This is a genomic window from Clostridium sp. OS1-26 (assembly GCF_030915445.1).
Classification (GTDB): Bacteria; Bacillota; Clostridia; order Clostridiales; family Clostridiaceae; genus Clostridium_AM.
In genome coordinates, this window is the sequence record NZ_CP133264.1 from 633690 (window position 1) to 749032 (window position 115343).

Sequence of the window (115343 nt, forward strand, 5' to 3'; positions counted from 1 at the left end):
GCACCTTTAGAATAAGCTCTTACAAGTCCACCTTTTCCTAATAAAATTCCACCAAAATATCTTGTTACTACTACAACTACATCTGTTATTTCATTTTTCTTTATAACTTCAAGTACTGGAACTCCACCAGTTCCCTGTGGCTCTCCATCATCACTGTATCTCTGTATGCCCATATTCTGTCCTATAACATAAGCATATACATTATGTCTTGCTTCCTTTTGTTCATTCTTGATTTTATTTATAAATTCCTTAGCCTCATCTTCACTATAAACTCTTTTAACATGACCTATAAATATAGATTTCTTCTCTTCAAATTGTGAGCTCACTTCATCTTTTATAGTAAAATAACCCATACAAATCCCACCCTTCTAAACATTCTAGCATATTTTAAGTACTCATTTCTCTAACATATTCTTCCGATATTCTTTTTATATAATCCTTTTCTGAATTTATACAAAGTTCCTTGATTTTTTCAAGTGCCTTTTCGCTTTTTATTTTTCTCAGAGATTTTATGGAGTACATCACTACTTGAGGATTACTATCTTCAAGTGCCCTAATAAGCAGTGTCTCCATGTTTTTATCACCAATTTTCCCCGCAGCAGAAACTGCCATACGCCGTACATTAACATGCTTATGTACGGATGCCTTCATAAGTATATCTAAAACATCTTTATCTCCAATTTCTCCAGCTATCCATATGGCATTTTCTTTATCTTTAGTTTTCATATGTACATAATTATCTCTTATAAATTGAAGCATTCTAACTTTATTATTTTCATCTAAACATTTCAACGCCTCTATCTTATCTTGTTTTCCAGAGTTAGATATAGTTTGAAAAAGAGCATCAATACTACCGCTCTTTGCTAGAATTCCATACTTTATTTTACCATCCAGTATATGCTTTTGAATAGTTTCCTTATTTAAATTTCTTATCTTACATAAGCTTTCTACAGACTTTCCTTCTAAAAATAAAAAGTAGGTTATATCTTCTTCTGTATAGTTAATAATGTCATTCCAATTAACATGAACCATTCCTTTTCCTGACAGAACCGTCACCCCCTTCACGCCTCTATTAAATTATTAATTATTTTTATGCCCTTTTCAATATTACTTTCATTTGTTTGAGAAAAACCTAATCTAAAGTATCGCTCTCCATCCGAAGGGTTTTTATAAAAAAGTGTTCCGGGAGTTAATAAAACATTTTTATCTTTAGCACTTCTGAAAAGTTCAATAGAGTTAATATTTATATTATCCTTTATTTTTATATAAAAATGAAGCCCCCCACCTGGGCTTATAAAATCTATTTTGTCTCCTAAGTAATTCTTTAGACATTTTTCCATAAATAAATATCTATCCTTATACAGAAACTTTAGTCCACTTATATAATCCTTCCAAAAACCTTTGTTTATATACAAATCTAAAGCTCTTTGCATTAAACTAGATGTTGATATATCTGTATTTATTTTTGAATTTTGTATACCTTCTTTAAATTTTACTGGTGGTATTAAATATCCTATTCTTATACCTGGTAAAAATATTTTTGAAAAGCTTTTTATATATATTACTCTATCGTTTTGATCTAAACTTTTAAAACTCTTATAGATCATGTTTTCGTCATAAATTAATTCTGATAAATAATCATCTTCTATAATATAAAAATCATATATTTGTGCTAGTTTTAAAATCTGTATTTTCTTTTCAATGCTATAGCTCATAGCTGTAGGATTTTGAAAATAACTCATAGTATAAAAGCATTTAACGTTATTTTTCTTTAATATCTTTTCAAACTTTACAATATCAACTCCATCCACTTCCATGGGCACTTCAAAAATATCCGCTCTTCTCCATTTAAAAACGGATAGTGCTCCACTATAGGTTGGCTTTTCTATTATAATACTGTCATTTGTATTTATTAATGCTTTAGATATTATATCTATTCCTTGTTGTGCACCAGACACTATCAATATATCGTTACTATTTACCTTATCATTCCAAAAAACATGACTTATGCTTTTTCTTAGCCCCTCATATCCTAACGCTTCTTGATATATAAGGGCATCTGCGCCATCTCTATCTAATACCTCGTTTAACACATCTTTGAATAAAGCTACCGGAAAAAAGCTACTTGAAGGACTTTCTCCTGTAAAATCTACATACTGTTGCAGTGATCCTCCAGATACCTTTTTTAGAATCTCCGAGTACTCTCTTCTAAAATTTTTACTTATATCTTTTCTCTTAGCATAAGTTCCACTTCCCATTTTCTGAACTGCATAACCCTCATTTTCTAGTTTTTTGTATGCATTGACTACAGTTATATTGTTTACACCTAGTAATTCAGAAAGTCCTCTTATAGATGGTAATTTTTCTCCATCTTCTATTTTATTACTATCTATAAGCTTTTTTATATGCTTTTCAATCGTAATATACTTAGGCGTTTCTCCTCTACCTAGTTCAATAAAATACTTTTTCATAACATCCTACTCCATATTTTAACCTAATATTAAAAATTAAACGAACTTAAATTTATGCACCTAAAATTTAAGTTCGTTTAATTTATACTAATTTATATTTAAGACACCATTGTGAATAATCTGTAATTAAAATAACGTCGATTTTATAGAGTTTGTTAAAATAAAATATCGATATAATCAAATTATTATAGCTTTTCTATCATATTTTTAGTTTTATTTTAACAAACGCTATATACAACATTACTTTAAAAATCTCTTTTAAATAAAATACACATTTTCCTTAAATAAAACTTTGCCGTCCTCTGTTTTGTAATCTCTAGTTTCCCTTTTAAGTAAACTCTTTTCCCAAAGTTTACTTAGTATTTCTTCCATATTTATATCATAGCTACAAAATAATTTATCATTTTTAATGTCTTCCGCACTTAAGAAACTATCTTTTTCTCTCATATAGTCAATTAAAATATTTGTTAGATTTCTCATAGATGTATCTATATTTTTTTGCAAATAATCCAATGTTTTATTTATAGCCTCTTCTGTCTCTATTGTATTAAAAAATAGTTCATCTACACACTTTCTAAAATTGTCATTTAGATTCATAGCCATAGTCATAGCATCTTTACTTATCATATACCCTGAAGAGTTAACATACAATCTTGCAAATTCTTCTGAACATTTTACTGCTGCAGTGTATGCTGTATAAATTCCATTATTATATAGGTACTTTTTGCATACTCCCATATGTTTTAGTAAATTACCTAAATACACCATATTCCATCTTTCTCTATCTAAATCAGGATAATATCTTCCATTGTCATATCTAGAGGTTATTTCCATATCTTTAGAGAATACAAGTCTTGACGAAGCAAAGATTCTATGTATAAATCCGCCTCTTAAATCTTCCTCATGAAGCTGCAAAAACTTATTTTTACTCATTAATTTAATATGAACAGGTACACCTTTTTCTTCAGTGTAAATATTTTCTATATCTGGATTTTTTTTATTGAGTATAACAAAAAGGTCTATATCTGACTCATCCCATAAGTCTCCCGTAACCATACTACCAAAAACCATTACTGCTAGAACAGATTGATTGCTCTTTAATCTTTCAACAATACTATTGAATGCCTTTTGATACTGCAAGATTGTTCTTTCCATTTCTTAAATGTCCCCCTTTTTAAATTAATACGAATTAAATGAACATTGAATTTTTTTTTATTATATAATATATTTTAGTGTAATTACAATAGCAAAATTGCACAAATGAATAATTTCTTTCAGCAACTCACATAATTACTTTTAATATTTTAATCTTTTTTTTATCATCACACTTTTCACATCTAAACAAGTGAATACAGTAGCCGTCAGCATCATGTATTGGGTGCTGAGGTCCGTATGGATCGGAGTAATCCTGTACTCTTCCCATATCTAACATAACTCCACCACATATGTCGCAGTTTAAATTTATTTCTTTCATTTTATTACACAAAGGACATACATTTTCCAAATTACTCACTTCTCCTTAATATAGATTTAAACAAATCCATTTCATTAATTATATTTTCCCTAATTATTTTAAATTAATTTCAATTATTCTATAAAAATTTAATCAAAATAAACTTTATGTTAAATTTTTTATTGTGAAGAATAAAATAATAATAAAAAGAAAGGCGTAATGCAAAGCTGCACCTCGCCACTTATGTATATTTTTTAGAAAATAAAAGTTTTCAGTTGAATATTGCTATATTATGAAAATTTAAAAATATTATCACATTAGTAACTCGTTGATTTATTCAATGTCTACGCTCCCTGGTCAAGTCTGCCCGTTAAATGCCATTTAGGTATTTAACCTCTGCCTGAATCTAGGAATCCTGTTTATGAGCTTTGTAAATTAACAATATACTCCTTACTTTTATTATAAACCTCATCATCTACAAAAGCTAAAATATAAGTACCTTCATCCTTATATTCTTCACTTTCAATCTTTGCATTTCTATGGAGAAAAGCCACAAGGGACTGTTCATTATAAGGTATAATATATTCTGCTTTCTTTAGCTTATATGGAAGCAACTTGCAAATCTCAGATAACAATAAATCCAAATTTATTTCTTCTCTCGCAGATATCTTTATAGTTTGGATATTTTTATATTTTTCTTCAATATTGCTTATGCTTTCCTCTGTAGCTTTATCAATTTTGTTTAGAACTAGCATAATTGGCTTATCTTTTACACCTAACTGGTTTAGAACGTCATTAACTGCATCTATCTGCTCTTCTACAATTTCAGACGAAACATCTACTACATGTAAAAGTAAATCAGAATAAGTTACTTCTTCTAACGTTGATTTAAAAGCCTCAACTAGATCGTGAGGAAGTTTCCTTATAAATCCTACTGTATCAGTTAATGTAGATATTCTTCCATCCGGCAGCTCAATGGCTCTTGTAGTTACATCAAGGGTTGCAAAAAGCATATCTGCTTCAAATACTTTTTCCTTTTGTACTGCTTCCTTTGGCATAGCTAACTCACATAATTTATTTCTTAGAGTTGACTTACCTGCATTAGTATATCCAACTAATGAAATTTTAGGCAAATCATTTCTTTTTTCTCTTTGAGTTTCTCTAACCTGCTTTATTTTTTTTAGCTCTCTTACTAGATCATATATTTTTTCTCTTATATGTCTTTTATCTACTTCTAGTTTCTTTTCACCAGGACCTCTAGTTCCTATACCAGCCCCTGTTCTTGAAAGTACAGTTCCAAGCCCTGATAATCTTGGAAGCCTATATTTTAACTGTGCAAGCTCAACCTGTATTTTTGCTTCTTTGCTTCTTGCTCTTCGGGCAAATATTTCAAGTATCAGTGTAGTTCTATCGATAACCTTTGCACCTAAGTTTTCTTCAAGATTTCTTACTTGCGAAGCTGACAGTTCATCATCAAAAATAACTACGTTAGCTCCATATGTCTGCCGTAAAAGATCTATTTCTTCAACCTTTCCTCTTCCTACATAAAAAGTAGAATCTATAGTTGACCTTTTTTGAATTACTTTGTGAACCACATTTACATTACATGCTTTGGCTAACTCAGCAAGCTCATCTATACTTTCTTCACTTTCTACTCCAACCAAAATGGCTCTTTCACTGTCATCATCAATAATCTCTTTATTTTCCATAAAACCTTCAATATAATTTATTTCATCTAATAGGTTAATGTTTAAAACTTGCTGCATACTCAAAGGTTCAGTCATTTCTCCAATAAGTGAATCGTTTTCTACAGCACAAAATCCTAACGTTATATCAGTATAACCATTATCATCCACTCCAATAGCCGTCATACAGTCTAATCTAAGCTTTATTAGTGCAGATATATCTACAGCTGAAAGTCTTGAGTTACCATTAGGATGTGTATGTATTATTCTTATACCTGACAGCTTCTTTTCCTTTACATCTATTTCCGGCATTTCTACAGTAGTGCTATCTCCAATAGCAATACTAACTATGCTTCCTTTCCTATTAATTGCTACACTAACTTCTCTGTTTAAATATCGAGTAACATCGCATAGCAACTCTATTAGCTCTTCATTACATACACTATTCTTAGGAATCTTTATATCATATGCTCTTTCTAATCTTTCTAATATTGAGTTTCTTATTCCTTCAATATTTCCGTATATCATAGCATCATCTCCACTCTTATATTATTCCAGTAACCTTATAAATCAATACATAAAATATTATATTTTTCCAATAACCAAGTTTACTTGACAACTTTCATATAATTTTATACTATAAAATCAATATTGTAAATATGCATGGGTTGGAGGATCATAATGGAAGATAAAGCAAGAAACATATTAATGACTCAAGAACAAATTGCTAAAAGAATACGTGAATTAGGTGAAGAAATCAGCAAAGAATATTCTGGTAAAAACCTATATGTATTATCACTTTTAAGAGGAAGTTTTATATTTGCAGCGGATTTAGTTAGGGAAATAAGTGTTCCTGTTAAAATAGGATTTATGACAACTTCTAGTTACGGCCATTCCGAGGAATCCTCTGGATGTGTAAAGGTTGTAAATGATATACCAGATGATATAAACGGATATGATGTCCTTATAGTTGACGATATTGTAGATACTGGAATAACAATGGATTTTGTAATAGGCCATGTAAAAGCATTAGGTGCTTCTAGTGTTAAGTGCTGCGTGCTATTAGATAAGCCTGAAAGAAGAAAAATAGATATAAAGCCAGACTTCTGCTGTTTCCAAATTCCAGACCTATTTGTAGTAGGATATGGATTAAACTATGGAGATTATTATAGAAACATACCATATGTATTTAACTGGGAAGAAAAGTAAAGTTTAAATAATAAAACTGCTGTGTATAAGAGTCACAGCAGTTTTATATTTTTTGTGGCTCCAAAGCCACATCAGAAGCTATTTTATTCACATCCTTTAGATTTGCTCTTTATATATTTATAAATGAAACTCCTTCTCTTTTCGTCGGATGAGTACTTGCTGTGTAAGTGACCATCTGAAAATCACAGATTTTAGATGCCTGCTATGTGTAATATTTATTCTTTATTTGATAAAATTACCATACTGTATTTCATAATTACTTTCATTTATGTTATAATAGTTAAAAATTATTAAATAGCCGTAAGAAAATGAGGAGGACAATTATGGGTAAAAAGCATAAAAAAACCCCCTATACTGCTCTACGAATTACCCTTATTACTATATTTAGCTTATTTGTAGTATCAGTAATAGTTTCAACAGGAGTAGTCTTCGCTATGATTAAAAATGCTCCTGCATTAGATGTAAATCAACTTCTAACTCTAAATGAGCCATCCGTTTTGTATAATGGCAAAGATGAATTTATGGATGTTGTAGTTACTAATGAACAAAGAACTGTTATACCATTCAAAGATATGCCTCAAGACCTAAAGAATGCTTTTGTAAGCATTGAGGATGAGAGATTCTATAAACATCAAGGTGTTGATCTTAGAAGAATAACAGGAGCGATATATATAAATGTAAAAAATAAGCTTAGAGGCCAATCCTCTTTACAGGGTGCATCTACTATAACCCAACAACTTCTCAAAAATACTCTTTTGTCTTCTGAAGTGTCCCTTAGGAGAAAAATCCAAGAAATATATCTTGCTCTTAAGCTAGAAAATTATCTAACTAAGGATCAAATCTTAGAAGCCTATATGAATACTATTTTTTTAGGGGGAAAAGCTTGGGGTGTTGAAGCTGCATCTGATCAGTATTTTAGTAAACCAGCAAAAGATTTGAATTTAATTCAATGTGCTTTTATTGCAGGAATAACACAAAGCCCATCTGTATATTATCCCTTTTCATCTGCGGCTAAAAAGGATCCTTCTTTGTATTTAAATAGAACCCAAACAGTTTTGATGAAAATGTATGAAAATGGATATATCACACAGCAACAATATAACAGCGCTGTAAATGACCTGACAAACAAAAAATTAACTTTTCAACCTCCTTCATCATCTAAAAGCAGACTTAATTATGAATGGTTTTCACTGCCTGCTATAGACCAGATAAAAAAAGATTTAAAATCACAATATCGCTATAGTGATACGGAAATTCAGCACCTCCTAATGTATGGAGGTCTTAAAATATATACTACTATGGATAAAGATATTCAGGACAATACTAAGAAAATTTTAGACGATGATAATACCTTTGGAATTACTTCTAGAAAAGATAAAAACGGTATAATACAGCCTCAAGCATCAGCAGTGATAATGGATTATCACAATGGGGAAGTAAAAGCAATTATTGGAGGTAGAGGTGCTCAACCACCAATGTCCTTTAATAGAGCTGCCTCAGATAAATATTTAGTTGCTCCTGGCTCAAGTATAAAGCCTTTAACAGTATATGGTGCAGCTATAGACTCAAAGCAAGCTTCTGCTGCTACTTCAATAGAAGATTCTCCATTTCCAGATAATATCGCTAAATTGTATGGACAAAGTGGCAATAGCTATCCAAGAAATGATAATGGCGAATATGGTCAATATGGTGAAACCATAACTCTAAGGACTGCTATAACGCACTCGGTAAATACAATAGCTGCAAAACTCGAACATGAAATCGGATTAAAGACTGGAGCAGAGTATGCAGAAAAATTTGGGTTAACCTTAGACCCTAATGATAAAGTAAGTGTAGCCTCTCTTTCACTAGGAGAGCTTACTCACGGAACAAATACTTTAACAATGGCAGCAGCTTACGGAGTTTTTGGTAATAATGGTTTATATTCACATCCTAAGCTCTACCGTAAAGTTGTTGATAGAACTGGAAAAATTATATTAGAAAATAAATCTGAAGCTAAAAAGATTCTTTCACCAGAAAGCGCTTATATAATGTTTGATCTCTTAAAAGGTCCTGTCAGCTCAGGTGGTACAGGACCAAATGCGAATTTCGGTTCTATGCCTGTTAGAGGGAAAACAGGTACTTCTGGCGATAAAAAAAATCTATGGTTTTGCGGACTTACACCTTATTATTCTGCTGCTGTATGGATAGGAAATGATGATAGAAGTCCAATAGGTGGAAATGAAAAATATAATTATGAGTGGAGTTTAACAAGTAATGCTGCCGCTGGAGTATGGTCAGCTATAATGCAATCTGCCCACGGAGATCTTCCTCCAAAGGATATCGAGATGCCCTCTGATATAGTAAGTGCTGCAATATGTAGTAAATCTGGAAAAATAGCTACTTCCCTTTGCTATGGAGATCCAAATGGTAGTACTGTATATACTGAATTATTTATAAGTGGTACCGAGCCAAAAGATTATTGCAATCTTTCTCACACGCCAGCTAAAAGTAATTCTATTATTGACAAGATTTTAAAACCATTTAAAGACAAAACTGATATCAATACAAACAAAGAGACGAAAACGAATAATAAAAATACTGACAATAAGAATACTAATACAAATAACACTAATGTTAATAACGCTAATGTTCCTCCTGTGGAAAAATCCGTAGAAAATGATAAATCACAGGATACTACTAATTCAAAGAATACTACGGACTCTAATAAAGAGTAAAATCTAACTATAGATATATATCACAGTATTCACCAGTTAATGTTTGATATCTTTTATAAAAATAAAAGGCGTAGATCAATTGTTTTTGATCTACGCCCTTTATATATATTCTATCCACTTAATCTCTCTCTCATAGTCTTTAAAACCTTTTTTTCAATCCTTGAAACTTGAACTTGGCTTATACCTAACATTTTAGCAACCTGAACTTGAGTTTTATCCTTAAAATATCTAAGCATAATAATTTGTCGTGATTTTGTATCTAAACTTTTCAACGCTTCTTTTAAAGCTATTCTATCTACCATTTCGTTGTCTTCTTCAGGATTTTCACTTAGTTTATCAATAAGAAGAACAGGTGATCCATCATCTTGATGTATAGTATCATATAAGTATTGAAGACTATTTGCAGACTCTACTGCAAATATAATATCCTCCACGTTTACACCAGAATACTTAGATAATTCTTCTACAGTAGGGTCCCTATTAAGTTCCTTAGTCAAGGCTTCTTTATCATAATGTAGCTTTTTGGCAGTATTTTTCACACTTCTACTTACCTTTATCATACCATCATCTCTAATAAACCTTTTAATTTCACCAAGTATCATAGGTACTGCGTAAGTAGAGAACTTAACATTATAACTTTCATCAAAGTTATTTACAGCCTTAACTAATCCCATACAACCTATTTGAAATATATCTTCATATTCATACCCTCTATTTAAAAACCTTTTACTTATAGTGGAAACTAACGGTAAGTTAACCTCTATTAGCTTATTTAAAGCGTTTTTATTGCCCTCTTTAGCTAGTCTAATCAGTTGAATATTATTATCATAGTCATAGCTTACATTTTTCATCGCTTCTTCATTCATATTGTTCACCTAACTCAAAGACTTAAAAATCTTTTTCATTGTCAATCTTGTCCCTTTATTCTTCTCAGATTCTACTTTTAGACTATCCATAAAGGTTTCCATAACCGTAAATCCCATTCCTGACCTCTCTAGTTCTGGTCGAGAGGTATATAAAGGTTGCATAGCAAGTTCAACATTTTCTATTCCCATTCCTGTATCCTCTATTACTATGGTAAGCTCATTATCTTTTATATATGCTTCAATTTTTACTATACCGTCTTTACTTTCATAACCATGAATAATAGAGTTTGTTACTGCTTCCGATACTGCTGTTTTTATATCTGTTAGCTCTTCTATAGTAGGGTCAAGTTGTGAAGCAAAGGATGCTACAGCTACTCTAGCAAAGCTTTCATTTTGTGATTTGCTTAAAAACTCTATTTTCATCATGTTTTCGTACATTTTTAATCCCCCCCGTTAAATACTCTTAACTGCTTCTTCAATGCTGTCATATAACTTAATTATTTTGAACATTCCTGATAACTCAAAAACTCTCTTTACAGAGTCACCAACCCTAACTATACAAATGTCACCTTTTTTCATACTAAGCTTTTTGTATCTACCAATTACTACACCTATACCAGAGCTGTCCATAAAACTAACTCCAGAGAAGTCCATAATTAATTTTGTAATATTATTCCTATCTAGTCTATCATCAATTTTATTTCTTACTTCTTCAGCACTATGATGATCTAATTCACCAGCCATGGAAACTATAAGTTTATCATTTTTGTTTTCAAATTCTAAATACATATTCCTCTCCGCTCTACTAAAACTACTTTTTTCATATATCTGTCACCTGTAGTTTTAGCGTTAAGACCTTTGTCTTAACTTTAATTTCATATATCACAATCTATGACTTGATTATGATATAACTGTAATTGTATTGCAAAATATTAATTACAGTATATGCAGAAGTACTCTGCATAGTCCGAGCCAGACCTTCATTTCCCCCCTTCTTTCTATCTTTATGTAATAATAATTAAAAATTGTACATATAATAGAGTACTTTAATTATATTCTACATATGTAATATTTTTCCTGCATTTTTACATAAGTGTTTCTATAATTTATTATTGACATATTATTTATTTTTTATACACATAGAGCATTTTTTAACATCAAAATAAAATAAATTCTGCTAAATTAATTAATTGTCTTTTAATTAAATCATTGCTATAATATTATTTGTTTAATTATATAATCTACAATCATACAAAGTTACATAAATTTTGTAGATTTTTTTATTTTAAAGAATAATTTAAATTACTAAGGAGGTTAGTACTATGGATATGTGGTTAAAAGAAGGTCAAATAGAGGATGCTGCTATGACCTACAAAATAAAAGAAACACTTGTTACAAAGAAAACTGAATATCAAGATTTGGCTATAGTTGATACATATGCTTTAGGCAGAATGCTGGTTCTTGATGGTATAGTACAAACTACGATAAAAGATGAATATGTTTATCATGAAATGATAAGCCATATTCCACTATTTACTCATCCAAATCCTAAAAAGGTTCTTGTAGTTGGTGGTGGAGATGGAGGCGCTATTAGAGAAGTGCTTAAACATCCATCAGTGGATAAAGCAGTATTATGCGAGATAGATAAAAATGTTGTTGATGAATGTAAGAGATTTCTTCCGGAAATAAGCTGTGCATTAGAGGACCCGAGATGTGAAGTGTTTATTGGTGATGGTATAAAATACGTTCATGAGCATAAGAATGAGTTCGATGTTGTAATTGTAGACTCAACTGATCCATTTGGCGCTGCTGAAGGATTATTTGGTGGAAGTTTTTATAAAGAAATATTTGAATGCTTAACTGAAGATGGAATATTTATAGCACAAACTGAAACTCCATTCTATCTTCCAGATGTAGTAAAACGAGTTTATGAAGATGCTAAAGCAGTCTTCCCAATTACAAAGCTATTCATGGCAGGTATTCCAACTTATCCGAGTGGATTTTGGAGTTTCACTGTAGGTTCAAAGAAATATGACCCAGAAACTATTGACCTATCAAATACCATAGATATAGAAACTAAATATTATACTAAAAAGCTTCATAATGCATGCTTTGTTCTTCCTAAGTTTGTCGAAGATCTAACAAAATAAAATATGTGACACATTTTTATAGAGAAACTAACTAGAAAGTTAGCTTATACCGGCGTATAAGCTAACTTTCAGTCTAGTGCCCTATACAGGTGTTATGTCGCAAAATTTTTATATTATAATTCAATCTTATCCGTTATTATTTACAATCTCAATCTCTTCTTCAGTTAAATCAAAAAATTGTATAGTGAATTTTCATCTTTAAACTTCTCAAAATCTTCTATTAGTGGAATATACAATTTGTTAAGATTATTAGGATAGTATTCAAACAGATCCTCTCCTAACTTCTTTGCAAAGGTTTTAAAATAAAATTCGTACAATTTACTATTTAGTATGTATAGAAGATATTCATATGAAATAATAGAACTATTCTTTAGAGTTAAGCAATAAACATCTGCACTAAAATAACTACCTTTGTCTAATGCAAATCTGTTGCTACTTGATTTATAAGGAAAAACAATTTTTTCTTTTTCGAATATATCCTGCGTCCTTCCCCATTGAAGATGATACCATATCCTTAATCCTTTTTTACATTCTCTTCTATTTATAAGCTTCTCTTTGTAGTTTTTAATGTAACTTATAGCATTAGGATACTGCTGTTCTTCTTTAATTAAATTTGAATATACAATATACTTATCGTCTCTAAGGATGTTATTTTTCTGTATAAAACTGCTTTTTATCCAGGGTTTTATAATATCTACTTCTATATTCTCATTTCTTATAATGTCGTGGTTTACAACAAAAGCTCTATCACATCCAGTTATTATTCCTTGATGAAAATTGCACAAATTCCCGAGTAAGTCAAAACCTTTTCTCTCTATTTTTTCTACTATATTTTTCTCAATTTTATCTACTAATCTCCAACTCTTACTATCTAAGTAATCTCTGTCTACAAAAATCTTTTATGACAATTATCTTTTTTAAAAAAAACTGATTCATAAAAATCATCTTTAAACTTATTTTTAAGCTTTATAGGTCTTATAACTTCTATTTTGCTATTTTTTAATACATCATTATGTATAAAAATAATTGCTGGGTCTATTCCAGCTTTTTTAAAAGGTCTTATTCCATAAAAGTCAACTATTTTATAAATAGATGTTTTATTTATAAGTAGATTTCGTAGTTCTTCTCCGCTTGGAGATTCTAAGAAGTATCTAGATGTAATAAAAGATAATTTCCCATTCCTTTGAAGTTTCTCTAATGCGCTTTGAAAAAAGCAGTAGGATATATCTCCTTTATCTTTATATATTCCTTTATATTTTACTTTAAGAAGCTTAGAATATTCTCTATCTATAGCCTTATGCCCTATATAAGGAGGATTTCCAATAAATATATCAAACTTTTTATCGATTGAATCTATCAAGAAATCCTTAACTATGAAGTTTTTTTCATACACATTATAAGCTATATTAAATAAATCTATAATTAAAATCTTTATTGCATCCTCATCTATATCAAATCCGTGCAAATTGTTACATATGATGTGCTTATCAATATTCGTAACTGTTAAATTCATATTGTGCAGCTTATTTATTAACTCTAAATTTCTTATGTAAATCTTTTTTAGGTGATTAAAACAAGGAATTATTATATTTCCGCATCCACAAGCAGGGTCAACAATTTTTAAATACGGATTATTAACTATTTCTTCATCACTTATTACATTTTCTAAAATAAATGTTGAAATCTCTTCTGGAGTATAGATTATCCCTTTTTCTTTATCCCCTTCTCTTAATCTACAATATTCTTGAGAAAAACTTTGTTTTTCATCAATTTTTAACATTTTTTTACAGTTATATATAGCCGTTTTCTTGTGTCTAATATCTAATGGTTGTAAAATTACATCATAAAGTTCATTGATCTTATCAAAAAATCTATTGCACATTTTTTATCTCTCCACTATACATTAAGTATAAACTACAAAATTAAGCACATGATAAAGTATATCATATAATTGGCAGGTGATAACATATATGAATAAAAAAATACTTAGTCTATCTATTGTATGTGCGCTTTCTCTTTGTTCTTGTAGTAGCAAAAATTCTATTTCTAAGGATAAGGCTCCAAATAGCACTATTTCAACTTCCGTTAGAGAAAACAATAATGAGGAAGATGGCATTGTGGAAGATAAAGATATTGAGTCTAGTAATACACAAAATAATTCACTTAATAAAAATACTGAACCTACAAAAGAAGAACAAAAAAATGCTGATAATAACTCCACTTTAAAAAACCTTGATATTTCTAAGCTTAATAAAGCAGAAAAAAATTGGTTCTTTCAACCTAAAAAAAATAATGAACCTTCAGGAGAACCTCAAGATATACTCAATCTTATAAACAAATATTCAGCTTACTATCTAGGGGATACCTCAAAAAAGTCTTATTTTTAACCTTTGATGAAGGTTATGAAAATGGCTATACGCCTAAAATCCTGGATGTCCTTAAACAAAATAATGTAAAAGCTGCTTTCTTTGTTACAACACCATATATAAAGAGTAATAGAGAATTAATAAAAAGAATGGCTGATGAAGGTCATTTGGTTTGTAACCATTCTACATCTCATCCTTCAATGGCCGCTGTAGCCGCAAAGGATTCAGCTAAATTTGAAAAAGAATTTTACGTTACTGAAAAAGCTTACGAAGAAGTTACAGGAAAAAAGATGCCTAAGTTCTTTAGACCTCCTATGGGAAAATATAGTGAACTTTCTCTCTATTATACTCAAAAGTTAGGTTATAAAACTATATTTTGGAGTTCAGCATATCATGATTGGGATGTAAATGATCAACCGTCTCTACAAAACGCTAAAAAAATTGTAATGGAAAGAACACATAATGGTGGAATTGTATTACTACATGCTGTTTCAAAAACTAATACTGAAATATTAGATTCTGTAATTAAAGAATGGAAAAATAATGGATATCAACTAGAAAGTTTAGATAAGCTACCATAGTGTGGGTAATTATGCTATAATAATATATCAACAGTGTATAAAGTAAGTACATTTTACGTTTGGAGAGATATTATGAGAATTACCCAAGAAGTAGACTATGCTTTAAGAGTTATACTCTACCTATGCAAACTAGGCTATGGAGAAAAGATAGAAGCAAAAGTTATCTCGGAACAAGAGGGTATACCTTTAAGATTCCTTCTAAAACTTTTAAGAAAGCTGGCTCATTCTGGTATTATTAAATCTTATAGAGGAGTTAACGGTGGTTATGCTCTAAATGCACTGCCACAAGATATAAGCTTAAAGGATGTTATCGAGGTAATAGATGGTCCTATATATATGAATAGATGTCTTTGTGATCCTAGTTATTGTAATTTAAATCGTGCAAATAAATGCGACGTGCATAACGCCTTAGCTAAAGTTCAAAAAAACTTAGTTAATGACTTGAGAAATATAAATTTTAAAGATATTCTCGACGGAAAAGTATAATATCTATTTGCATAATCTTAATAAAAATAGTTTATATATAGGAGTTCTTATAAAGTGAAACTTGAATCAGATGGGGTTTTAACCCCATCTGATTCTTAGCTGAACGAATCCAGGGTCGTAGCGCCACTTATCCCCAACTTCGAGAAGTTGGGATGTTAGTGGCGCTAGACATCGGATAAATGTCGAAAAAAGATAGCTGCGGAAACTTGAATTTGCCGCAGCTTTTTTATTTATTCCGCTAATTCTTTAATAGCATTAGCATAAATCTTTGTCATTTTTACTAAAGCTTCTATTTCTATGTACTCGTTAGATTGATGACATAAATCTGGCTCACCAGGGAACACAGGTCCAAATGCTACAGTATTAGGCATTTCTTTTGCATAAGTTCCTCCTCCTATAGCAAGTAGTTCTGCTGCTTCGCCAGTTTGTTCATGATAAACTTTTGCTAGAGTTTTGATTAGTTTATGATCCTTTGGAAAGTATAATGGTGGTTGATGATCCATTCCTTCCACCTTAAATCCAATATCCTCTATTTTCTTCTCTAAAGGATTCATCATTTGTTCAAGGCTACAAGTTACAGGATACCTTAAATTCATGTCTACTGACATAATATTCTCATTCATATCGATAGTCCCAACATTGAAAGTTAATTCTCCTGACACATCATCATGTAGATATACTCCAAAACTCTTTCCATTAGTTTCTAGTGCTATATTCTCTGCAAGAAATTTTATTACTTCTCCAACTTCCCCTCTACATATATCTATACTATTTAAACACATCAAAGCCTGCATTATAGCATTTTTCCCAAGTTCAGGAGTACTGCCATGAGCTGAAAAACCTTTGGATTTTAGTATTAATAAATTTCCCTTTATCTCTGTACTTAATTCCATATTGTTAGCCTTCGCATAGTAAGCTACTTTTTCTATAATTAATTCGGGATCTTCTGCTTTTATGCCAGCCTCACAATAATCTGGAACCATATTAGCTCTATTTCCACCTTTTATATAAGCTATAGAGCAATTTTCTGACAAATTAATTTTTTTTACTAAATTAAATACTGTTAAACCTTTTTCTCCGAATATAATTGGAAAAAATCCATCAGGAGTAAAACCTAAAGTAGGCGCTTCTTCAGTTTTTAAATAATATTCTACTTCTTCAGACCCGCTTTCTTCATTTGTGCCAAGTAATATTCTTATTCTCTTATTAGGTTTAACTCCAATTTCTTTTAGTGCATATAATCCATATATACAAGCCATTATAGGTCCCTTATCGTCTATTGCTCCTCTTCCAAAAATCTTATCATCATGTATTTCTGCTCTATAGGGGTCAAAATCCCATCCATCTCCTTCAGGAACTACATCCAGGTGTCCTAAAACACCTACCATTTCTTCTCCTTCTCCATATTCTAAATACCCCATATATCCATCGACATTTTTAGTTTTAAATCCTAGTTTTTCTCCTAGGTTTAACGTATACATAAGGGCATTATTTATTTCTTCTCCAAATGGCATTCTTGGTCTCGCTTCACTTTGTACACTTCTAATTCTTATTAGTTCTTGAGTCTTCTCTATTAATTCCCCTTTTAAAATGTCAATTTTTTGATTTAAGTTCATTATAATTCCCTCCAACGCACTTTTACTCAGTCATTTTAGTTGTATCTAATTACTTTGAATAAGAATTTAGGAATAGATGTCAATCTTTTTATTCTCCACGGTTCCTTTGATACTCTATAAAGCCACTCTAACCCAGAGTTTATCATCCATTTTGGGGCTCTATTAATCTTACCTGAAAAAACATCAAAGCTCCCACCGACACCCATAAATATTTTGCATGTCAACTTATCCATATTATTTATAATAAAGTTATCCTGTCTTGGAGAACCCATAGCTACAAATAATGCATAAGGCTTCTTTTGCTGTATATCTTTTATGATTTCTTCACAGTTATTTAAATCGAAGTATCCATTATGGCTTCCAACTATGTTTAAATTCTTATATTTATTTTTTAGGTTACCTATACACCCTTGCAGTATATCATCTTTTGCACCTAAAAGGTACACACCTTTGTTTTCTTTTTCGCACTTTTTTATTATTTCTTCCATTACTTCTATACCTGCTATTTTTTCTTTCACAGGTTTTCCTATAATTTTTGATGCTACTACAGTTCCAATACCATCTGGAATTATCACAGATCTATCTCCTGTAAAATTTAAAAATAAGGAAGGATTATTAAGTCCATTATATAGAACTTCCGGGTTTCCAGATATTATATTAACTTTTTCAAACTTTTCAACATAATTCATAAGCTCTTGTTTTGTACCACTAAAAATATTATATTTTAATATTCTTATAAACATAAATTCCTCCAATTTTAAATTTCTTATGCTAAAAGCAAGGTTGCATTATATTAGCTTTTTATGTTAAAAAATTAAGTAGGTTATTACCTACTTAATTTAGAAAATATTATTAAAATGCACCTTCTTTTTTAGCTACTGAAAATACGGTTCTAAATAAGATTTTTATATCAAACCATACCGAAAATTCTTTTATGTATGTTAAATCAAAATAAATAGTTTTTCCTAGTTCTATTTCTCCTCTTCCACTTACCTGTGCCAAGCCTGTTATTCCTGGTAACACTAAAAGTCTCTGTTTATATGCCTCAGGATAAAACTTAACCACATCTGCAATTTCAGGTCTCGGTCCCACTAAACTCATGTTTCCAATAAAAACATTAAATAGTTGAGGAATTTCATCTAAGCTTGTTTTTCTCAAGAAATCTCCTGACTTTGTAATTCTATTGTCATTTTTACTTTGGAATACAAAATTTTCTAAATTACTAGGGTCTATATCTAACTCTCTTTTTTTATCTGCATTTACAACCATAGTTCTAAACTTATATATAGTAAAATTTTCTCCGTTTAATCCTACTCTGGTTTGCTTAAAAATAGCTGGCCCCTTTGAGTCCATTTTAATCCATATGGAAAGTATTATAAATAAAGGAGATAGTATAATTATACCTATAGCTGACAATACTAGGTCCATTATTCTTTTTATAATGAATTGTGCCTTCTTATCTTTAATATGCTTTTGCAAATCTATTTTTATATTTTCAGCCTGCATGAACATCCTCCTATAAATTTATATAAATATATCTACAAATATACAATATACCAAATATAAAGTAAGTTTACAAGGTCTTTATACGAATTACAGATAACATTTATGTAAATTTTATAAGAATCTTTTAGCCTCATTTAAAAATATGGACCCAATAAGAGTTACAATAAATGCTTTAACTTCAAATGCCGCACTCCCCACCGATAAGGACAATCCTGTATAATATCTCATAAAATAATATAATACTAATGCATGAGATAAATATATAGCATAGGAATTTTTTGAAATATAATTTACTATCTTCATAAAAATATTTTCTTTCCATTCTACACTAAATATAAAGAGTATAAGAAGTACGGAATATAACAACACAGCAGGTCTCATAAATGTAGCTGCGTACTCAAGATCTTTTCCAATTTTAATGCTAGATGCAGCATCATATAACATTATACATATTGATACTAAAAATGAGATCAATATTAAAACTTTATATTTTTTAGCTAACATTAAAAACTTTTCTAGGTTTTTTCCTATAAAAGCGCCAAATGAAAAATAAAAAATCCAATCTAATAAGTTTTTTTTATCAAAAAACCACTTAAGTTCATCTGATAGTATATAGTAACGTGTAAATATAATTATTCCAAATGTAATGAGGAAACTTATTAAAAGCCCTCTCTTTGTTCCTATAAACCTATATATAAAAGGATACACAAGATAAAACTGAATTATTAAAGGAATATAGTAAAAGTGATAAAATACTTTTCCATAAATCAGGCTGTTTACAACATTGCTAATTTCAATATTGCTATTTGTAAAGTATATATATATCATACACCATAAAATATAACTAGGGATGATTTTATTAAATCTACGTGCAAGAAACTTAAAATATCCCTGTTCTTTTTTATAGCTTAAAGTAAGTCCTATGCCTGAAATTAATATAAAGGCAGGCACAGAAAATCTCGCAATTTGATTAATTACCATAGATGCATTATATGTACGAGAGCTAATATTATTTCCAGTCATTACAATTGCAGAAACATGTATTAAAACTACTGCAATAATAGCAAATGCTCTTATAACATCCATTTGTAAGACACGTTTATTATTAATTTTTCACCCTCCTCTCTACCTTATGAAAAGAATCAGGAAATTTATAATTACTGAACCTATCTAGCTAAATTGTTTTGTGTCTGTTCGCTTACAGAAGCTGTACCCCCAAATATGATTTGATCAGAATACTTACCTAAATCTATAAACTTCTTTTGCTGATTGTTATTATCACTAATAAGTATCAACGGTGCATTCAACTTTGCAGCTAATACACTTCCAGATAATGCATCTGGGAAATCTACGCCTGAAGCAAAAGTAGCTATTTTATTATTTAGCTCAAAACTCTTAGCAATATTTATAGATGTGCTATATCTATCTTCTCCCCATATTCTGATAATATCTTTATCAGAAATTCCAGATATATTTTTTACACTTTCTTTTACCCCGTCAGATATTACACTAGTTCCTCCAATTATATAAATTTTCGATGGTCTTATCTTCTTAATAGTTTCTTCTGATTCAGCTGGTAAAGCATCAGTGTCTGACAAAACTATAGGATACCCTTTCGCTGCTGCTACTGCTGATATACTAAGTCCATCAGCAAAAAAGTTACCTGATGCAATAACTACAGGTGTTCCAGAATTTGCATTAATTTCATCATTTATAGCTTTTATACTTCCATACTTTTCTCCATCCTGAAGAATCTTTATATTGCTATATCCAAGACTTTTCAGGCTTATAATTATGCTTTCATTTATATTACCTTCATTACCCAATATGTATATTTTTCCACTCTTATTCAAATGATTCTGTACATATTGTAGTGTACTTGAATTCTCAGAATCACTTATTCCTGATAACAGTATTGGAGCATTTATTTTTTTAGCCAACACACTGCCACTTAGAGCATTAGTAAAATTATATCCTGAAGTAATTATTATGTTATCCACCATTGAACTGTTAAATTCCTCTGCAATTCTTTTTGCTGTCTCAAATCTATCCGCCCCACTTAATCTCCTAGTTGTATATTGCATTGCCTCCAATGGTTGCCAATCTTTAATGCTCTGTTGAACTTCATCTGGTTCATTTAAGTACTTTCCTGAATGCTCTTGTGAATAAAGCTTCCACTCATTATAATTTAAAATTTGATCGTATCTATTTACTACATATCCATTATTCTTATAATAAGTATTAAAATCAAAAGAATTATCCACAGAAGTTTCATCTGTTAACTGAACATTATAGTTACTATATCCTGTTAAAAACAAGTTATTTTTAAACCAGTTGTTGGTTGATTTCTCTAGCATGTACACATCACACCAATTGTTTCCATAAAATATATTGTTATTAATAGTGTTGTTAATTGCATTTGATCCAATGGCTATTCCATAAGCATGATTATTATATAATCTATTATTTATTATCATACAATTACTTCCACCATTCGGGCTTCCATAGAGCTGAATTGCTGCCCCAGCAGTATCGTGAATATCGTTTTTTTCAAAAGTCCAGTTATATGCTCCATAACCTATATAGATTCCATGGTCTTTAGGTCTATCTACTTTTAAACCTATGTTATATATCTTGCAATTTTTAACTGAACAAAAACTTGAACTCTCTCCATCTATACCTGAAGTTCCATAAGGTCTATAGACAGGATAATCTAAATCCCAAATTACTAAATCAGACATTTCTATATGACTACTTCTATTTGTTATATAAACACCTGCACCAGTATACTGTGTCATCTTTATACCTTGTATTTTCCAATAAGAGCTGTTGTTTAAGGTTATAGCATCTGGTGCCGTTTTTCCCCCCAGTTAACTTTATAATCACCAGTCATTGTAACTTCTTCATTTTTATAGTTTTTTATAGTAAACCAGGCATCTGAAGAACCCTTTTTATTGTAAACATCTGTCGTTTCATGATAGATTCCTCCTCTTATTTCGAGAGTATCTCCTGGTTTTAGCTCATCCAATGCTTTTTGAATTGTTTTATAGGGTTTTTCAAAACTACCATCATAGCTGTCATTCCCTTGTGGAGAAACATAGTAAGTCTTTCCAGCACTAGCATATACTTTTTCATATCTATTTTCCATAAAAAATTGAAAACTTAAGATAATAAAAAAGGTCAACAAAAATATTTTATAGTTAACCATATTTTTAACTTTTATCTTTTTCATAGTATAACTCCCCCTCACCTAATATATTATAACTAATTATAAATAAAAATATAAATTTAGGACAAAAGATTTCTAAGCTTCAGGTGTCATGGTACCTGAAGCTTACTAAATCATATATAACTTAACTACTATATTTTTCATGTCCAAGCAATCAAGGCTTATTATACCATAAAATAGACATAGTTTTCACCATCTCCCTTTATTGTTCTTAGAAAGTTAACCATAATTTAATAATTTAAATTACAAGTGGCAGCCTAAAGATATTTCTCATCTTTAAGCTGCCACCTGTAAAATAGTTATTTTTTAACCGTTTTTCTTTTTTTTAAACCATCTATTATTTGATTATATTCTTCTACCTTAAATAGATATACAGATAAAAAGTATACAAACATTCCTATTACAAAGGAAACTATTAAGGATATCAAACTCCCTTTCATTTCTGATCCAAATTTGTACATACTAGCCTTATTAATAATAAATATGATTCCTCCCATAATAGCCGAGGAAGCTGATATTTTCAAAAAACTATTTGTTAATTTTCTTAGCTCTATACCTTCCAATTTTTTATTTAAATTCCACGCCATCAATATAGTCGTAATAATAGCTGATATTGTTGTAGCTAGAGTAAGTCCTGATACTTTCATATACTTAATAATAAATACATTTATGACTATATTCATAACTATACCTATAAAGCTATTTATCATAGGCGTTTTCGTATCCTTTATTGAATAAAATGCTTTGTTTAAAATGTCTCTAATACCATAAGCAATCATAGCAGGAGAGTAAAATAGTAGTGCACTTGCAGTTAATTTTGCAGCCTCAGCATTAAAGGCACCTCTTTTAAAAATTACTGTAATAAGTGGCTCTCTTAGCACAGCTATAGCTATTGCTGCCGGAACCATTATAAGCATTATAGTATTTATAGCTCTTCCTAAAGCTCTCTTGTATTCATCTTTATTCTCTTTAGTAGCTAACTCCGATAAGGTTGGGTATACGATCATAGCTATTCCTATAGCAAATACTTCATAAGCCAACGTATTTATCTTATTAGCATAATCTAAGACGGTAACTGCTCCAAAGAATATATTAGTTGCAAAAGATCTATTTACAAAAACATTTAATTGTACTACTGAAGTGCTTATAATAATAGGCAACATTAATTTAAACATATTATGTATTTCTTTATCTTTAAAATCTACAATTCCTTCGTATCTATATCCTAACTTTATGTACTTAGGAATATTTATAACAAACTGCATAAAAAATCCTATTACTGTAGCTACTGCAAAACCCTTTATTCCATACTTGCTTGTTAAAAATAATAAATACACTATATAAACTATGTTTGAAATAGCCGCCATAGCTGCTGGCTCATAAAATTCTTTATGTGCCTGAAGCACTCCTGTAATAACACTTTGAAGACTTATGAATATAAGCGATATAATCATTATTCTAGTTATTTCCACGGAAATTGAAAGTATCTTTGGGTCATTCCAAAAACCATGTCCAAAAACATATATTATGTATTTAGCAAATATAATTAAAATTACGGATAACAGTATTGTAAATATAGATGACACATTAACCACATTATTTACAAACTTATCTCTAATTTTTTTAGTACTTTTTTGTAAATGTTCTGTATGAAGTGGTATAAAGGTTGTTGTCAATCCGTAACTTATAGTAGTAAGTAAATATACCATCCCTAATGCAAAATTATATATGTCTGTAATATAGGTTGCTCCAAATTTAGCTGCGATGAGTGCATCTCTTACTAGTGCTAATACTTTTCCAAGTATTATAAATACCATTACTATAACTGAACTTTTTATTAGCTTTTTTTCTGACATTATCTTCACTCCACTTATTTTAATGAATCTCCTTCTCCTTTCAGTCGAATGAGTAAGCGATTCACACAAAATTAAAGATTTTGGTTCTCTGCTTATCTGAAAGCATTTTTATATAAGCATTATAATATTCACTGCAAAAGCTATCCATAGAATACTTTTTTGTACAAGTTCATATAAATTCTGTCCCATAGTGCTTAATTCTTCTCTTCTATTATAAGCTTCTCTCATTTTTACATATATATCTTCAATAGAGTTAGGGTCTATAAGGAACCCTCTTTCTTCACTAATAGTTTCTTCTATATCTCCTACTCTTGAACATATTGAAGCTTTTTCTACTACTGCACTCTCTAATATTACTAATGGCGGAGAACCACCTTCACTAAAGGATGTCAGAATACTGATATCTGATGCATTTATAAAGTTCACTACGTTTTCCTTAAAGCCTGTGAAAATTATATACTCTTCTAGTCCTAGCACTCTAACCCTTTCCTTTAATTTTTCTTCTAATTCACCATTGCCTACTAAAATAAGTTTTATGTCTTTCTTTTCTTTTTTTAATTTATCAAAGGCTTCTATAAGACTTAGATGATTTTTAATAGGATGCATTCTTGCTACGTTCACATATACAAAATCCGTATTATCTATATTATATTTTTCTCTTACTTTATTTTTACTTTCAGTGAGCTCTATACCTTCATAATCTATTCCATTGTTAACTAAAAACTTTTCACTTTTAAACTTATCATTCTCTAATAATTTCTTTATATATTTAGATACACATATGTGATATCTAAAACTCCTAATTCCCTTTATACTTAGAGGTGTAAAAAACATATACTTAAATTTATTATTTAAAAAATCCTTCTTATAATCACTGTGTATAGTTGCCGCAGAAGGTATATCTAATTTATCTCTTAAAAAATAGTGTAAAAAGAAAGCTTTAGCTCCATGAAAATTTATTATATCTATATTATTTTTTTTTATATAATTCAAAACTTCTCCATTATAAAAGGACTTGTTTTGAAATTGTACTACATCTATACCCTTTTCTTTCGCTTTATCATAAAGAGGGCCTTTTCCTACTGTCCCTATTACACAATTAAACTTATCTTTTGAATAATAAGCTAAATTTAAAACGTGATTTCCACCACCACCATTATCATTCCCAGATATAATTTGAAGAACTTTAATTTTACACACCTCCACATAACTTCTAATATAGGGTTCCAAATTGGAACCCTATATGGTGTTAACTGTATTTTCCTATTTTCTTTTTTTCCATCATAATACTCTCTCCTATTGCTAATAGAAGCCAGAAGAAAGTTGTGGTTTTAGGTACAAAGAATAGATTGTCTGATAAGTTCATAAATAAAAATGCTACCACTGAAGCCAAGAAACCTGTATAAAAATATTTATAGAGCCTATCTTCTGCAAACATAATTATATTTCTGATTTTTGCTAAAGAAGATATCAAAATTCCTATAAAAAATATACTTCCCACTATTCCAAGTTCACTTTGAATCTTTAAATATGAATTGTGGCAAGGAAATCTTTTATATTCATAATAAGCATAAAGCTCAGGATACTTTGCTACATAGCTATCATATAAGCTTACAAAATTTCCATTACCTACTCCTAGTAAAGGATGCTCTTTTATCATATACCAAGCGGTTTTCCAAAGCTTTAATCGCGTAAAGTTCTCAGAGCTACTTCCTATTTCCTTAAGCCTTCCCCCAATTTGAGGAACTAAAAATACTAAGGCAGCTACACCACCAATAGGTAGTAAAAGCCTCCAGCTATATACTATTGCGAGAACTACTAAACCAATTACTAGTCCTGCCATAGCATTTCGTGAGTATGAAAAAATTATATTTATCAATAAAGAAAATGATAATATACCAAAAAATATTTTCTTTTTAATACTTTTTTCATATAACATAATCATTATTACTGGAAAAATAGCTAATATTAAAAAAGCGCCAAAATTATTTGAGTTGTCCAATGAAACTGTCACTCTAGGCCTTCCTAAAAAACCAGCTGTTTCATTAAAGCCTTTTGCTAATTCAAATCCAGTAAAATACTGATATATTCCAAACAAACTCATTATAGTAACACAAACTATATAGCTATTAATAAAACCTTTTATATACTTGCTTTTATTAAACTCATATTTTATTATGAAAAATAATAATACATACGTTGCAAATCTAAAGGTTTCTGACACCGCTAAACCCTTCTCTGTTGAATAGGTCACAGATAGACTCATTATTATCAACAATCCTGCCATAAACAAATTAAGGTAATCAGTAAAAAAGTTTTTTACACCTATAATAAAATTTGTTCTCTTTTCTTTAATAAAAAGTATTTGTAAAAAATAAATTAAAAAGATTGAAAATAATATTATATCGCTCCTATGTGTATGTACTTTATCAGTAATTATCAGTGGATTAGCTATAATATATAAGCATATCATTAAATATAATATGTAATTGGCTATCTGCAATTTCTCCCACCTACTTTACAATATATTAATAATGAAACTCCTTCTCCTATCGTCGAATGAGTACTCGCTGAGTAAGCGATTCACTTCAAATCATAGATTTGAGTTCTCTGCTTAAGCGATCATCTCAAAATCAACACTCTGTGTAAGTGACTATCACCAAATCAAAGATTTGGAATATCTACTTAAGATTTTGGATACCTGCTTATGAAACTCCTTCTCCTTAACACTATCTTGACATTTTAGTGTTCTTTTCTATAGCCTTATTAGATTTTAATAAATAGAAGCTAACCAGTCCCTCCATAAATCCAATACCATAACTTAAGTGCAATATTGGAAATATTAAAGGTATATATTTTAATAATTTATGGTTCCCTTTAGCAACCTTAATAGAAGCTACTATATCACAAACTAAATATAAACCTAACTCTAAAAACCATAAATAAAGTATAGGCTTAAAAAATAAACCTACTGCTGCTCCTAAAACGTTAGTTGTTACAAATATCATAGGAATTAAGTGCCTTAAAGATGCTGGTTTCCCGTGTTTTTGCATTACCCTAACCTTCCAGAAACCATATTGGTAATACTGTTTCCACAATTTTTTAAGTGATGACCTACTATAATAAGATGATCTTACTTTGGGAGTTAGTAATACTTTGTATCCGTTTTTAACAACTCTATAATTAAGTTCATCGTCCTGATTTCTTACTAATTCTTCATCAAAATATCCTATTTCCTCTAAAACTTCTTTCCTATAAGCACCGAATGCCACAGTATCTACATATGTTTCTTCCTGCGCATATCTAAAAAGAGCATTTCCAACTCCAAAGGGTGAGCTCATAGCATAAGCTATAGCAGTTCCCTTGTCATCTTCACTTATTGTCTCTATTGGTCCACCGGCACAACCTACTTCTTTATTTCTTAATGCCTCAACATTGTATTTTATAAAATCCTTATCTGCATAGGAATGAGCGCCAAATATTATAACAATATCAGCTTTACTTTTTCTAATTCCTTCATTCATACCTTTAGGTGCAGATAGACCCGGATTATCAACAATCTTTATATTGCTGTATTTTTTTTCATATTCTCTAACTATATCTCTAGTATTATCCGTAGACATTCCATCACAAACAAAAACTTCAAAGCATTCTTTAGGATACGTTTGGTTTATAAAAGTATCTATACATTTTCCTATATACTTCTCTTCGTTTCTACAGGGGATAATTATTGAAACAGTTTCCACTATATTCACCTACCTAAATCATAAAAATGAAAAACTATTTGCTTTTCTTAATAAATTTTCTGAGCACTAATTCTTTTATGCTTTTTAATTCATCTATACCTATTATTATTGACACTATTACAAATACTAATATTCCTGCTAGTGAAGAAATCGCAATCTTGACTAACACCAATATCATAGAATTGTAACTTAGCGAAAGAACGTTATTTAAAGCTCTTATAGTTATTACCATAGGTATGGATGCAACTATTGTCTTTACTGCTGTAGTAATAACATGTTTTCCGTTTATACTTCCAATCTTCTTCCTTAAAGTATAAATTAAAAGTCCACAAGCTACATACATAGATGTAGCATTAGCTAAAGCTAATCCTCTAAGCCCCATAACCTTTTTAAAAATAAAAATCAGCACTATATTAACCACCATTGCTATAGCACTATTAATCATAGGTGTCTTAGTATCTTTTAAAGTATAATAAGCCTTGCACACAAAATCTCTCATGCCAAAAGCTAAAAGCCCTATAGAATAAAAGGTTAGAAGTAAAGCTGTTTGTATTGTAGCCTCTTCTTTAAAAGCACCTCTTTGAAATAGAATATAAACTATAGGTCTACTTTGCGCCATAACGATAAAAGACATAGGAAGTATCATTAAAATTAACATTCCCATGGACTCACTTAATGTCTTTTTCATTTCTCCTATTTCGTTTCTAGCAGTTTGTTTTGCCATCTTTGGATAAATAATAGTGGATAAGGTTACTACAAAAATATCTACGAAAAGAGCAAATACTCTATAGGCATAGTTTAAGTATGTAACACTTCCCTCTCCAAAATGTGTCGCTTGGGCCCTTTCAATAAAGGTGTTAATCTGTTGAACTCCAGTTCCCAGTATTACAGGTACAAGCATTATACACATTCTTATTATCATAGGATCTTTAAAATTTACTTTAAAGCTATATTTAAACCCAACTTTTTTCATAGCAAAAACTTGAGGAATTATCTGAGCAAAAGTTGCAATGAAGGTTACTATTGTTAAACCCACTATGCCATGCTTACTTCCGAATAATATTAAATACCCTATAATAATCACATTTAGAGGCAGCGCTACTAAAGATGGAATAGTAAAATTTCCTTCCGATTGTAGTACCGCATTAAATATATATATTACAGCATTAAAAATTAAAGTTGGAATTAATATATTAGTAAGCCTCTGAGTAAACTCTAATTTTGCTCCAGTAAATCCTGGATTGAGCAATCCAACTATAGGCTTGCTAAAGAATATACATATTATTGATATCACAACAGTAATAATTATAAATACATTTAAAACATTACATATAAAATCTATTGCTTCTTTTTTTCCTTCTTTTAATTTTTCATTATAAAGAGGAATTAATGTAGTAGTTATTGCTGCTCCTATCATTATAAATAATACCATAGGAACATTAGATGCCTGAAAAAAGGCATCCAAATCACCTGTATTATATTTAGCAGCAGTTATACTGTCTCTCAAAAGCCCTAGAAATTTACTTATGAAAGTGCAGATTACAATTAATCCTGCTGTAGTCGCTAACTTACCTTTATTACTCATATATCATCTTACCCTTTGTTCTGTTTATTTGTATAAATGAAATACTTAATCCAAATAATAAATAGTTAGGTAAAAAATATGTAACTGAACTTGGTGAAAAACTTCCTATAGTGAACCCCACTAAAGATGTAAGCAGAGAATAGGCAATAAACTTATTAATACCATCTCCTCTTAAACCAATTATCAACAAATTGTATAGTAGGTATAAATAAAATACACCATATACTATTATAAACAATCCAAAGTCTCCTAATAGTTCAGTTGCAAGTCCATGAGGACTATATATTCCATGAGTATTGTTCATATCCATTAGATGTTGAATAGTATTACCGGCTCCAAATCCAAGTGCTCTTTTTTCTTTTATAACACCTTCAACAACATCATATATTATTGTTGCTCTTACATTTTCAGAACCTTCTTCACCTATATCTTCTTTGCTGATTTTAGCCATTTCTCCAATCTTAGCCATTTTTTCTATCATCTTTTGTTCATATTCAGCTCCATGCTTAACCATCATATAACTATATTTATATATGCCTGTAAATGCCACAGCTACAATTAGAGGGTATATTAAAGCTTTAAGCTTTCCTTCTTTAAGAATAATTAAAGTATAAACTATCATTATTAAACATACAGCTAAAATATTAGATCTCGAATTTGTAAGCACTAGAGCTGTAAATGTAAGCAGTGTAGCTATTCCATAAAACAATTTGCTTGCTGCAGTTCTAGCGTAATAGAATAAGTACATTAGGAAAGGAATTCCCATACCTAAAAATGTAGCATAGTTATTTGCATTGAAAAAGAATACAACTGGTCTGCTTCTTAAAACTATAATCTCTTTTAGTGTAAGCTTATTCATAATACTATCAAAATAATGCTTTACAGGTAATAGAGTTCCTGTTACAGCCTCTGTCATACCTATCACAACTGTAAGTAAAAATACAAATCCAACAACTTTCAAAGAATTATAAAATCTCTCCTTTGAAGTATTAAACATGATAACAATAAAAACAAACGAAAACATCATTGCATATATTACTATATACTTCATGTTAAAGCTCTTATTTTTTGACCAAATAAAACTTAAACATATGTATGCAAACCAAAGTATGTAAAAATATACAGCCTTTTTATTTATTTTTCTTAGTTCATGTTTATTCATAAATACATTAAAAAGTGAAACTATGCCACATAAAACCAGCATTATATGAAAATAATATAACTTTTCATGCCTTGGAAAATACGATGCATATTCAAAAATACTTGAAATTAAAAGTGTATAGTATACATTCTCGTATAAGCTATCTGATTTTGTAATGCTGCAAGCTGCAGCAATACTTAGTAAGAAAAGGCCATTTATTATAAAGTTCTTATTAATTATTGAAGAAACTAAAAGAAAAATAAAAGCCACAAATACATAAATAGTGCTTTTCTTGCTTAGTCCATACATCCATTGGTCCTCCTATTTGAAATAATTTTTTCATATAAATCATTCATTGTTCCTGCATTTTCAATCCAATTATATTTTTCTTCTGCTATACTTCTAGCATTAATAGAAAACTTTTTAGTTTTCTCTTCATCTTCAACTATTATCTGCAATTTTTCTTTAATTAAATCACTGTTTTTAGGATCAACGGTATATCCATTATAGTCGTCTATAACTATTTCTTTTAATCCTCCAACATTGGTAGATACCACTGGCCTTCCACAAGCACAAGCTTCAACTGCAGCTACTCCAAAGCTTTCACTTAAAGAAGGAAGACAAACAATATCCATCATATTAATGTAATCAGGAACCTTATTGTTGTCTATATTACCTGTAAAGATAACTTTAGATTTTATTTTTAGATCATCACAAAGTTTTTCAAGATTTTCTCTTTCCGGTCCATCTCCAACTATCATCAATCTTACATCTTTTTTAGTTTCTTTTATTAGGTCACTAAAGGCTTTTACCAAATATTCTATTCCATATATTTTTCGTAAATTTTTAATTACTCCGATAGTAATATATTCATTATTTAGAACAGGAGTTTTAATATTAAACCTTTCAATATCCACACCAAAAGGAGTGATAGTTATATCATCTTTATCATAATATTTTTTTGTTTCACAAGCCATGTCCACACTTGTAGAGCAAACTGCATCTGCACCTTTTAAAATAAAACTTAAAAGTTTAGCACTTAAGTTATTTGATTTTGGAAATTGGTAAACGTCACTTCCCCATACAGAGATTATAAAAGGATGATATTTACTTATCCTTCCATATAATCCATAGCTAGTAGCATAATGGCTGTGTAATATATCAGGCTTTATTTCAGTTATTAACTTTTTTATATATCTCACTATAAAAAAATAGGATAATTTGCTCTTAAATGGTGGTTTTACAACAATTAATTTAACATTATCCTTATAGCTATAGCTAGTGCCTCTCATAGATATTAGGTATATTTCGTTATTTAAATTTGAGAAATAATCTACCCATTTCCTTGTATGAATACTATCGGCATCTGCTAAAAAACATATTTTAGCCATCAAGTTACAACTCCTTAAAATATTTGACAGTTGGTAACTGGCCGATTTTATAACGTCAATTACCCACTGTCAACTTAATAATATACTAAACCAAATTATAGAAAACAAACTAAATAATTATTGATTTTTTAATAACTGGTCTTCTGGAACTCTTCTAAGTTCTTTTGCAGGGCTTCCAGCGACTATAGTTTCTTTCTCAACATCTTTTGTTACTACACTTCCTGCAGCCACAAAACCATCTTCATTTATTACTTTTCCTGGTAAAATAGTTGCTTGAGCTCCTATTCTTCCACCTTTTTTAACTGTAACACCCTTAAAGTGTTTATATCTTTCTTTTGATCGTGCAGCAAAATTATCATTAGATGTTACAACTCCTGGTGCAATAAACACGTTATCTTCAACTTCTGAGTAAGCAGTTAAATATACATTAGTTTCTAATTTGCAATTTGCTCCTACCTTACAGAAGTTTTCTACAGCTACTCCTCTTCCTATAATAGTTTTGCTTCCTACAGTTACGTTTTCTCTTATAGTAGCAAGATCAGCAACTAGAGTTCTTTCTCCGATTTCACATCCGCAATAAATTATTACCCCCGCTCCGATTAAACATCCTTCAGATATTATTGCTGGCGGTAACTCTTTTTCATCTTTAAAAATACTATTTACAGATCTCATTGGTTGTTTTCCAACAACTGTATTATCATCAATTCTAACATTACTGCTTATTTTCGTTCCTTTATGTATAACAACATTATGTCCTATTATACAGTTATCTCCTATAACTACTTCATCTTCTATAACCACAAATCTTCCTAAGCTTACATTATTACCTATGGTAGCTCTTTCAGATACATAATTACTCATCATCAATTCTCCATTCGTACTTTTATTAATTAAAATTGGAGTTATTTTACTAGTGAATTTTCTTTACTCCAACCATATCCATAGTTGAGAAGTTTTCCATAGGAAATTTTACAGGCATTCCTGTAAGCCTTGACTTATATGCTGCAAGAATTATTGACATGCCTTTTTTGCCTTCTTCTCCATTTATAAGTGGTTCTCTATCATAGTTTACAGCATCTATCATATCCTTGAATAAAGGAGTGTGTCCAAATCCATAAACTGTATCCGGATCTCCTTCCTGTGCTCTTAATATCTCATGTTCATCGTCCTTATTATCTGCAAATCTCCATGATTCCATCTTATTAACTGCAAGTCCTCCAATGCATACGGTTCCAGTTTCACCAAATATGCTTAGAGTTTCTTCTAAATTCTTTGGATATACACAAGCACTTCCCTCTACTATCCCTATAGATCCATTTTTGAATCTTATAACTATAGCTCCAAAATCTTCTGCTTCTATATCTCTTAAGAATGTATCACATTGAGCGTAAACTGTATCTATTTCTCCGCCCATCATCCATTGTAATAAATCTATATTATGTATACATTGATTCATTAACGTACCGCCATCAAGTTCCCATGTTCCTCTCCATGGTGCTTGCTCATAGTAACCCATATTTCTATTCCAAAGTATTCTTGCAGTACCATTGATTAGTCTACCGAATCTATTTCCTTCAATAGCTTCTCTTAATTGTTGAATTGGTTTATTAAATCTATTTTGGTGGCTTACACATAATTTTACGTTGTTATCTTTTGCACATTTTATCATTTTATCCGCATCTTCTATTGATAAGGCCATAGGTTTTTCAACCACAATATGTTTCTTTTTATTCATGCAGTATATAGCTATTTCTGGGTGATATCCACTTTCAGTCGCTATAGCCACTACGTCTATTTCTTCTTTTTCAAGCATTTCCTTATAATCTGTATAGACATTTACTTCTGCAATTTGTCCTAATTTAGTAATATACTCTTCTTTTTTCTCTTCTGCTTTTTCTTTAACTGTATCACAAGTAGATACTAATACTGCCTCTTCCTTGTTATCAATTAATGCTTCTACATGCTTGTATGAAATTCTTCCACATCCTACGATAGCAAATCTTAATTTTTTCATAATAAAGCACCCCTTAATTTCATTTAATAAGATAAGCCCAATGGGCTTATCTTATTTATAGCTTATGAATCTTTTCTCTGTTATTTTCAACATTCTTTGTAGCATTTCTTGTGTCGTATACTATCTTAGCCCTTGATACAATCTCTTCATATTCATAGCAGCTGTGATCTGTAGTTATTATAACTATATCTGAATCATCAATTACTTCTTTCCAGTCTACAGTATAATACTTTCTGCCATTGTGTTTGAATTCTGGTATATATGGGTCATCTATTAATAACTCAGCACCATTCTTCTCTAAATGTTCCATTACCTTCAAAGTAGGTGATTCTCTTGGATCATCGATGTCCCTCTTATACGCAACTCCTAGAAGAAGTACTTTTGCTCCATTCATTGCTTTTTTATCTCCATTTAAAAGCTTCATAGCAGTATCTACTACAAACTCTGGCATAAAGTCATTAATTTCTCCTGAAGTTTCTATAAGTTTTGTATGATAATCATATTCCCTTGCTTTCCACGCTAAATAGAATGGATCTAGTGGTATACAATGTCCACCAAGTCCTGGTCCTGGATAGAATGCCATAAATCCGTATGGCTTAGTTTTTGCAGCGTCTATAACTTCCCAAACATCTATACCCATTCTTTTACATAGTATAGCCATTTCATTTGCTAAACCTATATTTATATTTCTAAAAGTATTTTCAAGTATCTTTTCCATTTCAGCTACTGCTGGTGATGATACTCTAAATATCTCTCCTTCAAGAACATTTTCATATAAAGTAGCAGCAACCTCAGTACATTCTGGAGTGCAGCCACCAACTACTTTAGGAGTATTTTTAGTTTTAAACTCTTTATTACCTGGATCAACTCTCTCTGGTGAAAATGCTAAGAAAAAGTCTTTTCCACACTTTAAACCACTTTCTTCAAGAATTGGCTTTAAAACTTCTTCTGTTGTTCCTGGATAAGTTGTACTTTCAAGTACTATAAGCATTCCTCTTTTTAAATATTTTGCTACGCTTTTAGTTGAATTTACAACATATGAAATATCTGGTTGCTTATATTTATCAAGTGGAGTAGGTACACATATACATACTGTGTCTACATCTTTTACGAAACTGAAATCAGTTGTTGCTCTTAATTTGCCTACTTTAACTAACTCTTGCAAATCTTCATTTACTACGTCTCCTATATAATTAAGACCTTCGTTTACCATTTGCACCTTTTGCTCTTGTACGTCAAATCCTATAACTTCATATCCTGCTTTAGCTTTTTCAACAGCAAGTGGAAGTCCTACATAACCTAGTCCAACTACACCAAGTTTGGCTGTTTTGTTTTCTAATTTTAATATTAATTCATCTTTTAACTGTGACATTTTTTTCCCTCCTGTATTTCCTATTAAGATCTTTTTCTTATATATGTTGGGACCTTTTTTTCTACAAGTTCAAATATCTCTTCTTTGCTCATTTTAGCAACATTTCTAAACTCTTCTATAGATTTCTCAACAAAATTTATATCTATTTCATTAGGTTTTTCAACAAAGATTTTGTTATGTTCTGTAGACGTTAATGCTATTTCATCCATAAGAAGCTCTTCATACAGTTTTTCTCCTGGCCTAAGCCCTGTGTATTCTATTTTTATATCTACATCTGGCTTATATCCTGAAAGAGTTATTAGGTCTCTAGCCAAATCTACTATCTTAACTGGTTCACCCATGTCGAGTACAAATATTTCTCCTCCATCGGCTATAGCTCCTGCTTGAATAACTAACTGTGCTGCTTCAGGTATAGTCATAAAAAATCTGTTTATCTCTGGATGAGTTACAGTAACTGGTCCACCATGTGCTATTTGCTTTTTAAACAATGGAATAACAGAACCATTACTACCTAAAACATTTCCAAATCTAACTGCTACATATTCTGTACTGCTTATCTTATCAAAAGCCTGAACCATAATTTCACAGAATCTCTTTGTCGCTCCCATTATATTCGTAGGATTAACAGCTTTGTCCGTGCTTATTTGCACAAATTTCTTAACTTTAAAATCATGACTGCATTTTAAAACATTATAGGTACCAATTACATTATTCTTTATAGCTTCTGCTGGATTTGCCTCCATTAAAGGCACATGTTTGTGTGCTGCTGCATGAAATACCACATCTGGTCTATATCTCTCAAATATATCTCTCAAACGCTTTTCATCTCTTATAGATGCAATAATAACTTCTTTGTCAATATCTGGATGGTTATGGTTTAATTCCATCTGCACATCATATACATTATTTTCATAAATATCTAATATCAATAATTTCTTTGGATTAAACCTAGCTATTTGTCTACACAATTCTGAACCTATAGATCCTCCTCCACCTGTTACAAGAATTGTCTTATCCTTTATATATTTGTTTATATTTTCACTATTGAGTTTAACTTCTTCTCTTCCAAGTAAATCTTCTATGTTGACGTCTCTCAATTTAGTTATATTTACTTTTCCATCAATTATTTCATATAGTCCAGGTATAGTTTTTAATTTACAATCGGTATTTTTGCATATGTTGACAATATCTCTTTTAGTTTGTAAATCTGCTGATGGGATAGCTAGTATTATCTCTTCTACATTCTTTTTATTACAAATATCAATTATTCTATTCCTTCCACCTAGAACTTTTATTCCATTTATCAACCTTCCTCTTTTTGAAGGATCATCATCAATAAGGCCTACTATATCATAATTTAACTCCTGATGTCTTTTTATCTCCTTTATATATAAGGCAGATGCATCTCCAGCTCCAATTATAAGAAGCTTTGTTTTCTGTTTTTTTAAAGTTATATTATCCTTATTATCTTCTATAAGTCTATATGTGAATCTTGTTCCTCCTAAAGCTACTACAGACAATATCCAAAAAATAATATGCACTGGAAAAGGAAATCTATAGTACTGATTTTCTAAGAATCTATAATTCACAAGATAGCTGTATAATATAAAAGCTACATTAGCCAATGACACCGAATATACAATGGAAATTAACTCCTCAATAGATGCATATTTCCACATGCTTTTATAAAGATTAAAAAATTTGTTGCATAGTAATGTCATAACTACTACTGGTACAATAGATAATTTTAAAAATATCCAATATTCCTGTGGTACCTTAAAATCAAATCTCAATAATAAAGCAAAATATAAGGATGCTATAAGAAAAACTATATCATAACCTATAAGGGTTTTATCTTTCTGCATGTTAACACTTCCTCAACTATTATTGTATAATTTCAGACAAAAACTCTCTTTATCTATTTTACCTCATAGAAAAAATTATTCAATATATTTTTATCAATAAAAAGCACACATATTGTATATATTATGTTAATACCTTAATAATGGGTGTGCTAGTTTCTCTCTTAATTACCATCATTAAGCTAAGTTTTTAGAAATATTCCCAAATAAAAAGAGTTGTGAAACACAACTCTTTTTATTTTAAACTTCTTTATTAGACGCAACCTCATCACATACTTCTTTAAATAGTTCTTGCTCTTCTAAGGATAAAAGATATTTCATAAATGGCTTCTTTAATTCCTCTCTTTTTAAAGCATACTCAACTGTTGCCTGAAGAAAACCTAATTTATCACCAACATCATATCTTCTTCCTCTAAAATTATATGCATACATCGCTTCACTTGTTATTAATGTTCTAAGTGCATCAGTAAGTTGAATCTCTCCACCTTTTCCAGGAATAGTGTTTTCTAATATATCAAATATAGTTGGCGTTATTATATATCTCCCAAGTATCGCAATGTTAGATGGTGCCTCTTTTACTTTAGGCTTCTCAACTAAATCTTTCACCTTGTATACCCTATCTTCTATATACATTCCTTTAACTATACCATATTTATATACTTCTTCCTCTGGAACTTCTTGCACTCCTATAATTGAGGTTTTATACTCGTTATAACAATCTATAAGCTGCTTTAGACATGGAATTTCACTATCAACAACATCATCGCCAAGCATAACTGCAAAGGGCTCATTTCCAACAAAAGTCTTTGCACAATTTATTGCGTGTCCTAATCCTTTAGGCTCTTTTTGTCTTATGTAATAAATATCAGCCATATTAGATATATCTTTAACTAAATTTAGTAGCTCATCTTTTCCGTGAGCCTCCAATTCATTTTCAAGCTCAACAGATTTATCAAAATGATCTTCTATAGCTCTTTTGTTCCTTCCAGTTATTATTAATATCTGCTCTATTCCTGATGCTACCGCTTCTTCAATAATATATTGAATTGTAGGTTTATCAACTATAGGAAGCATTTCCTTAGGTTGAGCTTTAGTAGCTGGTAAGAACCTTGTACCTAAACCTGCTGCTGGTATTATTGCCTTTTTAACTTTCATCTTAGCATTCCCCTTTACTATCGAAATCAAATTAAACTTGCAGGATTCCTAATCCCAAGTAACGTGTTCCTATATAGTTATAATCCCTAAACAAATAAATTTTCGCAATTTGAATCATGATATATTAATCCCTTTGAGAATTATTTATTATTTCTTCTAGTTCAACAACTAGTTCATCTTTAGGGTCTAATTTTTTAGCAATATCTAAATGAAGTTTAGCATTTTTAATATCACCAGCATTTAAATAGCACATTATAATATTTGTACATATTTCTACAGACTTTGTTACTTCAAAAGCCTTTCTGAAATATGCTATAGCGGTTTCGTAATCACCTAATGATGCATGATTTATTCCTAACTCATTTACTACTTCTATTATATTACTGTCAATACTCATAGCATCATTCAAGTAGTATATTGCCTTTTCATAGTTTTCCAAAATCCTATATGCTATTGCTATATAATAATGCAAAGTAGCATTATCTCCAAATTCTTCAATCAGTGGAATCAAAAATTTTAAAGCTTCCTTTGGCGCATCATACACCATCTCTTTGCCTTTTTCAAAATCTATTATAGATTTTAATTCCTGTTTAAATTCTGTAATCTCTAAAGTTTCTTTACCACCTCTAGAGATATAATTATTAATACAGAAAAGAGCTTTAGCATAATCTCCCTCTTCTCTTCTGATTAAAGCCTCATAAAAATAAGGAAGCGCATAATTTTCCTTATTCTTTGCCTTTTCTATAACTTCTAATTCTTCGCTCTTATACATTTTATCAGAGTTTCTAAGGTTATCTACAATTGTAATTAGCTTATCATAAATCTCTATTGTATCCTCAAGTCTTAATAACCCCTTCAGCAAAATATACGCTTCTTCATAGCATTCATTTTTTACACATTGAGCTATTTTACTTTTTATAAAATTATTACTATCCTTGATATTACATATTAGCTTTTCATAATACCCGTTAAATTGGAAATTTTCATCTGCACCTAATACATAAGTCATCCCCTCAACAAAGAAGCTCACAGGGATTTGTTCTAAATTAGTTTCAGCTTTAACTTTATCCGCTATATTAGAAGCTTTAACTGGGAAATATATATCTTCGTTAGTTTCTACGTTAAATAGCTTTTTAATATTCTCTTTTTTTATTTCTAAAAACAACATTTTACTAAGTTTGCTTGCGAAATATGCTTTTGCGTCCATAAACTCTAACACCTACTTTATACATTAATTATTTTCATGTTTATTATTGCCATAAACTTTATTTAAAACCAATATGCTAGCAATTGCAAGACTTATCTATAATTTCGCAAACCATTTTCTCAAATTCTTTCATCTTTTCTTCTGAATCATGTAAACTAGCTCCTGTTACAGATAAGTAAATTTTCATCTTCGGCTCTGTACCTGAAGGCCTTACAACAAACCATGAGCCATCTTCTAATATAAACTTAAGCACATTTGATTTTGGTAAATCTATTCTATTTTCTTTTATATTCATTAAATCCTTTTCTACACTTAACTTATAATCCATTTTCCTTGCTATTCTATTATTTCCAAGACTAGAACTCATAGAATGCCTTAAATACTGAAGAGACTTTTCTATTTTTTCCTGGCCTTCTTTTCCCTTTAACTCAATTGAGATTAATTTTTCTTTATAAAAACCATACTTTTCATAAAGATTTATAAGAGCCTCATATAAGTTCATACCTTTGCTCTTATAGTAAAGAGTCATCTCACATATAAGTGCCGCAGTAATAACTGCATCTTTATCTCTTACAAAATCTCCTGCAAGATATCCATAACTTTCTTCAAATCCGAAAATATACTTTTTATCTTGCTTCTCTTCAAACTCTTTAATTTTTTCTCCTATATACTTAAATCCAGTTAGCACGTCAATAAGCTCCACACCATATTCTTTAGCTATATCTGCTGCCATTTCTGTAGTAACAATGGTTTTTATTACTATGCCATTCTCTGGAAGCTTATTCATTTCTTTTAACGAAGACAGTATGTAGTGAGTTAAAAGGGCTCCCATTTGATTTCCCTGAAAGTACTTGGTATTTTTCACTATTATCTTTAACAATAACTCCGATTCTATCGCAGTCTGGGTCAGTTCCAAATATTATATCTGGCTGAATTTCCTTAGCCATGTCTAAGGCTATATTGAAAACCTTTGGTTCTTCGGGATTTGGATATGCGGCTGTAGGAAAGTTTCCATCTGGTTGCTCCTGTTCTTTTACTATAAAAACATTCTTGTATCCAAGCTCCTTTAGTACCCTTCTTACAGGTATATTTCCAGCCCCATGAATAGGAGTATATATTATTTTTAACTCTTCTGAATGCTTTTTTACAAATTCTTTTCTTATAGTTAAGTCTTTTACTCTTTCTATATAACTTTTATCAATTTCTTCACCTATTATATTTAATAACCCTTTTTCTTTCGCCTCGCTGTAATCCATAGCTTTAATTACTGAGAAATCATCAATACCTTGTATAAATGAAAGAATCTCTTTTGCAGATTTATCAGTAACCTGTCCACCGTCTTCACCATATACCTTATAGCCGTTATATTGCTTTGGATTGTGAGAAGCAGTTATTACAATGCCTGCTTTACTTTTTAAGTGTCTTACTGTATATGAAAGCATAGGAGTTGGTCTCAGTGATTCAAACAAATATACCCTTATTCCATTTGCGCAAAGATTTGCTGCTGCAGCCTCTGCGAACTCTTTAGACATAATTCTAGAATCATAGGCTATGCTTACAGATATATCCTTCTCATATTTATTTAGTAAGTATTCCGCTAAACCTTGGGTGGCCTTTCCAACTGTATATATGTTCATTCTATTACTTCCCATACCTATAATTCCTCTTAAGCCACCTGTACCAAACTCTAAATCTTTATAAAATCTATCTTCTATTTCTGTTTCATCATTTAACTTTTTTAATTCTTCCTTTAAAACTTCATCTATAAACTCTGAATTTAGCCATAGCTCATATTTGTCTTTATATAACATTTTTTACCTCCTATGTTATGTAAGTATTTGACATTTATTATTATACTATAAAACCACCATAAAAACACTATTAATAATATAATTATTAATATATTTTTAATTAATTTAAACAAAAAACAGGTATACAATATTGAAATTGTTACCTGTTTTTTGATATTAATCCTCTGGCAAAATGTCAGATGGTTTTTTATTTAAAGTTATAGATGCTATTATACTATTAGCATCTTCTACAAAAGCTATATCCTCTGATAATTCTAAATTCATAATTCTGTATACATCTCCAATTTCTAATTTAGATAAGTCTACATTTACGCATCTAGGAATTTTTTCTGACTTACACTCAACTTTAACATTACTTTTTTCCTTTTGTACTGCTGCACCTTTTTTCATTATTAAATCTTCACCTGAAAATACTATTGGTATTTCGGTCTGTATAGTTGCATTTTTAGATAATTCTTCAAGATCAATATGCACTATTTTATGGTGTACTGGATCTCTTTGTACTTCCTTAACCAATGTTCTATGTAACTTACCTTCAAACTCCACATTTAGTACAGCGTGTTCACCATTTTTAGCAACTTCTTTATTTAATTCTAACTCACCAATCTCAAACATCATGTTATTTATGTTTCTTCCATATAATATTCCTGGTATTACTCCAGTTCTTCTTACCTTTTTAGCTTCATGCGAAGTACTTTTTTGTCTTTTATGTAACTTCAAATTCTCCATAATAAAAATCCTCTCTCAAAATAATAAATTTCATACTAATCATTATTTACAAACTTTGCTTATATTATTCATTATTTCTATTAACAAAAATATTATTTTATAAAATTTACTCATATTGTTGCATTTACAATATATTTAACATATAATTATATTGGCTTAAATGAAAATGTAGGCTAGCCCTTGAAACATCTGAGTTCAAAGGGCATATTTTTATGAAAGAAGGTGCTTTATCAAGGTGTATAAGTTAGATCAAAATGAAACTCCTTTATTCGATGCATTAATGGAGTATGTAGATAGAGAAACCATCCCTTTCCACGTTCCTGGTCATAAGAAGGGAGTTGGTATGGATGAAGAATTTAAAAATTTTATTGGGGAAAACCCCTTCAAAATTGATGTTACAGTATTTAAGCTAGTTGACAGTCTTCATCATCCTACGGGTCCAATAAAGAAAGCTCAACAATTAGCTGCTGATGCATATGGTTCTGATGCTGCATTTTTTTCAATACACGGTACATCTGGAGCAATACAGGCTATGATTATGTCTGTAGTTTCTGCTGGAGATAAAATAATAATTCCAAGAAATGTTCATAAATCTATTACTGCTGGAATTATATTAAGTGGTGCTATCCCAATATATATGCAACCCGCATTAGATAAGAATGTTGGTATAGCTCATGGGGTAACCCCTGAAACCGTTGAAAAAACTTTAAAAGAAAATCCAGATGCAAAAGCGATATTAATTATAAATCCAACTTATTATGGAGTAGCAACAGACATAAAAAAAATAGCTGATATAGTTCACAGCTATGATATTCCTCTAATTGTTGATGAGGCCCATGGACCACACCTTGGTTTTAATGATAAATTGCCAATGTCAGCAATGCAAGCTGGAGCTGATATTTGTTCCCAAAGCACTCATAAAATAATCGGTGCCTTAACTCAATGTTCATTATTGCAGGTTCGTTCTGAACGCATAGATATAAATAGAGTTCAGCAAGTTTTATCTTTGCTGCAAACAACATCTCCTTCATATATATTAATGGCTTCTTTAGATTGTGCAAGAAGACAAATTGCTCTACATGGCGAAGATCTTCTTAATTCCACTATTGAGCTATGCAATTATGCTAGAGAGCAAATAAACAATATACCTGGTTTTTACTGCTTCGGTAAAGAAATTCTAGGTAATGAAGGAGTGTTTGCCCTCGATCCTACAAAAATAACAATAACTTGTAGAGATCTAGGAATAACAGGTTATGACTTAGATATGATATTATCAAATAAATATCATATACAACTTGAGCTTTCTGACCTATATAATGTATTGGCTGTAGGTTCCTTTGGTGATACTAAAAGCAGCATAGATACTTTATTAAAAGCTCTAAGAGAAATAAGCGATGAGTATTATGGAAAAGGAAATAAAAAATCAGATTTCATTGATATTCCTTCAATACCAACGCAAGTAAAAATACCAAGAGAAGCATTTAACAGTGTAAAAACTCCTGTTTTACTAAAGGATAGTATTGGTATGGTAAGTGGAGAGTTTCTAATGGCTTATCCTCCTGGAATACCTATACTTTGTCCTGGAGAAGAAATTACTCAGGAAATAGTTGATTATGTTCAAACACTTAAAGAAACAGGGTTATATGTTCAAGGAACAGAAGATCCTGAAGTGGAATATATTAAAATTGTTAAGTAATTAAGAACTAAAGATGAGAATACGCTCATTTAGAAATGGGGAAGAATTTGTTTTCATACAAATTCTTCCCCATTTTTTTATCTGGTAGCTATCACCACGATATAACAGATTCTGAAGTTAAGAACTCTGTTTATACCTGCATTCCTTTTTGTAGAGCTTTCTTATTCAACTCCAATGCTTTTGGTGGAACTGTTGTTTCTAGAACACCATTCCAATCTATGTCTTCTAAATTGAGCGCTTTAATCAGTGCTCCAAGTAAAACTACATTTTGTGCTTTTATATTTCCAAGTTCCTCAGCTATTTTAGTTGCATTAACTACTATTGTGTTTTTAACTGTTTGTCTTAGTTTTTCATTAACATTTTCAGGGTACTCTTCCTGTCCTATTAAAACAGGTACTGGATGTATTTCATAATCATTTACTACTAAATATCCATCTTTCTTTAAATGGGAAATCCATCTTGCAGCCTCACTTTTTTCGAATGATACTATAACATCAGCATCTCCTTTTTCTATAAGTGGAGAATATACCTTTTTCCCAAATCTAACCTGAGTACTAACACTGCCTCCTCTTTGGGCCATTCCGTGAACCTCTGACATCTTTACATCATACCCACTTTTTAACAAACCTTCAGTCAAAACCTTTGAAGCAAGTATAGTTCCTTGTCCTCCTACGCCTACGAATAATATGCTTTTAACATCACACATATTTACTCACCAACCTTTTCTATGGCATCGAATTTACATACTTGTTTACATAATTCACAGCCGTTACACATATTTTTATTAATACTTACAACATTATTTTTAAATTCAAGTGCTGGACACCCTGTTTTTAAACAAGCCTTACACTTCTTGCAGTTTTCAGTTTGTATATTGCAGTGCATGTTAGCTCTTCTCTTTATTACGTCCTTCTTTAAAGCACAAGGCTGTTTTGTTATTATTACAAATGGTTCAGTGCTATCGTGTGCAGCTTTTACCGCTTCTTCTGTAGCTTTCAAATTATAAGGGTCTACAACTCTTAGATTTTCTTCCTTAATTCCAAGTGAAAGCACTACCTTTTCAATATCAACAATTGGAGCTGCCTTACCTTGAAGGGTTTTACCAGTACCTGGATTTTCTTGATGTCCAGTCATTGCTGTAATACTATTATCTAATATACAAGTAACAATAGGTGTACTGTTATATATAGAATTAATAAGTCCTGTAATTCCTGAATGGAAGAAAGTTGAGTCTCCTATAAAGGCAAAAACCTTATTATTTCTTCCTGCTATTTGATTTGCTTTTTCTAAACCAATACCAGATGAAACAGATGCACCCATACATACGCAAATATCTGTAACATTAAGCGGTGCAACTAACCCTAATGTATAACATCCTATATCTCCTGATGCTATAACATCTTTGTATTTAGATACAGCATAAAATATTCCTCTATGTGGACATCCAGGGCATAATACTGGCGGTCTTGATGGTGCTTGAATATCAGTTTTATAGCTTTCTACCTTGCTTTCTCCAAGCATAGCTTTTCTTATGATATCTGAGCTTAATTCTCCACAAATAGGAATAATTTCTTTTCCAGTACACTGTATTCCCATAACCTTAATTGCATTTTCAATATATGGTTCATTTTCTTCTACTACATATAGCTTGTCAACTTTTGAAGCAAATTCTTTGATTAGTTTATCTGGCAATGGATAACTCATACCTATTTTTAATATAGAAGCCTTATCACCAAGCACCTCTTTTACATATTGGTATGAAATTCCACTAGTAACAACTCCTATTTTAGAATCTGCCATCTCTATTTTATTTAGGCCACAGCTATTTGAGTACTCCTGTAGTTTTTTAAGTCTTTCTTCAACTTCATAATGTTTTTTTCTAGAATGTGCTGGTATCATAACATACTTTTGAATATTTTTTTCGTAAGGTTTTACTCCTACTTCTTCTCTTTCTCCAAGTTCTACTACACTTTTAGAGTGAGATACCCTTGTTGTAGTTCTAAAAAGAACTACAGTATCAAATTGTTCACTTATTTTAAAAGCTTCCTTCATAAAATCTTTGCATTCCTGTGAATCAGATGGTTCAACCATAGCAATTTTTGCATGTGGTGCAAAAAGTCTATTATCCTGTTCATTCTGAGATGAATGCATACCTGGATCATCTGCACTAACTACAACAAATCCTCCGTTAACTCCCTCATATGCGATAGTGAAAAGTGGGTCTGCAGCTACATTTAGCCCAACATGCTTCATTGTAGTCATACTTCTTGCTCCACCTATAGCTGCACCAGCTGCAACTTCTAAGCCAACCTTCTCATTTGGAGCCCATTCAGCATATATTCCATCATAGGTAGAAAGATTTTCTAATATTTCTGTACTTGGTGTTCCTGGATAAGCTGAAGCAACAGTACATCCAGCTTCATAAGCACCTCTTGCTATAGCTTCGTTACCTGTCATAATTACTTTCATAATTTATAATACCCCCATCCTATCTAATTATAAAATTTTATAAGCTTAATTATAGGGAAATTAACTAGAAAGTTAACTTATACAGAGGGATATGTTTCCAAAGCTGAAGTAGATTTAAAAACTTTGTGCCAGTCTTAGTGAAGGGTTTTAAGAGAACCTTAGAACTTTAGAGTTGTTTGAGCATAGCGAGTTCTCGAAAGTTCTTAGGTTGTCTTGAAACACAAGCTTTAGACTGGCTAAAAGTTTTTAACGTGCTAAAGCTTGGAAACATATCCCGGCGTATAAGTTAACTTTCGGCCTAGAAACCCTATAAACGATTTCAAGTATATTATGAAATTACTGATCCAAGTGCTATTGAATAAAGTTTAGATTCAGCGCTATCGGCTCTCGATACTAGAACTACAGGACACTTAGCTCCCATAATAACTCCTGCACTTTGAGCATTAGCAAAGTATGTCATTGATTTTCCAAGAAAATTACCTGATTCTATATTTGGAACTAAAAGTATATCTGCATCCCCTGCCACATCACTAACAATTCCTTTATGTTCAGCTGCTATCTTAGATATAGCATTGTCTAAGCCTAAAGGACCATCAATTATACATCCCTTGATCTGCCCTCTCTTATTCATTTGGCTAAGTACAGATGCATCTAAAGTTGCTTGCATTCCAGGGTTTACTACTTCAACTGCACAAATTGGTGCTATTTTAGGCATGTCTAATTCTAATTTATGTGCTACCCTAACAGCATTATTTATGATTCCTATTTTATCTTCTAAAGTAGGATATGGAACCATGCCTCCATCAGTTAAAAATATAAGTTTATGATATGTAGGAACTTCGTAAACCATAACATGTGAAAGTAATCCCTTTCCTCTTAACCCTGCTTCTTTATTTAAGACAGCTCTTAATAGATCTGCAGTACCAAGTAATCCTTTCATGATGTAGTGTGCTTGTCCATTAGATACAAATTCAACAGCCTTTGCTGCTGCTTTTAATATGTTTTTTTCATCTACTATTTTTATATTATCTAAGGATAATCCATTTTCTTCAGCTATGCTTTTTATTTTATCTTCATCACCAACTAAAATTGCATCTACGATTCCAAGCTTAACAGCCTCAGTTACTGCACTTAAAACCTCTTTATCATGTGCTGCCGCCACTGATAAAGTCTTTTTTTCTTTTGATTTGGCTAAACTTAAAATTTCATCTAACTTTTTTACCATGATTATTTCCTCCTTATTATATTAATAAGTATCGTAAGTCAAATATTTATAATAACTAATTTTCTAAATATTTGCACTTAATAATAATTATAGCATCAGATTATGGCATTTACAATGCACAGTTATACTGCTAATGAATTTAAAGCTTTATAAAATAAGATAAGTGATAAATTCAAAAGGAATTTATCACTCATTAGATATTCTTTACTATTTAGTATATAATTCTATCAGTAACATCTTTTACTGTTTTACAACCTGTTAATACCATAGCTGATTTTAATTCGCTTTTTAAAGTATCTACATAAAGCTTAACGCCTTCTCGTTGTGCACCAAAAGAAGCCGTTACAAAAGGCCTTCCAATAAGTACAGCATCAGCTCCTAATGCTATCATTTTAAGAACGTCTACACCATTTCTTACTCCACCATCTGCAAGTATTGTAACCTTACCTTTAACAGCCTGTGCTATTTCAGGAAGTACATCTGCAACTCCAGGAGTTTGGTCTAATACTCTTCCCCCATGGTTAGAAACTACTATTGCATCAACACCAGCCTTAACAGCAAGTTCCGCTTCATCTGCTGTCATTACTCCTTTTAATATAAATGGTAATTTTGTACTATTTACAATTTCTTTAATATCTTCTACAGTTTTAGGACCAACTGGTTTCCCATGAAGCGCTAAAGTTATAAGACCTGCAGCGTCTATATCCATTCCAACAGCAAAAGCTCCTGCTTCCTCAGCAAGCTTAATTTTCTTTATTACATTACTATTTTCCCAAGGCTTTATTATGGCAATTCCTTCTCCATTAAATTTCTTCAATTGTTCTAAATTTGTTATTAAGAATGAGTCTACAGCAGTATCTCCTACCATAGGATAAACACCTGAGTCCAAGCATCCACCTATCACCCATGAAATATATTCTTCTTCTGTAAACTTGCCGCCCATATTTAATGTAGTACCAGATACAGGGGCAGCAAATACTGGAACATCCATCTTCTTTCCAAACAGTTCAATTGAAGTATCAGGGTCTTTAGCATCATGTATTACTCTCATATTTAATTTGTATGAATCTAAAGCTTCTACGTTAGCTAAGAATGCATCGCCAGTTCCTTTTCCACCCATCCCTGGTACTTCTCCAGCACAGGCTTTACCATTGCACACTGGGCAAACTCTGCAGCTTCCATTTAGATTTTCACGAGCGCTTTTTAATAATTCTTTGTAGTTCATTAATATCTCCCCCTTCTTTTGACCTACCTAAACATCCTTTGGGGTTAAATGCCCAAATAGCATTTAACGGTTACCCTGCCTTAGATCGAAGACAATACCTCATCTGATGTATATTCTATTTAATGAAACTCCTCTTCGCAAACTCTAAGAAGCAAGCGATTTATACAAAATCATCACTCTGTGTAAGCGATCATCTCAAAATCAACACTCTGTGTAAGTGACTATCACCAAATCAAAGATTTGGGATATCTACTTAAGATTTTGGATGTCTGCTTAAGATTTTGATTCTCTGCTTATGTAAAAATTACTGATAGGCCATCGTTCCTTTAAAGTATTAAATTATTTAGGTTCACAATTTAATTATAGTTTATTAGTTTTAAATCTCAACTATTATTTTGAGAATTAAAGAATCTTTAATTTATTATTTATTTTCTATACCTATATTATCAATGTCATCTTCTTCAGTATAAACCTTAATTCCATTTCTTTTTAAAAGTTCAGCAGTGACCCCATTCCCATCAATCTTACTTCCTGTAAATGTTCCATCATAAATTTTACCAAATCCACAGGAAGGACTTCTAGCCTTTAGTATGGCTACCTTTGCATCACATTCTTTTGCTATTTTAAGAGTTTCATATGCTCCTCTTATAAATTCTTCTGTAGCATCATCACCTTCTGGTCCTAAAATTCTAGCCTTTCCATCTAATATATCGGCACCTGTTCCTTTAAATATCTCGTGTGCAGCTCTAGGTGTACTTTGCCCTCCTAGTTGTTCTGGGCAAACTGGTATAGCTTTACCCTCTCTCAAAAGCTTTAGCACTCTTTCATCCAGGTTATTTCCACCATTATACTTAGTATTAATTCCACATAAACAAGCACTTACTATAATCATTAAATCACCCCTAATTATATAAACTAAGTTCTAGAGCTAACCACCTTGAAAGTTAACTTATACAGAGGGATATGTTTCCAAAGCTGAGTGTGCATTTAAAAACTTTGTGTCAGTCTTAGCGAAGGGTTTTAAGACAATCTTAGAACTTAGATACTGTTTGAGCAGAGCGAGTTTATCTAAGTTCTTAGGTCGTCTAAAACACAAGCTTTAGACTGACTAAAAGTTTTTACCGTACCAAAGCTTGGAAACATAGACCGTCGTATAAGTTAACTTTCGGTACTACATCTTTTATTTTAACTCTACTACTGTAACTCCAGTTCCACCTTCTCCATACTCTCCTAATCTATAATTTTTCACATGAGTATGTCTTTTAAGCATGTCATTTATTGCATTTCTAAGAACTCCTGTGCCTTTACCATGAATAATGGTTACTTCCTTTAATCCAGCCATATAAGCATCATCTAAATATTTATCCACAGTATACGATGCCGCTATTGAATCCATTCCTCTTAAATCTACAGATGAAGAAACAGATCTTAAATTTAGTTTTGCTTCCCTTTTCATCATTTTCTTTTCTTCTTTTGATTGACCTTTAGAAGCTCTTAAATCTTTAAGCTTAACATTTATTTTCATAATGCCAGCTTGAACCTGTACCTCTCCCTTGTTGTCAGGCTTTGACAATACAATAACTTTTTGATTTAAAGAAGGTAAGAAAACCTCTTGGCCTTCCTTTACAACTTTTAACTCTTCGCCATCTTCCTTATTAACATAATTTGCTTTACTCTCAGCATCTTCAAGCTTTTCTTTGAGTTTTCTTCTCTCCACTTCTAACTTTTGTCTTACATCAGAGGCATATCCCATCTTCTCAAGCTCTCTCATTTCTTTAAGAATTTGATCCGCCTCTTCTTTAGCTTCTTTAATAATTTTCTTTGCTTCCCTTTGAGCCTCAATTAAAGCTTTTTCTCTTGTATTTTGCAGGCTATACATTTTTTCTTCATACTTATCTTTTATTTTTGCTGCCTCAAATTTTAATATTTCTGTCTCTCTTGCATGATTTTCAGCCTTTATACTTTTTTCTTGAAGATTCTGTATTAAATCTTCAAATTTGAGAGCTTCACTGGCAATACTTTCTTTTGCATCTCCTATTATAAATTCAGGAAGACCTAACCTCTTTGATATTTCAAAGGCATTTGATTTTCCTGGTACTCCAATTAGAAGCCTGTATGTAGGTCTTAAAGTTTCTACATCAAATTCTACTGAAGCATTTTCAACTTTTTCTGTTTTTAAAGCATAAGCTTTAAGCTCACTATAGTGAGTTGTAGCTACTATTCTACAACTTCTTTTTTTCAAATGTTCCAATATAGATACTGCTAGTGCAGCTCCTTCAGTTGGATCAGTTCCTGCACCAAGCTCATCAAATAATATTAATGATTTTTCATCAGCATTTTTTATAATATTTACTATATTAGTCATGTGAGATGAGAAAGTAGATAAGCTTTGTTCAATGCTTTGCTCATCTCCTATATCTGCAAACACTTCTTTAAAAAAGCTTACAGTAGAGTTCTCTCTCGCAGGTATCATAAGACCACTTAAAGCCATAATCTGCAATAATCCTATAGTTTTCAATGTAACAGTTTTACCTCCGGTATTAGGACCTGTTATAACTAACGAAGTGAACTCTCTTCCTAGATGCATGCTCATTGGCACTGCTATTTTTCTATCAATTAACGGGTGTTTTGCCTCTATAATATCAACCACGCCTTCATCATTTACTATAGGAGCTGTACAATTTGATTCACTAGCAAATTTGGCTTTTGCGAATATAAAATCTAACTCCCATACAATGCTGGCATTGTTCTTAACTACTGTTATATTGTCATAAACTTTTCCTGAAAGTTCAGCTAAAATTCTATCTATTTCAGCCTTCTCCTTAAGCATAAGTTCTTTAATTTCATTATTTAGATTAACTAAACTCATAGGCTCAATGTACAAGGTAGCTCCGCTAGAGCTTTGATCATGAACAAGTCCTGGTACTGAACCTTTATGTTCAGCTCTAACAGGAAGAACATATCTGTCTCCCCTCATAGTATATAAGTTATCTTGAAGGTATGCTGAATAGCTTCTTATAAGAGAGTTAACCTTCTCCCTTACTGATGCATTTTTATCCTTTAACGACCTTCTTATGTTATAAAGTGTTGAACTTGCTCTATCAGAAATTTCCTCCTCACTTTCTATAGCTATAAATATCTGCTCTTCAATATTTTTTAAAGGAACAATACCCTCGCATATATCTTCTATCACTCTAAAGGATTCCTCTTCTTCTTTATGGGATATATAATCTTTGAATTTTCTTGCAGCTCTGAGTACTGCTGCTATCTTTAAAAGCTGGCCCGGCATAAGGGTAGAACCTTTTTCAGCCATACTTATTCCACTTCTAATATCATAAACTCCCTCAAAAGGAGGCGCTCCCTTAGTAACTAACAATTTGAACGCTTCTTTTGTTTCTTCTAAATGTTCCCTCACCTCATAAATGTTATCATAAGGTTTTAGGTTATCTATTAAATCTTTCCCTGCACTAGTAACGTTGTACTTCTTTAATTGCTCTTTTATTTTGTCAAATTCTAAAATTTTTAAAGCTCTATCATTCATTATATTAACCACCTTTTCATCTAAGGCACTATATAGATTATTCTACTCCCCTTTTATAATGCCCTCTTGTAAACTTGCTTAAATCATCTTTCCAGCATTCTTCTTTAACGGACTCTAAAATTCTTTTAGCTTCATCATAGCTTTCATCTATTAAATCAACTCTATAAGATCTTATGCCCATTGTTCTCAATTCTCTAATATTAGATATTAAATTAGTAGGAACATTATTATAAATATAGCTTCTGCAGAATCTATCATTTTTTAGAACAAATTCCTCTCCTTTTCTATCTTTTAAAACAAATTGTCCTTTTTCACAAGCTCTGCTGCAGTCTTTACATGCACTTTTACCACCAAATACACTTCCAATAGGACAGTATTCACTTACCATAAGCTCAACTTTTCCATAAACTAATATCTGTGTCGGAGATTTATCTTTCTTAACTATATCTGACAACTCTTTTCTATTTAATTCAACACTTAAACAGTTTCCGCATAGAAATTTGTTATAGAAGTCTAATGCATAGCTATTAAATATATTTAATTTATAATCTCCTAGTATTTTTGTATTTTTACTAAACTTATGTATTATTCCCATATTAGCAGTTATTAATCCTTCTATATCTGTAAGCCTTGATTCTATAGAATCACAAATATAGTTAAACTCCGATTTTATTATATTGGGAATCTTAAAAAATACTTTTTTACCTTTCAGTTTATCCAAGCAGTTAAAGCCTAAATTAGAAAATGGATTTATAGCCGCATATTGAAAATCTGATTTAAGAAATGCTCTAACATGTTCTTCATTATTCAAGAATATTATAGTATTAGGAATTTCTGAATAATTTGTTTTAGCATTATTAATTGCTAAATTATTATTTTCACTATTATTCTCTCTTTCTAGTTTGTTTTTATCTTTTTCTAGTTTTACTAATTTATCTTTGTTGTCAGAAGTCAATATGTGCTCTTCTATCTTAGTTAGCAGTTCTCTTCTTATTTCATTTATGGAGGATACAGGTAAAAATCCTTCTTCAAAACCTACAAAGTCTATTTCTGTAAATTTAAATGGAATATCTCCAGTTTTACTTAGACTTTCAATAATTCTTTCTCTATCCAGTGGCCTCTTTATAGCTTTTTGAACAATCTCACCTTTTACTTCAAAAGTATTATCTTTATATGATGTAGATAACTCTATTGGCTCTCCAACTTTAAATTTTACCTTAAGTTCTAAGTCCATTTTTCTTTCAAATGCATTTTTATAAAAAGTCTCTAGTTCTTTTAAAAGCCTTGAATCAGAGGTTTTAAATAAAACATCTCCATTTTTATATTCCTGAGGAAGTAACTTTATCTTATCTCCTTTAAATGCTTCATCAACTTCTTTTCCATTTTTTAATATCTTTGAAATAATAAAGCCATTTTCACCACTTCTTATTCCATCTTTTAAGGATACATTCTCTTTTAATACTAGTGTTAAATCCTTTTGAACTTTTCCAAGCTCAACCCCTGTATTCTTTGGGAATGAATAAGCCATCATATCTTTGCCAGTATTACCAAATAGGTATGCTCTAGAGAATCCTTCTCTATTAAATAGCTGCATAAGCTTTTTCTTTTCATGTTCTAAGTCAAAGCCTTTGCTATAATCCAAATTCTCACCTGGTGAACTTTTATAGTATTCATCGATTGCTTTTCTATACGCTTGAACAACGCCTGCTACGTACTCTGGCCTTTTCATCCTTCCTTCTATTTTCAGTGAAGCTGTACCGCTTTCAATTATTTCTTTTACATTTTCTACAGTACATATATCCTTTGGGCTTAATATGTACCCTTTTTTCTCTGACTTATTTTTTTTATCAATAATTGTATATGGAAGTCTGCAGGGCTGTGCGCATCTTCCTCTATTGCCACTTCTGCCACCAATCATACTACTCATTAAACATTGTCCTGAATAACAAACACAAAGTGCCCCATGAACAAATATTTCTGTTTCCACACCCAAATCCTTAGATATATATCTTATTTCGTCTATTGAAAGTTCTCTAGAAAGAACTACTCTTTTAAATCCAAGATTTGTTAAAAGTAAAGCTCCTTCAGCATTATGAATTGTCATCTGAGTAGAAGCATGTAATTCAAATTCTGGTAAATGCTTTCTAACTAAACTTGCAAATCCCATATCTTGTATTATAAGCGCATCTACACCTATTTTGTATAATAACTTTGCATACTCCAATGCTTCATTTATTTCATTTTCTTTCAAAATAGTATTTATAGTTATATATACTTTTACATTATATAAGTGACAGTATTGAACTGCTTTAATCATGTTTTCATCATCAAAGTTCGATGCATAGGCTCTAGCAGAAAACTTATTTCCACCTAGATATACTGCATCTGCTCCTGCCTGTACCGCTGCATATAGGCTCTCAATGCTGCCTGCAGGCGCTAGTAGTTCTATTCTTCTCATGTTCATCTCTCCTAAAATATTCTAAAGTTCATTATACAATAGATTAAGCATATTTAAAATGTCATATTCACTATTATTTATCTCCCTCTAATATATTTTTAATAACAAGGATTAATCATGTATTATATAATAGCATAATAAAAGCAGTTATTATATTTGTAGAAACAACCCATTTATAATAACTACTTCTATAGAATCAGAATTCTATATCGCTCATCCAATCTTGATTATCTAAATACCATTCTATAGTTTTCTTTATTCCCACCTCAAAGTTAGTTTCTGGACACCACCCTAGTTCATTTTTTATTTTAGTTGGATCTATTCCATATCTTTTATCATGTCCTTTTCTATCTTCTACATATCTAATTAAATCCTCTGTTATCTTATTATCTACATTTTCATGCAAATATTTTATAACTATCTTAACTATTTCAATATTAGTTTTTTCATTATGTCCACCTACATTATAAATCTCTCCTACTTTTCCTTTATTTATAACCCTATCTATTGCCTTACAATGGTCTTCCACATATAGCCAATCTCTTATATTTAATCCATCTCCATACACAGGTATACATTTATAGTTTAAACAATTATTTATTAACAATGGTACTAGCTTTTCAGGAAATTGATATGGTCCGTAATTATTTGAACACCTTGTTATATTTATTGGCATTCTATAGGTATCATAATAAGCTTTAACGATTAAATCAGCACTAGCCTTACTTGCAGAATATGGGCTATGAGGATCTAATGGTGTTGTTTCAATAAAGTAATCATTTTCTCCAAGTGAACCATATACCTCATCTGTTGATATTTGAATATACTTTTTTCCTTTTTTAAAGCCTGTTTTTGTTTCCCATAATTTTTTGGCCGTGCTTAATAATGTAACTGTTCCAAATACATTAGTCTTTACAAATATTTCTGGTTCTCTTATACTTCTATCCACATGGGATTCTGCTGCAAAGTTTACGATGTGATCTATATCATAGTTCTTAAATAATTCTTCTACTAATTCTTTATCGCATATGTCCCCTTTAACAAATACATAGTTAGGTTTATTTTCTACCTCTTTAAGGTTTTCTAAATTTCCTGCATAAGTGACTTTATCTAAGTTTATAATTCTTATGCTGGAATATTTGTTTAACATATATATAACAAAGTTAGATCCAATAAATCCAGCTCCACCTGTAATTAAATAAGTTTTCATACTCTCCTCCAAATTTTAATATTAAAATTACTATACTTTCTTTAATAAAAAATGCTCTATTTTCCTAAAAATTAAGAAACTAAAGCACCTTCTATTACTCTTCTATATCATATAGTTTTTCATATTTTACTAATACTTTTTTGATACATAATCCTCATAATACCTACTTTACATTACTTATCCAACATAATTCTCTAAAATTTTATTAATTTTATTAACATCCTTCGTAATTAATCTTAATCCCTTATTATGAATTCGATGATAAAATTTATCAGTTGTATTATTAGGCGTATTAGTTGAATGAACATGATAAACAAAATTTCTCTTATCTATAATCTCATGAGGTAACTGTATAGCACCTGGATGTCCACCAGGCAGCGTGTATCTTAAACCATTAATATATTCTTTTGATTTATATATAAGTGTATAAAATGGTGGGCTTTTAGAAAAATAATCTGCTAATCGTTTTCCCACTGAGTCGTATAAATAACCTTTTTGATTAATAATTGCCTTTGTCTCTGACTTGGGTTCGAAGTCAGCTAATTGTTGCACATAGGATATATGATACATATCATCACAATCTATCCTTACTAAATACACATATTCAAAGTCTTTTATTTCTTCCTTCAATTTAACACTATACAAATTACTACTTACAAACTTAACATTTTCGGGTAATTTTTTATATCTACTAATTGAGTTCTGTACAAGATCTTCAGTTGTCTTATTATAAAGAAGATAAGACGTGAAATCTTGATTAGTTTGTGCTTTAAAACTATGCAAAGTATAATTCATAAAGATATCCATTCTAGTATCAATCCATTTTTTAGTAAGTGCTATCTTACTTTTTGAAGGAACGTTATTGAAACGGCTAACTATAATAATTTTCTTTTGTTTCATTTACCACTCATCCCCTTTTAAATTTATTTAAACCTAATTCTATTTAACCCTTTTTCTCTTTACAATATCTTATAATCTCTACTTAAAATATAACTTAAATCCATATCTCTAGATAATTCATTTGCATAAGCTAATGATTGAAAAGTCCCTGCATCTATCCACCAGCTTTGGAGAATATCATAAGTTAATGTGTTGTCTTTTATATATGAATTATTAACATCCGTAATTTCAAGTTCTCCTCTACTAGATGGTTTTAGGTTTTTAATAATATTAAAAACTCTACAGTCATACATATATATTCCTGTAACGCAATAATTGCTTTTTGGAACCTTAGGTTTTTCGTCTATATTAATAATTTTATCTCCTCGAAGTTCTGCTATTCCATATCTTTCTGGGTCTTTAACTGGTTTTATTAATACTTTAGCTCCTTTGTCTTGTTTTTCAAAATTAGATACATACTCTCTTATATTATCTGCAAATATATTGTCTCCTAAGATTACGACACATTTGTCATTATCAACAAAATCCTCACATAAACCTAATGCATGAGCAATTCCACCAGGTTGATCCTGAATTCTATAGGTAAAATTTACGCCATATTCGTAGCCACTACCAAAGCTGTTGGCAATAACCCCCATGTGCTCTTTACCTAAAATAATCATAATATCATTTATTCCTGCTTGTTTCATTTTAGCTATTGAATGGTCTATCATTTGGGTATTTCCCAACGGGAAGTAAATGTTTGCTTATTACTTGAGTCAAAGGAAATAATCTTGAACCGGTTCCCCCAGCTAATATAATTCCTTTCACTATTATTCAACTCCTATTAATGTCATAACTGAAAGTTTTTTAAACTCTTCAATTAACACTAAATTATTCTTTATATTTCTAATGCTCATATATACTATGTCTTGCTAGTATTTGTTGATACCTATAAGTTTACACTTTTGATAAATAAATATATTACTATAATACTAATATGATTCTTTATTCAACCAGGTTCAATCTACAAAACTATAGTGTTAATAAAATAAGAGTAAAGCCGCATCCAATCATTACCTAGCAACTTTACCCTTAGATAAATGCAAGAATATAGTATTTATCCTCTCCAATCAATGAGACATTCTACATTGCTTACATCAAAACATGGGATATTTAGTTTTTCTCTAACCAGTTTTCTCTCAGCAAAGGAATTATCAATAAATATACTTTTTTTATCGATATCCATATGCTTATATTTAAAATCACTTGGATCTACTTCAATAATTTTATCAAATAGCTTATCTGATATCTTTAAGTTCTTAAGCGTTTCCTCAATACTATTTTCATGCTTAGTTATTAATATTATCTCTTTATTATTATTTAAACACTGGTATAAGAACATAAACATATACTGATTATAATACTTTTTATCAAAAACAAGCGTATCATCAAAATCAATATATACTCTTTCATATTCAATATCTAATTTATATCTATTTATTAGTATTCTATCTACCTCTATATCATAACTATTAGGCAAAATATCTATATCTTCCTCACTAAAATCTAATGTAGATAACAATGGAAAATTAACATCTAAATTTCTACTTAAGCAAGAGGTACCAGCAAGTCTTGTAGATATCTCTAATAATTTATATTTTTGATTTTTATCTTTTTTTAGTTGAAAAAACCAATATCCTCTAAAACTTAATTCTTTATTTATTATATCAGCTATTTTATAAACTTCATTTTCAACACTTATTTTTTTAGAATTTACACTCATTCCTGCTAAAATTCTCTCTCTAGTTCTTGCACATATAAACCGTAAATCTGACTTTCTATCTGTAAAACAATCTACCGAAATTTCTTCTCCTGGCAAGTATTCACATATTAGTAGTTTAGGATTTTTATTAATGTAAAATTCTAATTCTTTTCTATTACTAGCTAAAAAGGTTCCTTTCCCGCCTTGTCCATCATCAGGTTTTAGAAAAACAGGAAAATTGTTAACTTCATCAGTACTGTTGTAAACTGATGGAATGAAATCATATTTTTTAAATTTATTATAAATTAGAGATTTATAACGGCAAGCTTTAGTTGTTTCTAAATTTGAACATACTATCTTTGGCAAAATATTTTTTTCATTTTTCATTAAATACATTGCTACTGTATCATGAGTTGGAATAACGAAATCAATATTATATTTTTTAATTACTTTATTAAACTCATCAATGAAGTTTTCTTCAGCTATATTGGGTAACCCTCCTATATAGTTCTTATATATATATCTTCCATGATCTTCGACACTTGAGGCACCAAATAACTCAATTCTCAAACAACTTCTAAGTGCAAAATTTATATCAACTGCCATAACTGACCCACAAGGGAAAACTAAAACTCTTTTTTTCAAAGTATCCACCCACTCATCATATCAACTGATATTCATCTAATAACCTTTTTGTTTCTTCTTTAGAATTAAACATCAGTACATCGATTATTGATAAACTTTGTATAAAATTATTGTTAAATTGTTTATATTTTATATCCTTCATCTTTATAAAATTAAGTTTAATATTATTTTTTTCAAAGTTATCTTTTGAATACAACTGTATTCCACCAATAGGATTAATATACCAAGAAGATTTCAAACATTTATTTATTCCAATTACTCTTTCTTCTCCTTTTAAACTATTATTTTTGCATAACTTAGAAGACATACTAATATCGGATTCAATTCCTATATAGTTGCAAATCTCTATAATACTCATCGTGTTAAACTCAGAAACATTTTTTATATTTTGCTTTAATATATTTATTATAAGTTTATAAATATCATGAAAGTTTGGTGATTTTTTATAGGCAATTTCTATATTCCTTAACAATTTATTTGACTCTTGCTCAAAATTGCTAGCATAATATCTTTCATTAATATTTTTGTAATAATGCTCCTTCTTTACACTAAATGTAAAATTAAATTTAGTGTTATTAATTAAAATGCTATTTCTATTTATCCAACCACCTTTAATATATTGAACATCATCATGGATAACAAATTTGTCCACAGCATTTATAAGTTGAAAATATCCTAAATACGGAAATAAATACGGTTGCATTATACCAACTTTCATTATATAACCTCTTTTAGTATTCTTATTATATTATCTAATTCCTTTTCACCTAAAGTATCATATATAGGTAAACATAATATTCTGCTGGAAATACTACTAGACACTGGAACTACAAATTTTTTGCTAATATACGGCAATGTGTTCAATGATGGGTAAAAATATCTTCTTGGATTAATTTGATTTTGATTTAAATTTTCTTTTGCTCTTAAAAGAGTTTCTTCTGAATCAAAAACGACTGGAAAATATGCATAATTCGGTGTACTATGAATGTTTTGTTTTTGTAACTGTAATTCTTTAGGTAAATTATTAGCATAATAATCATATACTCTTTTTCTTCCATCTAAAATATCTTGCATATTATCTAACACACATAACCCCATAGCTGCTTGAAACTCATTCATTTTAGAATTTGTTCCTAAGATTTCTACTCGTTCTCCGTCTCTTATTCCGAAGCTAACCATTACCTTGACTTTTTCATATAATTCGTCATTATTTACAACAATAGCTCCTCCTTCAATAGTATGAAAGAGTTTTGTGCTATGAAAACTTATAGTAGATATATCTCCATAACTTAGAATGCTTTTTCCTTTATAGTTTACTCCAAAAGCATGCGCTGCATCATAAATAACTTTTAGCTTATGCTGCTTAGCAATATTCTCAATTTTATCAATCTCACATGCATTTCCAAATACATGTACTGGGACTATAGCACAAGTTTCATCTTCAATTAAACAACTAATTTTAGAATAATCCATATTAAATGTTTCTCTATCAATATCTACATACTTTGGTCTTAAGCCTTCCCATACAAGACTACTTGATGTAGCTGCAAAACTAAATGGAGTTGTTAATACTTCTCCTTTCAATTCTAATGCTTTATATGCAATCTGAAGTGCTAAAGTTCCATTTGAAACTAAGACTAGATTTTTTACGCCTAGATATTCTTCAAGTCTCCTTTGTAATTCTTGAACAAACTGTCCATTATTAGTTAACCATCCTGATTCAAATATTTTATCAATATATTTTTTATATTTATTTATATCTGGCAAATGAGATTTTGTAACATTAATCATTTTATCAACCAGCCTTCTGTCCTATTATTAAATATTATAAACATGTTAATGACAATTTTTTACACAGAATCTCTTTAAACAGTTAAACTATGCTAAATATTGTTTTTTATATAAAATATTTTCCTATGTTAATCTATTCAGAAATATATTATTTTGTGAAACGAAACTAATTTTTAAATTAAAATAAAAGATAACAAAAGCTATTATTAATACTGTGCTTTTGCTATCTTTCATTCCTTTTATTTTATAATTTGATTATAACTATTGTATAATTCTTTTATACACCTTTCCCAATTAAAGTTATCTAGAGTATATTTTTTCAATATTTCAGTTTTAGGTTTCTTAATGCTCCTTACAATTGCTTCGGTAATGCTCTCTTGATTATAAGGATTACAATATTCAGCCATGTTTTTAAAATATTCCTTTGAACTACCTTCACTGGTAGATACTATATTACATCCAGCAGCTGCTGCTTCTAACGAAGAGAGTCCAGGTGTTTCGACAAAACTAGGTAATACATGTATTTTACAAAATCTATACGCATTGTATATATTGTAACTATCCATAAATCCTAAATATTTAACATTACTATAATTTATACATTTATTAAAATATTCCTTGTCGTTAACATTGCCAATAAGAACTAACTGTAATCCTAAATCATTACATACTTTTGCAAGTATAAGCTGATTTTTTCTATGACAAATTCTGCCTACACACAATACGTAATTATTTAATTCAAACCTCTCCTTAAAATTATAGAGAGGAACATCTTCACTTTCTACTTCAACACCATTATAGATAACATTATATGATATCCAATCACCAAACTCTTTTTTTATAGTATCGCCTTCCATTTTACTATTAGGATATATCATCTTGCATCCTTTTAGTATTTCTAACCTATAAGCTTTGCATTTATCCCAAAGTTTTATATTCTCTAAATCATTAACATAATTATAATATTTTTTTAAATCCCAATATACAGAAGATAGCACTATTGTTTTCTTATATGTCTTTGCTCTCTTATAGTAGCTATAAGTTTCACCTATTCTTGTTAGGTTAAATAGATGTACTATATTATATTTAGAGTAATTTACTATTGAACCATCATTTATATCTACCTCTACGCCCATTTTTCTCAAATATTGTGCTGTTTTTAATACTTGCATTGAATCTCCAGCAAAGTTTCTACAATAATCGCTCCTTATACATAATAATACCTTCATAGCAATCCTCCTAAATAAGTTGCTAATTTGTAAATGTTCTTAAAATATTACTATGCAGCTATTTATCTAATTATCACGCTTTACTGCTAGTAATTTATTTATAATAATTTAAGCATCTAAAGTTTAATTATTTTGTGTACGATTTTACAACAAAAACATATATTGTAGTATGTCAAGTTAAAATAATTGACAGAAAACAGTATAAAAAAATAAAGGGGTGTAAAAACCATGCCATTTGTACAAGTTATTCCTAGTGATGATGCGTATATATCTCAATTTTACTCCAATACTAACTTTGGCAGTTCACAAAGTTTATTTACAGGAAAATACCTTCAAGCTAGTGATTCATATAGAAGCTTGTTAAAGTTTAATTTAACTAACGTTATTCCTCCAGATAACATTATACTAAGTGCTACGTTAAATTTATTTGTTTATAGAAAAGATAAAACTGATGCTGAACTATCACCGCAAACTGTTAACGTATTTACAAACACAAGTAATTTCTCTCAAAACACAGTTACTTGGAACAATGCACCTGCATTGAGTTCAACCCCATATTCTATAAATGTAACTGACGTAGATGTTAACAATTTTATTAGTATCAATATAACTAACCTAGTGGTTAATTGGTTCTATAATTTATTACCAAATAACGGTATAACTCTAGTTGGAATAGAGAATGTTATCGATTCTATAATAGGTTATAGATCTACTGAATGGTCTACAATGGGACAAAGACCTTTCTTAAATATAGAATATGATATATCAGGCCCAATTGGACCAACTGGTCCTACTGGCCCTCAAGGACCGACAGGTCCAACAGGTGCTACTGGTCCTACTGGAGCCACTGGTGCTACTGGTCCTACTGGAGCCACTGGTGCTGCAGGCGCTACAGGTCCTACTGGAGCTGCAGGTACAACAGGTGCTACTGGTCCTACTGGAGCCACCGGGGCTGCTGGTGCTACCGGCGCTACAGGTGCTGCTGGCGCTACTGGAGCCACTGGGGCTGCAGGCGCTACAGGCGCTGCTGGAGCCACTGGGGCTGCAGGCGCTACTGGTGCTACTGGGGCTGCAGGTGCAACAGGCGCTACTGGTGCTACTGGGGCTACTGGGGCTGCAGGTGCAACAGGCGCTACTGGTGCCGCTGGGGCTGACGGTGCAACAGGCGCTACTGGTGCAACAGGCGCTACTGGTGCAACAGGCGCTACTGGTGCCACTGGGGCCGCAGGCGCTACAGGCGCTACTGGTGCTACCGGCGCTACTGGTGCCACTGGGGCCGCAGGCGCTACTGGTGCTACCGGCGCTACTGGTGCCACTGGGGCCGCAGGCGCTACAGGCGCTACTGGTGCTACCGGTGCCACTGGGGCTGGGCTAGCTGCATCTGGTTATATCTATGAACTTGCAACAATTGCTGATGCTACAGTTGTAGGTGGAGCAGATGTTCCATTCTCTAATAATGGTCCACTAAGTAATATAACTCACACTGCTGGAACTACTACTATCACTGTAAGCAATTCAGGCGTATATCAAATTAACTATGGAATTAATATTACAGCGGGTGTAGGATCCCAGTTGGCAATCGCTGTAAATGGTGCCGTAAATGCATCTACTCCTGTTGCTGCTCTTGTTTCTGTTGGCGAAATATCAGGTAGTGCAATACTAACCCTTGCTGCCGGCGATGTAATTACTTTACGAAACAACTCAGCTACACCTCTTACTATGACATTAGCTCCTGCAGTTGGTGCGCAGTTAACTCTTATGAAATTAAATTAGTCTATATTGGGAAGCCTTATGCATTAGTGCATAAGGCTTCCTCTTTTAAATTTTAAAGACTTTACCAAGTTATAAACATTTGACCCATGTGTAACATAATATAAACTATAAAGTATTTATTTAGATATGTTATTTAATTTAGATAATTAACATAATTAAGGAGGAGATGAGCTCTTGGAAAATCTTATAACTGTAAGCTTATGTATGATAGTAAAAAATGAAGAAGACACTATAGCTAGATGCCTAGACTCAGTAAAAGACCTAGTGGATGAAATCATAATAGTTGATACAGGATCTACAGATAAAACTAAAACTATAGTAAGTAAATACACTACTAAAATTTATGATTTCCAATGGATAGATGATTTTGCCGCAGCCCGTAATTTTGCTTGCAGCAAAGCTTCTATGGATTATATTTTTATACTAGATGCTGACGATTTTTTATCTGAAGAAGACAGAGATAAATTTAAAGAACTAAGAAATTTAATAGATCTATCTATAGATGCTATGACTATGAACTGTATCCTTGCTAAAGACTGCGATGGTAATATTACTTATAGTGTACGATCAATTAGACTTCTAAAACGTATAAACAATTTCCAATGGATAGGTGCTGTCCATGAATATCCTCAAATACAGGGTAAAATTATAGACAGTGATGTTTCTATAATCCATAGCAAAATACATCACTCTCCTGATAGAAATCTTTTAATATATGAAAATCGCTTAAAAAAAGGCGAAACATTTTCTCCTAGAGATTTATATTATTACGCCAATGAATTGTTTGATCATAGAATATTTGAAAAAGCTGTTGAATATTATAAAAAATTTTTAGACATAGAAAATACTTGGGTAGAAGATAGAATAGGTGCCTGCGGTAAACTAGCGGATTGCTATTATAATTTAGGTGATATCGAGCAAATGGATAAATATATATATAAATCTTTTGATTTTGATCTTCCAAGAGCTGAATTCTGCTGTCGTTTAGGTTATAAATATCTATCTAAAAATATGTTTAATCAAGCAGTATTTTGGTATAAACTAGCTACCCAGTTAGAAAAGCCTAATACCTGGGGTTTGATAAATAATGATTGTTGGACATGGTTACCTCATTTACAACTGTGCCTTTGCTATGATAGACTAGGAAACCATAGATTAGCATATGAGCATAATGAACTTGCTAGAACCTTTAAGCCTAATGATGAAAGAATATTATATAATAAGAAATACTTTGAAAGTCTAGGATTTAAATAATAATCTTCTATAGATAAACTAACTAGAAAGCTTTATATGTTTTATGTACGATTTTATAATAAAAACATATATTGTATCATGGAATACTAAGGTAATTGACAGAAAAGATGAGCACGAAAGAAAGAATATGAAAAAGTAAAGGAGAGTAAGAATCATGTCATTTGTACAAGTTATTCCTAGTGATGATGCGTATATATCTCAATTTTACTCTAATACCAACTTTGGCAGTTCACAAAGTTTATTTACAGGAAAATACCTTCAAGCTAGTGATTCATATAGAAGCTTGTTAAAGTTTAATTTAGCTAACATTATTCCTCTAGGTAACATTATACTAAGTGCCACGTTAAATTTATTTGTTTATAGAAAAGATAAAACAGATGCTGAACTATCACCGCAAACTGTTAACGTATTTACAAATACAAGTAATTTCTCTCAAAACACAGTTACTTGGAACAATGCACCTGCATTGAGTCCAACCCTATATTCTATAAATGTAACTAACATGGATGTTAACAATTTTATTAGTATCGATATAACTAATCTAGTGGTTAATTGGTTCTATAATTTATCACCAAATAACGGTATAACTCTAGTCGGAATAGAGAATACTCTTGATTCTATCATAGGTTATAGATCTACTGAATGGACTACAGTGGGACAAAGGCCTTTCTTAAATATAGAATATGATATATCAGGCCCAATTGGGCCAACAGGCCCTACTGGCCCTCAGGGACCGACAGGTGCTACCGGTGTTACTGGTCCTACTGGTGCCACTGGAGCTACAGGTTCAACAGGTGCTACTGGTCCTGCTGGTGCAACTGGAGCTACAGGTTCAACAGGTGCTACTGGTCCTACTGGGGCTGCAGGAGCAACAGGTGCTGCTGGGGCTGACGGTGCTACAGGCGCTACCGGTCCTGCTGGTGCCACTGGGGCTGCTGGCTCAACAGGTGCTACCGGTCCTACTGGTGCAACTGGGGCTGCTGGCTCAACAGGTGCTACCGGTCCTACTGGTGCAACTGGGGCTGCTGGCTCAACAGGTGCTACCGGTCCTACTGGTGCAACTGGGGCTGATGGCTCAACAGGTGCTACAGGCGCTACCGGTCCTGCTGGTGCAACTGGGGCTGATGGCTCAACAGGTGCTACAGGCGCTACCGGTCCTGCTGGTGCAACTGGGGCTGCTGGCTCAACAGGTGCTACCGGTCCTACTGGTGCAACTGGGGCTGCTGGCTCAACAGGTGCTACCGGTCCTACTGGTGCAACTGGGGCTGCTGGCTCAACAGGTGCTACCGGTCCTACTGGTGCAACTGGGGCTGCTGGCACAACAGGCGCTACCGGTCCTGCGAATGGTTTAATATCTGGGTTATCAGCTATAAATACTGGGGCAACTACTATAAACGCAGGGACTCCTGTTTCATTTGGTAATCCAGTATCGAGTTTTGGATCTACAATTTCGCAAATAAACCCCTACACATTCCAGATAAATGGTCCTGGCAGCTTTAGCGTAACTTTCCTCCTATATTCTAATAATGTATCTGCTCTTGCTGGAGCTGAGATACAAGTTGATGGAATTTCAACAGGCGGAACATTTATCTTAGTAAATTCAGGAACACCTATAGTTGGCCAAGGATTATTTACTGCCACTTCCGGCAATCACGATATACAAATAGTTGTTACTGGAAATAATCTATCCTTGTCATCCGGAGATAATGCAAGTATAATCATTGAACAAGTTCATTAAAATAATTTTATTAAGGCTCAGCACTTTGCTGAGCCCTCTACAGTTATGAAGAGTTCAATATAAAGGACTATGCATTATATAATACATAGCCCTTTAAACGATATCGCTAATACTATTTAATTCCTTAAGCTCTAAACGTACATATTAAATTCTATTATAATATATTTAACCCTATTCTATATGAAATTCATTATATAAAATTTCCTTAATCATCTTTACTCTCGAATCCCAGCTATTTTCATGAGCTGTTATAATTCTTTTATTTATCAGTCCATTGCTTCTTTCGTTAACGGCTTTATCAATATCTCTCTTAAATTCTTCAGCATTATTTGCAATATAACATATATCTGAAAATTTATATATTTCTTTCATGCCAGTAGTTATTACAGGTTTCCCTAAGGAAAAATATTCATAAAGTTTTACAGGGTTGCAACTATTAGTCATATCGTTAACTTTAAAAGGTATGATGCAACAATTAAAGTTATTTATATAATAAGGAAGTTCACTATAGTTTTTCATTCCTAAATAATATATATTACTTCTAATTAACCTTGGCCTAAATCTATTATAGAAAGGACCAACAAAAACAAAATTATATCTTAAATTTTTTGTTATAAAATTTATAAGGTTCCAATCCATCCAAGTGGCTACAGCACCAACATAACCCACAACAGGTCTAAAGGTAGGCAGATCTTTTGGACTTTCAATCTTATTTAAAGAAAAATTATCTAAATCAACAGCATTGTTCAGTAGGTAAACTCTAGGATGAAGCATTTTAAATTTTTCGTAAAGTCTATCCGCAGTCGTAAGAACTATATGAGCTCTTTCAAGCATTTTATCAATATAAGGCTCCCATCCTATAAATTCTTCTGAAGCATCATCTACGACATCGTATATTATATAATCATGAGGAATTTTATCTACATTAAGCACTTGTTCCGGTGAACTACACCATAAAATTACACTTCCCTCAGTTTTTATATCTGAGGTATTATAATCTTTTCCTATTGTGCTAAGATTGGGTTCTCTTTGTACTATTCCTTTCGGAGACTTATTATCAAAATAATAAACTTTATATCCACTTCGTGCAAGCTTGGTCATAATTTGTTGTGGTCTTTGAACCATCCACTCAAAAGGAACACTAGGCATTTGAATAAACGTTATCATCTCTCCATATTCCTTTCCTTTTTAATTCATTAATAAAAAATTTTACTTTATCCTTATAAACTATGATTAAAACTTATTTATATAATCTCAATATCTATCTCCAAATATTTCTAATCTTTAATTCATGTATAAAATTATCAACTTTTTTCTCGTAATTGTGCTTTAAATAACATTCCTTCTGCCCTTCCAAAGCTATTCTTTCCCTTCCATCCTTATTATTTAAATAGCGATCTACCATTCTTAAAGTAGCGTAAGAGCTTTCACTCCAGGTTAAATGCTTTTCATTTGAAAAATACCTTTGAATTGCTGGAGTATGTTGTGTCAAATAAAATCCTCCACATCCCATTATTTCAAAAGTTCTCATACTCATCATAGTATTAGAATTAGCAACTGAATGCATTCCAAGAGCAATTTTAGCCGTAGCATAAGCGTCTGGAAGTTCTTTATACTGACAATATCCTCCATAGTATTTTTTATCTAAGACAAAATTTTGAGAAGTGTCAAACCACCACTCATTGCCATATACCTTTAAATCATACCCTCTTTTTATTAGAGGCTTTAATATAATATCTACTCCTTTTTTTCTTGAAAAATGTTGATTATAATTATTTCCTATGAAGATTATGTCATGATCAAATTTAGAATTAAAATTTCCTTTATAGTGAAAATCTTTATTACATCCAAACATCATAAATACTGCATTTATTCCATATTTTTTGTATTTAGGAATGCATTCAGCCGCTGTAGTCATACACATTGAAGACATCATTGCATGTTTTAATGAAATATGTGTGAAATAAACTGGATCCTCAATAGCCCAATATATATAAGGGATAGAATAATTTTTTATAATGTTAAACATTGAACTTAAGTTATACATAACGCACATACCAGCATTTAGTATTGCATTAGGCTTAAATTGTTCTATTTCCTCTTGAAGTGCATATAAGTTTCCCTTGTGTATTTCAGAACATATTGATGCATATTTAACTTCAATTCCTTTTTTTATCATAGCAGCTGCAAAGCCATATTTAAAAATGGGTGCATCCTCTAAAAGAAGAATTCTCATAGTAACCCTCCATTTCACCCATTGATTGAACAATGTTTATTACAGTTATAAAACTCTATTATTCTATATATATTATATGTTCAACAAAAAAAATGGTGATTAGGGTTCTAAATGTTCGGATTTGATATTGGTGTCTTAATTTTAATATAGATAAAAGCTCATTTTAATAAAATTGAATTACTTAAATTGTATTAATAAAATTTTATTAAATTTCATATATATTAATACAGCTTAAATTATACATAGTTATTTTTAGTAATTATAAAGGAAAGGTTGATTTATGATTTATAAAGATTTGCCTTATATTATAAATAGCTCGCAAAATATTGTTTATAAATTTTGGTTAGATTCTTTTAATAATTTAAATGTAGAAAATTACGATGAATCTAATATTAATAATAGTAATAGGTTCATCTATAAGCACTCAATATTGGATTATTCTGTAGATATAGATGATATGGATAGAATTCATATCATCTATACAAATAAAGATGGTGTCTTAAAATACTCAACTTTAGATTTTCCAAATGTTGAAAAAACCATAAGTAGTGTACCTTCTAAGGATTATAAAATTAATTACCTTACCATAAAAATTATCTCTTCCAATATTCACGTTTTTTACATGGTACAGAGCAAATATGTTATCGATAAATGGAGTATAAATCATAGCTTCTTATATAATAATATGTGGAATTCTAAGAAACTAGATGAAATATATCTTATAAAAAAATCAATACCTTATAGTATTGATTTTTATAAGAATAATATTTATGTTTTTTATTCAACAAACTCACAAGATAAATATTGCATACAAAAGTTTAATATGAAATTTAACATGTGGTCAACTATTGATACAGATATCCTCCTTACAAATTGTCAAAATGCAGAACTATTTATAAATAACTTAGGTATAGGTGCTATATGTTACAATTCATATATTTCCAGAAATACTAATACATTATTAAAGTTTAAAGATTTTAATGTAAATAGTTCTACTTGGTCTGATGGATTGCCAGTTAGAACTAATACCTATGATCCTTTATTGCCATCTGTATTATGTAGAAATGATGCAATATTTTTATTTTGGCGAGATAACGATACATTGTTATTGAAAAAGTCTCTTTACGAAACTACTAGCTTAGATGAAAAAAAATTAATATTATATAAGGATATAATATCTAGTTGTCAATATATATCTAACAAAAATCTACAATATACTGCTAAAAGTAATTTCCTATTCTTTGTGAATACAACTCCTCCTTATACTATTTTAGAGCATAATATTGTAAAGGAATTCCTAAAAATTGATTTTAAAAAGATTGAGCAAAAATTTAATCCTCTTAATGGACCACTAAAAGAAACCTTAAAAATAATTACTCAAAATAGTAATTTGAACAATAAATCCATAGACAATAATGCGCAAAGTTCTGATATAGAAAATATAAATATTGCAGATTTAGAATCTAATTATACTAACTTTATAGGCTCTCATAGCTTAGGATTTAACGATTTTAAAGATAAGATTAGCAAAAAAACTACTGGCATTGATGAAATAGAAAAATTAAAAAATGATCTTTATCTAAAAGAAAATGTAGTTGAAGAACTTAAAAATAGTCTTATATTAAAAGATAGTGAAATAAAACAATTTGAAGATAATTTAAGCTTAAAAAATAGCGAATTAGAACAGCTCAAGAATAACCTTAATACAAATAACAATGAATTAGTACAACTCAAAGGTAGTCTTAATATAAAAGATAGTGAGCTAGAGCAGCTTAAGAATATCCTTAATTTAAAGAACAATGAAATTGAACAATTTAAAAATAATCTTGCCCAAAAAGAGTCTGAGCTTGAGGAGTTAAACGATTCATATGCTTCACTGAAAGACTTAGCAAGTGAAAATGAGCTATTAATACAAAATCTTAATATTAAAATAGAAAAACTTGAGCTTGAACTGCAAAACAAGGATAAAGATACAGATGGCTTAGAAACACCAAAAAAGAAAAGTTTTATGGATTTATTTAAAACTTAAAGGACCAATTACTGGTCCTTTAAATTACTTTTATATAGGTGTATCTAGGTCCATTTTTAGCTATTTTATATATACCTTTTACTCTCATAGCCCCAGCCTTAATCTCTGTTTTTATCGCTTGCATATCCTTTTCCATAAATTTTATAGACTGAGTACATCCTGCCGAAAGAGTGCATGGAGTGGATACAAGTTCAACTTTATATCCCTTTCTTAAAAGCTTATTAAATAAAAATACAGCTTGGTTATGTGAAGCAAAAACTAATAAATATTGAGATTGTTCATTATACACATTTACCAACTCCCAATTACAGTTCTTTTCTCAACCAATATATATTTTGTAATATATCGAGGTTAATATTATCCCTTAATAGTATTATATTGTCTGGAGATATAAATGTGACTAGCTCCTTTATGTTATGTTCTGATAAAAATTTAAAAGTTAACTTATATACTTGTTTAATATAATTTTTATCATCAATTTTCCCATTATACATATATATATTTACAAAAGCTTTTTCATCTTTACTAATTACATTTATAAAAAACTTATCTTTTTCTAGACTACCTTCATAAATATCATTTTTACTTTCAAATCGTGCTGGTATTACTTTACCTATACCTGTATAATCCATCTCAATATGTTTAACTCTTCTGATATCCCCGATAACAGATAGGTTGCTACAATTCTTTATATTTAATTTTATTTTGGAATTTTTCCATATGCACATATATCCCATATCCTTAATTTCTTCCAAAACTCTATCTTCATTCTCGTTATCATATTTAAAACTTATAATTCTATCAAAATATTGTATATTTCTATTTTTTAGTTTTTGTACTATAAGCTTTTCAAAATTTTTATAATACTTATTATCTTCACTATTCCTAAATCCCATAAAATGCAAAAATCCATATTTCCCAAAGTCCAACTCATTCTCATAGCTTATAAAAGCATACGCTACAACTTTATCTGAATCATACAATTCAATTAGTTCAGTTTTATCCTTTAACATTATAAGCTTATATTGGCTCATATTATACTTATCTTCCATAATTCTTTTTTTCTCTTCTATGCTGCTATAACTTTTTATTGTTATCTTATGAGACGTTGTTTTATTAGGATTTTTATTTATTAAATCATATATTTTTGATAAAGTATATAGAAATTCCTCATTCTGAATAAGCTTAAGTAACTCTTCATCTTTTTTATATTTATCATAAAAGTCTATTGCTCTTATTTTTAATTCTTCCTCAGTTATAGCATTTTTCAACTCTTCCATTAATTTCCCCTCCAAATAATAACAATTTAGAGCAGACAAGTGCCTGCTCTTTTTAACCCTTATATTTATTTAGCTATTTAAACAGTTTATATCCTCATATTGGTATGGAAAGAAATCTTCTGGGAATGGAGTCAGAGTAAAATCTATAAATCTTTCACATACATCATCTCCTGGTGGTTCTATCCATTCTTCACATTCTGGAGGTGCTGGACAATATCCAAATGCTGGTATTAAAAGTTGAACTTCTCCTACTACTTTGTATACTATAAATACTCCTACTGCAAAATTCAATACTCCATTTATAAAACTAGGATTATTTAAAATCTCTGATCTGGTTTCTACTACGATATCAAAACTAAACTCATCTCTAGCTTCTGGAATAAATAATATTACATCCTTATCAATATCTGGTAGGAATCCAGTAATTTCTCCTGTAACTCCTGCTGCGTTTCTATATTCTATAGTATAAGGAACTCTTAAAACAAATTGTACTCTTGAGAAATTCGGTCTTTCAGGTATTGGCACTCTAACTTCTGTTCCTGGTACTATAAAACCATTACCAAATGATATTTTTTCTATTACAAATGGTCCACCCGTAGCAGGAAAACTATCTACAGTAACATTAGGGAAGCAAACCCTTTGTTGACAATGTGCAAAGACCTTATTAGTTATAATACATACAGATTCAGAAATATCATCTAACTGATAGCTGTCAGTTAAATCAATAGGATCTCCTGGAGAAATTAGAGAGCCTTCATAAGCTCCTACAACATATATAGGACCGCTTATAAATCCACCAATGCTTCCTATTAAGACATTTGTTAAAGGATCTATCATATTTAGACTTAAATTCGCAAAGTTTGTTACATATAATCTTGTTTTATCAGGTGATAATGTTATTTGTTGAGGGCTTCCCCCTAATACTATAGGAGCCAGCAGTGTGTTGGTTATTATGTTTACTGGTATTACACTTCCTGCTGTATTTGCAACATACAATATATTGCCAAATATTGTTAATCCATATGGTACAACTCCTACTCCTAATGGTATGGTAGCTAAAACTGAATAATCAATGAGATTTACTACAGTTATGCTTGCGCTTCCCGAGTTTGATATATATGCCTTAGTTCCATCTTCGCTTAGCAATATAAAATTTGGAGCTAATCCAGTTGGTATTCTGAATATCTCAGTTAGGGTTACTGTGCTAATTACTTTTACAGAATTGTCTCCTGTATCTACAACAAACAATAAATTATAGCTCTTATTTAATTTTATATACTGTGCATTAGTGAATCCATTGATAGTTCCTATTAATGATCCACTTAACAAGTCATTTACTGTAACTGTTGTTCCATTAGCTACATATAATTTCGCATCCTCGGCATATACATCTAAAAATCCATTGTTAGCGATATTATAGGTCTTTACTGTACCATTAATGCATATAGCAGATATTGTATCTGAACCTGCATTCGCTACATACACACGATCATCGCTTCCAAGAACAACTTCTGTAGCTCCCAATCCTGTGTTAATTGTTTTAGTTATTGCATTAGTAAAGCCATCTACTATAGAGACATCGCTACCAGTAGATACGAAATATCTAATTCTTCTTGTTAAATCAGATACTGGCATTAAGTCATTCCTCCTTTAAATTATTTTAATTACATTTTTCCTACTACATTAATTTTTTAGGTGGATAAGGCAAGAAAAGCATAGCTTTCTAATAACAATATATGAATTTAATTAAGTTGTGTTACTGATTTTAATATAAAAATAATTTATTTTTTTAGAAAAGATTTTATTAACTATGATTAAGTAAGTTTCATATTTATATATACTTCAGAATAATATTTACTAATACGAGCATAATGACTAATTCAGAAATTAATGTGTTTTGAATTGATTTAATAATTATCTCTTTTTACCAAAGTGGGGTGTAAAATGTGATTTATAATAATAGATACTGTTTTGTAGTAAGAAACTCTAAAAGCATATTCTATAGATTTACATTAAACAATAACAAAAACTTATTCTTACAATCTTATAACTATAAAGGGATTACATCTTCATCTATATTTAAAGAAAAAATTATTGATTTCTCCGTTAGTATTGATTCATTAGACAAGCTTCATGTTCTTTATACTTCTGTTAACGGAAACATAAAATATACCATATATCCATCAAACTTTCAAAAAGATGTTACTATTTTTAATGCCAAAGATAGAGGATTTCATGTTTTATTTCTTACATTAAAAATAATTAAATTTAAACCCCATATTTTTTACATACTGGAAAATAAATCTCATCCTTCTCATCATAGTATCTATCATGGTTTTTGGAATAACAATAATTTTCATAACACAAAAATTGACGATATTGTATTTTCAAAATATATGTATCCATACACAGTGGATATATTCAATAATAATATTTATTTATTTTATACAAGAAGCTATGATAATAGTTTTACAATTAAATTATTTGATGTAGATCTGCAAACTTGGTCAAACTACGAGGACAAGATTTTCGTACCATCTGCTAATAACACTAATTTTCTTATTAATGACAAGAATATAGCACTACTTTGTTACAACAATTCTTTCAATAAAAATATTCAGACCTTTGTCAAATATAAAGAATTAGGATCCCCTGACTCTAATTGGTCAAAACCTATTATGATCTCAGATGGAACTACAAATTCAACACATGCTAATATAATAAATAAGGAGGGAGCTACCTATATTATCTGGGAAGAAAATGGACAGATAGTATATAGAAAGTCTTTTTACGGAAAAAATGATTGGGGAAATAAAAACTCTCTAATATATAAGAAAGAAAACTTTTTTACAGGTGTTTACTTAAGTAATCATAAAGCTGATGGTGACTATAAAGGTATCTTTACTACTTTTGCTACCGGTGCTTTTCCTTATCCTATAATAAACCTTGAAAATAAATCTTTAACTGAATTTTATATAGATAAAGATTCTTCAACTACTAACTTATTTGTACCCATAAATAAGTCAGCGTCAAACCATAACAAAAAAGAAAAGATATATATCGAAGAATTGCAATCTATCATAGATGATAAAGATAAAAAAATCATAGAGCTATCACAACATAATTTAATTTTAAAAGATGAACTTGATCAAAAAAGTAAACAATTAGAAATTCTTAATCAAAAACTTAAAAAAAGTTGGTTTTTGAAATTTTTCAAATTTAACTTATAAGCCCGGAGTAAATACCGGGCTTTATTAGCTTATATTGCTTTTAAATATGAATATAACTTTTAATACCATTTCTTATGAATATCTTATAGATATCTTTAAACATTATTTTACTTTTTGGGCTTCTTCTATAACCTTCTTTGCATCTTTTGTTTTAAAGACTATTGATTGACTACATCCTTTAGAAAGTCTGCATGGCGTTGAAACTAACTCAACATCACAATCTCTTTTTAGCAGTTCATTATACAATAACATTGCTTGGTTATAGGATTTAAAGATTAAAAGATATTTGCTTTCATTATCCTCCATTATATCAACTCCTAAATTTACGCTGCCATTAGTTTAAAAAGTATACTCTAGTTTTACAGGGTAATATTTTAATACATATTATGCAAATAAATTATATAAGTTCACATACTTTAAATTTATGTTCTCTAACAATTAAATTTTTACAGACTCATATTTTATTTAATAGTTTTCTTCTTTATATAACGCTCACTATTATAATAAAAAAACATTTTAAACAGTAACACTTTATACTCTATTACATAAAATGATATTGTAGATAGTATTATTCATTATTTTATAAAGGAGAGATAATAAGTGAAAGAAATTCAAGAAATAATAACCAATATGGAAAACATATCCAAAGAACAAGTGGCTACTGATTTAAGTAAAGAAGAAAAAGAAGAATTAATAAATTTGATTAATGTAAGTAATTTTACTCCTTTACAGAATGATAGCAGTGTTCCTTTTTGTACTCCTACGCCTACACCTACACCTATACCAACTTGTTCTCCTGACAATGCTTGTACTCCTCAACCATTTTGTTGTGCAGTTGCTTTCTCAAATGATCTAAATGTTGACCCTAATGAAATACATGCTGCTGTTGTTCCAAAGAACGTATCTATTGAATCTGATGGCCAATGTACTACAAGAATTGGCAACTGTACAATAACACTAATTAAAGGAACAATAAATGGATGCGCAGAAGTATTTGTAAGTTTAGGCGTTAAAGATAGGTGTGGAAATTGCAGCTTTGTATGTTGCACAGATTTCATATGTTTATTTCAACAAGATATTATTTGTTGTGTTCTACCTACTGATCCAAATAAAATTAAATTTATAGTTAACGATTTAATGGCAACGAGGATCGCTACTGCATGTGATGAAAGCCAACAAGTATGGCAAATTTCCGGAACTATTACATTTACATGTGATGAGTGCATGTAATCACCATAAAGTATGCTGAGTAGGGGAATAAGGTCTTTATTCCTCTACTCATAAAACTGTATACAAGATTTTTCTAAGTATAGTTTTCTAAATTTATCTCTCTTCTTTCTATATTTTAATATAATTTTTATCTTTTATTTGTACATATCTATCATATTTAAATATAAATAAAGAAGAGTCTCTTCCCTGTATGTAGTTGTGCTAACTACATAGTTATCGGTACTATCAACTCTTCCAACTTCATCTCTATGACCTAATGGTTTTCTTAACGCTAAATTAAAATGGAATGTTAAACTTTTCAAAGAAAAATTCATCATTATAAAGACGTTCTTTAAAATATTTCTTTCTTTGCTTGAAAATCAGATCTATATTAGACTTTATATCTGCTGCTGCTTTAGAAAAAAAATAATCATTTTTTGCAATATTAATAGCCTTAATAAGGCTTTCTTTTTCAAAATGAGAATAAGCAAGACATAACATGTTGTAAGTTACATTAGAAGTCGTTACTTGATACGGATGTTTTTGCCTAAAAAGATGATTTACTTTTACTTCCGGATTGATTACAGCTCTATAGCCATAAAGCCAAGCTTTAAGACAGAGTTCCTCGTCTTCTTTACCCCAAATTTGAAAAAAGTGGTCAAAACCATTTATTTTTTCAAATGTCTCCTTAGTTATACCAAATGCGCAGCCACATGCAATAGGAATTTCAACTATATTCTTAGGATTATTTGTTAACCATTTAATTTTAAGTTGACTATCCCATGTTTGACCGTAACCTGCTGCTAAGCTATTTGACATGTCTACAATACAGGGTGCTACCAATTGAGCATCAGCATTTTTTAATGTATTTACCAGGTCATCTAACCATCCATCCGGCACTTTTACATGGGCATCACAAAAAAATAAGTACTTTCCTTTAGCAACCTTTGCACCAGCATTTCTTGCTTCAGCAGCTCCTAAATTATTCGCTTTAATTAAAATAATATCTTTATATATATCTTTATTTAAATTCGATTCCAAAAACTCTGTGCTCAAATCTGTAGATGTATCGTCTACTACTATAATTTCAAAGCTAAGAACGTTTTTAGATTTCATTATAGAATCCACTGTTGATTTCAAATTTTCTACTTCATTTTTGCAAGGAATAATAACAGAAACCTCTATTGAATCTTCTGTTTTAAATTTAGCTTTTATTTCACTTTCTAAAGATTTATTTTCTTTTACTTCATTCGTGTTAATTTCTATATTTAAATTAGATAATGAATTGTTATTGTTTAACAATTTACTCAAAATACACTCTCCTTTTCATATTTTTTATTTTAGCTACACTAATTCAGTATATGAGCGATTTATAAAATTGTTAACTTTATTTTTTATCACAGTAATTATATAAATGAATATATTGTACTATGATATTAAAATATTCTATAGGAGCTTTAATTTTTATGGGAGGTAAAGTATGCTAGAACAAATAGCAAGGGAAAAAGCTTTACTTAAACAAATTAGGGAAAAATGTAGTAAAACTTCTCAACCTGAAGTCTCTATTATAGTCCCTACCAGTAAGGCAAAATACATCGATAATATATTTACTAATTATACAAGATTTAATTATCCATATAGAGAATTGATAATTATTTTAAATAACAACAAGTTAAATATGAAAGATTATAAGATAAAAGCTGAAGGTTTAAAAGGTGTGCGAATATTTCAATTAGATGAACGCTGTACTCTAGGTGAATGTTTAAACTTTGGTATTAAACAATCAAAATACAATTATATTTCCAAAATGGATGATGATGATTATTATGGAGAAAACTATTTAACAGATCTTATGAATGTATTTAAATATACAGACGCCCAAGTTACAGGTAAAACCACTCGTTTTATATATTTTGAAGATAATAATACCTTAGGTATTTTTTCACCAAATTACGAGAATAGATATGTGCCTAGCAATATAGCAGGAGGTACTTTAACATTTAAAAAAGAAATATTTGAAAAAGTTAAATTTAGAAGTGTAAATATTTCAGAAGATAGCTACTTTTTAATTGCTTGTAATAACGCTGGGATAAAAATATTTTCTGCTGATAAATATAATTATGTTTATATGAGACATAAAAATTTATATGAACACACCTGGAAAGCAAGATCAGAAAAATTTATGAAATATAGTATAAAATTTTTAGTTACAACAAACTTTACTCCTTTTGTAACAATATAAAAGTAAAAGCGATATCTAAAATAATGCTTCTTAAAATATAAATAAAACCTATAATCTTTATTACATTATAGGTTTTATTTTTTAAAAATGAATATTAAACTTTCTAAAGAAAAAATCATCATTATACATACGTTCTTTGAAATATTTCTCTCTTTGTTTAAGAATTAAGTCTGAACTACTTCTTATATCTGCCGCTGCAGTAGAAAAAAAATAATCATTTTTTACAATTTGAATAACCTTAATAAGACGTTCTTTTTCAAAGTGAGAGTAAGCAAGGCATAATGTATTAAAAGTAACATTGGCTGTAGTTACTTGATATGGATGTTTTTTTCTAAAAAGATGTCGTATTTTTATATCTGGATTAACTACGACTCTATAGCCATAGAGCCAGACTTTAAGGCATATTTCAAAGTCTTCATTACCGTAAATCTGATAAAAATGATCAAAACCATTTATTTTTTCGAATACTTCCTTTGCTATACCAAAAGCACAACCACATGCCAAAGGGATTTCAGTTATAGTATTAGGCTTATTTATTAACCATTTAGCTCTAAGTTGATCATCCCATGTCATACCATAGCCTGCTGCTAAACCATTTGACATATCTACAATACAAGGTGCTACCAAGTGAGCACCAGTATTTTCTAATGTATTTACTAGACCATCTAACCATCCATTTGATACTTTTATATGTGCATCACAAAAAAATAAATATTTTCCTTTGGCAACTTTTGCACCAGCATTTTTTGCTCCTGCGCAGCCTACATTATTTGTTGTCACCAAAATAATATCTTTATAGATGTCTTTATTTAAATCAGCCTTTAAAAATTCCGTGCTTAAATCTATAGAAGCATCATCTACTACTATGATTTCAAAGCTAAGAGAATTTTTAGAGTTTATTATAGAATCCACTGTTGATTTCAAATTATTTACTTCATTTTTACATGGAATAATAATCGAAACATCTATCAAAATACATTCTCCTCTTCATATTTTTTATTTAAACCTACACTAATCCAGTATATGAACAATTTATAAAATTGATAACTTTATTTTATATCATAGAAATTAAAAAAGACGCAATTCCGCGTCTCTCATAAATATTAAAATTGTCATTGTTGAAATTTTAATAAAAATGCTTTTTGGAACAGATTTTTAGCTAAAATTTCATTTTGTACAGACATAGATGAAAATGTTCTTATATTTGGAATGCCAAACTCTACAACCTTAAGCCCTTTTTCTGTTTTCATAATATCTATAGCGGCAAATCTTAGGTCAAATAATTTACCTACTTGCTGAGCTATTATATTCAATTGTTTTATTTTTTTAGAATTAGTTTCTACTAGTGCTTTTGCTCCTAAGGATAAGTTATGCTTACCTGTATTAGGATTCTTGTATTTCTTTACTATAAGTTCAGATACACCATTTAAATAATATACTCTGTACTCAAATGGAGCTTCATAATAGGGTGAAATTAATGGTTGGATTCCTTGTCCGCATATAGACGCTATCGCATAAATAATATCTTCTTTGCTCTCAACAAAAAATGTGTTAGTTCCGCAGGTACCCCTTTCTCCCCTTATTACAAATTTACATTTGTTGTTCTTAAGGTATTGTGCGGCAGTAATTAAAGCATCGTTTTTATTTTTCGGTAAAGGTGTTACTTCTATATGTGGAATACCAAGTTTGTTCATTATTATACATGACTTTAATTTTGAACCATTCAATTTAAAGCTTGTATTGTTAAGGCTCATATCAATTAAAGATACAACTTTAGTTTTTGATTTGTATGTGGCTAAATAATGATCATCATAAGGTATTTTTTCTAAAACTACACCTATTTCTTTTAACCACTTTTGTACTAATTTTTCTACTAATTTTTTTGATTGCTCGTTCATATCGGTTTTCTCCTTTTAATTCAAACAAATATACTCTGTTCTCTATAATTATAAATAGATTCTCTTCCCATTGAAATATAGTCAAAAGGGTTATCTAACATCTCCTTAAGGGTATATATATTTCTTCCATCAAATATAGCTTTATTTTTTAAATTAAGGTTTATAATATTAAAATCTGCTTCTTTGAACTCCTTCCACTCATTTAATATCAGCAACCCATCTGCATCTTTTAATATAGAATATTTATCAGTGCCATAAACCACCTTATCTCCAAATATCTTATGAGCTTCCTTTATAGCTTGGGGATCATAACATATGATTTTAACTCCCATCTCTAAAAGTTCATTTATTATCGTTATAGCTGGTGCTTCTCTCATATCATCTGTCTCCTCTTTGAATGCCAATCCCCATACTGCAAAAACTTTTCCCTTTAAACTTTCATTAATAGTTTCAAAATATTTTATCACTTTTTGGACAAAAATCTTTTTTGATTTTTATTCACTTCTTCTACTGCTTTTAATAAAAGCATATTATATTTGTTTTTGTTAGCCATTCCTATAAGTGCTTTTATATCCTTTGGAAAACAGGAACCACCATATCCTATTCCAGAGTTTAAAAATAAATCCCCTATTCTTTTATCTCTCCCCATTCCGTTCTTTACTTCTTCTATATTTACTCCTAAAATATCGCACAAATTTGATATATCATTTATAAAAGATATTCTTGTTGCCAACATAGCATTAGAAGCATATTTTGTCATTTCAGCAGCCTTATTAGACATATATATTATTTTATCTTGTGGTACTATGCTTAAATATAACTTTTCCATTATATCTTTTGCTTTATCATTATCACATCCTATTATTACCCGATCTGGTTCCATGAAATCTTTTATTCCATTTCCCTCTCTAAGAAACTCTGGATTAGATACAACATTAAAATCTATCACAATATTTCGTTTACGCAGCTCATTCTCTATTATTTGACTAATATTATCAGAAGTTCCTACTGGAACTGTAGATTTATTAACAATAACTTTATACTCATTCATGTATTTACCTATATCCCTTGCAACACTAACCACATATTTCAAATCAGGACTACCATCATCACTAGGTGGTGTGCCTACTGCTATAAATATAATATCTGAGTTTTCTACAGCAGATTTAATATTAGTTGTAAACTGCAAATTCCCATTATCAACATTATTTAGAACCATTTCATTCAAACCAGGTTCGTAAATAGATATATTGCCATTTCTTAATATTTCAATTTTTTCTTTATCTATATCAATACAGATGACATTATTCCCATTATCAGCAAGACAGGCTCCTGCTACTAAACCAACATAGCCAGTCCCTACTATTGATATTCTCATAATTAATTCCCCCTATGCAGTAACTATAATAATAGTTCTTAGAGTAGTGATATTATTCTTAAATCTTAATTAGTCTATTTAACTTGTATATAAATAAATCAAATACTTCTATTATTACAATATGCATAAAAATGAAATTAGTTAGTAATATCTTTTTACTATACCTATAATTGCTTTGTTATCACTACTTTATTTTTTATCACGATAATTATGCGCCTGAATATACTATACTAGAATATTACAATGTTCTATAGAAGCTTTAATTTTTATGGGAGGTAAAGTATGCTAGAACAAATAGCAAGAGAAAGGATTTTACTTAAACAAATTAGAGAAAAATGTAGTAAAACTTCTCAACCTGAAGTCTCTATTATAGCCCCTACCAGTAAGGCAAAATACATGGATAATATATTTATTAATTATACAAGATTTAATTATCCATATAGAGAATTGATAATTATTTTAAATAACAACAAGTTAAATATAAAAGATTATAAGATAAAATCTGAAGGTTTAAAAGGTGTGCAAACATTTCAATTAGATGAACGCTGTACTCTAGGTGAATGTTTAAACTTTGGTATTGAACAATCGAAATACAATTATATTTCTAAAATGGATGATGATGATTATTACGGAGAAAATTACCTAACAGACCTTATGAATGTATTTAAATATACAGATGCTAAGGTTACTGGCAAAACCTCTCGTTTTATATATTTCGAATATAATAATACTTTAGGTATTTTTTCAGCAGATTATGAAAATAGATATGTGCCTAGCAATATAGCAGGAGGTACTTTAACATTTAAAAAAGAAATATTTGAGAAGGTTAGGTTTAGACATTTAAAGGGTGCTGGAACAGATACTCACTTCTTAAGGGATTGTAATAATGCTAAGATAAAGATGTTTTCCGCTGATAAATACAATTATGTTTATATGAAGCATTTAAGTTTAGATGAACATACCTGGAAGATAGGCTCATCAGAACTTATGAAATATTACAGTAAAAAATTTTTAGTTACACCAGATTTCATTCCTTTTGTAACTGTATAATTTAATTTTTATAGGAGGTAAAGTATGTTAGAACAAATAGCAAGGGAAAAAGTTTTACTTAAACAAATTAGGGAAAAATGCAGCAAAGCTTCTCAACCTGGAGTTTCTATTATAGCTCCTACTAGTAAACAAAAATATATCGATAATATCTTTACTAATTATACAAGATTCAATTATCCATATATAGAATTAATAATTATTTTAAACAATAATAAATTAAATATAAAGGATTATAAGATAAAAGCTGAAGGCTTAAAAGATGTGCAAATATTTCAATTGGATGAGAGCTGTACCCTAGGAGAATGTTTAAATTTTGGTGTTGAACAATCAAAATACAATTATATTTCTAAAATGGATGATGATGATTATTATGGCGCTAACTATCTAACAGATCTTATGAATGTATTTAAATATACAGATGCTCAGCTTACAGGTAAAAACTCTCGTTTTATATATTTCGAAGATAGCAATATTTTAAGCATTAGACAACCAAATCGTGAAAACAGATATGTGCCTAGCAATATAGCAGGCGGTACTTTAACATTTAAAAAAGAGATATTTCAGAAAGTTAAATTTAAAAATATAAAAGAGAATGGAACAGATACTCACTTTTTAAGAGATTGTAATGACAGTAAAATAAAGATGTTTTCTGCTGATAAGTACAATTATGTTTATATGAAGCATATAAATTTAGATGAGCATACCTGGAAGATAACCTCAGAACAACTTATGAGACGTCATGCTCAAAGATTATTCGTTACAACAAATTTTATTCCCTTCGTAACAGTATAAAGCATAAATAAACCTATAATCTAATAAGGATTATAGGTTTATTTATTAAAAATAAATGTTAAATCTTTCAAAGAAAAAATCATCATCATATACACGTTCTTTAAAATATTTTTCTCTTTGTTTAATAATTAAATTCATATTGAGCTTTATATCCTCTGCTACGCTAGAATAGAATTGATGATTTTTTGCAATGTCTATAATCTTAATGATACGTTCTTTTCTAAAATGAGAATAGGCAAGACATAGCATATTAAAAATAATATTAGTTGTAGTTACTTGATATGGATGCTTTGTTCTAAAATGATGCTGTACCTCTACAGCCGGATTAACTACAACTCTATAGCCATGAAGCCATGCCTTAAGACATATTTCCTGGTCTTCTGCACCATATACTTGAAAAAATTGATCAAAACCATTTATTTTTTTAAATACTTCTTTAGTCATACCCAAAGCTGCAGCACCAGCCATAGGAATTTCAGTTATTTTCTTAGGATTGTTTAATAACCAGATAAATTGAAGTTTATCATTTCAAGTACCGCCATAATACTTAAAAGAGGTATTTGCCATGTCAGTAATACAAGGAGCTACTAAATGAGCATTAGAACTTTTTAATGTATTTACTAAATCATCTAACCATCTGTCTTCCACTTTTATATGAGCATCACAAAAAAATAAGTACTTTCCTTTAGCAACCTGTGCTCCGATATTTCTTGCCTTAGCACAACCTATTCCTTTTGTTTTTATTAAAATAACCTCTTTATAAATGTCTTTGTTTAAATCAGATCTTAAAAATGCTGTACTTTGATCTACAGATGCATCATCTACCACTATTATTTCAAATTTAAGAGAATTTTTAGAATTCATTATAGAATCCACTGTTGATTTCAAAGTTTTTATTTCATTTTTACATGGGATAATTATAGAAGCATCTATTAAGTCTTCTGGTTTAAATTCAGTTTTTATCAAAATGCATTCTCCTTTTCATATTTTTAACTCTACATTAATTTAGTTTATGAGCAATTTATAAAATTGATAATTTTATTTTTTATCACAATAATTATGTATGTGAATATTTTATATTATTAAGATATAACGCTTCCATAAAATTAGTTTAAATCAGGAAATTTAGGAGGTATAATATATGCTAAAACAATTTGCAAAAGAAAGAGTTTTAGTTAAACGAATTAGAGAAAAGTGTAGCAAAACTTCTCAGCCTGGAGTCTCTATTATAGTTCCTACCAACAAATCAAAGTATATTAATAGCATATTTAAAAACTATAATAGGTTAATCTATCCTTACAAAGAACTGATAATTATCTTAAATAACGATAAATTAAATATAAAAGATTATAAAATGAAAGCTGAAGGATTAAAAGATGTACGAATATTTCAATTGGGTGAAAACTATACTCTCGGTGAATGTCTAAATTTGGGTATTGAACAATCAAAATATGATTATATTTCTAAAATAGATGATGATGATTATTACGGAGCCTACTATCTAATAGATCTTATGAATGTGTTTAAATATACGGATGCTCAAATCACAGGCAAAGCCACCTGCTTTATCTATTTTCAAAATAATAATAACTTGGGTATTTTTTTACCAAATTATGAGAATAGATATGTAAATCATTTAGCAGGAGGTACTATATTATTTAAAAAGGAAGTATTTAAAAAAGTTAAATTCAGAAGTTTAAATATTGGAGAGGATAATTACTTCTTAAATGATTGTAGTAGTGCTGGTTTAAAGATATTTTCTTCAGATAAATATAATTATGTTTATATGAGGAATAAAAATTTACATGAACATACCTGGCAAATAAGCCAAAAAGAACTACTTACGAGTTGCATTATAAATATTCCATTTAAAATAAAACTTACTAATCTTATAACAATATGAAAATAGAAGCATATACTATAAATACTTTAACATAACCACCCGTAAAACGGGTGGCTTAGTTACATACTATAAGATACTGTTTTTATTTTATCTAAAAGATAGTAACACAAGTTTAAATAGTTCTTCACTAAAAAAATGTTTTTTCCCAAACTCTACTTTTTAACATTTTACTTTTACTATCCATAAAGTAATTTTTTAACTGCTTCCTCATTTCTATATTATTACTCCATAGCATATGAATTTGAGACTTATAAAGTGATATTGCTTTTATATAAATATTAAATTCTTCTTCATTAATATTATATGAATAATAATTAAGGCCTTTTGTAAGTTCAGTTTTCCAATTAACATCTCTATTGCTGCAAGCATAAGGAATATCCTCATAATAGTTGATTTTCTTTATATTTTTATCAACTTGAGTGCATAAAGTTTCAACAGCTTTTCTTAAGATTAAATGATCTATATGCCGACCAATTCCCAGAGGAATATAGATTCTTTCAAAATTATTTAATTTAAATTTATCTTTTAAAACTAAATTAACTTTATTTATTGTGTCTTTTTCCTTATTTAAGTTTGCATTATAGATATTACTTTCCCTCAAATATCTAGGTGACCCATTTGCATTTCTTCTATATAAACATTCATGCAAATTTAAATGTATACTATCAGCTTTAACAAATTTAGATGCATTTTTATCTTCTAATCGTCTGACCATCATAGCATTATTACCAAGCTTACACGTGCTATGAAACCATTTTGCTAATGGTGATAAATACTGTGGTTCTATTGATCCAGAAAAAACTGTGGCTATTATTACTTTAGAATTATTTTGTATTAATTTGTGTATATACATTCCACAAGATAATATTACATCATCCAAATGAGGAGATAAAAATAAATATTGCTTCATAAAAAACCCCTCCCCTAAATTTCATTTGTAATAAAAATTTACGATTTAATTATCTAATTAAATCGCAAAGCGGTAACTCTTGATAATTCATTAAATATTTTTATAAATGAAGTAAGCCTATACTTTATTGGAGATAACATTCTCAATTCATTGTCAATATTTATAAATCTGTTTGTCTTTTTCTTTTTTTCTAAAAATGAATTAGCTCTATACTTTAAAAGTAGGTTAAATTTGTATATCACTGATTCATATCTTTCTCTATTTTGCAATAACATTTTATATTCTGAAACACCATTAGATAAAGTTACTAAGTCTATTATATTTTCATTAAATAAACAAAAAAGCAGCATTTCAGTATCACCATACTTACTAAAGATTCTCTTATAACTATTAATCATCTTTTCTTCTCTTTTACTTACAATTACATGTTCTTGATGAGAACTTTCCAATTCTAAAGCACATATAAATTTAATACCTTTTTTATATAGCCTGTACCCAAGGTCCCAATCTTCTTCTCTTAGCAATGTGGTGTCAAATCCTCCTGCATCAATAATATGTCTTTTACGGATAGAGACATTACCTGTTCCAAAGAAAACCCAGGGATATTGAAACTTTTCTAAAGTTATACCGAAAGTTTTAATTGTTTTACCTAAAAAACCTTCACTCCAATCTGGAATATAACTAAATTTATTAATATATTTTATATCATCTTTGAATAAGATCTTAAAGTTATTTTTATAATTAAAATCTATATCTATAAGTCTATTATTAAATTTAGGTATATTTCTTCTAGCATACTCAAACTCAGATTTTTGTATAGAATCAAATTTGCTATAATAAATAGAAAAAACTTTTTTCCAACTAATTAATGCGCAAACTACTATATTTGAGGAAGTTTCATGGTATTTTAGATGACCACTTATAAAATTTGGAGGAACTATACAATCACTATCAGAAAAAATTATAATATCTCCGTTGGCAATTTTTATTCCTTTATTGCGGCAAAATGCTGCGCCATAGTTTTTTTCATTTCTTAAAAGTTTTAATTTATAATTTACTTTAAGTGATTTAATCATATTATACGTGCCATCGCTTGAACCATCATCAATTACAATGACTTCAAACTTATTTACTGGATATTCTTGATTATTAAATGAATATAGACTTAATTCAATTAAATCTTTTCTATTATATGTGGGCATAATAACGCTTGCTTCTATCTTATCCATCTAAAGTCCCCTTCCTGCCTAGAATCACAGATAACAATGAACAATACCTATATTCAAATTTATTGTTTTTGAAAAATGTGATTTAAAATTATTCTATATTTCTCAGCTACCCGTTCTATTGAATGCCTTGATTTCACCATTGAGTAAGCATTATTAACTATTTCTTTTCTAACTGCTGTATTTTCTTTATCAATTAATTCATTAATAGCCTTACAACCTTCATTAATATTATTAAGTTTATAGATTTTACCACTTTTGTTATTTACAATAAGTTCTCTAACTCCTCCTACATCAGTCGATATTATAGGACATTTGCAAGCCATTGCTTCAAGAAATATCATCGGCAATGATTCATTTTCAGAAGATGAAACTAAGCATCCACCTGTGTTTGCAGCTAGGGAAAAGAGTTCAGGCATTTTTTTATTTGGTATACTATGAAAAAATGTATAATTAGATATATAGTTTTTTGGTATATTACTTTTAATAAATCTAAAATAACTATGGTTGCCGCATTTATCACCAATCATTATAAAATGTAAGTCTTTATTATTTCGAAGTAATATATTACCCATTTTAATAAATTCAATAGGATTCTTATTTTTTTCTAATCTACCAATCCAAATAACATTTCTTTTATTAAGAAACTTTTGATAACTTTTATCTAATTGTGTGTTAGGTATATTAGTAAATTGCTTCATATTAATTGGATTATATAAAACAAAAATTTTTTTGTTGGTTTTTGTCAATTTTAAAATTGTTTCTCTATTAAAGATAGATGGCACTATAATGGCTGAAATTTTTTTGTGATTTACTACATTACAAGATTTTTTTATTTGATCTAACTCAGAACAATGTGTTTCATAAATTATTTTACTTTTAATATTAAGTTTATTTATTAAGTTAATAAATTGTGGGTAATCAATTATTGTTATAACATCAAAATCTTTATTTAATATATTTATTATTTCCTCTATAGTCAAGTTGCCTTTTATATTATTATTTAAAATATATTTACCACCTTCACTCCAAACATTTAACAAAATTGCTTCAGCATGTATTTTTAGACTTTTTAATGCTTCTATCTTATTTATAATGGAAGTTTCTACACCACCCAAGCCACAAAAAGGATACACATACAAAACTTTCATCTTTTCACTTCCTGTATAATTTAATTTTTATAAAATTCTATTGTTTTTTTTAATCCTTCTAAAATTTCATATTTGGGCTTCCAACCTATCTCACTAAATATTTTGTTATAAGTTATAAGACTATCTTTTATATCTCCATCTCTTTTTCTAATATAAATAGGTCTTATGCTTTTATTTAAAATATTACATATATATTTTAAAAGTTGATTAATAGAAATCTTTTTATTGCTAGATACATTAAATATACCTTCTATATCATTTTCTACAGCAAGTAAATTAGCCTTAGCTACATCTTTTACATATATGAAATCTCTAGTCTGACTCCCATCTCCATATATATAGGGCGATTCACCTTTCAGTACTTTATCACAAAAGATTGAAATAACGCTTCCTTCAGCCGATGAATCTTGTCTTGGTCCATATACATTTGAATATCTTAAAATAACATAATTAATATTATATAACTTTTTATATACACTCAAATAATGTTCTGCAACGTGCTTACTCACTCCATAATTAGATATCATATCTAAAGGATGTTCCTCATCAATTGGAAGATACTTAGGTTCTCCAAACACCGCTGCAGAAGAAGAGTAAATAAACTTTTTTATCTTTACACTTTTAGCTGCTTCTAGTAAATTTAATGTTCCTATAATATTAATCTCTGCATCTTTTATTGGATCAATAATAGAATTAACTGCACTTATTTGAGCAGCTTGATGTACAATGATATCTGGCTTTTCCATTTCAAATATATTTAATATATTTTTATCTAATATGTCATATATATATAATTTAGCTTTACTATTAACATTTTTCATTTTACCACGACTTAAATTATCGATTATACATACTTCATAATTATTTTCCACTAGTAAATCTACTATATGAGATCCAATAAATCCAGCTCCTCCAATTACCATCACTTTCATAATATCCTCTAATCCCCCCTTATCTAGCGCTTTATAAAGATGTTTTTTATATTTTAAGCATTAAATATAACTAAATCGTTCTCCTTAAGTCCTTACATAGCTGTAAACAAAAAACTTACTTGCACTTTTAATATATTCAACTTAGAATGAACGTGTTACCTATTAAAAGTAATAAAAATAAGGGCTTATAATCATACTAAGCCCTTAATAGATTCTTTAAATTATTTATTATCATTTATTTCTCTTATAGCTTTAACTATACTTTCTATATCTTCATTAGTATTAAAATATCCTGGACTTATTCTTACAGTTCCCGATTTATTCGTGCCTATTACACCGTGAATTAGTGGAGCACAATGATATCCTGTTCTAACGGCAATTCCTTTTTTATTTAATAAATATCCCACTTGAGAGCTATCTATATTTTCTAGATTAATTGATATTACTGAGCTTCTATTTGTATGATAATCTGGTCCATATAATTTTACATAATCAATCTTTTTTAGTTCTTCAAGCAAATGTTCTGTCAAGTTTTCCTCATGTTTTTGGATATTTCTTATTCCAACTTTTTCAATAAATTTAATTCCTTCGCATAAACCAGCTATTCCTGGAGTATTTAACGTTCCACTTTCAAATTTGTCAGGTAAAAAATCTGGTTGATTCATAGAATTAGAATTACTTCCGGTTCCCCCTTGCTTAAAATCACTTAAATTAATTCCTTCTCTTATATACAGCCCTCCAGTTCCTTGTGGTCCAAATAGACCTTTATGCCCTGGGAAGGCTAAAATATCTATATTATCGTTTTCTACATCTATTGGGATAGCTCCAGCACTTTGAGAAGCATCCAAAATAAATATGATACCTAGCTTCCTTGCTATGGCTCCTATATTATTTATATTCTGAACAGTTCCTAATACATTTGAAGCATGATTTATTACAATTGCTTTTGTGTTCTTCCTTATTTCTTTTTTTAAATCCTTTAGATTTATATATCCATTTTCATTAACTCCAAGTAATGTAATTTCTACTCCTTGTTTTGATAAATAATTTAAAGGCCTCAGCACAGAATTATGCTCAATTACCGTACTTATGATATGGTCACCTTTTTTTACTACTCCCTTTATTCCTATATTAAGACCCTCAGTAGCGTTACTAGTAAACACTACATTGAGCGGATTTGAAATATTGAATAACTTGGAAATACACTGTCTTGTTTCCATGATTTTAGATGATGCCTTTAAAGCCATGTCATGAGATGCCCTACCTGGATTAGCAGCATAATTTTTCATACATTCTACAACTGCGTCATATACCTCACCAGGCTTAGGAAAAGACGTAGCTGCATTATCTAAATATATCATAAATTCCTCCTTGATAATACTATTTGTAGTATATATCTATTACCAGTATATTTTTTTATTCTCAAATGGCACATAAAAATCTAACAAAATAAAATCCGAACTAATTGAAAACAATTAGTTCGGATTTTATTTTGTTATATCATTTAAAAACGGGTGTTTTTGCTTTTTTTCCCTTGCCAAATTTATTTGATTTTCAACTAGCTTGTGTTGTAAATCTATTATTTTATATTTGGCGGATTGAAGTTGAAACTTAAATTCCTTATTTTCCGATTTAAGAACTGAGTTTTCCTTTATGGCTTTTTGTGCTGTCTCTTGAGTTATCGCTAATTCCTCAGTAAGCTTATGCACACTTTGCTCAAGCTGCTCTAGCTGTTGATTGCTTAAATTACTTTTTAGCTTTAGTTGAAGCTCAGCATTATATTGTTCCATATGATTAAGTTGTTTTTTTAGAGCTTCTATCTGTTCCATATAACTATTTTGAGCCTTCTCCATTTGGTTTAACTTGTCAATAAGCTCTTCATATTCTTTTTGTTTTTTAAACATATCATCAACAACATTTACAGCAGAAAGAATTGCTGCAGATGATGTGCTTAATTTTCTATTATTTTCCAAAATATTTTTTACCTTTTTATCTACATAACCAGCTACTTTATGTAAATATTCTTCTCGTTCGTCACCTTTTAAATTATATTCAATGCCATTTATCTTAACTGTTACTATATTCATGTAAACACCCTCTTAGATAATTACTCTTTATTCCAATTTTTTATAATTTTATTCTATCATAAAATCTTAATGTATTAAACAGTTTATTTTTACCTAAGCTTAACAAAAGGTAGTATAATATATTTCTTACATTATACTACCCTTATCATACTAAATAAACTCTTTATAAACAGGATTCTTGGTTTCAGGTGGAGTTTTAAACTCCATCTGAAGCCTAGAAGCCGTTATCCAGGGTCGTAGCGCCACTTATCCCCAACTTTAAGAAAAGCAGAGAGCCCAAATATTAAGCAGGCATCCCAAATCTATGATTTGGTGCGAATCGCTTTCACAGAGTGCGTTGGGGTATTAGTGGCGATAGACATCGGATAAGTTTTTACTATTGTCTGTGTTGTGCTCCAAGTCTATTTTCTAAGGTTCTAACTATTTTATCATAAACCTTATTTACATCAGCATCAGTTAGTGTTCTATTGTCTACTCTATAAACCATAGAATAAGCTACGCTTTTCTTTCCTTCTGGAATTTGCTCTCCCTTATATACATCGAATAATTTAATGCTTTCTAATATATTTCCACCTTGTTTCCACATCACATCTTCTATATCCTGTACAAGCACAGCATCATCTACTAAGATTGCCATGTCTCTTGTTACAGCTGGGAATTTAGGAAGCGCCTTGTATTTTTTATCCAAATTAGCATTGCTGTATAATACATCAAGGTTAAGTTCTGCAACATAGCATCTTTCTGATATTCCATAGTTTTCTGATACATCTGGATGAACTTCTCCTAATATACCTACAAGATCCTTCTTTATATAAAGTGCTGCTGTTTTTCCAGGATGGAAGCTTGGATTCTCACTTTCTCTCTTAAAGGAAGCCTTATCAATTCCCAGTGTTTCTATTATATTCTCAGCTACTCCTTTTATATGGAAATAGTCAACGTCTCCATATAATCCTATAGTTACAATATTTCTTTCTTCAGGAAGCTTACTTAAATCTTCATTTGGATTATAAACCTTACCTACTTCAAATAATCTTGCATATTCATTGTTTCTAGAATAATTTCTAGCTAGTGCTTCCATAATAGATGGTATAGTAGTAGTTCTCATTATACTATAGTCTTCACCTAATGGATTTTTTATAGCTACAGTATTTCTAAAAGTACTGTCTTCTGGTAGACGTATTTTATCGAATACCTTAGGGCTCACAAAGGAATAACTTATAGATTGATTAATGCCGCTTCCAATTAATGCTTCCACTACCTTATCATCTAAATGCTGCTTTCTATTTTTTCCGCTTCTTGAACTAACACTTTCTATAAGGGTAGTAGGGATATTATTATATCCATATATTCTCGCTATTTCCTCGGCTATATCTTCCTTTATATTTACATCGCACCTAAAGGTAGGAACATTAATAGCTAGGGTATCGCCATTTATCTCTGTACCTAGTTCTAATCTATCTAAGTAATTTTTCATATCTTCTTTAGAAATCTCTGTTCCAAGGAACTTGTTCACCCATTTATAATCCACTTCTAAGCCATGAGGCTGAAGTTTTTCAGGATATATATCAATAGTTCCTTCCATAATTTCTCCTGCGCCTAATTCCTGAACAAGATTACATGCTCTATCCATAGCAATTTGAGCTAAATTAGGATCTAAATCTTTTTCAAATCTTGAAGAAGCTTCTGTTCTTAATCCTAACTGTTTTGAAGAACCTCTTATATTTGTTCCATCAAAATTAGCACATTCAAATACTACATAAGAAGTATCTTCTTTAACTTCGGAATTTAGACCTCCCATTATTCCGGCAAGTCCTATTGTTTTTTCTCCATCTTTTATATTCAACATATTTGATGTCAATATTCTTTCTTGCTCATCTAATGTAGTAAACTTTTCTCCATCTTTTGCCCTCTCAACTACTATAGTTTTTGATGTTATTTCTCTAACATCAAAGGCATGCATTGGTTGGCCAATCTCTAGCATAACAAAGTTTGTTATATCTACTATATTATTTATTGGCCTTACTCCAGCTTCTAAAAGTTTATCCTGCATCCAGCCTGGAGATGGTTGTATTTTAACATTTTTTACCCCTCTAGCCATATATCTTCTACATAGGTCATCTCTCACTTCTACCTTAATTTCATTTTGAATATTATCTTTGCAGACTGCTTTATAGTCCAGCTTAGGCATTTTGTAAGTCTTATTTAGTGTAGCAGCAGTTTCTCTTGCTATTCCAACTACGCTTAAGCAATCTGGTCTATTTGATGTTATCTCTAAGTCTATTATTGCGCTTGTCATATCCAAAATATCTTTTATGTCTTTGCCAACAGGCGTATCCTGTGGAAGTATCATAAGCCCATGAACTGGCTCATCTCCAGCTATCCCCAGTTCTTCTTCCGAACAGAACATACCATTAGAAACAGCTCCTCTAAGCTTTCCTTTTTTTATCTTTAAACCTCCATGAAGAGTAGATCCATGGAGAGCTGTCGGTACTACATCTTGCTCTTTCATATTTGTTGCGGCTGTAACAATTTGTATAGGTTCACTTTCTCCAATGTCTACCTGACATATAGATAACTTTTCTGCATCTGGATGTTTTTCTATTTTTATTATTTTCCCTGTAACAACATTCTGTATTTCCTCACCTGTTGTAACAACCTCTTCAACCTTTGAGCCACTTAAAGTTAATCTATCTCCTAATTCCTTTGGTGAAATATCTATATCAACATAATCTTTTAACCATTTAACTGGAACCTTCATAATAAAATCCTCCTTTTTAAATTTTAAGTTTTATCTTTATTCGTTGGATAATACCCTTATCCTTCACTTCTAAATTATTAGAACTGATTTAAAAATCTCATATCACTTTCATATAACTGTCTTATGTCATCTAAGCCATATTTAAGCATAACCATTCTATCTACACCAAATCCAAAAGCAAATCCACTATACACTTCTGGATCTATACCACAATTTCTTAAAACCTGTGGATGAACCATTCCACAACCTAAAAGTTCTATCCATCCTTCTCCTTTGCATACTCTACATCCTTCTCCACCGCATACAAAACATGTAGCATCCATTTCAGCTGAAGGCTCTGTAAATGGGAAATGATGCGGTCTGAACTTAGTTTTTAGCTTATCTCCAAACATCTTCTTTGCAAATGATTCTAAAGTACCTTTAAGATCAGCAAAAGTTATTCCCTTATCAACAACTAATCCTTCCATCTGATAGAATATTGGAGAATGTGTAGCATCCACAGCATCTGAACGATAAACCTTTCCAGGTGCTATCATTTTTATTGGAGGTTTTTGATTCTCCATAGTTCTTATCTGAATTGGTGAAGTTTGAGTTCTCAATACCAAATTATCATTTATATAGAATGTATCTTGTTCTCCCCTTGCTGGATGATTCTTAGGAATGTTTAAAGCTTCAAAGTTATAATAATCAAGCTCTACTTCTGGGCCTTCTTCTATAGTGAATCCCATAGATATAAATATTTCTTTCATCTCATCTAAAGTCTGTTCCAAAGGATGTCTTCTGCCTAAATTTTGTCTTATACCTGGCATAGAAATATCAATTATTTCATTTTGAAGTTTTGAATTTTTTTCTTTATTTTTTATTTCCCTTAGAGATTCCTCTAAAGCATTTTCTATAACTTCTCTTACTTCATTAGCCATTTTTCCAACTAAAGGTCTTTCTTCAGCGGATAGTGAACCCATACCTCTTAATATTTGTGTTAATTCACCCTTTTTACCTAGATATTTAACTCTGATATTTTCAAGCTCAGAGCTATTTTGAGCATTTCTTAATTCTTCAAGAGCACTATTTTTTATAGTTTCTAACTTTTCCTTCATTTTTTATTCTCCTTTCAGATTTTTATTCATAATACATATGCAATGCTTTTTTACAAAATAAAAAGTTCATCCCTTTAAAAGGGACGAACTTATATCCGCGTTACCACCCAAATTGATATTGCTTGAACAGTCAATATCCACTTTAGAAATTTTATCGGCTTTAACCGCTAACTGCTAATTTTAATCTCACAATTAGAACTCCAGAGTGAACTTCAATATAAAAGCTTTTAAGAAGGTTTTCAGCCTCGGCCTTCTCTCTCTAAAAAAACTATATATATTTACTTTCTCCATCATAGTAATATATGCAATTTTATATTTTCTTATTTTACATATTCATATTGAAATTGTCAATATAAATTTTTCCTAATTTTCTAATTACCAAAATAATATATTATATTAGTTTTTGCCTAACTGCTTCAAACATCATAATAGATGCTGCCACAGAAACATTTAGGGATTCTGCTCCACCAGGCATAGGGATTTTAATTTTAATATCTGCTATATCCATTAATTCACTACTTATGCCACTACCTTCATTACCTACTGCTATTATAACCTTATCATTCAAGTCTATATCATAAAAATTTTTATCTGTATCTAGAGAACTAACAACTAATTTAAATCCATTGCTCTTTAAGCTTTTTACACTTTCTAAGTTTATATCGTGAATTATAGGTATATGAAAAATTGATCCCATAGTAGATCTAAGAGCTTTTTCATTATATATGTCCACAGTTCCTTTTGTTATTATAACTCCTAGAGCCCCTGCTGCGTGCGCTGTTCTTATTATTGTACCCATGTTTCCTGGATCTTGAACTTTATCAACTAGTGTATAAAATCCTTGTTTGTTTTGAACTTCTATATTTTTATTATTTACTACTGCAACGATTCCTTGCGGAGTATCTGTACTGCTAATAATTTTTAGTACTTGATCTGTAACAGAATAAACCTTAGTGTTTTTTTGGACTTTATCTTGCATACTGAAACTCTGCCATCTATCTAAAGCATTTTCGCTTACAAAAACTAAAGGAACAACAAAATCAGATTGTAAGGCTTCACCTACAAATCTAAATCCTTCAATTAAAAACCTACTACTCTCAATTCTATATTTTTTGTCCTTTAGTTTTTTTATATCTTTAATCAGTGAATTATCTTTGCTTTGTATGGTTTCCAATTATATGCACTCCTATCCATTAATAACATCTAACTTATTTAAATGTTTATATGTTCCAATCGCTACTATTATATCACCACGTAGAATTCTATATTCAGGACTAGGAGCTATATCGATATCATCTTTTCTCTTTATAGCTACAATATTTATTCCATATCTTGATCTTAAATCTAATTGCTCTAAGGTCTTATTATTCCAATTTTCATTTGGTATTATTTCCGCAATACCATATTCTGATGATAACTCAATGTAATCTAATATGCTGCTTGAAACCATATCTTGGACAACTCTTATTCCCATATCTCTCTCTGGGAAAACCACCTTATCCGCACCTATTTTATATAAAATTTTCGCATGGATGCTTGTGTTAGCTTTAGCAATTACATATTTTACACCTAGCTCTTTAACTAATAAGGTTACCATGATACTATCTTCCATGTTAACACCTATGCCTATTATTGCTACATCAAAATTACTTATTCCTAATGATTTTAAACTTTCCTCATCTGTAGCATTTGTGTGAATAGCATGAGTCACATATTCTGAAACATCTTGAATTCTCTGCTCATCGGAATCTATTGCTAAAACATCATTATCCAGTTCATATAAAGTTTTAGCAACAGCTGTTCCAAATCTTCCAAGACCTATTACAACATATTGCTTTTTATCCATAAAATCCACCCCTATCCAATTAAAATCTTGTCCTCAGGATATTTTATTGTTCCTGGCACAGTTTTTCGAGCTAATGATAACGCCAATGTTAGAGGACCAAGTCTTCCAGCATACATAATAAAGCTCAATATTATTTTACCTGGTACGCTTAAGTCAGGCGTTAAACCAAGAGTTAATCCTACCGTACCAAAGGCCGAAATTACTTCATAAAGTATGTATTCTAGTGAGGCTGGCTTCTCAGTCATGCACAATATAATAGTGGCTACCATAACAATACTTATTCCTAATACAGTAACAACCAACGCTCTATAAACGCTCTCTTTTCCTATCCTTCTTCCGTAAACTTCTGCATCTTCTCTACCTTTTATAACTGATATAACTGTAATAATTAATAGAGCTGCTGTTGTAGTTTTAATACCTCCTGCGGTAGATCCCGGGGATCCCCCAATGAACATAAGGAGCATAGTTAAAAATATCCCAGGTCCAGTCATATCAGAGGTAGAAATAGAATTGAAACCTGCAGTTCTTGGAACAACAGAAGCAAATAATGAAGATAAAACTTTTCCCTTCATAGACATATTACCTATGGTTTTAGGGTTATCCATTTCAAATATAAACATTAGAATAGTACCAGATACAATAAGAAATACAGTAAAAGCTATGACTATTTTTGAGTGCAAAGAAAGCTTTTTTGTATCCTTGAAATAGTATATTTCTTGCCATACAAAAAAACCAAGCCCTCCTATAGCAATCAGCGCAGCTATAGTAAGTAATATAACCGGATTTTGTGAGTAAGGAGTTACACTTCTGAAATTACCTATAATATCTATACCTGCATTACAAAAGGCAGAAATAGAATGAAAAATACTATAGTATATGCCTTTACCCCAACCAAATTCAGGAACAAACTGAGTAGCCATAAGCACTGCCCCTGCACTCTGTACACAAAATGTGAAAATTAATAAGTACTTAGACATTTTTACTAACCCTTGTATCGTAAATGAATTAAGTGATTGTTGTATAACAAGTCTTTCTTTAAGTGTAATTCTTCTTCCCATTAGTAGCGCAATTAAAGTTGCTATAGACATAAAACCTAATCCACCTACTTGTATTAAAAACAAAATAACAGCTTGACCAAAATAACTCCAGTGAGTCCCCGTATCCAGGGTTACAAGTCCTGTCACACAAGCAGAAGAAGTGGCTATAAATATACAATCAAAAAAATTAGTATATGTACCATTGCGTGATGATATTGGAAGCCATAATAAAAATGCTCCAATTATAATTAATATTACAAAGCCTAGTGCCAGTATTTGAATTTCATTAACCTTAAACCATTTGTTAATTCTAACCTTCATATCAAATACTCCTTTTTAACATATTTGATAAGGATATAACGTTATCCGTGTCTTCTATATATGTATTTTGCTATTATAAAATAATATAATACAGACCAACTATTGCCATCATAATATATATTAAATTTAATATCAATGCAAACTCAGCATATAAATAAAAATGCAGCATAAATGCTGCATTTTTATATAATCACTATTACGCGTTTAACTGTTTTTTAGCTATTTCAACTAATTCAGTAAATGCTTTTGGATCATTTATAGCTATTTCTGAAAGCATCTTTCTATTGATGTCGATGCCTGCAGTCTTTATTCCATTCATGAATCTTGAGTATGAAAGACCATTCATTCTTGTAGCAGCATTTATTCTTGCTATCCAAAGTTTTCTGAAGTCTCTCTTCTTTAATCTTCTTCCTACATATGCATTTCTTAATGCTCTGATAACTGATTCGTTAGCAGTTTTGAATAACTTGCTCTTGCCACCATAGTAACCTTTTGCAAGCTTTAATATTTTTTTATGATATTTACGAGCATTCATAGCTCTTTTTACTCTTGCCATTTAATAAAACCCTCCTTATCGAACCTGCCTACTATTTTGCGTAAGGCATTAATGTTTTCATTGTTTTTTCTTGAGTTTCTGAAACATAACCAGTCTTTCTAAGATTTCTCTTAGTTTTTGTACTCTTCTTTGTTAATATATGGCTCTTAAAAGCCTTTGCTCTCTTAAGCTTACCTGATCCTGTAACCTTAAATCTTTTTGCTACACTTTTCTTTGTTTTCATTTTTGGCATGATAATTTCCTCCTCCCAATTATGCTTTCTTTGGACTTAAAATTAATATCATGTTTCTACCTTCTAATTTTGCTTCTTTTTCTACTACGCAAACTTCTTCAACTTTAGCATAAAAGTTTTCTAATATTTTTTTACCTATAAATGAGTAATCAGCTTCTCTACCTCTAAATCTAACTGTTACTTTAACTTTATCTCCTGCAAGTAAAAATTTTCTTGCATTATTAGCTTTTATAGAAATATCGTGGTCCTCAATAGTTGGGCTAAGCCTAACTTCTTTTACATTAATAACTTTTTGCTTTTTCTTAGCTTCTTTATCTTTCTTTGATTGTTCATAAATGTACTTACCAAAGTCCATTATTTTACAAACTGGTGGATTGGCATTTGGTGATATCATAACTAAATCCAATTCTTTTTCTTCTGCAAGCTTAAGTGCTTCTCTAGAAGATATTACCCCCATTTGTGAACCATCGTCTCCTATAACTCTTATCTCTTTTTCTCTTATCTGTTCATTTACAAGAAAATCTTTGTTAATGATTTTCACCTCCCAGGTGGATTTGAATCTATGTACTTAAGTATATATAAAAAAAGGACGGCATAAGCCGTCCTTTGAATACACCACTAGACATACTAGAACTGGATTCACATAACCTTACTAGCTACACTGTAAGGTGAGAAACGGCTGTTTCTTCTTAACAAATGAAATTATACTATCATATTTAAACTTTGTCAACAGTTTTTATTAATCAACTGAACTTACTTTTTTATCAATTTCCTCGGAAATTTTTGCAATAAAGTCGTTCAATGACATAGCTCCCATATCACCTTGTTTTCTACTTCTTACTGCTACAGTGACCTCATTCATTTCTTTGTCTCCTAATACTAGCATGTAAGGAACCTTTTGAAGTTGAGCTTCTCTTATCTTATATCCTATTTTTTCATTTCTTAAATCAGTTTCAACTCTTATTCCCTTTTTCTTTAATTCCTTAGCAATTTTATTTACATATTCTATTTGGCCATCAGTTATATTCATTATTTTAACCTGTACTGGTGCAAGCCAAGCTGGGAATGCTCCTGCATAATGCTCAGTTAATATTCCTATAAATCTTTCAATAGAACCAAATACAACTCTATGAACCATAACTGGTCTGTGCTTTTCTCCATCTGCTCCTATATAAGTTAAGTCAAATCTTTCTGGCATCTGGAAATCAAGCTGACAAGTTCCACACTGCCAAGTTCTTCCTATACAATCTTTTAAGTGGAAATCTATCTTTGGACCATAGAATGCTCCATCACCTTCATTAACTCTATATGGTAGACCTGCTGCTTCTAATGCTTCTCTTAATCCATTAGTTGCTGCTTCCCAATCTTCATCGCTTCCCATAGAATCTTCTGGTCTTGTTGAAAGTTCAATAAAATATTCAAATCCAAATACTTTATAGAATTCAGTTATAAGTTTTATAACATTTAATAGTTCATCTTTTATATTTTCCTTAGTTAAGAATAAGTGAGCATCATCTTGAGTAAAACATCTAACTCTCATAAGACCATGTAGTGCTCCTGATTTTTCATGTCTGTGAACTAATCCCATTTCAGCATATCTTAATGGTAATTCTCTATATGAGTGTATTCCATTTTTGTAAACAAGTATTGATCCTGGGCAGTTCATTGGCTTTATAGCATAATCTCCCTCATCAATCTTAGTGAAATACATATTTTCCTTATAATGATCCCAGTGCCCTGATTGATGCCATAATGATTCACTTAATATTACAGGTGTCATTATTTCATCATAATCTGCAGCTTGGTGCATTTCTCTCCAGAAATTTTGAAGAGTATTTCTTACTATCATTCCCTTTGGATGGAAGAATGGGAATCCTGGGCCCTCTTCCTTTATGCTGAATAAATCTAATTCTCTACCTAATTTTCTGTGATCTCTTTTCTTTGCTTCTTCTAGCATTTTTATATGCTCATCAAGTTCTGCTTTTTTCTCGAAGGCAGTTCCATAGATTCTTTGAAGCATTTTGTTCTTTTCGTCACCTTTCCAATAAGCTCCTGCTATTGAAAGTAATTTTAATGCTTTAGCTTTTCCAGTAGATGGTACATGAGGGCCAGCACATAAATCTACAAAATCACCTTGTTTGTAGAAAGATATGATTGCATCCCCTGGAAGATCTTGAATTAATTCAACTTTATAAACTTCTCCTTTTTCTTGCATTAGCTTCATAGCTTCGTCTCTTGGAAGCTCAAATCTTTCTAGTTTTAAGTCTTCTTTAACTACTTTATTCATTTCAGCTTCTATTTTTTCAAGCATTTCTGGAGTGAATGAAAATTCTGCATCAAAATCATAGTAAAATCCATTGTCTACTGCAGGTCCTATAGCTAATTTAACATCTGGATATAATCTTTTTACAGCCTGTGCTAGTATATGAGCTGAAGTATGTCTTAGTATCCATTTTCCATCAGCATCATCGAAAGTTAATATTTCAAGCTTGCAGTCGTCATTAACCTCTGTCATTAGTTCTGCTTTTTCACCATTTATTTTAGCTCCTAAAGCTTTTTTAGCTAATGATGTGCTTAATTTAGCAGCAATATCTGCTACCTTCGAACCATTTTCAACTTCTAATTGTTTCCCGTCTTTTAAAGTAATCTTTACCATTATTTTTTCCTCCTAATTTATATTTATATAAAATTAAAAATTAAACAAAATAAAAAACTCATCCCATGTATGGGACGAGTATTATCGCGGTTCCACCCAAATTCAATAGCAATATATTGCAACTTAAATAAAATACAAACATAAGCAGGCATCCAAAATCCGCCATTTTATGATGATCACTTAAGTAGCGAACCCAAATCTGTGATTTGGAGTGAGTCACTTACTCAGCGAGCACTCATTCGCCGATAGGAGAAGGAGTTTCATATTTTAAAAGAGATATATTAGCTATTATCTTTGTACCTTTAACGCAGGTTAACGGAAATACTTACTAAGTTTCAGTACTCAACTCAAAGGTGGTTTTCAATAACACTTACTCAAAGAACCTTTCAGCCTATGGGTTCTTCTCTCTTGGAGCAGCTACTTATTTACTCTTCCTTGTCATTGTTTTTATTTTCTATATTATAGTTTTTTATCAAATATATGTCAATCATTTTTTAAAATAAAAAACTCATCCCATGTATGGGACGAGTATTATCGCGGTTCCACCCAAATTCAATAGCAATATATTACAACTTAAATAAAATACAAACATATTTCAATAGAAATATACTAGCTATTATCTTTGTACCTTTAACGCAGGTTAACGGAAATACTTACTAAATTTCAGTATTCAGCTCAAAGGGGGTTTTCAATAACACTTACTCAAAGAACCTTTCAGCCTATGGGTTCTTCTCTCTTGGAGTAGTTACTTATTTACTCTTCCTTGTCATTGCTTTCATTTTGTATTCATTATATTATTTAATTTAGTTTATGTCAACACAAAACTATAAATTATTCAATTATTCTAAAATTTTACACTCTATGAATGCTGCTTTTGATTTTTTTGCATACCTTACAATCATTGCAAAAATTAACTCGATCAGTGAATACTTTTTCTATTGTATCAATTAACTCGTTGTTTTTGCAGTTTTCAACACAGTGAATTGTTACCTTTTCTGGTGAATTTGTTATTAGTACGCTTATGAGCATATCTTCCATATTAGTGCTTTCTTTATATCTTAAATCACTTAGATCGCTAAATAACTTTGATGTTATATCGTTACCATCCTCATCCTGTACTGAATACTCGCCGCTATTGTCAATTATTAAATTAATTTTACCTATTTTACTTTCTTGAACTTCTACAAAATATTTTAAGAGCTTTATAAACTCGTTATATTCTTTATCCACCATGTATTTTTCTACAACTTTGTCTATTATTGATTCTAAATCCTCTTTTAATTCCTTCATTCTAAAAGTTATAAATCCATTTATATTTATCTCTTTATTTTCATTTATACATTCAACTATTTTATCTATCACTGCATTTTTTTTATTCATGCAGTAGATCGAATTTTCATCAATTACACGTTCTTCTCCTCGTAAAGCGTCCAAGCTACTTTGTTTTATATCCTTGATTTCATCAAATTTCAAAAAGAAATATGTATCAGATAAAAAACCTAGTATATCTTTTTTATAAAATTCTTCTATAACCACATTGTATAGTATATTAGCCATATGAATGTTGAACACATTGAGAAGCTTAGGGCTAATTTCTTCGTCACAATAGATTTTTACGAAGTGAGTATTTGAATCTATGCTTTCTGAAATGCCTATATTTATATTTTTATACTTAAAGTATTCTCTGACTTTATTTATTCCATCTATTATATCTTCTCTATCATCATTGTAAACAACAGTAAGTAATAGCAATCTTCTCACTCCCTTCTTGAAATAGTATGTGTCTAAACCAAATGTATATGCAATTTTTTTTTGTCAAATATCGACAGTTGCATTATTGAAACTTTGCAGTAGAACATATAAAATAATATAGGGTTTCGAAGCTGAAAGTTAATTTTCTAGCTAGTTTTTCTATACCTATTTTCTAATATAAATATTACTTAGAAAGGATTTTAGTATGAAATATGCTATTATAGATTATAGAACAAGTGAAGAAGAAATTTGTAATTTAAAAAAATTAGGATGTGATGTCTTAGTATGTCCTCAATCTCCTATTCTTTATGAAGCTGTTTGTGGACATCCGGATATGCTTTTACATATAATTAATCAAAAAAACATTGTAGTACATAAGGATATGAATAATGGTTTTATTAACTTATTGAAAAATTTAGGCCTATCTGTAACTTTTTCCGAAAACAGTCTAGGCTCAACTTACCCTTATGATATAATTTTAAATAGCGTAAATTTACCTAACTTATTTATTCACAATATAAAATATACTGATCCTAAACTTTTAGAAATGGTAAATGTTAAAAAGCTTATAAATGTAAAACAAGGTTATGCTAAATGTTCTACTGCAATAGTAAGTCAAAATGCTGCAATGACTAGCGACACGACGATAGCTAAATCTTTATCTAAAGAAAATATTGATGTGCTTCTCCTTCCACCTGGAGACATACTCTTGCCAGGCTTAAATTATGGTTTTATTGGAGGGTGTTGTGGGCTTTTAGACAAAAATTTATTAGCTTTTTATGGCGATTTGAACTATTATGCTTATGGAAAAGAGGTTTCATATTTCTTAAAAAAACATAATATAGAACCAATTTTTTTAAGAAAACACAAATTAATCGACAGAGGGAGCCTTTTCGTAATCGAAACATAATGTTAATTATAATAAATAAAATTAAAGGCCAATTTGAATTTGCCAAAACTTCCAAATTGGTCTTTAATCTCTGAATTTATTCACTAAAATCAATTTAATACCTTAATTATATAGTCTATATCACTTTCAGAAAGTGCTGGATGCACAGGTATTGATAATACTTCTCCGCATAGCTTTTGAGATACAGCACAGTAACTATTTAGATTTAGTTTTCTATATAAAGGCTGATCCGGTATTGTAGAAGGATAATATATACCGTATCCTATTTGGTTTTTTTCAAGTAAATTAATTATTTTATCTCTATTTTCTCTACATCTTATTGTAAATTGATGAAATACATGTTTGCAATTATTGTCTACTGTAGGCAATATAAACTTGTCTGATGATAGATTTTTCAAATATTTATTTGCATTAGAAATTCTTGAATTATTAAAATTATCTAATTTTTTCAGCTGTTCTATACCTATAGCTGCACATATATTAGTCATTCTAAAGTTATATCCTAACATATCGTGTTCATATCTCTGAGCTTGGCCATGATTAATAACCTTTTTCACCGAATTATAGATTACCTCATCATCAGTAACTACCATTCCACCTTCTCCACATGTAATGTTTTTTGTAGGATAAAAAGAGAATGCTGATACTGCACCAAAAGATCCAACCTTTTTATGATTAAACTCTGCTCCATGTGCTTGAGCACAGTCTTCTATCAAAGTAATATCGTATTTTTTACATATTTCCATGATTCTATCCATATTACATGGCTTTCCAAAAATATGAACAATAATCATAGCTTTTATTTTTCCTTTAGTATTTCTTATAAGGCTCTCAACTTTATCTGGATCTATATTAAATGTATTTTCTTCTACGTCTGCAAATAAAGGTGTAGCTCCTACATAAAGAATTGCATTTGAAGTAGCGATAAAACTAAATGGAGTAGTTATTACTAAATCTCCCTCACCAACGCCTGCACCTAACAAAGCAGCATGTAATGCTGCAGTACCACTATTGGTACAAATTGAATATTTACACCCCAAATAATTTTTAAACATTTCTTCAAACGTAGTTACGTATTCGCCACTTGCAAGCTGCCCCGTTGATAATACTTCTGCTACTGCATTTTTCTCTTCATCTGTAATCAAAGGTTTTGCAATAGGAATCAAGTTATCCTCTCCTTTTTTATACACAGTTTACTATCTCGCCTGCAACCTTTAGAGCCATATATCCAGTTTCTTCATTGCTTATTGGTTTTTTTCTTTCTGTTATGCACTCAATAAAATGTTGCAATTCAATTTTTAAGGGTTCTCCCTCAAAATATAAACTTTCTTTTTTCCCTATAATTTTATAGGAATTACTTTCACTAATAGGTTGTTTTATATCACAAAGTCTAATTATATCTATTTTACTTTTTATATAATCAACATGAATATTCTCATCAATAGTAGTAATATCCAACTTTCTTATTTTTTCTTGCGATGTTCTGCTTGCTATGAGATGTGAAGTAGTTTCGTCATCAAATTGAATCATTGCTAACATGTTATCTAAATCTTTGTCATGTGATATTGCAGATATTTTACACGGTTGACTGTTAACAATAGAAAGAATTATATCAATGTCATGTATCATAAGATCAGTAACTACATCCACATCAAAATTTCTTCCATATTCAACTTTACTAATTCTATTAGCTGATATAGATAAAGCTTTTTTATTTTTTAAATACTCAGTTAAATATATAATCACTGGGTTAAACCTCTCTACATGCCCTACCATACATATAACATTTTTATCTTTCATAAATTCAATTAGCTCATTCGCTTCTTTTGTTGTTGAAGTTATTGGCTTTTCCAGCAATACATCTTTTCCCTTAATTATACACTTTTTGCAAGTTCATAATGAGTTGTTGTAGGCGTGCATATTATTACAGCATTCACATTATCTAAAAAACTATCTAAATCTTCATAGTGTTTAACATCATATATTTTAGACATTTCAATCATTGTTTTTATATCAGTATCATATATTGATATATCATCTACACTACTTCGCAAATGATTTAGAACTCTTAAATGATTTTTACCCATTCTGCCTAATCCAATGATTCCAATCTTCATAGTTCTCTACTCTCCATTTTATAGTTTTTAGTATATGCTATGAACTTTGTATAACATTTGACATACTAAAATTAATAAATTATATGATAGACTGTTAACCTTATTGATTGTCAATTAGCTGATCTTCTGGAACATCTCTAAGGTATTTCGCAGGATTTCCACAATTAATCTTTTTTGCAGGGATGTCTTTTGTTATAACACTACCTGCTGCTGCAAAAGCATCTTCACTAATTACTTTTCCAGGGAGTATAGTTGCTTGCGCCCCAATTCGTCCACCTCTTTTTACAGTTACCCCTTTAAATGAATATTCCTTATCTTTAAGTCGTGCAGCATAGTTATCATTAGAAGTTACTACACCAGGTGCAATAAAAACATAATCTTCTAACTCCGAATATGCAGTTATATACGAATTTGTCTCTAATTTGCAATGAGAACCTATAATACAGTTATTTTCTACAGCTACACCTCTACCAATAATTGTATTATCTCCTACTGATACATTTTCTCTTATGGTGGAAATATCTGCAATCAAGCAACTACTCCCAATATTACAACCTCTGTATAGTATAGCCGCTGTTCCTATTATGCAGTTATCTCCAATATTACAGCCGCTAAGATTATTATCTATTTTCAATGCACTTGTTGAAACACTCATAGGCAATTTTCCTATAACAGCATTATCATCAATTCTTACATTACTTCCTATAGTCGTTCCATCATGTATAATTACACCGTTTCCAATCTTAGTATTTTGTCCTATTTTGACATTTTTGCCTATTATCGTGTACCATCCAATGCTTACATTTTCTCCTAAAGAATTTCCTTCTTTTATAATCGCAGTAGTTTGAATTTCTATATTATCATTAAAATATTTCATATAAATTACCTCCAAACATTCGCTATAATACTATAATATTTATCCTCTAACTTATTTGTGTCATTGAACTATATCTCTTTAATACCAAGTTTAATAATTTTTCTATAACATTATCTACATTTCAACATAGTATGAAGTGGGGTAATCATACCTTTCTATATTAAAGAGGAGGTGCGGTGTGATGCCTAATAATCTAGTATTCAATAATGTTGCTGAAAATCTTAAAACGCAAATATATGGAAGCACATCTGGTGGCACTGTCACAAGTGTGTTAGTAGATTCCAATGGTAATATACAACTCGGTGGTAGCGTTACTGCTACAGTTGCAGCTGGTACTGTAACTGTCGTTGGTGGTAATATTACGGCTACTGTTGAGGCCGGTACTGTGACCGTTGTTGGTGGTAATATCACTGCTACAGTTGCTGCTGGTACTGTGACTGTTTCTGCTGTTTCTCAAGGTACTGTAACTGTCGTTGGCGGTAATATCTCAGCTACTGTTGAGGCTGGTACTGTGACTATTGCCGGTGGTAACATCACTGCTACTGTAGCTGCTGGTACCGTTACTGTTGTTGGTGGTAATATTACGGCTACTGTGGCTGCTGGGAATATCACCGCTACTGTAGCTGCCGGTACCGTTACTATTGAAGGCGGTAATATCACTGCTACTGTAGCTGCTGGCACTGTGACTGTCGTTGGTGGTAATATTACGGCTACTGTGGCTGCTGGAAATATCACCGCTACTGTAGCTGCCGGTACCGTAACTGTTGTTGGTGGTAATATTACGGCTACTGTAGCTGCTGGAAATATTACCGCTACCGTGGCTGCCGGTACCGTAACTGTTGAAGGCGGTAATATCACTGCTACAGTTGCAGCTGGTACTGTCACTGTCGTTGGTGGTAATATCACTGCTACTATTGCTGCTGGTACTATGACTGTCGTTGGCGGTAACATCTCAGCTACTATTGTAGGACATGGATTTACGACCTCTAATTCAACACTTAATACTAATACTGCAGCGTTGACTAATACAGCTTTCCAGTTTGATACTTCTCAGTTCGATAATCACTATTCTTTCTATATAATGAATACTGGAACAGCTACTGTATCTGTTAGATTGCAAGTTAGTCCAACAACCACAGATTCTTACTTTGTTAATGATAACACCGCTGATGTTACTCTAACTCAAAATCAAGCAGTTGTACTAGTTCCTGGTTACTTCTTGAACTATACAAGAGTACAAGTACTAGGAGTAGGGTCTGATACGTCAACCGTAGTCGCTTATATCAACGCTCAGAACTAATTATCAAGTGAACTTTAATTCTATATATGGCAGGGGTATCACGCCCCTGTTTGTTACATATATTAATTTAAGTGGGAGTGATTGATTTGAATGCTAAGCTTAGCGTGTGCATGATAGTAAAAAATGAAGCTAAAAGTATAGGAAGATGCCTTGAAAGCATAGTTGATATAGCAGATGAAATTATTGTTGTTGATACAGGTTCCATTGATAATACAAAAGAAATAGCAAAAAAGTATGGAGCTAAAGTATATGATTTTGAGTGGATAGATGATTTTAGTAAAGCAAGAAACTATTCTATTGATAAAGCTACAGGAGATTGGATTTTAATTTTAGACGGTGATGATGAATTTGAAAAACAGGATGCTCCTAAACTACTAGATATAATAAATAATTCCGATGAAGGTGATATATTTATCTTTAATTCTATATGTTACGTGGGCGATACAGCTGGTAGTGAAAAAATAATGAATGTCAACATTAGATTATTTAAGAATAAACCTCAGTTTAGATACCAAGGTAGAATACATGAGGGAATCAAACCACAAAGTAAAGATGTTATAACAAAATTTAGTGATATTCGCATATACCATTATGGATATATAAACACTTATGTAAAAGATCAAAAAAGACGAGAAAGAAATATGAGGATATTAAAAAAGGAATTAGATGAAAGTCCAGACAATCCTTATTGGTTATTTTGTATAGGAAATGAATACTTTGCCTTGAATGAGCTTGATAAAGCATTAGAACATTTCCTTTCTTCCTATGAAAAATGTAACATGCAAGATATTTATGCCCCTAAAGTTGTATTAAGAATAATAATGATCTATGATGCTTTAAATAAACCAGATGAAGCTTTAAAATATATCGATGAAGCTTTATTATATTACCCTCAATACACTGATGTTGAATTTTTAAGAGGAGGCATATACCATAAACTTGGACATATTACTAAAGCCATAAGAAGTTTTCAACACTGCATAGAATTAGGAGAACCTCCTTCCACTCTTAATTTTTTAATGGGAGTTGGAAGTTATAAAGCGTATTATGCTTTAGGTAACGTTTTTCATCAAGTAAGCGATTATGATGAGGCTCTAAAATGCTATAATCAAACCCTTCTAATAAAAAACGATTTTTATGACGCTATTATTAAAATAGGGGATATTCTCACAAAAATTTATAAAACACCAGAAGATATTAAGAAAAATTTAGAACAGTTTTTTGATTTAAATAATCCACTAAATTATTCTAATATGGAGGAAGTATTATTTTCAGCAAACCAGTATCAACTTGCTTTAGATTATGCTAATAGTGCACTAGCTAATGACATTAGAGTACCATATATGACTTATAAAAAAGCTATGTGTATGTATAATTTAAAATTATATGCTGAAGCAATAAAAGAATTTGAGAAAATAGATCCAGATAACGCAAATTATTTAGATAGTCAAATAATGATTTTTATATGCTATTCAGTTTTAGATAAATTTGATGCTGCAGAAAATGTTTTGTCAAATATCAAAAACACTGATAATAGTAGTAAAGTACACCAAACGTTCACCTGCTTAAATAGTATTTTCAAATCTCAAGGCAAAGACACCTTGTGCGAAGATGTAGAAGAATCTAATGAATATTTACCTATTATTATAAATGTATTAGATGCTTTTCTTCGCGTAAAAGAATTTGATAAATTTGAAAAAGCCCTTGAGTTATTTAATTGCCTAGAAAGTAATAATGCTTTACTTGAATTAGCAAAATTATATGCTAAACATGGATTAATAGGAATAGCTGTAAGTGAAATAAAGAGATCTATCAGTATTTTTGATAAATTAGATGAAGAATCTGCTCATATTTTATATAGAAGTTTTTCATTTAAAGAACTTAAATCCTAAAGTTTATTGCTACAACAAAGAGAAAATATTAGTTTTTTAATCAAATTTACACAAGAGACATTCAATAAAGGATGTGAGATGATGCCATCGGCGATTTTTTATTCAGATTCTAGTATAACATTAGATGAGGCAAATCCTTCTATTACATGGGCTGGTAGCCCCTATTTAATTGTAGGCCTATACTATAATACTAACCCGCCATCGGTCTATAGAAGTTTGCTTCACTTTAATATAAGTTCAATACCAGTAAATGCAGAAATTCAAACCTGTATTTTAAACATGTATGTTATAAATACTGTAGATTCTAATGTACAAGATTTTTTTACCCCATACCTTGTAAATTCATCCTGGAATCAATTTACTAAATGGGCAACTCAACCAGGAGTAAATTACTCTATTAAAGGGTCATCTACAGAAATATCAGGTATAGGTAACGTATCTTTTGATGTAACACCTATAGTTAAGTACTGGATTAGTTCTGGAATAAATAATGGTTTAGTACTGAAATCTACAGAGACTGTAGAACTTAGCCCAAAAACTTTTGTCAGCAGTAATGATACCAGTCATTCAGATCTTAGACCATTTTTAAATATACAATATAATGACCCAGCACCTGTAACAGTATTTAAAAGAAGATTTGAAACTACTTCAACTATTATATCAACTTCAACTACTCTACAGACAAGTCCTGCGATAGACGTATCTCAAATCTTTGATTACACAGTTTTTATTCAGAATACTGGTTCAAATCCGGTAAACTTAACTTTACAAATAAGCCCTGATGGAGTAAATTTTACTACAGAAGCCCAACAATCTATACCTTCTGGGAGCCTAATACCACTAGTATCTAGATATCTAGCTAATTATATAAGATTCGTATATGCTTCACCTGAAGGTGCTAGTAATTTTAAATACTGGATAATAAAACAAATGTAAAAACGATAACCTATTAGATAACATTATACGTAATCTAATAGGTTATTGTTTTTATAGATATTTCTTTATGATCTCATGAAGATTTTTGCTCTAAAAAGCCATGAATTTTGGTAAGCATATCTTTGCCTATTTTGCTTTTTTTTAATATTTTTTTCCTTTACCGCTATATTTAAAAGACTATTAAATTGTTCATAATCTTTTGCCACATATACATAATCTCTATCTATAGAAATTACCTCTAAAATAGCAGTAGATACTACAGGTTTACCTGTGCTTAGATATTCATATAGCTTAACAGGACTTACACAATTAGTCATAGGTGTAATCTTAAATGGATTTATAAAGACATCCATGTCCTTCATATATTTTATAAGATCTTTGTAATCTTTTCTGCCAGTAAAAACTGCATTGTTGTAGTTAAAATTAGGCTTTATATCATAGAAATCTCCTACAAATACAAATCTTTTATCTGGATTTTTATTTATAATATAATCTATTAAATTATAATCTAACCAAGATGCTAAACTTCCTATAAAACCTACTTGTTTTACTCTATTATTAGCTACTGTTTCAGCTTTTTTAAAATATTCAAAATCTGCTCCATTTCTTATTATATGGACTTTTTCACCATATTTTCTTTGTAACATATACAATCCTTGCGACGAGCATATTATTATATTTGCCTTTTCACTCAAAATATCAAAATTTTCCTTCCAATGTTCAAACTGCTCTGATGGAAAATCTATACAATCAAAAATTAGTATATTATGTGGAATCTGCCTATTTAAATTGTGTTCTGGAGGGTAGCTTTCAAATAATATTATAGGTTTGCTTAGCTTTCTATAATTAATAGAGTATCGCTTATTAACTAATAAAAAATTATTATTTATTTTCTCTATATCACTCTTCTGCTTTATATGGATGTCAGGGTTTATAAATATACATTTATATCCTAATAAACTCATATTGAGTAATAGTTGTTGAGGCCTTTGAAACATCCATTTAAAATCAACAGGAGATGGATAAATTATAGTAGGCATATGCCACCCTCCAAATTGTATTTATTAGTAATATGCTATATTTATAGCTAATTAATATCAATTTAAACAATCATCCTTAGGATAAAAATCATCTAGAAATAGCTTTAGTTCAAAAATCTCTTTGCATAGAGAAATCGAATCGTCTTTATACTCTTCACATTCTGGCGGATTAGTACAATATTCTAAAGCAGGTATAAGCAAATCTACTTCTCCGACAATGCTTACTTCAATGAATGTACCTACTGAAAATATAAAGGTACCATCTTTGAAAATAGGTGCATTTAAAAGTTGAGATCGAGTATTAATAATAGTTTTTAGTTCCGTTTCACTTCTTGTATTAGGTACATATAGCACTATATTTCTTTCATTATCTTCTATTACACCATTCACTATAAATAGATTATTACTTTTATCATGATACTTAAAAGCATACGGGATCACTGAAGAAAAACTTATTCTTGAGAAACTAGGATTGTTCTTTAGAGGAATTCTTCTATCTGATCCTGAAACAATATATCCTTTAGAAAACCTAACTTCATCTACAATATAGGGATACACAGAATTTAATTGAGTTTTTGCTTTAACCTCTCTAAAGCACACCCTTAAAACACATCTAGAAAACATTTTATTTTCTCTTATACATACAGCCTCACTTATGTCACTAAGTTGGTATGGATCTGTAAAGTTTGCAGCTTGAGAAGGTATAAAATCCAAATTTGAATTTACTGCAACAATGCCTATTGGTTGACTAAATCCTTGTATTGTTGATTCTACCATATTTGTTAATGGGTTTATTATAGAAATGGTATTTTCAGTAGTATTTGAAACTAACAACTTTTCACAATCTGGGGTAGAAGTAATTCTTTCTGGCCCCATTCCCACTGATATGCTAGATATAACAGAGTTTAATAACGCATTGACTATAGTCACATTGTTACCTAAGCTATTTGCTACATAAAGATTGTTTTTAAGCAACTTCATCCCAATAGGAGCATTTCCAACGTTACATATAGTAAAAATTACTTCTAGATTATTTATATCTATAACAGATATAGAGTTGTCCATTGTGTTTGATATATATGCTATATCATCATCCTCGTTAATTTCTATAAATGATGGTGCATTTCCAACCATAATATTTCCTATAACACTTCCATCTTTAGCATTATATATTTTTACTTTGTTATCATCTAATATAAATAGTTTATTTTTCGAATTGCTAAGTTTTATAAACTTCACACTATAAAAGCCATCAACCCTCCATAGTAAATTCCCCTTTTCTATATTGTAGGCCGCTACACTACTAATGTTACTGACGTATACTCTTGCCATATTAAAATCTACGTCTATATGGCCATTAT

At 30.4% G+C, this 115343-nt stretch carries 99 protein-coding genes, 4 pseudogenes and 4 other annotated features (2 of these 107 cut by a window edge); of the genes and pseudogenes, 20 read left to right on the top strand and 83 right to left on the bottom strand.

Features of this window, described 5'->3' with window-relative positions:
• The 6 genes from RCG18_RS03210 to hflX form a co-directional block, all read right to left on the bottom strand.
• Positions 1-353 carry the 5' portion of a YigZ family protein gene (locus RCG18_RS03210; RefSeq protein ID WP_308039994.1) on the bottom strand. It extends 298 nt beyond the left edge of the window, so 353 of the gene's 651 nt are visible here — the first part of the coding sequence; it begins with the start codon at positions 351-353; its stop codon lies off the left edge, out of view.
• A 34-nt stretch (positions 354-387) separates the two neighbouring features.
• Complete coding sequence (locus RCG18_RS03215) at positions 388-1032, bottom strand: HEAT repeat domain-containing protein (protein WP_308041955.1); 645 nt, start codon at positions 1030-1032, stop codon at positions 388-390.
• A gap of 29 nt (positions 1033-1061) precedes the next feature.
• Entirely contained in the window at positions 1062-2471 is a 1410-nt protein-coding gene (locus tag RCG18_RS03220) for a PLP-dependent aminotransferase family protein (protein WP_308039995.1), read from the bottom strand.
• Positions 2472-2729: 258 nt separating this feature from the next.
• A complete protein-coding gene (locus RCG18_RS03225) occupies positions 2730-3626 on the bottom strand; it encodes a nucleotidyltransferase domain-containing protein (protein ID WP_308039996.1) in 897 nt (298 codons plus the stop codon).
• A 127-nt stretch (positions 3627-3753) separates the two neighbouring features.
• Positions 3754-3984, bottom strand: coding sequence for a hypothetical protein (locus tag RCG18_RS03230; RefSeq protein WP_308039997.1), 231 nt, complete (start codon positions 3982-3984; stop codon positions 3754-3756).
• A gap of 359 nt (positions 3985-4343) precedes the next feature.
• Positions 4344-6137: a GTPase HflX gene (gene hflX / locus RCG18_RS03235; RefSeq protein WP_308039998.1), complete on the bottom strand. Its 1794-nt coding sequence runs from the start codon at positions 6135-6137 to the stop codon at positions 4344-4346.
• 153 nt (positions 6138-6290) lie between these two features.
• Here hflX and hpt point away from each other — a divergent pair, with 153 nt between their 5' ends.
• Both hpt and RCG18_RS03245 read left to right on the top strand, forming a co-directional pair.
• Positions 6291-6818, top strand: a complete 528-nt coding sequence (gene hpt, locus RCG18_RS03240) for a hypoxanthine phosphoribosyltransferase (protein WP_308039999.1) — start codon at positions 6291-6293, stop codon at positions 6816-6818.
• Between the two features lie 323 nt (positions 6819-7141).
• Positions 7142-9535, top strand: coding sequence for a PBP1A family penicillin-binding protein (locus tag RCG18_RS03245; protein WP_308040000.1), 2394 nt, complete (start codon positions 7142-7144; stop codon positions 9533-9535).
• A 110-nt stretch (positions 9536-9645) separates the two neighbouring features.
• On the opposite strand, the gene sigF is transcribed toward RCG18_RS03245, so the two are convergent.
• The 3 genes from sigF to spoIIAA are packed head-to-tail and all read right to left on the bottom strand — an operon-like array spanning position 9646 to position 11190.
• Positions 9646-10401: an RNA polymerase sporulation sigma factor SigF gene (gene sigF / locus RCG18_RS03250; RefSeq protein ID WP_308040001.1), complete on the bottom strand. Its 756-nt coding sequence runs from the start codon at positions 10399-10401 to the stop codon at positions 9646-9648.
• A gap of 9 nt (positions 10402-10410) precedes the next feature.
• Positions 10411-10839, bottom strand: coding sequence for an anti-sigma F factor (spoIIAB, locus tag RCG18_RS03255; protein ID WP_308040002.1), 429 nt, complete (start codon positions 10837-10839; stop codon positions 10411-10413).
• Positions 10840-10854: 15 nt separating this feature from the next.
• Complete coding sequence (spoIIAA, locus tag RCG18_RS03260; RefSeq protein WP_308040003.1) at positions 10855-11190, bottom strand: anti-sigma F factor antagonist; 336 nt, start codon at positions 11188-11190, stop codon at positions 10855-10857.
• A 533-nt stretch (positions 11191-11723) separates the two neighbouring features.
• Here spoIIAA and speE point away from each other — a divergent pair.
• Positions 11724-12551 (top strand): polyamine aminopropyltransferase, encoded by an 828-nt coding sequence (gene speE / locus RCG18_RS03265; protein WP_308040004.1) that lies wholly within the window; start codon positions 11724-11726, stop codon positions 12549-12551.
• A 164-nt stretch (positions 12552-12715) separates the two neighbouring features.
• Here the strand turns inward: speE and RCG18_RS03270 are convergent, their stop codons facing one another.
• Positions 12716-13336, bottom strand: coding sequence for a TaqI-like C-terminal specificity domain-containing protein (locus tag RCG18_RS03270; RefSeq protein WP_308040005.1), 621 nt, complete (start codon positions 13334-13336; stop codon positions 12716-12718).
• Positions 13337-13437: 101 nt separating this feature from the next.
• The gene (locus tag RCG18_RS03275) at positions 13438-14433 is read right to left on the bottom strand and encodes an Eco57I restriction-modification methylase domain-containing protein (RefSeq protein WP_308040006.1); all 996 of its coding nucleotides are present in this window, start codon (positions 14431-14433) and stop codon (positions 13438-13440) included.
• Between the two features lie 88 nt (positions 14434-14521).
• On the opposite strand from RCG18_RS03275, the pseudogene pdaA reads away from it, so the two are divergent.
• Both pdaA and RCG18_RS03285 read left to right on the top strand, forming a co-directional pair.
• Positions 14522-15498 (top strand): annotated as a pseudogene (gene pdaA / locus RCG18_RS03280) (delta-lactam-biosynthetic de-N-acetylase).
• 72 nt (positions 15499-15570) lie between these two features.
• The gene (locus tag RCG18_RS03285) at positions 15571-15984 is read left to right on the top strand and encodes an Rrf2 family transcriptional regulator (protein ID WP_308040007.1); all 414 of its coding nucleotides are present in this window, start codon (positions 15571-15573) and stop codon (positions 15982-15984) included.
• Between the two features lie 230 nt (positions 15985-16214).
• Here RCG18_RS03285 and pepV read toward each other — a convergent pair whose 3' ends face one another.
• From pepV to RCG18_RS03390, 21 genes and pseudogenes are all read right to left on the bottom strand, one after another.
• Positions 16215-17600 (bottom strand): dipeptidase PepV, encoded by a 1386-nt coding sequence (gene pepV / locus RCG18_RS03290; protein ID WP_308040008.1) that lies wholly within the window; start codon positions 17598-17600, stop codon positions 16215-16217.
• Between the two features lie 35 nt (positions 17601-17635).
• Complete coding sequence (locus tag RCG18_RS03295; protein ID WP_308040009.1) at positions 17636-18343, bottom strand: WecB/TagA/CpsF family glycosyltransferase; 708 nt, start codon at positions 18341-18343, stop codon at positions 17636-17638.
• Between the two features lie 109 nt (positions 18344-18452).
• A complete protein-coding gene (locus RCG18_RS03300; protein ID WP_308040010.1) occupies positions 18453-19106 on the bottom strand; it encodes a sugar transferase in 654 nt (217 codons plus the stop codon).
• A 111-nt stretch (positions 19107-19217) separates the two neighbouring features.
• Positions 19218-20192 carry an acyltransferase gene (locus tag RCG18_RS03305; RefSeq protein WP_308040011.1) on the bottom strand — a complete coding sequence of 325 codons (975 nt, stop codon included), beginning with the start codon at positions 20190-20192 and terminating at the stop codon, positions 19218-19220.
• An 80-nt stretch (positions 20193-20272) separates the two neighbouring features.
• Entirely contained in the window at positions 20273-21904 is a 1632-nt protein-coding gene (locus RCG18_RS03310) for a cell wall-binding repeat-containing protein (protein ID WP_308040012.1), read from the bottom strand.
• 41 nt (positions 21905-21945) lie between these two features.
• Positions 21946-22338, bottom strand: a complete 393-nt coding sequence (locus RCG18_RS03315) for a DUF1565 domain-containing protein (RefSeq protein WP_308040013.1) — start codon at positions 22336-22338, stop codon at positions 21946-21948.
• Positions 22339-22634: 296 nt separating this feature from the next.
• A complete protein-coding gene (gene murJ, locus RCG18_RS03320) occupies positions 22635-24191 on the bottom strand; it encodes a murein biosynthesis integral membrane protein MurJ (protein WP_308040014.1) in 1557 nt (518 codons plus the stop codon).
• Between the two features lie 61 nt (positions 24192-24252).
• Positions 24253-25391: pseudogene (locus tag RCG18_RS03325) on the bottom strand (glycosyltransferase family 4 protein).
• A gap of 49 nt (positions 25392-25440) precedes the next feature.
• Entirely contained in the window at positions 25441-26478 is a 1038-nt protein-coding gene (locus RCG18_RS03330; RefSeq protein ID WP_308040016.1) for an O-antigen ligase family protein, read from the bottom strand.
• Positions 26479-26920: 442 nt separating this feature from the next.
• Positions 26921-27940, bottom strand: a complete 1020-nt coding sequence (locus RCG18_RS03335; protein WP_374119116.1) for a glycosyltransferase family 2 protein — start codon at positions 27938-27940, stop codon at positions 26921-26923.
• A 31-nt stretch (positions 27941-27971) separates the two neighbouring features.
• On the bottom strand, positions 27972-29522 hold the full coding sequence (murJ, locus tag RCG18_RS03340; protein ID WP_308040018.1) for a murein biosynthesis integral membrane protein MurJ: 1551 nt from the start codon (positions 29520-29522) through the stop codon (positions 27972-27974).
• Positions 29515-30972 (bottom strand): O-antigen ligase family protein, encoded by a 1458-nt coding sequence (locus RCG18_RS03345; protein ID WP_308040019.1) that lies wholly within the window; start codon positions 30970-30972, stop codon positions 29515-29517. Before RCG18_RS03345 ends, murJ (RCG18_RS03340) begins: the two co-directional genes overlap by 8 nt.
• On the bottom strand, positions 30960-32054 hold the full coding sequence (locus RCG18_RS03350; RefSeq protein WP_308040020.1) for a glycosyltransferase: 1095 nt from the start codon (positions 32052-32054) through the stop codon (positions 30960-30962). Before RCG18_RS03350 ends, RCG18_RS03345 begins: the two co-directional genes overlap by 13 nt.
• A gap of 117 nt (positions 32055-32171) precedes the next feature.
• Positions 32172-32918: a DapH/DapD/GlmU-related protein gene (locus RCG18_RS03355; protein ID WP_308040021.1), complete on the bottom strand. Its 747-nt coding sequence runs from the start codon at positions 32916-32918 to the stop codon at positions 32172-32174.
• 46 nt (positions 32919-32964) lie between these two features.
• The gene (locus tag RCG18_RS03360) at positions 32965-34068 is read right to left on the bottom strand and encodes a Gfo/Idh/MocA family oxidoreductase (protein WP_308040022.1); all 1104 of its coding nucleotides are present in this window, start codon (positions 34066-34068) and stop codon (positions 32965-32967) included.
• Positions 34069-34123: 55 nt separating this feature from the next.
• Positions 34124-35440, bottom strand: coding sequence for a nucleotide sugar dehydrogenase (locus RCG18_RS03365; RefSeq protein ID WP_308040023.1), 1317 nt, complete (start codon positions 35438-35440; stop codon positions 34124-34126).
• A 23-nt stretch (positions 35441-35463) separates the two neighbouring features.
• Entirely contained in the window at positions 35464-37305 is a 1842-nt protein-coding gene (locus RCG18_RS03370) for a nucleoside-diphosphate sugar epimerase/dehydratase (protein ID WP_308040024.1), read from the bottom strand.
• Between the two features lie 237 nt (positions 37306-37542).
• Positions 37543-38457 (bottom strand): UTP--glucose-1-phosphate uridylyltransferase GalU, encoded by a 915-nt coding sequence (gene galU / locus RCG18_RS03375; RefSeq protein ID WP_308040025.1) that lies wholly within the window; start codon positions 38455-38457, stop codon positions 37543-37545.
• Positions 38458-38581: 124 nt separating this feature from the next.
• Positions 38582-39664 carry a capsular biosynthesis protein gene (locus tag RCG18_RS03380; protein ID WP_308040026.1) on the bottom strand — a complete coding sequence of 361 codons (1083 nt, stop codon included), beginning with the start codon at positions 39662-39664 and terminating at the stop codon, positions 38582-38584.
• A gap of 76 nt (positions 39665-39740) precedes the next feature.
• Positions 39741-41475 (bottom strand): annotated as a pseudogene (locus RCG18_RS03385) (phospho-sugar mutase).
• Between the two features lie 156 nt (positions 41476-41631).
• Complete coding sequence (locus RCG18_RS03390) at positions 41632-42204, bottom strand: 50S ribosomal protein L25 (RefSeq protein ID WP_308040027.1); 573 nt, start codon at positions 42202-42204, stop codon at positions 41632-41634.
• 235 nt (positions 42205-42439) lie between these two features.
• Here RCG18_RS03390 and RCG18_RS03395 point away from each other — a divergent pair, with 235 nt between their 5' ends.
• Positions 42440-43900 carry an aminotransferase class I/II-fold pyridoxal phosphate-dependent enzyme gene (locus RCG18_RS03395; protein ID WP_308040028.1) on the top strand — a complete coding sequence of 487 codons (1461 nt, stop codon included), beginning with the start codon at positions 42440-42442 and terminating at the stop codon, positions 43898-43900.
• Positions 43901-44030: 130 nt separating this feature from the next.
• Here RCG18_RS03395 and RCG18_RS03400 read toward each other — a convergent pair whose 3' ends face one another.
• From RCG18_RS03400 to RCG18_RS03465, 15 genes are all read right to left on the bottom strand, one after another.
• On the bottom strand, positions 44031-44606 hold the full coding sequence (locus RCG18_RS03400) for an indolepyruvate oxidoreductase subunit beta (RefSeq protein ID WP_308040029.1): 576 nt from the start codon (positions 44604-44606) through the stop codon (positions 44031-44033).
• A 2-nt stretch (positions 44607-44608) separates the two neighbouring features.
• The gene (gene iorA, locus RCG18_RS03405; protein ID WP_308040030.1) at positions 44609-46369 is read right to left on the bottom strand and encodes an indolepyruvate ferredoxin oxidoreductase subunit alpha; all 1761 of its coding nucleotides are present in this window, start codon (positions 46367-46369) and stop codon (positions 44609-44611) included.
• Positions 46370-46697: 328 nt separating this feature from the next.
• Positions 46698-47594 carry a phosphate butyryltransferase gene (locus RCG18_RS03410; protein ID WP_308040031.1) on the bottom strand — a complete coding sequence of 299 codons (897 nt, stop codon included), beginning with the start codon at positions 47592-47594 and terminating at the stop codon, positions 46698-46700.
• Positions 47595-47805: 211 nt separating this feature from the next.
• Complete coding sequence (locus RCG18_RS03415) at positions 47806-48819, bottom strand: alpha-hydroxy-acid oxidizing protein (protein WP_308040032.1); 1014 nt, start codon at positions 48817-48819, stop codon at positions 47806-47808.
• Positions 48820-49240: 421 nt separating this feature from the next.
• The gene (locus RCG18_RS03420; RefSeq protein WP_308040033.1) at positions 49241-49711 is read right to left on the bottom strand and encodes a DUF523 domain-containing protein; all 471 of its coding nucleotides are present in this window, start codon (positions 49709-49711) and stop codon (positions 49241-49243) included.
• A gap of 288 nt (positions 49712-49999) precedes the next feature.
• Positions 50000-52360 carry an endonuclease MutS2 gene (locus tag RCG18_RS03425; protein ID WP_308040034.1) on the bottom strand — a complete coding sequence of 787 codons (2361 nt, stop codon included), beginning with the start codon at positions 52358-52360 and terminating at the stop codon, positions 50000-50002.
• 37 nt (positions 52361-52397) lie between these two features.
• Positions 52398-54818 (bottom strand): DUF3656 domain-containing protein, encoded by a 2421-nt coding sequence (locus tag RCG18_RS03430; protein WP_308040035.1) that lies wholly within the window; start codon positions 54816-54818, stop codon positions 52398-52400.
• A 196-nt stretch (positions 54819-55014) separates the two neighbouring features.
• Positions 55015-56028, bottom strand: a complete 1014-nt coding sequence (rfbB, locus tag RCG18_RS03435; protein WP_308040036.1) for a dTDP-glucose 4,6-dehydratase — start codon at positions 56026-56028, stop codon at positions 55015-55017.
• A gap of 177 nt (positions 56029-56205) precedes the next feature.
• A complete protein-coding gene (locus RCG18_RS03440) occupies positions 56206-56928 on the bottom strand; it encodes a glycosyltransferase (RefSeq protein ID WP_308040037.1) in 723 nt (240 codons plus the stop codon).
• Between the two features lie 59 nt (positions 56929-56987).
• The gene (locus RCG18_RS03445) at positions 56988-57641 is read right to left on the bottom strand and encodes a sugar phosphate nucleotidyltransferase (RefSeq protein ID WP_308040038.1); all 654 of its coding nucleotides are present in this window, start codon (positions 57639-57641) and stop codon (positions 56988-56990) included.
• The gene (locus RCG18_RS28960; protein ID WP_374119027.1) at positions 57619-57738 is read right to left on the bottom strand and encodes a sugar phosphate nucleotidyltransferase; all 120 of its coding nucleotides are present in this window, start codon (positions 57736-57738) and stop codon (positions 57619-57621) included. The genes RCG18_RS03445 and RCG18_RS28960 overlap by 23 nt, the downstream gene beginning before the upstream one ends.
• 289 nt (positions 57739-58027) lie before the next feature.
• Positions 58028-59317, bottom strand: a complete 1290-nt coding sequence (locus RCG18_RS03450) for an ATP-grasp domain-containing protein (protein ID WP_308040039.1) — start codon at positions 59315-59317, stop codon at positions 58028-58030.
• 16 nt (positions 59318-59333) lie between these two features.
• Entirely contained in the window at positions 59334-60035 is a 702-nt protein-coding gene (locus RCG18_RS03455) for a WbqC family protein (RefSeq protein WP_308040040.1), read from the bottom strand.
• Complete coding sequence (locus RCG18_RS03460; protein ID WP_308040041.1) at positions 60035-61108, bottom strand: DegT/DnrJ/EryC1/StrS family aminotransferase; 1074 nt, start codon at positions 61106-61108, stop codon at positions 60035-60037. Before RCG18_RS03460 ends, RCG18_RS03455 begins: the two co-directional genes overlap by 1 nt.
• Positions 61109-61347: 239 nt before the next feature.
• Positions 61348-62337 carry a glycosyltransferase gene (locus tag RCG18_RS03465; protein WP_308040042.1) on the bottom strand — a complete coding sequence of 330 codons (990 nt, stop codon included), beginning with the start codon at positions 62335-62337 and terminating at the stop codon, positions 61348-61350.
• Between the two features lie 228 nt (positions 62338-62565).
• On the opposite strand from RCG18_RS03465, the gene RCG18_RS03470 reads away from it, so the two are divergent.
• From RCG18_RS03470 to RCG18_RS03480, 3 genes are all read left to right on the top strand, one after another.
• On the top strand, positions 62566-64110 hold the full coding sequence (locus RCG18_RS03470) for a DNRLRE domain-containing protein (RefSeq protein ID WP_308040043.1): 1545 nt from the start codon (positions 62566-62568) through the stop codon (positions 64108-64110).
• Positions 64111-64314: 204 nt separating this feature from the next.
• Positions 64315-65364 carry a glycosyltransferase family 2 protein gene (locus RCG18_RS03475; RefSeq protein ID WP_308041956.1) on the top strand — a complete coding sequence of 350 codons (1050 nt, stop codon included), beginning with the start codon at positions 64315-64317 and terminating at the stop codon, positions 65362-65364.
• Positions 65365-65518: 154 nt separating this feature from the next.
• A complete protein-coding gene (locus tag RCG18_RS03480; RefSeq protein WP_308040044.1) occupies positions 65519-67102 on the top strand; it encodes a DNRLRE domain-containing protein in 1584 nt (527 codons plus the stop codon).
• A gap of 171 nt (positions 67103-67273) precedes the next feature.
• On the opposite strand, the gene RCG18_RS03485 is transcribed toward RCG18_RS03480, so the two are convergent.
• A complete protein-coding gene (locus tag RCG18_RS03485; protein WP_308040045.1) occupies positions 67274-68269 on the bottom strand; it encodes a glycosyltransferase in 996 nt (331 codons plus the stop codon).
• Positions 68270-68363: 94 nt separating this feature from the next.
• Positions 68364-69338 (bottom strand): glycosyltransferase, encoded by a 975-nt coding sequence (locus RCG18_RS03490; protein WP_308040046.1) that lies wholly within the window; start codon positions 69336-69338, stop codon positions 68364-68366.
• Positions 69339-69618: 280 nt separating this feature from the next.
• Between RCG18_RS03490 and RCG18_RS03495 the strand changes: the two genes are divergently transcribed.
• Positions 69619-71367: a hypothetical protein gene (locus RCG18_RS03495; protein WP_308040047.1), complete on the top strand. Its 1749-nt coding sequence runs from the start codon at positions 69619-69621 to the stop codon at positions 71365-71367.
• A gap of 19 nt (positions 71368-71386) precedes the next feature.
• Here the strand turns inward: RCG18_RS03495 and RCG18_RS03500 are convergent, their stop codons facing one another.
• The 3 genes from RCG18_RS03500 to RCG18_RS03510 all read right to left on the bottom strand — a co-directional run bounded on the left by RCG18_RS03500 (position 71387) and on the right by RCG18_RS03510 (position 74282).
• On the bottom strand, positions 71387-71656 hold the full coding sequence (locus RCG18_RS03500) for a DUF3343 domain-containing protein (RefSeq protein ID WP_308040048.1): 270 nt from the start codon (positions 71654-71656) through the stop codon (positions 71387-71389).
• Positions 71657-71672: 16 nt separating this feature from the next.
• Positions 71673-72647, bottom strand: a complete 975-nt coding sequence (locus RCG18_RS03505; RefSeq protein WP_308040049.1) for a hypothetical protein — start codon at positions 72645-72647, stop codon at positions 71673-71675.
• A gap of 69 nt (positions 72648-72716) precedes the next feature.
• On the bottom strand, positions 72717-74282 hold the full coding sequence (locus RCG18_RS03510; RefSeq protein ID WP_308040050.1) for a YncE family protein: 1566 nt from the start codon (positions 74280-74282) through the stop codon (positions 72717-72719).
• Positions 74283-74593: 311 nt separating this feature from the next.
• On the opposite strand from RCG18_RS03510, the gene RCG18_RS03515 reads away from it, so the two are divergent.
• Positions 74594-75877 carry a hypothetical protein gene (locus RCG18_RS03515; RefSeq protein WP_308040051.1) on the top strand — a complete coding sequence of 428 codons (1284 nt, stop codon included), beginning with the start codon at positions 74594-74596 and terminating at the stop codon, positions 75875-75877.
• A 102-nt stretch (positions 75878-75979) separates the two neighbouring features.
• Here the strand turns inward: RCG18_RS03515 and RCG18_RS03520 are convergent, their stop codons facing one another.
• On the bottom strand, positions 75980-76183 hold the full coding sequence (locus tag RCG18_RS03520; RefSeq protein ID WP_308040052.1) for a DUF3343 domain-containing protein: 204 nt from the start codon (positions 76181-76183) through the stop codon (positions 75980-75982).
• A gap of 294 nt (positions 76184-76477) precedes the next feature.
• Between RCG18_RS03520 and RCG18_RS03525 the strand changes: the two genes are divergently transcribed.
• Entirely contained in the window at positions 76478-77107 is a 630-nt protein-coding gene (locus tag RCG18_RS03525; RefSeq protein ID WP_308040053.1) for a hypothetical protein, read from the top strand.
• Between the two features lie 134 nt (positions 77108-77241).
• Here the strand turns inward: RCG18_RS03525 and RCG18_RS03530 are convergent, their stop codons facing one another.
• Positions 77242-77424, bottom strand: a complete 183-nt coding sequence (locus tag RCG18_RS03530; protein ID WP_308040054.1) for a hypothetical protein — start codon at positions 77422-77424, stop codon at positions 77242-77244.
• Complete coding sequence (locus RCG18_RS03535) at positions 77384-78397, bottom strand: glycosyltransferase (protein ID WP_308040055.1); 1014 nt, start codon at positions 78395-78397, stop codon at positions 77384-77386. Before RCG18_RS03535 ends, RCG18_RS03530 begins: the two co-directional genes overlap by 41 nt.
• A gap of 169 nt (positions 78398-78566) precedes the next feature.
• Between RCG18_RS03535 and RCG18_RS03540 the strand changes: the two genes are divergently transcribed.
• Positions 78567-79328, top strand: a complete 762-nt coding sequence (locus RCG18_RS03540) for a glycosyltransferase family 2 protein (RefSeq protein ID WP_308040056.1) — start codon at positions 78567-78569, stop codon at positions 79326-79328.
• An 81-nt stretch (positions 79329-79409) separates the two neighbouring features.
• Here RCG18_RS03540 and RCG18_RS03545 read toward each other — a convergent pair whose 3' ends face one another.
• The 4 genes from RCG18_RS03545 to RCG18_RS03560 all read right to left on the bottom strand — a co-directional run bounded on the left by RCG18_RS03545 (position 79410) and on the right by RCG18_RS03560 (position 82604).
• Entirely contained in the window at positions 79410-80300 is an 891-nt protein-coding gene (locus RCG18_RS03545; RefSeq protein WP_308040057.1) for a glycosyltransferase, read from the bottom strand.
• 140 nt (positions 80301-80440) lie between these two features.
• Positions 80441-81226, bottom strand: coding sequence for a hypothetical protein (locus RCG18_RS03550; protein WP_308040058.1), 786 nt, complete (start codon positions 81224-81226; stop codon positions 80441-80443).
• A gap of 20 nt (positions 81227-81246) precedes the next feature.
• Positions 81247-81693 (bottom strand): UDP-glucose/GDP-mannose dehydrogenase family protein, encoded by a 447-nt coding sequence (locus RCG18_RS03555; RefSeq protein WP_308040059.1) that lies wholly within the window; start codon positions 81691-81693, stop codon positions 81247-81249.
• The gene (locus tag RCG18_RS03560; RefSeq protein ID WP_308040060.1) at positions 81690-82604 is read right to left on the bottom strand and encodes a UDP-glucose/GDP-mannose dehydrogenase family protein; all 915 of its coding nucleotides are present in this window, start codon (positions 82602-82604) and stop codon (positions 81690-81692) included. The genes RCG18_RS03555 and RCG18_RS03560 overlap by 4 nt, the downstream gene beginning before the upstream one ends.
• 282 nt (positions 82605-82886) lie before the next feature.
• Here RCG18_RS03560 and RCG18_RS03565 point away from each other — a divergent pair, with 282 nt between their 5' ends.
• Positions 82887-83654 (top strand): glycosyltransferase, encoded by a 768-nt coding sequence (locus RCG18_RS03565; protein WP_308040061.1) that lies wholly within the window; start codon positions 82887-82889, stop codon positions 83652-83654.
• Between the two features lie 24 nt (positions 83655-83678).
• Positions 83679-84446 (top strand): glycosyltransferase, encoded by a 768-nt coding sequence (locus RCG18_RS03570; protein WP_308040062.1) that lies wholly within the window; start codon positions 83679-83681, stop codon positions 84444-84446.
• 45 nt (positions 84447-84491) lie between these two features.
• On the opposite strand, the gene RCG18_RS03575 is transcribed toward RCG18_RS03570, so the two are convergent.
• Entirely contained in the window at positions 84492-84914 is a 423-nt protein-coding gene (locus RCG18_RS03575) for a galactosyltransferase-related protein (protein WP_308040063.1), read from the bottom strand.
• Between the two features lie 60 nt (positions 84915-84974).
• Positions 84975-85412: a glycosyltransferase family A protein gene (locus RCG18_RS03580; RefSeq protein WP_308040064.1), complete on the bottom strand. Its 438-nt coding sequence runs from the start codon at positions 85410-85412 to the stop codon at positions 84975-84977.
• A 175-nt stretch (positions 85413-85587) separates the two neighbouring features.
• On the opposite strand from RCG18_RS03580, the gene RCG18_RS03585 reads away from it, so the two are divergent.
• Entirely contained in the window at positions 85588-86349 is a 762-nt protein-coding gene (locus tag RCG18_RS03585) for a glycosyltransferase family A protein (protein WP_308040065.1), read from the top strand.
• A gap of 127 nt (positions 86350-86476) precedes the next feature.
• On the opposite strand, the gene RCG18_RS03590 is transcribed toward RCG18_RS03585, so the two are convergent.
• From RCG18_RS03590 to ytxC, 16 genes are all read right to left on the bottom strand, one after another.
• Positions 86477-87259 (bottom strand): PIG-L family deacetylase, encoded by a 783-nt coding sequence (locus RCG18_RS03590; RefSeq protein WP_308040066.1) that lies wholly within the window; start codon positions 87257-87259, stop codon positions 86477-86479.
• 53 nt (positions 87260-87312) lie between these two features.
• The gene (locus tag RCG18_RS03595; RefSeq protein WP_308040067.1) at positions 87313-88488 is read right to left on the bottom strand and encodes a glycosyltransferase family 2 protein; all 1176 of its coding nucleotides are present in this window, start codon (positions 88486-88488) and stop codon (positions 87313-87315) included.
• Between the two features lie 59 nt (positions 88489-88547).
• The gene (locus RCG18_RS03600; RefSeq protein WP_308040068.1) at positions 88548-89636 is read right to left on the bottom strand and encodes a glycosyltransferase family 4 protein; all 1089 of its coding nucleotides are present in this window, start codon (positions 89634-89636) and stop codon (positions 88548-88550) included.
• A 20-nt stretch (positions 89637-89656) separates the two neighbouring features.
• Positions 89657-90568: an NAD-dependent epimerase/dehydratase family protein gene (locus tag RCG18_RS03605; protein ID WP_308040069.1), complete on the bottom strand. Its 912-nt coding sequence runs from the start codon at positions 90566-90568 to the stop codon at positions 89657-89659.
• Between the two features lie 221 nt (positions 90569-90789).
• On the bottom strand, positions 90790-91929 hold the full coding sequence (locus RCG18_RS03610; RefSeq protein ID WP_308040070.1) for an aminotransferase class V-fold PLP-dependent enzyme: 1140 nt from the start codon (positions 91927-91929) through the stop codon (positions 90790-90792).
• Positions 91930-92055: 126 nt separating this feature from the next.
• A complete protein-coding gene (gene zapA, locus RCG18_RS03615; RefSeq protein ID WP_308040071.1) occupies positions 92056-92655 on the bottom strand; it encodes a cell division protein ZapA in 600 nt (199 codons plus the stop codon).
• 376 nt (positions 92656-93031) lie between these two features.
• Entirely contained in the window at positions 93032-95413 is a 2382-nt protein-coding gene (gene pheT, locus RCG18_RS03620; protein WP_308040072.1) for a phenylalanine--tRNA ligase subunit beta, read from the bottom strand.
• Positions 95414-95490: 77 nt separating this feature from the next.
• A complete protein-coding gene (pheS, locus tag RCG18_RS03625; protein ID WP_308040073.1) occupies positions 95491-96510 on the bottom strand; it encodes a phenylalanine--tRNA ligase subunit alpha in 1020 nt (339 codons plus the stop codon).
• A 76-nt stretch (positions 96511-96586) separates the two neighbouring features.
• Positions 96587-96813 (bottom strand) — a binding site (T-box leader).
• An 88-nt stretch (positions 96814-96901) separates the two neighbouring features.
• On the bottom strand, positions 96902-97684 hold the full coding sequence (locus RCG18_RS03630; protein WP_308040074.1) for an RNA methyltransferase: 783 nt from the start codon (positions 97682-97684) through the stop codon (positions 96902-96904).
• A gap of 12 nt (positions 97685-97696) precedes the next feature.
• Positions 97697-98356 carry a TrkA family potassium uptake protein gene (locus tag RCG18_RS03635; RefSeq protein WP_308040075.1) on the bottom strand — a complete coding sequence of 220 codons (660 nt, stop codon included), beginning with the start codon at positions 98354-98356 and terminating at the stop codon, positions 97697-97699.
• 11 nt (positions 98357-98367) lie between these two features.
• Positions 98368-99714: a TrkH family potassium uptake protein gene (locus RCG18_RS03640; RefSeq protein WP_308040076.1), complete on the bottom strand. Its 1347-nt coding sequence runs from the start codon at positions 99712-99714 to the stop codon at positions 98368-98370.
• 196 nt (positions 99715-99910) lie between these two features.
• Positions 99911-100270, bottom strand: coding sequence for a 50S ribosomal protein L20 (rplT, locus tag RCG18_RS03645; RefSeq protein WP_178909115.1), 360 nt, complete (start codon positions 100268-100270; stop codon positions 99911-99913).
• Between the two features lie 31 nt (positions 100271-100301).
• Complete coding sequence (gene rpmI / locus RCG18_RS03650; RefSeq protein ID WP_211143995.1) at positions 100302-100502, bottom strand: 50S ribosomal protein L35; 201 nt, start codon at positions 100500-100502, stop codon at positions 100302-100304.
• Between the two features lie 19 nt (positions 100503-100521).
• Positions 100522-101043, bottom strand: coding sequence for a translation initiation factor IF-3 (gene infC, locus RCG18_RS03655; protein ID WP_308040077.1), 522 nt, complete (start codon positions 101041-101043; stop codon positions 100522-100524).
• Positions 101044-101077: 34 nt separating this feature from the next.
• Positions 101078-101199: a sequence feature (ribosomal protein L20 leader region), on the bottom strand.
• 42 nt (positions 101200-101241) lie between these two features.
• The gene (gene thrS, locus RCG18_RS03660; protein ID WP_308040078.1) at positions 101242-103158 is read right to left on the bottom strand and encodes a threonine--tRNA ligase; all 1917 of its coding nucleotides are present in this window, start codon (positions 103156-103158) and stop codon (positions 101242-101244) included.
• 67 nt (positions 103159-103225) lie between these two features.
• Positions 103226-103609, bottom strand: a binding site (T-box leader).
• 66 nt (positions 103610-103675) lie between these two features.
• Positions 103676-103937: a binding site (T-box leader), on the bottom strand.
• A gap of 73 nt (positions 103938-104010) precedes the next feature.
• Positions 104011-104910, bottom strand: coding sequence for a putative sporulation protein YtxC (gene ytxC, locus RCG18_RS03665; RefSeq protein WP_308040079.1), 900 nt, complete (start codon positions 104908-104910; stop codon positions 104011-104013).
• A gap of 205 nt (positions 104911-105115) precedes the next feature.
• On the opposite strand from ytxC, the gene RCG18_RS03670 reads away from it, so the two are divergent.
• A complete protein-coding gene (locus RCG18_RS03670) occupies positions 105116-105820 on the top strand; it encodes a DUF6873 family GME fold protein (protein WP_308040080.1) in 705 nt (234 codons plus the stop codon).
• An 89-nt stretch (positions 105821-105909) separates the two neighbouring features.
• On the opposite strand, the gene RCG18_RS03675 is transcribed toward RCG18_RS03670, so the two are convergent.
• The 4 genes and pseudogenes from RCG18_RS03675 to RCG18_RS03690 all read right to left on the bottom strand — a co-directional run bounded on the left by RCG18_RS03675 (position 105910) and on the right by RCG18_RS03690 (position 108814).
• Positions 105910-106986, bottom strand: a complete 1077-nt coding sequence (locus tag RCG18_RS03675; protein ID WP_308040081.1) for a DegT/DnrJ/EryC1/StrS aminotransferase family protein — start codon at positions 106984-106986, stop codon at positions 105910-105912.
• Positions 106987-107002: 16 nt separating this feature from the next.
• On the bottom strand, positions 107003-107620 hold the full coding sequence (locus RCG18_RS03680) for a hypothetical protein (RefSeq protein ID WP_308040082.1): 618 nt from the start codon (positions 107618-107620) through the stop codon (positions 107003-107005).
• Positions 107621-107644: 24 nt separating this feature from the next.
• A pseudogene (locus RCG18_RS03685) lies at positions 107645-107937 on the bottom strand (Gfo/Idh/MocA family oxidoreductase); the annotation flags it as partial.
• A 100-nt stretch (positions 107938-108037) separates the two neighbouring features.
• Complete coding sequence (locus tag RCG18_RS03690) at positions 108038-108814, bottom strand: DapH/DapD/GlmU-related protein (protein WP_308040084.1); 777 nt, start codon at positions 108812-108814, stop codon at positions 108038-108040.
• Positions 108815-108995: 181 nt separating this feature from the next.
• Between RCG18_RS03690 and RCG18_RS03695 the strand changes: the two genes are divergently transcribed.
• From RCG18_RS03695 to RCG18_RS03705, 3 genes are all read left to right on the top strand, one after another.
• A complete protein-coding gene (locus RCG18_RS03695; protein ID WP_308040085.1) occupies positions 108996-110114 on the top strand; it encodes a DUF6385 domain-containing protein in 1119 nt (372 codons plus the stop codon).
• 86 nt (positions 110115-110200) lie between these two features.
• Positions 110201-112006, top strand: coding sequence for a glycosyltransferase (locus RCG18_RS03700; RefSeq protein WP_308040086.1), 1806 nt, complete (start codon positions 110201-110203; stop codon positions 112004-112006).
• A 78-nt stretch (positions 112007-112084) separates the two neighbouring features.
• Positions 112085-112942 carry a DNRLRE domain-containing protein gene (locus tag RCG18_RS03705; protein ID WP_308040088.1) on the top strand — a complete coding sequence of 286 codons (858 nt, stop codon included), beginning with the start codon at positions 112085-112087 and terminating at the stop codon, positions 112940-112942.
• 65 nt (positions 112943-113007) lie between these two features.
• Here the strand turns inward: RCG18_RS03705 and RCG18_RS03710 are convergent, their stop codons facing one another.
• Together RCG18_RS03710 and RCG18_RS03715 are read right to left on the bottom strand one after the other, a co-directional pair.
• Positions 113008-113982 carry a glycosyltransferase gene (locus RCG18_RS03710; RefSeq protein ID WP_308040089.1) on the bottom strand — a complete coding sequence of 325 codons (975 nt, stop codon included), beginning with the start codon at positions 113980-113982 and terminating at the stop codon, positions 113008-113010.
• A gap of 57 nt (positions 113983-114039) precedes the next feature.
• Positions 114040-115343: the 3' portion of a YncE family protein gene (locus RCG18_RS03715; RefSeq protein WP_308040090.1), read on the bottom strand. Its footprint extends 229 nt past the window's final position; only the last 1304 of its 1533 coding nucleotides appear in the window; its start codon lies beyond the right edge, outside the window; it ends in the stop codon at positions 114040-114042.

Coding starts and splice junctions, on each gene's coding strand:
- RCG18_RS03350 (WP_308040020.1), bottom strand. CDS start 32,054: ATGGCTAAAATATGTTTTTTAGCAGATGCCGATAGTATTCATACAAGG.
- RCG18_RS03460 (WP_308040041.1), bottom strand. CDS start 61,108: ATGATTAATGTTACAAAATCTCATTTGCCAGATATAAATAAATATAAA.
- RCG18_RS03220 (WP_308039995.1), bottom strand. CDS start 2,471: ATGAAAAAGTATTTTATTGAACTAGGTAGAGGAGAAACGCCTAAGTAT.
- RCG18_RS03360 (WP_308040022.1), bottom strand. CDS start 34,068: ATGAAAAAATTAAGATTTGCTATCGTAGGATGTGGAAGAATTTCATAC.
- RCG18_RS03415 (WP_308040032.1), bottom strand. CDS start 48,819: ATGAACTACAAAGAATTATTAAAAAGCGCTCGTGAAAATCTAAATGGA.
- RCG18_RS03390 (WP_308040027.1), bottom strand. CDS start 42,204: ATGGAGAATTTGAAGTTACATAAAAGACAAAAAAGTACTTCGCATGAA.
- RCG18_RS03420 (WP_308040033.1), bottom strand. CDS start 49,711: ATGATTATAGTAAGTGCTTGTTTATGTGGAATTAATACTAAGTATAAT.
- RCG18_RS03355 (WP_308040021.1), bottom strand. CDS start 32,918: ATGATGAGTAATTATGTATCTGAAAGAGCTACCATAGGTAATAATGTA.
- RCG18_RS03345 (WP_308040019.1), bottom strand. CDS start 30,972: ATGTATGGACTAAGCAAGAAAAGCACTATTTATGTATTTGTGGCTTTT.
- RCG18_RS03300 (WP_308040010.1), bottom strand. CDS start 19,106: ATGCAGGCTGAAAATATAAAAATAGATTTGCAAAAGCATATTAAAGAT.
- speE (WP_308040004.1), top strand. CDS start 11,724: ATGGATATGTGGTTAAAAGAAGGTCAAATAGAGGATGCTGCTATGACC.
- RCG18_RS03365 (WP_308040023.1), bottom strand. CDS start 35,440: ATGTCACAGTTAAAAGATGAATTAATATTAAAATTAGAAAACAAAACA.
- RCG18_RS03710 (WP_308040089.1), bottom strand. CDS start 113,982: ATGCCTACTATAATTTATCCATCTCCTGTTGATTTTAAATGGATGTTT.
- RCG18_RS03455 (WP_308040040.1), bottom strand. CDS start 60,035: ATGAAAGTTGGTATAATGCAACCGTATTTATTTCCGTATTTAGGATAT.
- rplT (WP_178909115.1), bottom strand. CDS start 100,270: ATGGCAAGAGTAAAAAGAGCTATGAATGCTCGTAAATATCATAAAAAA.
- RCG18_RS03530 (WP_308040054.1), bottom strand. CDS start 77,424: ATGATGAATTTTTCTTTGAAAAGTTTAACATTCCATTTTAATTTAGCG.
- RCG18_RS03485 (WP_308040045.1), bottom strand. CDS start 68,269: ATGATAACGTTTATTCAAATGCCTAGTGTTCCTTTTGAGTGGATGGTT.
- hflX (WP_308039998.1), bottom strand. CDS start 6,137: ATGATATACGGAAATATTGAAGGAATAAGAAACTCAATATTAGAAAGA.
- RCG18_RS03475 (WP_308041956.1), top strand. CDS start 64,315: ATGATAGTAAAAAATGAAGAAGACACTATAGCTAGATGCCTAGACTCA.
- RCG18_RS03330 (WP_308040016.1), bottom strand. CDS start 26,478: ATGGCAGGATTGTTGATAATAATGAGTCTATCTGTGACCTATTCAACA.
- RCG18_RS03560 (WP_308040060.1), bottom strand. CDS start 82,604: ATGAGAATATCAATAGTAGGGACTGGCTATGTTGGTTTAGTAGCAGGA.
- pheS (WP_308040073.1), bottom strand. CDS start 96,510: ATGAAGGAAAAGTTAGAAACTATAAAAAATAGTGCTCTTGAAGAATTA.
- RCG18_RS03370 (WP_308040024.1), bottom strand. CDS start 37,305: ATGCAGAAAGATAAAACCCTTATAGGTTATGATATAGTTTTTCTTATA.
- RCG18_RS03540 (WP_308040056.1), top strand. CDS start 78,567: ATGCTAGAACAAATAGCAAGGGAAAAAGCTTTACTTAAACAAATTAGG.
- RCG18_RS03550 (WP_308040058.1), bottom strand. CDS start 81,226: ATGAACGAGCAATCAAAAAAATTAGTAGAAAAATTAGTACAAAAGTGG.
- zapA (WP_308040071.1), bottom strand. CDS start 92,655: ATGAATATAGTAACAGTTAAGATAAATGGCATTGAATATAATTTAAAA.
- thrS (WP_308040078.1), bottom strand. CDS start 103,158: ATGGTAAAGATTACTTTAAAAGACGGGAAACAATTAGAAGTTGAAAAT.
- RCG18_RS03275 (WP_308040006.1), bottom strand. CDS start 14,433: ATGTGCAATAGATTTTTTGATAAGATCAATGAACTTTATGATGTAATT.
- RCG18_RS03690 (WP_308040084.1), bottom strand. CDS start 108,814: ATGAAATATTTTAATGATAATATAGAAATTCAAACTACTGCGATTATA.
- RCG18_RS03705 (WP_308040088.1), top strand. CDS start 112,085: ATGATGCCATCGGCGATTTTTTATTCAGATTCTAGTATAACATTAGAT.
- RCG18_RS03505 (WP_308040049.1), bottom strand. CDS start 72,647: ATGGAAGAGTTGAAAAATGCTATAACTGAGGAAGAATTAAAAATAAGA.
- RCG18_RS03400 (WP_308040029.1), bottom strand. CDS start 44,606: ATGTGTGATGTTAAAAGCATATTATTCGTAGGCGTAGGAGGACAAGGA.
- RCG18_RS03575 (WP_308040063.1), bottom strand. CDS start 84,914: ATGGCTGGTGCTGCAGCTTTGGGTATGACTAAAGAAGTATTTAAAAAA.
- spoIIAA (WP_308040003.1), bottom strand. CDS start 11,190: ATGTATTTAGAATTTGAAAACAAAAATGATAAACTTATAGTTTCCATG.
- iorA (WP_308040030.1), bottom strand. CDS start 46,369: ATGAAAGTAATTATGACAGGTAACGAAGCTATAGCAAGAGGTGCTTAT.
- pepV (WP_308040008.1), bottom strand. CDS start 17,600: ATGAACTTAAATCAAAAAATTGACATTTTAAAAGGGGAATTAATAGAG.
- galU (WP_308040025.1), bottom strand. CDS start 38,457: ATGAAAGTTAAAAAGGCAATAATACCAGCAGCAGGTTTAGGTACAAGG.
- RCG18_RS03585 (WP_308040065.1), top strand. CDS start 85,588: ATGCTAAAACAATTTGCAAAAGAAAGAGTTTTAGTTAAACGAATTAGA.
- RCG18_RS03610 (WP_308040070.1), bottom strand. CDS start 91,929: ATGATATATTTAGATAATGCAGCTACGTCTTTTCCTAAGCCTGGTGAG.
- RCG18_RS03310 (WP_308040012.1), bottom strand. CDS start 21,904: ATGACACAGTATACTGGTGCAGGTGTTTATATAACAAATAGAAGTAGT.
- rfbB (WP_308040036.1), bottom strand. CDS start 56,028: ATGAAAACTTATTTAATTACAGGTGGAGCTGGATTTATTGGATCTAAC.
- RCG18_RS03520 (WP_308040052.1), bottom strand. CDS start 76,183: ATGGAGGATAATGAAAGCAAATATCTTTTAATCTTTAAATCCTATAAC.
- RCG18_RS03680 (WP_308040082.1), bottom strand. CDS start 107,620: ATGAAAGATAAAAATGTTATATGTATGGTAGGGCATGTAGAGAGGTTT.
- RCG18_RS03470 (WP_308040043.1), top strand. CDS start 62,566: ATGCCATTTGTACAAGTTATTCCTAGTGATGATGCGTATATATCTCAA.
- RCG18_RS03565 (WP_308040061.1), top strand. CDS start 82,887: ATGCTAGAACAAATAGCAAGAGAAAGGATTTTACTTAAACAAATTAGA.
- RCG18_RS03600 (WP_308040068.1), bottom strand. CDS start 89,636: ATGAAAGTTTTGTATGTGTATCCTTTTTGTGGCTTGGGTGGTGTAGAA.
- rpmI (WP_211143995.1), bottom strand. CDS start 100,502: ATGCCAAAAATGAAAACAAAGAAAAGTGTAGCAAAAAGATTTAAGGTT.
- RCG18_RS03315 (WP_308040013.1), bottom strand. CDS start 22,338: ATGAAAAAGATAAAAGTTAAAAATATGGTTAACTATAAAATATTTTTG.
- RCG18_RS03245 (WP_308040000.1), top strand. CDS start 7,142: ATGGGTAAAAAGCATAAAAAAACCCCCTATACTGCTCTACGAATTACC.
- RCG18_RS03425 (WP_308040034.1), bottom strand. CDS start 52,360: ATGAATGATAGAGCTTTAAAAATTTTAGAATTTGACAAAATAAAAGAG.
- RCG18_RS03695 (WP_308040085.1), top strand. CDS start 108,996: ATGCCTAATAATCTAGTATTCAATAATGTTGCTGAAAATCTTAAAACG.
- RCG18_RS03440 (WP_308040037.1), bottom strand. CDS start 56,928: ATGAAACAAAAGAAAATTATTATAGTTAGCCGTTTCAATAACGTTCCT.
- RCG18_RS03430 (WP_308040035.1), bottom strand. CDS start 54,818: ATGAGAAGAATAGAACTACTAGCGCCTGCAGGCAGCATTGAGAGCCTA.
- RCG18_RS03445 (WP_308040038.1), bottom strand. CDS start 57,641: ATGATAGACCATTCAATAGCTAAAATGAAACAAGCAGGAATAAATGAT.
- RCG18_RS03490 (WP_308040046.1), bottom strand. CDS start 69,338: ATGAGAATTCTTCTTTTAGAGGATGCACCCATTTTTAAATATGGCTTT.
- murJ (WP_308040018.1), bottom strand. CDS start 29,522: ATGAGTAATAAAGGTAAGTTAGCGACTACAGCAGGATTAATTGTAATC.
- RCG18_RS03640 (WP_308040076.1), bottom strand. CDS start 99,714: ATGAAGGTTAGAATTAACAAATGGTTTAAGGTTAATGAAATTCAAATA.
- spoIIAB (WP_308040002.1), bottom strand. CDS start 10,839: ATGTACGAAAACATGATGAAAATAGAGTTTTTAAGCAAATCACAAAAT.
- pheT (WP_308040072.1), bottom strand. CDS start 95,413: ATGAAGGTTCCAGTTAAATGGTTAAAAGATTATGTTGATATAGATATT.
- RCG18_RS03510 (WP_308040050.1), bottom strand. CDS start 74,282: ATGCCAGTATCTGATTTAACAAGAAGAATTAGATATTTCGTATCTACT.
- RCG18_RS03285 (WP_308040007.1), top strand. CDS start 15,571: ATGAGAATTACCCAAGAAGTAGACTATGCTTTAAGAGTTATACTCTAC.
- RCG18_RS03570 (WP_308040062.1), top strand. CDS start 83,679: ATGTTAGAACAAATAGCAAGGGAAAAAGTTTTACTTAAACAAATTAGG.
- RCG18_RS03305 (WP_308040011.1), bottom strand. CDS start 20,192: ATGGATGTTATAAGAGCATTTGCTATTATTGCAGTAGTTTTAATACAT.
- murJ (WP_308040014.1), bottom strand. CDS start 24,191: ATGTCAGAAAAAAAGCTAATAAAAAGTTCAGTTATAGTAATGGTATTT.
- RCG18_RS03495 (WP_308040047.1), top strand. CDS start 69,619: ATGATTTATAAAGATTTGCCTTATATTATAAATAGCTCGCAAAATATT.
- RCG18_RS03410 (WP_308040031.1), bottom strand. CDS start 47,594: ATGGTAAAAAAGTTAGATGAAATTTTAAGTTTAGCCAAATCAAAAGAA.
- RCG18_RS03480 (WP_308040044.1), top strand. CDS start 65,519: ATGTCATTTGTACAAGTTATTCCTAGTGATGATGCGTATATATCTCAA.
- sigF (WP_308040001.1), bottom strand. CDS start 10,401: ATGAATGAAGAAGCGATGAAAAATGTAAGCTATGACTATGATAATAAT.
- RCG18_RS03635 (WP_308040075.1), bottom strand. CDS start 98,356: ATGGATAAAAAGCAATATGTTGTAATAGGTCTTGGAAGATTTGGAACA.
- RCG18_RS03590 (WP_308040066.1), bottom strand. CDS start 87,259: ATGAAGCAATATTTATTTTTATCTCCTCATTTGGATGATGTAATATTA.
- RCG18_RS03595 (WP_308040067.1), bottom strand. CDS start 88,488: ATGGATAAGATAGAAGCAAGCGTTATTATGCCCACATATAATAGAAAA.
- RCG18_RS03215 (WP_308041955.1), bottom strand. CDS start 1,032: ATGGTTCATGTTAATTGGAATGACATTATTAACTATACAGAAGAAGAT.
- RCG18_RS03295 (WP_308040009.1), bottom strand. CDS start 18,343: ATGTTTATAAGAATATTAAAATATAATATTTTTAGTGGTACAAAACAA.
- RCG18_RS03225 (WP_308039996.1), bottom strand. CDS start 3,626: ATGGAAAGAACAATCTTGCAGTATCAAAAGGCATTCAATAGTATTGTT.
- hpt (WP_308039999.1), top strand. CDS start 6,291: ATGGAAGATAAAGCAAGAAACATATTAATGACTCAAGAACAAATTGCT.
- RCG18_RS03465 (WP_308040042.1), bottom strand. CDS start 62,337: ATGAAGGTATTATTATGTATAAGGAGCGATTATTGTAGAAACTTTGCT.
- RCG18_RS03605 (WP_308040069.1), bottom strand. CDS start 90,568: ATGAAAGTGATGGTAATTGGAGGAGCTGGATTTATTGGATCTCATATA.
- RCG18_RS03380 (WP_308040026.1), bottom strand. CDS start 39,664: ATGGACGCAAAAGCATATTTCGCAAGCAAACTTAGTAAAATGTTGTTT.
- RCG18_RS03670 (WP_308040080.1), top strand. CDS start 105,116: ATGAAATATGCTATTATAGATTATAGAACAAGTGAAGAAGAAATTTGT.